The organism is Brevundimonas sp. GW821-FHT09G01, assembly GCF_059416065.1.
In genome coordinates this window covers 109,956-217,046 of sequence record NZ_JBWKOL010000001.1, presented here as the reverse complement: position 1 = coordinate 217,046, position 107,091 = coordinate 109,956, and the positions used below count along the sequence as shown (strand labels likewise).

Here is a 107,091-nt window from a genome sequence, read left to right as displayed (position 1 = left end):
CCTGGCCCAGGAGGGCCAGGATGCTGGGCATGTTGCCGATCTTGAACGACGCGATCGCGTAGCAGATCGAGAAGGCCAGGCCGCAGCACGAAGCGTACCAGATGAACAGGACGGCCGTGTCCTGGCCGATCAGGAACGACCGGGCGCCCAGCACCACGGCGTAGACGGCCAGCAGGGCCAGGGCCCACATGCCCAGCAGCCCCTGCCCGCCCCAGAAGATGTCCAGGAACAGGCCCACGCCCATCAGCACCATCGGCGCCACCCAGGACGGACGGATCAGCGGCCAGGCGAAGGCCAGCACCAGCGGGATGACCGGTTCAGGCAGGCTGAAGCCGAACAGCTTGACCGGCGTGGCCAGGATCATGGTCACCGCGACCGTGATGAGGGCCGGATAGACGATCCACTGCACCGGCCCGACGACGCGGACCGCGACGGGCCGTCTCATTCGGTCCCTCCCGAGGGCGTCTCTTGCGGCGCCGGCTGAACCGGTTGCGGCGCGGGCCGGGCGGGCGGCGGAGCGGTTTGCTGGCGCGGCGCGACGGGCGCGGGCGTCGGAACCGGCGGCGCGGCGTTGGCGGCGCGGATGCGCTCGGCCTGGGCCGCGGCCGCGGCGCGGCGACGGGCGGCGGCGTCATCGATGGCGGCGGACTGGGCGCCGGTCGCTTCCGGCAGGGTGTCCAGCGCCGCCAGCGGCGGGGCGTTCAGGTCATTGGAGCCGACCAGCTGGCCGAAGTCCTCGAACAGCAGGATCTTCACATAGTCGATGGCCCCGCGGTCGCTGAACAGCTTGACCCGCCACGAGCCGTCGATGCCCTTGGCCGCGACGCCGATCGGCACGCCGCGCGGGAAGCCGCCGCCGTCGCCCGAGGTCAGGATGCGGTCGCCGGCCTGGACCGAGCCCACGCCGCGCACGAACTCCAGGCGCGGATTGCCCGAGCCGTCGCCGGTCAGGATCGCGCGGGCGTCGGTGCGGTCGACCAGGACCGGCGTGCGGCTGGCCACGTCGGTGAGCAGCACCATGCGGCTGACGTTGTCGGACGCCCCGACGATGCGGCCGATGAGGCCGTGCTCGTTGATCACCGGATTGCCGACCTTCACGCCGCGGCCCGAACCGATGTCCAGCAGGCGGGCGTTGGAGAAGGGGCCGCGCGAGTCGGAAACGGAGCGGGCCGTACGCATCGGCACGTCAGGCTCGGGCCGCAGGCCCAGCATGGCCTCGTAGCGGCCGTTGATGTTCTTCAGGGCGATCGCCTGGTCGCGCCAAGGCTCCAGTTCGGCCAGTTCGCGCTTCAGGCGGCGGTTCTCGGAGACGGCGAAGAAATAGCCGCCGATGTAGTCGCTGGCCTGGCCGAACCAGCGGACCGGGGCGGCGAAGACGCCGCCGACCGGACCGGCCACGGTCTCCACCCCGGCGCGGGCCGGCTGGTAGGGCGAGGCTTGCGCCCGTCCGTCGCTGACCAGCAGCAGGCCGGCGCAGATCGCCGCGACCGCGACAGCGACCGCCGCGGTCGCAACCAGCGGCACCTTGATGTTCTCGAACGGTCCGTCGCGAAACGCCACGGCGCGCCTTCCTCAAAAAAGGGAATCAGCGGGACTCCCCCAGCCGATGTGCCGAGCCTATCGCAAAATCCGGGCCAGTTGGGAACCGGCGTAATCCCTGTGATGACAGGGATTTGAGGCATTCTCTGGAACTTGGCCTTAGAGGGCCGAGTCGAGCACGCCCTTCATCCACCGGGGATGCTCCAGAACGCGACCGCAGCCGATGGCCACGCACGACAGCGGATCGTCGGCGACCGAGACCGGCAGGCCGGTGTGATCGCGGATTTCAGCGTCCAGGCCGCGCAGCAGGGCGCCGCCGCCGGTCAGCATGATGCCCTTGTCGGCGATGTCGGCGGCCAGTTCCGGCGGGGTGGCTTCCAGGGCGACCTTCACGGCCTCCACGATCTGCGACACCGGCTCGGCCAGGGCTTCGGCGGCCTGGCGTTCCGAGATGCGGACTTCGCGCGGCACGCCCTGCATCAGGTCGCGGCCCTTCACATCGATCGACAGGCCTTCGCCGTCGGCCGGGATACGGGCGGTGCCGATGTCCTTCTTGATGCGCTCGGCGGTGGTCTCGCCGATCAGCAGGTTATGGTTGCGGCGCATGTACGAGATGATCGCCTCGTCCATCTTGTCGCCGCCGACACGGACCGAACGCGAATAGACGATGCCCGACAGCGACAGCACGGCCACTTCAGTGGTGCCGCCGCCGATGTCGACGACCATCGAGCCGGTCGGCTCGTGGATCGGCAGGCCGGCGCCGATGGCAGCAGCCATCGGCTCGTCGATCAGGCCGACGCGGCGGGCGCCGGCGTTCAGGCAGGAATCGTTGATGGCGCGACGCTCGACGGCCGTGGCGCCCGAGGGCACGCAGACGATGATCTTCGGGTTCACGAAGCCGCGGCGGTTATGAACCTTGCGGATGAAGTGCTTGATCATCTCTTCGGCGACTTCGAAGTCGGCGATGACGCCGTCGCGCATGGGGCGGATCGCCTCCATGTGACCGGGGGTGCGGCCCAGCATCTGCTTGGCCTCGATGCCCACGGCGTGGACGATCTTCCGTCCACCGACATTCCGCAGCGCGACGACCGATGGCTCGTTCAGAACGATGCCCTTGCCCTTCATGTAAATCAGGGTGTTGGCGGTGCCGAGATCGATGGCGATGTCGTTCGAAATCGTGCCGAATACGTGGGAGAACATGGGCCTGGGATACCGTTCGTTCGGGCCTTAAGGGCGTGCGTCTGACTTGATCCGTTTCGGCGACGCCCCGGCTTCGCATATCCCCATACGCGCCGCCTCCTGATCGTCTTCGCCGGACCGACCGAGGGCTCGTTTGCCCGTGTGCGGAGGCGAATACAAGCCCCGTGAACGCTGCATGGTCCCGGAAGGGGGACAGGCCGTTCACGATAGTGTCAGGCAAGGTCGGCGCGCCGTCCGCTCAGGCCGGGTGCAACCCCTCCATATGCAGCACCTTCGCCACCGCCGGACGCGCCTGCACCAGGTTCAGATGGGCGTTCAGCTTGGGGAAACGCTCCTTGTCCAGAAGGTCGTTCAGCCTCAGCCAGCGGGTGAACACCGACAGATAGCCGTCGGCCACCGTATAGGCCTCGCCCATCGCCCACGGCCCCCTCAGCAGATGGTGTTCGACCAGGTCGTAGCGGGCCAGCGCCTTCTCCAGCGCCGCCGCCCTCGCCTCGCCCTCCAGCGGCGGGTGGGCGAACAGCACCGGGCCGATGGCCGGATGAAGGGAGGACGCCAGGAAGCCGTTGAAGGACTGCATCTGGCCGAACTCGAACGGCGAGTCGTTGGGGGCCAGCTTCGCCTCCGGATGGGTCTGGGCGACATAGCCCATGATGACCAGGTTCTCGGTCAGCACGCCCTCGTCCGCGACCAGGGCCGGCGTCACGCCCGCGGGGTTCACGGTCAGATACTCCGGCGTCTTCTGCTCGCCCCTGCGCAGGTCGATCTTCACCAGCTCATAGTCGGCCCCGGCCTCCTCCAGCGCGATATGCGAGGCCATGGCGCAGGCGCCGGGCGAGTAATAGAGCTTCAGCATGGGGGTCTCTCCTGCGGGGATGGACAGCAGGGAAACGCGCGGAGCCCCGTCCCTTTCCCTCAGCCCTCAGTCTTCGGCGACGCCCGCCGCCTTCTCGCGCCGCTTCACGAACTCGCGCACCGCCAGCATCAGGCCCAGCCAGACCACCGCGACCGCCGCCAGGATCAGCGAGGTCCAGATCCCGTCGCCCGACACCGCCGACACCACCGCCCCGCCGAAGAAGGCGACCAGCACCGTCTTGGGCAGGACGCCGAGCGCGCATCCGGCCAGGAAGCCCCAGAAGTTCGCTCGCGTCGCCCCGAAGGCCATGTTGACCACGATGAAGGGCGCCGAGGGCACGTTGCGGATCATGAAGCTGGCGTAGAAGGCGTTGTCGCCGACGAACCGCTTCAGCCGGTCGGCAGTGCGCCCCCCGAACCGCTCCAGCGCCCGCGCCGTCGGCCCCCGTCCCAGCCAGTAGGTCGCGCCCGCCGAAACGATGGTGGCGACCCAGCTGTAGAGGAAGCCGAACCACGGCCCGAACGCCACCACGCAGGCGGCGATCAGCAGGAACTGCGGCAGACCCAGGAAGGCGGCGACGGTGAACACGAAAATGGCGACGAACACGCCCCACGGCCCCGTCCGGAACCCGCTCATCCACGCCTCGAGCTGCCCCTCGGCGCCCAGCTCCAGCTGGTGCTTGCCGACCAGGAACAGAGCGACGACCCCGGCCAGCAGCAGCGCGGTCGCCAGCAGGGCCCGCCATCGGCGGCCCTCCATGTTCAGGATGAAGTCGAGGATGCGGCGCAAGGGGCGGTTCCGGCTCATTCAGCGAATGCACCGCCATTTGCACGGACTCCGGCCGATCCGTAAACCGCCTCGGGCTCAACTCGGGTCCAGCATTCGCTCCAGCGTCGCCAGGTCATCCGCCTCTCCCGCCGGCTTGTCCCAGCGGATGCGGTTGATGCGGGGAAAGCGCATGGCGACCCCGGACTTGTGCCGCTTGGAGCGTTGCAGTCCCTCGAACGCCACCTCCAGCACCAGGCCGAAATCCCGGCTCGCCTTGACCGACCGCACCGGCCCGAAGCGCTCGACGGTGTTGTCGCGCACGAATTTGTCGAGCTGTTTCAGCTCCTCGTCGGTGAAGCCGAAATAGGCCTTGCCCACGGGGGTCAGCACGTGGCTCCCATCGACGTCCTCGGTCCAGACGCCGAAGGTGTAGTCGGAATAGAAGCTGGAGCGCTTCCCGTGCCCGCGCTGGGCGTACATCAGCACCGCGTCGATCAGGTGCGGGTCACGCTTCCACTTGAACCAGGGCCCCTTGGGCCGTCCGGCCTCATAGACGCTGTCCAGCCGCTTCAGCATCAGCCCCTCGGCGGACTGCGGATCGCCCGGCGGCGGTTCGGCCCGCTGCGCCGCCAGCGCCTCCCAGCTGTCGAAGGCCACCAGGGGCGACAGGTCCAACCGGTCGGAGCCCGCCGCCGCCACGAAGGCCTCCAGCCGCGCCCGGCGCTCGGCGAAGGGCGATCCGCGCAGGTCCTCGCCCCCGGCCGCCAGCAGGTCGTAGGCGCGGATGCCCGCCGGATGGGCCGCCGCCAGCTTGGCGTCCGCCGTCTTGCGGTTCAGCCGCTGCTGCAGGTCGCCGAACGACCCCACCCGTCCCTCGCGCAGGACCAGCAGCTCGCCGTCGATCACGCCGTCATAGGTCAGGGCGGCCAGCACGTCGGGAAAGGCGGGCGACACATCCTCGCCGGTGCGGCTGTACAGCCGCTTCACCCCGCCCTCGCTGACGGCCTGCACGCGGATGCCGTCCCATTTCCATTCCGCCGCATAGGCCGCCGGGTCCAGTCGGGCGAAATCCACGGCCTCGTCGATCGGCTGGGCCAGCATGACCGGGCGGAACCGCCCGTGCGCCTCAGCCGAGGGCCGCTCCGCCCTGCCGTCCAGCCAGGCCAGAAGGTCGGCGTAGGGCGGGCTCTGGGCGTGCCAGACCTCCTGGATGTCCGCGACCTCCACCCCGCCGAAATCCGCCGCCGCCTGCCACGCCAGCCGCGCCGACACCCCGACCCTCAGGCCGCCCGTCACCAGCTTCAGCAGCGCCCAGCGGCCGTCGGCGTCCAGGGCGTCCAGCCAGCCTTCGAGAAGGCCCTGCACCTCCCCGCGCTTGGCTTGGCCCAGGGCGTCGACCACCTCCGACAGCTCCGGCTCCCGGTTCGCGCCGTGACGGGCCGGCCAGATCAGGGCCACGGTCTCGGCCAGGTCGCCCACATAGTCGTAGGACAGATGGAAAAGCTCCGCGTCCACCCGCGCCTCGACCGCGGACCGGATCATTCCCGGCTTGGCCGCATTGAACGACAGCGCCCCGGTCAGCGCCGCCAAGGCCCAGCCGCGGTCCGGATCCGGCGCATCGGCCAGATGATCGCGGATCAGCCTGAGCTTGGCGTTGCGCGACGCCGTCAGGGACAGCCGGTCCAGCAGGGCGGCGAAGGCGCGCATCAGTCGTCGTCCTCGTCCTCATAGCCGACCAGATGCAGGGCGCGCGCCTTCAACCCGTTCAGCTCCGCCCAGCGGCGCAGGGCGTCGTCCCGGCCATGGGTGATCCAGGTCTCGTCCGGCGACAGCTCGGTCAGGGTGGCGGTCAGCTCGTCCCAGTCCGCGTGGTCCGACAGCACCAGGGGCAGCTCCACCCCTCGCTGCCGCGCCCGCGCCCGCACGATCATCCAGCCCGAGGCGAAGGCGGTGACGGGATCGGGGAACCGGCGGCTCCACCGGTCCGCGATGGCCGAGGGCGGCGCGATGATGATCCGCCCGGCGAAGTCCGCCTTCGACCCCGTCGCGGGCGCCAGCGGCCCCAGATCAACGCCGAAATGCTCATACAGCCGGTTCAGCCGTTCCAGCGCGCCGTGGACATAGATGGTCTCGTCATAGCCGGCCTCGCGCAGCAGCCGGATCACCCGTTGCGCCTTGCCCAGCGCATAGGCCCCGACCAGATGCGCCCGCTCGGGAAACTGGACCACCGACCGCAGCAGCCGGGCGATCTCCTGGCTGTCCGGCGGGTGGCGAAAGACCGGTAGGCCGAACGTCGCCTCGGTGATGAAGACATCGCTGCGCACCGGCTCGAACATGGCGCAGGTCGGGTCGCGGCGGCGCTTGTAGTCGCCGGACGCCGTGATGGTCAGCCCGCCCCGCCGCACCGTCGCCTGCGCCGAGCCCAGCACATGGCCCGCCGGGGCCAACGACACCTCGACGCCGCCGACCGTCACCCGCTCGCCATAGGCCAGCGACTGGGTCGAGCCTGCGAAATCCTGCCCATACCGCTCCGCCATGATGGCGAGCGTCTCCGGCGTGGCCAGCACCGCGCCATGACCCGCCCGTGCGTGATCAGCGTGTCCATGGGTGATGACCGCCCGATCCACCGGCGCCGGCGGATCGATGAAGAAGCCGCCTTCCGGGCACCACAGGCCCTGCGGCGTCGGACGCAGCACGGCCTCCGGCAGCAGCGGCGCGTGAGAGTTCTGGATCGGTCGCATGCGTCTCCGACGGCAAGGGTCGTCAGCCTGAACGCGGCGGACCGGAAAGGTGTCCGTCCACCGCCGATTTCAGCTCAGGCGGCGGCGCACGCTCCCGCGGGTGCGGCGCCCTGCCCCCGACCCCAGGTCGTCGCCTCGGCCCGGTCCGTCAGGGTCAGGTCCAGACGGCCGCCCCGCTTCAGGCTGTCCCAGCCCAGCCAGACCTGATCGACCGCCTGCCCGTCCCAGCGCACGCCCGCGATGTATTGCGCCCGCGCGCCGCCGGCGCCCGGCGCCTCGATGCGCAGCGTCCGCCCCTCGCCCAGGTCGATCTCCACCGCCTCGAACCGCGGCGCGCCCACCAGCAGTTGCCCCGTCCCCGGCATCCCGGGGTACAGGCCCATCGCCCCGAACAGATACCAGGCGGACATGGTCCCCAGGTCGTCGTTGCCGGTGACGCCGTTGGGGGCGTTGGTGAACAGGGTCTGGGCGGCGCGGACCACCTCGGCCGTCCGGTCGGGCCGGCCCAGCAAGGTGTAGATCCACGGCGTGTGCATGGTCGGCTCGTTGTTCGGGTTGTAGCGGTGCTGGCCGTAATAGGCGTACGGCCCCGCCACCCACTCCGCGCGCGCGGCCTGCGGATTGGCGGCGACCTTGTCGATGGCGAAGAAGCGGTCCAGCCGCGCCAGGGTGCGGTCCCTTCCGCCCATGGCCTCGCTCATCCCCGCCACATCCTGCGGGACCAGCCACTGGTACTGCCAGGCCGTGCCTTCGTGGAAGCCGTAGTGAGAGGTCGGGTCATAGGCGCCGGTCGGGGGCGTGAACCAGTCGCCGTCCTCCATGCGCGGGCGCGGGAAGCCGGTGAAGTCGCTCTGCGGATCCGCGACGCTCGCGTCCCAGACCCTGCGCCAGTTTCCGCCCCGCCGGCGCAGCGCCGCCGCGTCCGCCGTCCGGCCCAGCGCCTCGCCCATCAGCGCCAGCGAACAGTCGGCCAGCGCATATTCTATCGTCGCCGAGCCGCCGTGGTGCGGATCCGTGTCCATGCCCTTGGCCGGATAGGCGCGGTCGAACTGGACATAGTCGTTCGCCAGATAGCTGGGGTTGCCCGCCCGGCCGCCGTGGCGCGAGTTCAGCGGCGGCGTCTCGAAGGCGTTGCGGCGCAGCGCCGTCCACGCCTGTCGCTCGCGCCCCTCCAGCGCCCCGAAACGCCACAGGTCGACCAGGAAGGGCGTCACCGGGTCGCCGGTCATGACATTGGTCTCGAAGCCGGCGTAGCCCCAGCGCGGCAGCCAGCCGCCCTGTTCGTCGATGGCCAGCACCGAGCGGGCGATGTCGCGGGCCCGATCCGGCTTCAGCATGGCCAGCAGCTGGTTCTGGGACCGGTAGGTGTCCCACAGCGAAAAATACTCGTGATAGGTCCAGCCGTCGGCCACGTGGATCTGGTCGTCGTAGCCGCGATAGCGCCCGTCGGCGTCGCTGCCGGTCATGGGCTGCAGCAGGGCGTGGTACAGGGCGGTGTAGAAGACCGCGCGGGCGTCGTGATCGCCGCCGGCGACCCGCACGGCCCCCAGCTCGCGGTTCCAGGCGCCCTGGGCCGCGTCGCGCATGGCGTCGAAGCCGATCAGCCGCCCGTCGGCACGCCCCTCGGCCTCCAGATTGTTGCGGGCGCCCTCCTGATCGACATGCGAGATGGCGCTGACCGCCGTCACCGCCCGACCGCCGGACAGATCGAACGTCACCCAGGCGCCGTTCCGGGGATCGTGCTCGCTCTCCATGCTGAAGCGCGCGCCCGGCGTTCCGCCCGCCTGCCCCCAGACACCGAAGCCGCTGAACGGCCGGTCGAACTCGATGCGGAACCAGGTCGCGTACTGATGGCCGCCGCAGAAGCTCGAGGTCGTCACCTTGCCCTCGATGGCGCGGTCGCCGACGACGCGGACCTGGCTGCCGACGACGCGGTGGCGCTCATTGGCCTGGCTGACGTTGATCAGGACGTGACCCTGCGTCTGGCCCGCCGCGAAGGTGTAGCGCTCGGCCGCCGCCCGGGTCAGGGCCGTGGCCTCCACGTCGATGCCGCCGTAGTCGGTCAGCCGCACCTTGTAATAGCCCGCCTGCCCCACCTCGCCCTCGTGGGTGTAGCGGGACGCATAGGCCTTGTGGTCGAAGCTGGCGGCCTTGGCCGTGTCGAAGGCGCCGCCCGGGGCGATGGAGCCGGTCACCGGCAGCACGGACACCTGCCCGCCCTGCTCCCAGCAGCCGGCGCCCGAGACGAACGAGCGTCCAAAGCCCCGGATGGTCTCGTCGTCATAGCGCCAGCCCGCATAGTGCGAACCGATCGGACTGACCTGGATCAGGCCGAAGGGGGCCGAGGCGCCGGGGAAGGTGTTCCCCTCGTCCCGCGTGCCGATGAAGGTGTTCACCGCAGCCGAGGCACCGGGCGAACCCGGACCCGGCCGGGCCAGAACCGGGGCGGCCTGCGTCAGACTCAGGGCGACGACCGCCGCCATCGCCCGTCCGATCCGGGCGATCGTCTTCCCCGTCATGGCTTCCTCCCCGAAGCGCTGTTTTGTGGTCGCGAACCTAGGGGGATGAGGGGCGGCTGTGAACCGGCAAGGAAGCGTAGCGTCTCGTCATTTGATCCCTCCTTCGCAACTGCGTAATGAGGACCGCCGTCCTCGGGAGTCGCCATGTCCAGCCTGCAGTCCTCCGCCCTCGCCCGCGTCAAGCCTTCGGCCACCCTCGCGGTGACCGCTCAGGCGCGGCAGCTGAAAGCGGAAGGCCGGGACGTGATCGGCCTGGGCGCCGGCGAACCGGACTTCGACACACCCGAGAACATCAAACAGGCCGCCATCGACGCCATCACGCGCGGCGAGACGAAGTACACCGACGCCGACGGCATGCCCCAGCTGAAGGCCGCCATCTCGGCCAAGTTCAAGCGCGAGAACGGCCTGGACTACAGCCCGGCCCAGATCCACGTCGCCCCCGGCGGCAAGCCGGTCATCTTCAACGCCCTGGTCGCCACCCTGAACCCGGGCGATGAAGTCATCGTGCCCGCCCCCTACTGGGTCTCCTATCCGGACATGGTCCTGCTGGCCGGCGGCGAGCCCGTCACCGTGGTCGGCGAGGAGAAGGACGGCTTCAAGCTGCTGCCCGCCGTGCTCGAGGCGGCGATCACCCCCAGGACCCGCTGGCTGATCCTGAACAGCCCGTCCAACCCCACCGGCGCCGCCTATACCCGCGCCGAGCTGGAAGGTCTGGCCGAGGTGCTGCGTCGCCACCCGCACGTCTGGGTGCTGACCGACGACATGTACGAGCACCTCGTCTACGGCGACTTCGAATACACCACCATCGCCCAGGTGGCGCCGGACCTGATCGACCGCACCCTGACGGTCAATGGCGTCAGCAAGGCCTACGCCATGACCGGCTGGCGCATCGGCTACGCGGGCGGGCCCAAGCCGCTGATCGACCTGATGCGCAAGGTGGCCAGCCAGACGACCTCCAACCCCGCCAGCATCAGCCAGTGGGCGGCGGTCGAGGCGCTGAACGGCCCGCAGGACTTCATGGCCGAGCGCCGCGACGCCTTCGAAAAGCGCCGCGACCTGGTCGTCTCCATGCTGAACCAGACCGCGGGCGTCACCTGCGCCACGCCCGAGGGCGCCTTCTATGTCTATCCGTCCATCGCCGGCCTGATCGGCAAGACGACGGAGACGGGCGTGGTCATCGACGGCGACGGGACCTTCGCCGCCGAACTGCTCAACGCCGAGGGCGTCGCAGTCGTGCAAGGCGAAGCCTTCGGCCTCAGCCCCTATTTCCGCATCAGCTACGCGACGTCGGAAGACGTGCTGGAAGCCGCCTGCGAGCGGATCCAGCGCTTCTGCGCCAGCCTCAAGTAAGCCCTTCTCCCCTCGGGGGGAGAAGGTGGGCGGCGGAGCCGCCCGGATGAGGGGGCTGTCAGCTCCAGAAACGGAAAGAGGGGGAGCCGTCTGCGGCATCCCCCTCACCCGTCTCGCTTCGTGATCCACCGTCTCCCCCGGAGGGGAGAAGGTTCAATGATCAGATCATCGCCATGCCGCCGTTCACGTGCAGCGTCTGCCCCGTGACATAGGCGGCTTCGTCCGACGACAGATAGACGGCCGCCGCGGCGATCTCGTCGCCCGTGCCCAGGCGGCCGGCGGGGATGTTCTTCAGGATGGTCTCGCGCTGCTGGTCGTTCAGCACGTCGGTCATCGGCGAGGCGATGAAGCCCGGGGCGATGCAGTTCACGGTGATCCCGCGCGAGCCGACTTCCTGGGCCAGCGACTTGGAGAAGCCGATCATGCCGGCCTTGGACGCCGCATAGTTGGTCTGGCCAGGGTTGCCGGTGACGCCGACCACCGAGGTCACGCCGATGATGCGGCCCGAGCGGCGCTTCATCATCCCCTTCATCGCCGCGCGCGACAGGCGGAAATAGCTTTCCAGGTTGATCTTGATGACCTGCTCGAAGTCCTCGTCCTTCATCCGCATCAGCAGGCCGTCCTTCGTGATCCCCGCATTGGCGACCAGGATGTCCAGCGGCGAACCGGCGGCTTCCTCCGCGCGAGCGACAAGGCCGTCGACCGATTCGGCGTCCGACAGGTTGGCGGCGGCGGCGAAGGCGCGCTCCCCCAGCTCCTTGGCCAGGTCCTGAAGCACCGCTTCGCGCGTGCCGGACAGGACCACCGTCGCGCCTTGCGCGTGCAAGGCGCGGGCCACCGCGCCGCCGATGCCGCCGGTCGCGCCGGTCACCAGGGCCGTCTTGCCAGTGAGGTTGAACATTTTCAAAGCTCCGCCATTTCGTGGGTGGGGTCTAACCGAGCCCGCGCCAGATCGCCAGAGGAACGCCCGATGGACCGAAATCGCCTCATCGCCGACCGCCGCGCCCTCCTGCTCGGCGCCGGCGCGTTCGGCCTGTCTGGTTGCGCCACGTTCGGCGGCGGCGCGGCCGCGCCTGAGGTCCGCGGTCTGGAGCGCCTGCCCCTGAGCCAGAGCGTGCTCAACCGGTTCGTGGCCGAGCGCCGCCTGCCCGGCGCCTCGGTCGGGGTGCGCGCCCCGGACGGCAGCGACATCTTCATCCGGGCCGGAACGCTGGACTTCAACGTCTTCGACCGCGTCGGCCCCGACAGCCTGTTCCGCATCTTCTCCATGACCAAGCTGGTCACCGGCGCGGCGGCGGCCGTGCTGATGGAGGACGGCAGGCTGACGCTGGATGCGCCGGTCGCCGAGATCATTCCCGAGTTCGCCGCCCTGAAGGTCGCCACCAACCCCGCGCAGGGTTTGGCCGCCCGCCCGGCGCGCAACACCATGACCATCCGCCACCTGCTGACCCACACCAGCGGCCTGACCTATTCCATCGCCGGAGACGGCCCGGTCCAGCGCGCCTATCGCGAGGCCGGGATCACCCCCGGCGCGCCGCGCGGAGACGACCCACAGGTCCGGGATCTGGATGACATGGCCGCCAGGCTGGCCGACATCCCCCTGATCGCCGAGCCGGGCGCGGCCTATAACTACAGTGTCTCGCTGGACGTGCTGGGCCTGGTGATCCAGCGCGCATCCGGCGTGGCCTTCCCCGATTTCGTCCAGCGGCGCATCCTCAATCCGGTCGGCATGGACGACACCGTCTGGCGGCTGCGCGAAGGCGACGCCGCGCGGCTGATGCAGGTCTACGCCTATGGCCGCGACCGCGCCGCGCCGCCGACCGCCGTGGCGGCCCTGTCGGCCGAGGCCTACGCCCGGCCCGTGACCCTCTATTCGGGCGGCGGCGGCCTGATCTCCTCGACGCGCGATTACCTCGGCTTCCTGTCCATGCTGCTGAACGACGGCCGCGCCGGACGCGTGCGGGTGATGAAGCCGGAGACCGCGCACCTGATCCGCACCGACATCCTGCCCGAGGGCCTGACCGCGGAAGGCGGCGGCTTCGGCTTCGGCGGCTGGATCGCCCGTCCCGGCCACAGGCGTCAGGGCGAGTTCGGCTGGAGCGGCGCGGCCGGCACCCAGGGCTGGATTGACCCTGAGCGGAATTTCGCCGCCACTTTGATGATCCAGGCCATGCCCTACCGCGCGGTCGACATCCTCAGCGAGCTGCGCCCCGCGCTGGACGCCGATCTGGGGATCGTGCGAACTGCCTAAATCGGCGGGGAAAACACCATGCGGGTTTCAGCACTCGGCTTGATGATCGGCATGGGCGTAATCCCCTTGATGCCGGGCTGCGCCGGTCGAAGCGACAATCTCGCCTCTATCCTCAACGCCCCATGGGCATATCAAGGACAGCGCCTGACAGTCCTTGTCTATCCCCGTGACGTCGGCGACGGTTCCTACTTGGCTTGCCTCGATCCCTGTCCTGATCGTGCGCCGGAGAGCTTCGGCAATACTTGGGTCGTTCCCATCGACCCTGACGCCTTCAAGGGCTGGAATGGCGCAAAGGCCGTTCGGCTGAGCGTTGTGATGAATGCATCCAGCTACGCTCCCAACGCCGTTTCGGCGCACTTCCCGATCTGGCTGGAAGATGCGACGCCGGAAGACCGACAACACCCTTAGACGCCAAACGCGCCCCACAACAGCGTCAGCATCAGCGGCACCCACGACAGGCCCAGCAGCATCCACGCCTCGCGCGCATCGCGGCGCCAGTAGCGGTACGCACCACCCGCCACAGCGGCCAGCATGGCCGCCGCCGTCAGCCCGCCCATCAGGTCAAATCCGCCGCGCACTGACAGCACCAGCGTCAGCCCGGCATAGAGCACCGGCGGGATCGCCAGCGCCGCCCAACTCGCGACGGTCAGCCGGCGAAGCGCCGTCGCCTTGGTCACAGCGACTTGGCGAACGCTTCCAGCTCTTCCGGCGTGTTCAACGACAGGCTTTCGGCGTCCGGCGCGATGCGCTTGGCCATGCCGGTCAGCACCTTGCCCGAGCCAATCTCGGCGAAGCGGGTCACGCCGCCTTCCGTAGCCATCCACTCCATCGACTCGCGCCAGCGCACCCGGCCCGTGACCTGTTCGACCAGCAGGCGGCGCAGGACTTCCGGATCGGTTTCCGGACGGGCGGTGACATTGGCCACCACCGGCGCGACCGGGGCCACGATGGTCGCGGCGGCCAGGGCGGCGGCCATCTCGTCGGCGGCGGGCTGCATCAGCGGACAGTGGAAAGGCGCCGAGACGTTCAGCGGGATCGCCCGCGCGCCCAGTTCCTTGGCCTTTTCGATGGCGCGGTCCACGGCGGCCTTGTCGCCCGAGATGACGATGTTGCCGGCGTTGTTGTCGTTGGCGACCACGCAGACGCCCACTTCCGAGCCGGCCTTGGCCGCTTCCTCGGCCAGCGCCAGGTCGGTCTTGGGCCCGATCAGCGAGGCCATGGCGCCCTTGCCCACCGGTACGGCGCGCTGCATCGCCTGGCCGCGCAGCTTCAGCAGGCGGGCGGTGTCGGCCAGCGAGATCGAACCGGCGGCGCACAGGGCCGAATATTCGCCCAGCGAGTGGCCGGCCACGAAGGCGGCGCGGCTCACGTCCACGCCGAACTCGACCTTCAGCACGCGGGCGGCGGCGGCCGACACGGCCATCAGGGCCGGCTGGGCGTTCTCGGTCAGGGTCAGCTGGTCCTCGGGCCCTTCGCGCATCAGCACGGACAGCTTCTGGCCCAGCGCCTCATCGACCTCGTTGAAGACATCGCGGGCCGAGGCGAAGGCGTCGGCCAGCGCCGCCCCCATGCCGACCGACTGGCTGCCTTGTCCGGGGAACAGAAGGGCGAGGGTCATGGGTGGGCTCCGAAGCCGTGAATCAAGGCGGCAGCGATAGGCCGGGCGTGACGCAGGGGCAAGCCGTGGGGCTTCAGATCACGCCCAGAGGTGGATCGCGTCGGCCGCCGGCTGGACCTCGACCGGCGCCGTCTCTCCTGCATAGCTGATGCGGCTCTCGCGCCCGCCGCAGACGCAGCGGAAGCGTTGTGACCGCCCGGCCGTGGGCCAGTCGCGGGCCGGACCGAACAGGACCTTCGCCTCCAGCAGGGCGACGTGGACGCAGCCCGGCGACAGGCAGCGCACAATCATCCGCCCGCGCGGCATATCCATCTGAGATTCGGCCATGAGTCCTCCCGGACCCGGACGCTAGCCGGGCTCGCCTGTGAGTCTCAAGGCCAATTCGTTCTACCTTTGTTCTATATCCACAGCGATGATCGAACCGGCGTGATCTGAACCACGGCCCCTAGAACAGCACCGCCGGGTTCATGATCCTGAGCGGATCGATGGCCGCGCGCACCGCCTGCATGGTGGCGACCTCAAGCGGCGTCTTGTAGCGCCGGGCCTCCTCGGTCTTCAGGCGGCCCAGCCCGTGCTCGGCCGAGATGGACCCGTCGTAGCGGGCGACGATGTCGTGCACGATCTCCGACCCGGCCATCCAGCGGCCGATAAAGGCGGCGTGGTCCACGCCCGGCGGGCACAGCACGTCGTAGTGCATGTTGCCGTCGCCGACGTGGCCGAAGGCGCTGATCCGCGCGCCCGGCTCGAACTTTTCGACCGCCACGGCGGCCTCGTCCAGGAAGTCGGCGATGCGCGAGACGGGCACCGACACGTCGTGCTTCCAGCCGCCGCCCTCGGGCTTCTGGGCCGCCGACTGCTCCTCCCGCACCTTCCAGAAGGCGGCGCGCTGGGCGTCGTTCTGGGCGATGGCGGCGTCCACGATCAGCCCGGCCTCGAAGGCGTCCGACAGCAGCCGTTCCAGCGCAGCGTCGGCCGCCCCCGGCTCGCCCGAGGCCAGTTCGATCAGCACATACCAGTTCGGCGTCGACTCCAGCGGCTCGCGCGTATCGGGGATGTGCTTCAGCACGAACTCCATCCCGATCCGCTTCATCAGCTCGAAGGCCTCGACCCCGCCGCCGGTCTCGGCCTTGGCCCGCGCCAGCAGCTCGATGGCCGCATGGGCGGTGTCCAGCCCCACCATGGCCGTGGCCCGCGAGCGCATGATCGGGAACAGCTTCAGCGTCGCCGCCGTCACCACCCCCAGCGTCCCCTCCGCCCCGATCAGCAGTTGCTTGAGGTCATAGCCGGTGTTGTCCTTCCTCAGCCGCTTGAGGCCGTGGAAAATCCGCCCGTCCGGCATCACCGCCTCGATGCCCAGGACCAGGTCGCGCATCATGCCGTAGCGCACCACCTGGGTGCCGCCCGCATTGGTCGAGATCACCCCGCCGATGGTGGCCGAGCCCTCGGACGCCAGGCTCAGCGGGAAGCGCCGCCCCGCCGCCGTCGCCGCCTGCTGCGCCTCCAGCAGGGTGACCCCCGCCTCCACCGTCATGGCGTCGTCCAGCGGCGTCACGTCCCGCACCGCCCTCAGCTTGCGCGTCGACAGCAGCACCTCGCCATAGGGAATCTGCCCCCCGACCAGGCCGGTGTTCCCCCCCTGCGGCACGACGGCCACCCGATGCTCGGCGCAGATCGTCACCAGCCGCGCCACCTCCTCGGTCGAGCGCGGCGTCAGCATCAGCGGCGTGTTCCCGCTCCAGCGGTTCCGCCACTCCGTCAGCCACGGGGCGATGTCGGACGGATCCTCGGTCCAGCCGCCATTACCGGCGGCGGCCTTGAGGGCGGCGAGAACTTCAGGTGACGGGGAGGTCATGAGGATTTGTGGCAAGGCGCGGGCGATTGCGCCAGTTCAAACGGCCGCTGACGGGGTTAAAACCACCCCGCCTCTTTCATTACCGACCGATAGGTCCGGCTCACCGGCGCCGTCAGCCCGCCGGCGAGGCGTATCTCCCCCGCGCCTCGCCGCCACTGAACACCCTCCACCGCGCCGGCCGCCACCCACCATGACCGGTGGACGCGCCAGCCGTGGGCCAGGGCCAGGTCGTCCAGCGCATCGGCGAAGCGCAGGGTGATCATCTCCGCGCCGGCGTCGGTATGGACCTTCAGATAGTGGTCGTGCGCCTCGATCGCGATCAGCCGCGCCTCGCGGCGCTTCGCCGACAGCCGCCGCCGGAACGCCGCCTCGGCCTCGGGCAGCGGCGGGGCGATGACGGTCCGGGTCTCGACCCGCACGGGCGGGCGCCGCCAGACCAGGGCCCGCACCGCCATCACCGCCAGCATGATCGGCCACACCTGCCACAGCAGCCACCCGTAGGCCGGCCAGGTGATCGGCTGGTCCACGAGCAGAGACTGAGTGACCAGCACCAGCAGCGTCACCGGCGGCGTCATCAGCACCGAGACCGCCGCCACCCGCCGCCAGGGTCTGGTGATGCGCCGGCCCAGCCGTTCGTCCGCCACGACCCCGATCAGCCCGCCCCCGACGATGCAGATCATCCAGTAGACATAGCGCTCCGTCGCGGGGGCGCTGTCCGAGTCGAAAGGCCCGAGGAACCCCATCAGCAGGCCGATCGCGGCCAGCAGGACGAGGTCGATCGCCCAGCGCCCCGCCGTCGCCGCCCCGATCCGCTGTCCCGCCCTGTCGCCCATGCCGTCCCGTTCGCGCAGTCCCGGCGCCGTTCGCGCAATCGGCCCTAGCGAGCCGCCGCGTCACCGGCAAGGACGGTCGCGAAACCGCAACCCTGCTGGATCGGAAAACCTGTGTCTCACTCCCGGCTCGCTGTCGCCGCCCTCGCCCTCGCCGCATCGATCGTCGCCTCTCCCGCGCTGGCCCAGCTTCCGGGCGCCGATGTCGACGCCCGGCCCGATCCGGCCGCGGCCTGCCACATCGGCCTCTATCGGCTGGACGACGGGAGCTGGGTGGATGTCGCGCCTTTGGTGAGCCGGGGGCTCCGCTGGCGTCGGCTCGACGGGGCCACCGCGAAGATGACCCTGGGCGCCGACGGCCGTTGGGTCAGCACCCTGGGCTCGACCACCCGCGTCGAAGGTCCGCAGCCCCAACTCGGCGGTTGCGACGAAGGCCGGATCGTCTTCGAAGGCCAGCCCGGCGCCCGCGTGACGCTGGATGTCCAGGACACCACCTTCATCGGCCAGGGCGGCGTCCGTCTCCACGGGCGGCTGATCCTGCCGCCCGGCGACGGTCCCGTCCCCGTCATGGTCGAGGTGCACGGGTCGGAAGGGGCCAACGCCCTCGACTTCAACGCCTTCCAGCGCTTCGCCCCGGCCTCGGGGGTCGGCGTCTTCGTCTACGCCAAGCGCGGCTCCGGCGGATCGGAGGGCCGCTACACCCAGGACTTCCACATCCTCGCCGAGGACGCCGCCGCGGCGGTCGTCGAGGCCCGCCGCCTCGCCGGTGCCCGCGCGGGCCGGGTCGGCCTGCACGGCGCCAGCCAGGGCGGTTGGGTCGCGCCGCTCGCCGCCAGTCTGACGCCGGTCGATTTCGTCATCGTCGGCTTCGGCCTGGCCTACGGACCCCTCTCCGAAGACAGCGACCAGGTCGCCCAGGATCTGAAGGCCAGGGGATGGGGCCCCGAGGTTCTGGACCAGGCGCGCCGGATCACCGACGTCACCGGCGCCTTCGTCGCCTCCAAAGGCGCCGTCGGCTTCGAGGGGCTGGAGGCTGTCCGGGCCCGCTACCGCGCCGAGCCCTGGTTCGCGGACATCAAGGGCGAGTTCACCGGCCTGCTGCTGAACGCGCCCAATGAGCAGATCATCGCCATGGCCCCCCAGCTCGAGAACGGACCGTCGTGGGACTACGACCCCCTGCCCGTCCTCCGCGGACTGGACTCGCCCATGCTCTGGATCCAGGCCCAGGACGACACCGGCGCGCCGCCCGACGCCACCCGGGCGCGGCTGATCGACCTGTCCGCCCAGGGCCGGCCGATCACCCTGCTGGAGTATCCGGCCACCGACCACGGCATCGTCCGCTACGAGACCGCCGCAGACGGCCGCCGCACCTCGCTCGGCTATGCGCCCGGCTACTATCAGGCCGTACTCGACTGGGCGCGGACGGGCCGGCTGGACGGAGACTACGGCGACGGGCGTCTTCTGGCGCGGGGACGTTGAGGGGCGGCGTCCCCATCTCCATCGTCGACGCCGATCAGGCCGCCCCGCGAGACTCGTCCGACGGCGAGGACGCCGGCTCCCCGGCGGCGATCCTTGTCGCCATGTATCCGGTCCTGAAGTGGCTCACCAGGGCGCGCGCCGTGGACACCGCCCAACGACCGAAGGAGGGCGTCAGCAGGCGCATAGGCCAACTGTGTGGAATGGCTCGAATGCTGATCTCGGCGGGCAATCCCCGTAGCTGATGGGGCGGCAGCTTTTCGGTGGGCGCGACCCGGACAAAGCCTTCAGCCTTGAAGTGCACCAGTTCGTTGCGGATCTGGACCAACTGGGTGAACGCCCGCCAGAGCGCCGGCGGCGGCGGCCACGTCAGACCACACATCGCTTTGCCCAGTTCATCCCATTTCAGGGTCAGTTCCGTGAAGCGCTGATACTTCGCGGCGTCCTCGACCAGCCCCGCGGGAAGATCAAGTGGTCGGCTGTCCGACGCTTCCCTCGCGAAATAGATCGTGGAGTTGATGAAAGCCTCCAGCCCGCTCACGGCCAGCATGGCGCAGGCCAGCGGTTCATCCACCGAGTCCGGCTGGGCGTGCTGGATCAGCGCTTCAGCGGCGTTCAAGTGGATGTTGGCCATGTCAGGCAGTTCAAGCACTTCGAACCAGCCGTCATGGCCGCGCATCTCCGACCAGGAGACCCTCCGCCGGGCCTCGTCCGTTTCCCGCATGGCGAAATCGAGAGGACCCGGCTCCAGGCCCAGCCGCCGAAGGTCCCCGGCGAGGGGTTGGACATCTTCCGACTCGCCGCCGACCGGCATTCTCAATGCGAGCGGCTCATGGTCCGCGCGCCCGCAGCAGGCCTCGTAGGTCTTCCCGGATTCGCACGCGCAGGGCGCGATGGGCCCCAGCGGTATTCCGGCTATGCCGGCGGCCTTTCCCTGGGCCTCGATCATTCGGGTGATGCCTTCGGTCTTGGCCAGAATCTCCGGATTCTGCAGACGCTGACCGATCTCCAGGGCCTCGGCGTTGTGCTTTCGGGCCTGAGTGAGCTGCCGAAGCTCCACATACATCACCGCCAGGTTTCCCAGGGTGGCCGCAAGCCCCCGTTCGTCTCCCTGAACCCGCGCCAGCATCAGATCCTTGCGGCCGTAGGCGATCGCCCGTTCGAACCGCTTCAAGCGGAAGCAGTGCATGCTGAGCTGGGAGAAGTTGTTGGCCGCGCCCTCGATATCTCCGATCCCGATCTTGACGTCACACATCTCTTCGAGAAGCGCCTCACCCTGCGCCACCTCGTCGCTATCCTCGGAGTAAAGCATGAACCCGCCGAGATTGGAGCGGGCCCGGGTGAGATGCTCGAGTTCGTCCTGGGCCTCGAACAGCCTCACGGCTTCACGGGTGACGGTGATGGCGTCCGCCGTTCGACCCGCCAGCCTGTAGGTCCGGCCGGCCTCCAGACACCACCAGGGCCGGAAGACATCGTGCCCGTCCTCCTTCAGAAGCTTGTCGAAAATCCGGGCGCCGGCCGGAGCGTCGCCCAGATGGGTGAGGGACGTTGCTCGCAACTGTTTCATGTTCTGGCGCACGGCGGAGGATACGCGCCCCGACATCGCATCAAGCCGATCCAGAGCGCCCTGGTGGTCGCCACGTCTTTGAGCGACCGTGACAAGCGACAGGTCGATCTCGGAAGCAGTATGGGCCGCCAGCCCCGGCGCTTGGCGAAAGCGAAGAAGGCGGCTTTCCGCTTCGTCCCTCACGCTGCGATCATGTTCCAGCGTCAACATCCGGGCCGCCATGATCTCGTCAGTGAGAGGGGCCGCGCCGCCCGTATCCTGCCCCATGCAGCACCGCTTGTACTTCTTGCCGCTTCCGCAGCTACAAGGCGTATTCCGTCCCGACCCCATGAAGCTCTCGTTCCCTCTCTTTTTTCCGCCCTACCAGACACGCCGAAGATGCGCGATGCATGAACTTCCCGTCCCCGCCGTCGGCGTCGTCTGCCTGCGCGGCGACGAGGTCCTGCTGATCCGCCGGGGCAAGCCGCCGCGCATGGGCGAATGGAGCCTGCCCGGCGGACGCATCGAACCCGGCGAGCGCGCCGTCGACGCCGCCCTGCGCGAACTGCACGAAGAGACCGGCGTCACGGCCCGCATCACCGGCCTGCTTGACGTCGTGGACGGGATCTTCCCCGAGGCGGGGCGGCACTACGTCCTGATCGACTACGCCGCCGACTGGCTCTCCGGCGAGCCCGTGGCGGGCGACGACGCGTTGGAGGCGTGGTTCGCGCCGCTGGATCAGGTCGAGGCCCTGATCGACTGGTCGGAGACGCGGCGGATCATCGCCCTGGCGGTCGCCCGGCGACGCTGAACGGCCAAGATTACGGGGATGTCATCGGCCGCCGTCCGGTTTCTGTGGCGCGCGGGCCACAGCCTGATACCGTGACGGGAATAGGGAGGCTTTGATGGACTTTTCCGTACTCTTCTTCGTGGCCCTGGTCGTTCTGGCCTTCGTCCTGTTGTTCAGCGTCGTGAAGATCGTGCCGCAAGGGCGTGAATTCACGGTCGAACGCTTCGGCAAATACACCCGCACCCTGCCTCCGGGCATCAGTCTTCTGACCCCCTTCGTCGAGAAGGTCGGCCGCCGCATGAACATGATGGAGCAGGTCCTGGACGTCCCGACCCAGGAGGTCATCACCAAGGACAACGCCGTGGTGAAGGTCGACGGCATCGTCTTCATCCAGGTCATGGACGCCGCCCGCGCCGCCTATCGCGTGGACGACCTGCCCTACGCCATTTCGCAGCTCTGCATGACCAACCTGCGCACCGTGGTCGGCTCGATGGAACTGGACGAAGTCCTCAGCCAGCGCGACGCCATCAACACCCGCCTGCTGCACGTCATCGACGCGGCGACCGAGCCGTGGGGCGTCAAGGCCAACCGGATCGAGATCAAGGATCTGACCCCGCCGACCGACATCACCAACGCCATGGCGCGTCAGATGAAGGCCGAGCGCGAACGCCGCGCCGTGGTCACCGAGGCCGACGGCGAGAAGCAGGCCGCCATCACCCGCGCCGAGGGCGCCAAACAGGCCGCCATCCTGGAGGCCGAAGGCCGCCGCGAAGCCGCCTTCCGCGACGCCGAGGCCCGGGAGCGCGAAGCCGAGGCCGAGGCCCGCGCCACCGAGATGGTGTCCAACGCCATCGCCGCCGGCGACGTGAACGCCATCAACTACTTCGTCGCCCAGAAGTATGTGGAGGCGTTCGCCGAACTGGCCCGCAGCCCGCAGCAGAAGACGGTCATCGTCCCCGCCGAGATGGGCGCCCTGGTCGGCACCATCGCCGGCGTGGGCCAGCTGGTTGCCCTGGCGCAGGATCAGCAGCAGAGCCGCCCGGCTCCGGCTCCGATCCCCGCCGCGCCGCGTCCGCCCGCTCCGCCGCGCCCGCCGCGTCCCACCGTTCCGAGGACCTGATCCATGGACGCCCTGATCGAGTTCCACAGCAATCAGCCGTTCTGGATCTGGCTGGCGCTGGGCGTGATCCTGCTGGCCGTCGAGGCCGCCTTCTCGACCGAATGGCTGCTGTGGCCCGCCGTCGCGTCCGGAGTGGTGGCCGTCATCACCGCCATCGGCGTGCCGCTGGGCTTCTGGGGCGAGGTCGCCCTGTTCGCCGGCCTGACGGTGGCCGCGACCCTGCTGTCGCGCCGCCTGATCCAGCGGGTGAACCCGTCGGATTCGCCCGACATCAACGCCCGTGAGGGCCGTCTGATCGGTCAGCGCGCCCAGGTCGTCCAGGCCTTCGTCGACGGTCGCGGCCGGGTCTTCGTCTCGGGCGCCGAATGGCCCGCCGAGATCGAAGGCGTCGCCCCCCTGGCCGGCGAAAGCGTCATCGTCGAAGGCGTCGACGGACCGAAGCTCAAGGTCCGGGCGGCCTGACTTCAACGTCACCGCGCCATTCGCGTGGGCGAACGGAGCGGTGAGCCCGGTCAGCCCTTCCGCATATCCTCGATCCCGCGGTTGGCCAGGCCGTCGGCCCGCTCGTTCAGCTCATGCCCGGCGTGGCCCTTCACCCAGTGCCACTTCACCTCGTGGCGGGCCCGGGCGGCGTCGAGCCGTTTCCACAGGTCCTCGTTCTTGACCGGCTTCTTGTCGGCGGTCTTCCAGCCGCGCGCCTTCCAGCCGCGGATCCATTCGGTGATCCCGGTCATGACGTATTTGCTGTCGGTGTGCAGATCGACGCGGCACGGACGGGTCAGGGCCTCCAGCGCCATGATCGCCCCCATCAGCTCCATGCGGTTGTTGGTCGTCAGCGGCTCGCCGCCCCACAATTCCTTCTCGTGACCGCCGCCCGTCTGCAGGATCGCGCCCCAGCCGCCAGGGCCCGGATTGCCCTTGCAGGCGCCGTCGGTGTGGATGATCACGTGACTCATCCGCGCGCTGTATCAGGTTCACTTGGCGTCGCGCCACCGAACGGCCTATATGCGGCGTGAAACTGTGAACGGGCCGCGCATCGGTCCGACGAAGGAGATGTCGCCGTGGGTTCTCTCAGCATCTGGCACTGGGCTATTGTCGCCGTCATCGTGCTCCTGCTGTTCGGCGGACGCGGCAAGCTGTCTGGCCTCATGGGCGACGCCGCCAAGGGCGTGAAGGCTTTCCGCGACGGCCTGAAGGACACCGACGAAACCAAGCCGAAGGACGACCGCGCCGGCGCCCTGCCGCGCACCGACGCGGAAAAAGAAGACCTGAAGTCGTAATCGCGCGTTCGCGCCGGAGAGACTGACGGATGGGTGGTCTGGGCCCCGGCATCGGGGGCATGGAATATATCGTGATCGCGGTCGTGGCCCTGCTTGTCGTGGGGCCCGAACGGCTGCCCGCCATGCTGCGCAAGCTCGGTCAGCTGGTCGCCAAGGCCCGCAACATGGCCAACGAGTTCCGGCACAGCTTCGACGAGATGGCGCGCCAGTCCGAGCTGGACGACCTGCGCAAGGAGGTCGAGGCCCTGCGTCAGGGCCAGACCAACATGATGCCCCTGGGCGCCGACGCCGAGGCCGCCTTCCGCGGCATCCGCGACGACCTGAACCGCCCCCTCGACGCCCCCGCGCCCGCCCCGGCCCTGACGGGTCCCGAGGAATGGCCCGACAGCCCGCCGGTGATGGCGCCGCTGGAGCCTGAAACGGCGCCCAAGCCCCGCGCCCCGCGCAAGGCCGCCGCCGCCAAGGCGGCCTCCAAGGCGCCCGCGAAAAAGGCCGCCGCCAAGCCCCCGGTCGCCGCGAAGACGCCCGCCGCGAAGCCGTCCGTGGCGAAGAAGACCCCGCCCTCCGGCAGGAAGGCGGTTGAACTGTGAGCCAGATCGACCGGGACGAAGCCGAGATCGAGGCGTCGCGCGCGCCGCTGATGTCTCACCTGATCGAGCTGCGCGGGCGGCTGGTGGTCTGCGTGGTCGCGTTCGCCGTCGCCTTCATCGGCTGCTTCTACTTCGCCGCCGACATCCAGATCTTCCTGATCAAGCCCTTCCAGGCCGCCTACGCCCTTCACGCCGCGGCCCAGGCCGCCGGCCAGCACGGCGGCAATCCGTTCGAGCTGATCGCCGTCACCGCCGGCCTGCACCACCTGCCGCCGGGCGCCCCGACCAACCTGGCCCTGCAGGCCACCGGCCCGCTGGAGCAGCTCTTCACCAAGATGAAGGTGGCCGGCTTCGGCGCCGTGGTCGTGGTCTTCCCGGTGCTGGCCTGGCAGCTCTACAAATTCGTCGCCCCGGGCCTGTACCGCAACGAGAAGGGCGCCTTCCTGCCCTTCCTGTTCGTGGCCCCGATCCTGTTCCTGATCGGCGCGGCCCTGGTCTATTTCGTCATGCTGCCCTTCGTGATGTGGTTCTCGTTGAGCCAGCAGATCACGGCGGACGGCATCACGGTCGAGCTGAACACCAAGATCTCCGAATACCTCAGCCTGGTCACCTCGCTGATCCTCGCCTTCGGCCTGTGCTTCCAGCTGCCGGTCGTCACCACCCTGCTGGGCATGGCCGGGATCGTCTCGTCCAAGATGATGGTCGAGGTCCGCCGCTACGCCATCGTCGCCGTGGTGGTGGTCGCCGCCGTCGTCACCCCGCCCGACCCCATCAGCCAGCTGATGCTCGCGGTGCCGCTGGTGCTGCTCTACGAGATCTCGATCTGGTGCGTCCGCCTGATCGAGATGCGCCGCAAGAAGGCCGACGTCGCCGACGGACTGGCCGCCTGATCCAGCGTTAGCCCGTCCGTAACGCCCAGCAGGGCACCTTTGCGGGAAACCGGGAGCGTGGACATGGGCCTGATCGACCTTTCGAACGACATCATCGCGCGCGGCGAGGTGACCTCGGCCGACATCCTGGCGCTGCGTCAGAACATCTTCGGCGAGGTCACCGTCACCCGCGACGAGGCCGAGGCCCTGTTCCGCATCGATGAGGGCACGGAACGCCGCGTCGCCGAATGGCGCATGCTCTTCCTGGAAGCCCTTACCGACTGGCTGGTCCGCCAGCAGGAGCCTCCGGGCTATGTCACCGACGCCCAGGCCGACTGGCTGATCGCCCGCATCGAGGCCGACAGGCGGGCCCGTGACGGCACCGAGATCGAACTGGTGGTGCGGGTGCTGGAACAGGCCGACAGCGCCCCGGCCGCGCTCGCGGCCTTCGGCCTCAGCCTGGTCAGTCGCTCCGTGGTCGAGAACGACGGCGTGATCAGCGCGACCGAGGTCCAGCGCATGCGCCGGCTGATGTTCGCCCCCTCCGGCCCCGGCCGTCTCGCCATCTCGCGCGAGGAGGCCGAGGCGCTGTTCGACCTTAACGACGCCACGCGCGGCGCGGCCAACGATCCGTCCTGGACCGACTTCTTCATGCGCGCCGTGGCCAACGCCGTCACCGCCGCCGCCGGATGGGCCCCGCCCGGCCGCGAGGAGGCCCTGCGCCGCGAGCGCTGGCTGGCCGACCCCGACGCCGGCATCATGAGCGGCATCGTCAAGGAGTTCGGCCAGACCGCCGTCCACAACATCGGCTGGCATACCCCCGCCCTGCTGATCCGCGGTCTCTTCGAACCCGACGCCGCCGAAGCCCTGTTCAGGGAGCGCGAACAGACCCGGCAGCAGGCCGCCTCGACCGCCGCGCCGGTGAACGCCGAAGAGGCGCGCTGGCTGGTCGACCGCATCGGCCGCGACGGCGATTTCGACGTCAACGAACGCGCCCTGATCGGCTTCCTGAAGGACCTTGCTCCGTATACGGACGAAGCGCTCCAGCCGCTCATCGAACAGCTGGCGGCCTAGGTCGCCGGGCCGGCTGTTCGGCGGTACTTGCACATGACCTCGGTTCTTTCCTTTCGCATTCTCGCCTCCCCTTCCAGCAACGACCATGAGGCGCGGCCGCTCGTGGACGGCGCCGACTGGCTGGCAGAGGACTGCCTGGGCCTCGACCCGCCTGAGCTTGTCCTTGAGTTCGCCAGGAACCCTGCGCGCCTCCTGATCGGACGATGCGGTTGCGGCGTGGTGGGCTGCGGCGACGTGACGGTCGAGGTGGAGAGGACGGAGAGCACGGTCGAATGGCGGCTGCACGACGGCTCGCCGATCACTTTCGATCGCCGTCGCTACGACGCCGAGATCGCCCGCTTCAGCACCGACCACTCGTGGGAGCCTCTTGAACGGCGGGTGGAGCGCGAAGTCGGCCAGGTGTTCGCCGGGTCCTCCACCAAGGCGGGCCTGACCTTCGACTGGGCCACAACCCGCATTCGCCAAGGCCTGATCTGCCTGTCCTATTCCCGCCAGGGCGTGGGCCAGAGCCTGCTGGAGTTCGGCTGGGTCGGCCAGAACCTGGACGACGCGCTGACCAGTGCGCGGCGGTTCCATGCCGAACATTTCGACGACAGCTCACCCAAATGAAAAGGGCGCCGGCGGTTTCCCGCCGGCGCCCTCCTCGATCAGCCCCCGCTGTCGATCAGCAGCTGTAGTACATGTCGAATTCGACGGGGTGCGGGTGCAGTTGCAGACGCATCACCTCTTCCATCTTCAGCTCGATGTAGCTGTCGATGAAGTCGTCATCCATGACGCCGCCCTTCTTGAGGAAGGCGCGATCCTTGTCGAGGCTCTCCAGGGCTTCGCGCAGCGAGCCGCAGACCTCGGGGATGTTGCCGCGCTCTTCCGGCGGCAGGTCGTACAGGTTCTTGTCGGCGGGCGCGCCCGGATCGATGCGGTTCTCGATCCCGTCCAGGCCGGCCATCAGCAGGGCCACGAAGGTCAGGTAGGGGTTGCCCATCGGATCCGGGAAGCGGGCTTCGATGCGCTTGGCCTTGGGCGAGTTGACCCACGGGATGCGGATCGAGGCCGAGCGGTTGCGGGCCGAGTACGCCAGCTTGACCGGGGCTTCATAGCCCGGGACCAGGCGCTTGTAGGAGTTGGTGGTCGAGTTCGCGAAGGCGTTGATGGCCTTGGCGTGCTTGATGATGCCGCCGATGTACCAAAGACAGAGGTCCGACAGGCCGGCGTATTTGTCGCCCGCGAACAGCGGCTTGCCGTCGCGCCAGATCGACTGGTGCACGTGCATGCCCGAGCCGTTGTCCCCGAAGGTCGGCTTGGCCATGAAGGTGGCCGACTTGCCGTAGGCGGCGGCCACGTTGTGGATCACGTACTTATACATCTGGGTGCGGTCGGCCATGGTCAGCAGGTCGCTGAACTTCAGGCCCAGCTCGTGCTGCGCCGGGGCCACCTCGTGGTGGTGCTTCTCGGGCTGCATGCCCAGGTCGCGCATCACGCCCAGCATCTCGCCACGCAGGTCCTGGGCGCTGTCGGTCGGATTGACCGGGAAGTAGCCGCCCTTGGGCCCCGGGCGGTGGCCCATGTTGCCTTCGGAGTATTCAGCGCCGGTGTTGGCCGGCAGCTCGATCGAATCGTAGGTGTAGCCGGTGTCGTGCGGGGCGGTGGACCAGCGCACGTCGTCGAAGATGAAGAACTCGGCTTCCGGGCCGAAATAGACGGTGTCGCCCACGCCCGAGGACTGGACGTACGCCAGCGCCTTCTTGGCCATAGAGCGGCTGTCGCGGTTGTAGGGCTCGCCCGTGTCCGGGTTCAGCACGTCGCAGAACAGGAACAGCGTCGTCTGCTGGTAGAAGGGGTCGATCCAGAAGTTTGCAAGGTCCGGCTTCAGCAGCATGTCGGACTCGTTGATGGCCTTCCAGCCGGCGATCGACGAGCCGTCGAACATCGTGCCCTCTTCGAGGAATTCCTCGTCGACAAGGTCGATGTCGAAGGTCACGTGCTGCATCCGACCCTTTGTGTCGGTGAAGCGGAGATCGACGTAGCGAACGTCTTTCTCCTTGATCTCTTTAAGGATCTTGCCCGCGTCGCTCATTCTTCGAGGTCCTGTTTCTTATGGGGAGGTTTCGTTGACGACCGCGCCCGGAGACACGGCCGGTGGTCTGAGCGATCAGACGGCTTGTGCGCCCGTTTCGCCAGTGCGGATGCGAATGACGTCCAGGACGTCAGACACGAAAATCTTGCCGTCGCCGATCTTGCCGGTGCGGGCTGCGGTCTGGATGGCCTCGATCACCGACGGGGCCAGGTCGTCGGAAACCACGACCTCGATCTTGATCTTGGGCAGGAAGTCGATGACGTACTCGGCGCCCCTGTAGAGTTCCGAATGGCCCTTCTGACGCCCATAGCCCTTGGCTTCGAGCACCGTCATCCCCTGGACTCCCGCGTCCTGCAGGGCCTCTTTCACTTCATCCAGCTTGAAAGGCTTGATGACGGCTTCAATCTTTTTCATCGGCGTTCCCGGCGGGCTCTGGAATGCCGCGCGCTCGGGCAGCAAAGGGACATTGCATTGCACAATAAGGCAAGTGTTTTTCGCATGCGCGGCGAACCGTAAGCGGACGAAAACGTATCGGCATGGAGGCTGGAATGGCGAGCATCAGGTTCAAACAGACCGACAGGCGGGTGGGACTGGCCGTCGCCCTGGGATTCCTAGCGGTCGCGTTCGGTGGACTCTTCTTCGTTTTCGGCTTCGGCGGACTGGCGGATTTCGTGAACGCCTTCCCGTCGGTGAAGCTGATGGGGATCATCGCCGCGCTGGTGTTTCTCCCGCTTCCGATCCTGATGGTGAGGCGGCTGTACAAGGCCACCGACGTGGACTTCGGCGGCGACTCCATAACTGTCCGCACCGCCGGGCGGCCTGAGACGACCCGCATCCGCTATGCGGAGATCCAGACCGCCGATCTCCACAAGTCGACGCCCGGCGCCCTGTCCCTCTTCTCCCGCGACGGACGCCTGCTGCATCGGTTCGCGCCCTACAACGACAGTACAAGCCTGGACGCCCTGGTCGCGGGACTGATCGGGACCGGGCAGTTCCGGATCGAGGACCGGCCGGTCAAGGTCTTCGGCGGCGCGATGAGCGGCCGCGTGTTCACGCGAAAGGCCTAGGACCATGGTCGTCGAAGACTGGCACGCCAAAATGCCCTGGCCCGGCGTCGATGCGCACAAGCATGCGCGCGGGCGGCTGGGCGTGGTCTCGGGCAAGGCGACCCAGACCGGGGCCGCCCGGCTGGCGGCGCGCGCCGGCCTGCGCATCGGCGCCGGGGTGGTGCGCATCCTGTGCCCGCCCGACGCGGCGGCGGTCATCGCCCCGGCCGTCGAGGCGATCATGCTGACCCCCTTCGCCTCCGATGAGGCGCTGAAGGCGGCGGCCCAGGGCATGGACGCCGTGGTCGTGGGACCGGCGGCGGGCGTCAACGACGCCACCTCGGCCAACGTCCGCGCCCTGGCCGAGACCGGCGCGGCCCTGATCGTGGACGCCGACGGCCTGACGGTGTTCGAAGCCTGGCCCGGCGAACTGTTCGGCCTGCTGGACCGCGACGACGTCCTGACCCCGCATGAGGGTGAGTTCAAACGCCTCTTCCCCGACCTGCTGGCCAAGGGCCGCGAGACGGCGGCGCGCGAGGCGGCCAAGCGGGCGGGCGCCGTGGTCGTGCTCAAGGGGCCGGAGACGGTGATCGCCGCCCCGGACGGCCGCCTCGCCATGAACCACAACGGCGTGCCCTGGCTGGCGACCGCGGGCTCCGGCGACGTGCTGGCGGGCATGATCGGCGGCCTGGTGGCCCAGCGCATGGACAGTTTCGACGCCGCCCGCGCGGCCGTCTGGATGCACGCCGAGGCCGCCCGCGCCTTCGGTCCCGGCCTGATCGCCGAGGACCTGCCCGAACGCCTGCCCGCCGTTCTGGCCCTCCTCTATGCACAGGGCGGCTGAGCCGCGACCCCGGGTCCGGTTCAAATCGTCACCGAAGCGGCCTAACAGGACCGCATGCTGATCGTCCTGTCCCCGGCCAAGCGTCTCGACTTCACCGAAGCCGACCCCGCCGTCCCCGCCTCGGAGCGCCGCTTCCTCGAGGACACGGCCTCGCTGTCCAAGACCGCCCGCGCCCGCACCGTGGCCGAGCTGCGCCGCCTGATGGGCATTTCGGACGATCTGGCCCGGCTGAACCGCGAGCGCTTCCAGGCCTTCGCGCCCGATTCCACCGACGGGGTCCAGGCCGCCTTCGCCTTCGCCGGCGACGTCTACGAGGGCCTGCGCGCCCGCGAGCTGGACCCGGCGGGCCTGGCCTTCGCCCAGGCGCACCTGCGCATCCTGTCCGGCCTCTATGGCCTGCTGCGCCCGCTGGACCGGATCCAGCCCTACCGCCTCGAGATGGGCACGCGGCTGAAGACCCGGCGCGGCTCCAGCCTCTACGACTTCTGGGGCGACCGCATCTCGAAATGCCTCAACGCCGACGCCGAGGGCCAGAGCGATCCGACCCTCGTGAACCTGGCCAGCCAGGAGTATTTCGGCGCCGTCGACGCCAAGGCCCTGAAGCTGCCGGTGGTCACGCCGAACTTCTACGAGGACAAGGCCGGCGATCGGCGCATCATCTCCTTCTTCGCCAAGCGGGCGCGCGGGACCATGGCCCGCTTCGCCATCGACGAACGCATCGACCGGGCGGAGGATTTGAAGGCCTTCGACCGCGACGGCTACCGCTTCGACAAGTCCGCGTCCTCGGACACGGAGTGGATATTCATCAGGTCGGGAAATACTTGAGCCCGACAGTCGCCATGACGTATGCCTGACGCTAGAGTCGCGCCGAGGCCAGAGTCGAAAAGTCCTCCGAGGAAAGACAACATGTTCCAGTGGCCCAAGCGTGGTGAAGGCGCCTCCAGCGAGAGCGAACCGTTCCGCGACGTCGGCGACCTCAAGGGCCAGGTGGCGGTGATCTCGGGTTCGACCTCGGGCATCGGACTGGCGCTGGCCAAGGCCGTGGCCAGCCGGGGCGGCGACGTGGTCCTGAACGGCCTGGGCGACCCGGCCGAGATCGAACGCACCCGCGCCGGGATCGAGGCCAGCTGCGGCGTCCGCGTCCGCTACCACGCCGCCAACATGATGCGCGGCGACGAGGTCGCCGACATGGTCGCCTTCGGCAAGCACGAGCTCGGCCGTGTCGATATCCTGGTCAACAACGCCGGCATCCAGCACGTCGAGGCCGTCGAGAAATTCCCCGCCGACAAGTGGGAGCAGATCATCGCCATCAACCTGTCGTCGACCTTCTATGCGACGCGGGCGGCCATCCCGATCATGAAGGCCCAGGGCCGCGGCCGGATCGTCAACATCGCCTCGGCCCACGGCCTGGTCGCCAGCCCGTTCAAGTCGGCCTATGTCGCCGCCAAGCACGGCGTCCTCGGCTTCACCAAGACCGTCGCCCTGGAAGTGGCGCAGGACAACATCACCTGCAACGCCATCTGCCCCGGCTTCGTCGAGACCCCCATCGTCGAAAAGCAGATCGCCGACCAGGCCCGCACCCGCGGCATGTCAAAGGAGCAGGTGCTCAAGGACGTCATCCTGGGGTCCCAGCCGACCAAGAAATTCGTCACCACCGACCAGCTGGCCGGGATGTTCCTCTACCTCGTCTCCGACCTCGGCGCCTCGGCCAACGGGGCCAGCTTCTCCATCGACGGCGGCTGGACGGCGCAATAGCCATGGCCAAACCGGCGGCCCCCAAGCGTCGTCCGGTCTGCCTCGCCCTTCAGGGCGGCGGCTCCCACGGCGCCTTCCAGTGGGGCGTGCTCGACCGCCTGCTCGAGGACGACCGCCTGGACGTCCGCGCCGTCACCGCCGCCTCCGCCGGAGCCATGAACGCCGCGGCCCTGGTCAGCGGCCTGGAGACCGGCGGCCCCGACGGCGCCCGCAGGCAGCTGGATCTGCTGTGGCGCGAGGTCAACCAGTCCGGCGGCCGCAACGTCTTCGGCGATTCCTCGATCTGGAGCGCGGCCCTGACGCCCGGCTGGCTGAAGGACACCGGCCTGTGGCGCACCGGCGAGAACATCGCCCTGTCGATGAGCCCCTATCAGTTCAACCCCTTCAACCTGAACCCGCTCCGGCGGGTCCTCGACACGGCCATCGATTTCGAGGCCGTGCGCGCCTCGTCCATCTCCGTCTTCGTCTCCGCCACGGCGGTGAAACAGGGCCGCGCCCGCGTCTTCAGGACCGCCGAGATCACGCCCGAGGTCCTGCTCGCCTCCTCGTGCCTGCCGCACCTGTTCCAGGCGGTGGAGATCGACGGCGAAAGCTATTGGGACGGCGGCTATCTGGCCAATCCGGCGCTGTGGCCCCTGATCCATCCGGACACGCCCGACGACGTCCTGATCCTGCCGCTGAACCCCTTCGTGCGCGAGGACACGCCCCACGCCGCCGGCGAGATCATGGACCGCCTCAACGAGATCGTCTTCAACGCCCCGCTGGTCTCCGAACTGCGCGCCTTCGCACTGCTCCAGTCCCTGATCGCCGACGGTCAGCTTCAGACCGGAAACCGCCACCGCGCCCAGGCCATCCGCATGCACGCCATCGACAGCGACCGCTGGCTGGCGCCGCTTTCACTGGGGTCCAAGTTCGATACCGAATGGACCTTCCTCAACCGGCTGAAGGGCCATGGCCGCGAGGCGGCGGAGGATTGGCTGACGACCTGTTTCGACGACGTGGGCGAACGCTCCAGCGTGGATATCAGGGCGCGGTTTCTCTAGGCCGCCGCGCCCCGATGTCCGTGTCGCTACCGGGCCGCGGGCGCGCCGACGACCCAGGTCCGGCGCTGCACCGGATCGAACATCAGCTTCAGCTGGCGAAGCACGGGCATGCCAATGTTCGGACGCCCGCCTTCGATGAACCGGATCTTGGGCCGGTGGATCACCACCCCCGCGATGGTGATGTCCTCGCCCAGACGCGCTTCATAGACATCCTGCACGCCGGCGGCGGACGTCGCGTGGCCGATGACCACCGGCTCGCTCTCCAGCGGCAGGTCTTTGGCCAGGCTGAGCGGCAGCAGGAAGTCGCTCGTGTTGCCCGTGTCCAGGATGGCCGGGATCGCCCGTCCCTCCAGTTCGATGTTGAGGGACGGCAGGGCCGCGCCCCCTTCGCCGAGATAGGGGAAGCCCTCCCCCGCCTCCGGCGCGTCCGCCGGCGCGTACAGGCTCAGCCGGCTCCGCCCTAGGTCCATCAGCACGTACTGCCCCGGAAAGCTGTTCGGGCCGATGATCGCGACCTCGTTCGGATGGCTGAAGGCCATGGCCGTCGCGCGGGCGTCCTGGATCGGCGTCCCGCCCAGGCTGGCGCCGGCGATGAAGGTCTCGAACCCGGGCACGGGCCGGCCGGTGCTGCCGTCGATGGAACGCGAGCCGCCCCGGTTCTCCAGCCCCAGCTTCTGGGCCACGCCGATGTCGATGACGTTCCCGTTCGTGCCGGTGTCGAACACGGCGGGCATTGGCGGGTGGTCGCCGATCGTCAGCATGACCAGGACGCGGTCATTGGACTGGAAGAGGCTGATCATGGTCGGCGGCTGGGTTTGCGCCTGCGCGGCGTTGCACAGGGACCCGACCAGGGGCACGGAGAAGGCGGCGGCCAGGACAGCCAGTTTGAAGAGCGAAGTACGCATGACGACCTTTCGAAAAACTAGTACGATTAGTACCAATTCGCGATCGGACGTCAAATGACAAGACATTCATCCGGCCTGACGGAGCTTGAGGGGGCCGTGCTCTCCGAGATCCATCACCGCCAGAACCGCACCGCCTTCAAGGTCCGCCGGGCCTTCCAGACCTCGCCCTCCATCGAGTGGAGCGGCAGCGCCGGCGCGGTTTATCCGGCCATCCGTCGCCTCGTTGAGGCGGGCCTGATCGACAGCGCTCCCATCGAGACCGGCCACAAGGGCAGCCACCTGTCCCTGTCGCCTGAGGGCGTTGCGGCGGTGGAAGGCTGGATCTGCGATCCCGTCCGCGCGACCAGCGTCGGCGTCGATCCCTTCCGGCTCCGCGCCGGCCTGTGGGCGACGCTCGATCCGGCGATGCGCGCCGACGCCCTGCGCCGCCTCAGGCTCACGGTCGAGGAAGAGCTGCAGCGCCTGACGGTCTCGCTCGACGCGCTCGATCCGGTGGAGCAGGCCCGCAGCGAATGGTCGATCCAGCTGCAGGCGATGCGGCTGCGCTGGCTGGAGGATCAGGGCGCGGGATCGAAGCCGGAGTGACGCGGATGTGGCCGGCAGCCCAGGAGCCGCTCTGCACAGGCCCTAGCCGATATGCCCCGCCGCCCGGCGCAGCCGGTCGTTGATCGCCTCGCCCAGGCCGTCCAGCGGCACGGGGGCCACGGCGATGCCCGACGGCTTCTCGCGGTCGGCCTCGCGGAACCGCCGGAACAGGTTGGCCGCCGCCTCGCGCAGGTCCCCCGTCGGGCTCAGGCTCCAGCGCGGATCGCCCACGCCGGGGCCGAAGCCGAGCAGCAGTTCGCCCTTGTGCAGGCTCGTCGCATTGATCCGCACCGGCGCGTCCGGCGCATAGTGCAGGGTCAGGCGGCCGGGCGAACGATGTCCCTCCCCGCCCCCGTCCGGCGCCCCGTCCAGCGGTCCGACCACCGCCTCCAGCTCGTCGCGGGTCACGGCGCCGGGGCGCAGCAGGCTGACCACCCCGTTCAGCACCGACACCACGGTGCTCTCCACCCCCACGGCGCAGGGGCCGCCGTCCACGCCCTCGGCGGCGGCGAAGCCGGTCTCCTCCATGGCGTCGGCGAAGGTCGTCGGGCTGGGCCGGCCCGAGCGGTTGGCCGAGGGCGCCACCACCGGCCCGCCGAAGGCGCCGATGACCTCGCGGGCGCGGGCGTGGCCGGGCACGCGCACCGCCACGCTGTCCAGCCCGGCCCGGGCCAGGTCGCACACCGCCTCGCGGTTCCGCACCGGGGCGACGATGGTCAGGGGGCCGGGCCAGAAGGCCTCGGCCAGGCGCCCCGCGCGGTCGTCGAACACCGCGACGGCCTCGGCGCCGGCGGCGTCGGCCACATGGGCGATCAGGGGATTGAAGCGCGGCCGCCCCTTGGCCTCGAAGATGGCGGCCACGGCGCGGGCGTCGGACGCGTCGGCGGCCAGGCCGTAGACGGTCTCGGTCGGCAGGATGATCAGCTTGCCGTCCGCCAGCGCCCGGACGGCGGCTTCCTCGGCCCCCGCGTCCCGACCCGTCGTCAGATCCAGCCGTTCCACGCGTCTCAAATCCTCATGCCGTCGTCGCCGGTCATGTGCGCCCTCGCCCTACCCCGGCGCAACCCCCGCCTCCGGTCTCAGGGCCGACGCGGAATCAGCGGGATCATCCGGTGCAGGATGTTGTCCCGGTCGATGAAGTGGTGCTTCAGCGCCGCCGCCACATGCAGGGCCAGCAGGACGTAGAGCGCCTTCACCGCGATCCCGTGCGCCTCCATCAGGGCCCGCCCCGCCTCGCGCCCGCCCCCGATCGGCAGCAGGGGCCAGTCGAACAGGCCGAAGAACGGGATGTCCCGCCCGCCCGTCGAACTGGCCGCCCATCCGGTCAGCGGCAGGGCGATCAGGGCGACGTAGAACAGCACATGCGTCACGCGGGCGAACCGCTTCTCCCACGGCTTCATATGGCCGGGCAGAGGAATGGCCGGATTGGCGATCCGCCAGCCGATCCGCGCCAGCGTCAGCAGCAGAATCGTCAGGCCCACCGACTTGTGGATCTGTATGAACTCTCGCGACAGCGGCCCCTCGGTCGCGTCATGGGCCGTGATCAGCAGGATCTGGGCCAGGATCAGCACCGCGATCAGCCAGTGCAGCACCAGTGAGGTCACGGAGTATCGGTTGCGCGGTTCGGCCATGCTTCCCTTCCGTGACGGCACAGGTTCACAGTGGGCCGATCCTGTCCGCTTCGCCCGCCCTTGCGCAAGGGGCCGCGGACAGGCCATGACCGCCGCCTGTTTGCCTGAACCCGACCGGAAGCCCCATGACCTACCGCGCCCCGATCCGTGATCTCGCCTTCACCCTGCAGGCCGTGGCCGGCATCGACCAGGTCGCCGCCACCGGCGCCTTCCCCGATTATGACGCCGACCTGATGGGCGCGGTGCTGGAGGCGGCGGGCCAGTTCTCCGAGGGCGTCCTGGCTCCGCTGAACCGCATCGGCGACCAGAAGGGCTCGACCTGCAAGGACGGGAACGTCACCGCCGCGCCGGGCTTCGCCGACGCCTACCGCCAGTTCGCCGCCGGCGGCTGGACCGGCCTGACCGCCCAGGCCCACTCCGGCGGGCAGCAACTGCCCAAGGCGCTGGAGCTCGCCGCCTATGAGACGGTCCACGCCGCCAACATGGCCTTCGGCCTGTGCCCCATGCTGTCGCTGGCCTCCATCGAGGCGCTGGAGGCGCAAGGCACCGAGGCGCAGAAGGCGACCTATCTGTCCAGGCTGGTCTCCGGCGAATGGACCGGCGCCATGGTGCTGACCGAGCCGCAGGCTGGCTCGGACCTCGGCGCCCTGACCGCCACCGCTGTCCCCCAGGCCGACGGGACCTACCGCCTCTCGGGCCAGAAGATCTTCATCACCTGGGGCGACCACGACGCCACGGACAACATCGTCCACCTGGTGCTGGCCCGCCTGCCCGACGCCCCCGCCGGGCCCAAGGGCATCAGCCTGTTCCTGGCGTCCAAGTATCTGGTGAACCCGGACGGCTCGCTGGGCGCGCGCAACAGCTTCCATCCCGTCAGCGTCGAGCACAAGCTGGGCATCCACGGCTCGCCCACCTGCGTCATGGCCTATGAGGACGCCGTCGCCGAACTGGTCGGCACGCCCAACGAGGGCCTGGCCCACATGTTCATCATGATGAACGCCGCCCGCCTCGCCGTCGGCGTCGAGGGCGTCGGCATCGCCGAGCGCGCCTACCAGCACGCCCTCGAATACGCCCGCGAGCGCAAGCAGGGCCGCAGCGTCTGGACCGGCGCCGCCAACAGCCCCATCGTCGATCACCCGGACGTGCGCCGCACCCTGTCGGTGATGAAGGCCAGGATCGCCGCCGCCCGCGCCATCTGCCTGTCCACCGGCGTCGCCGCCGACCTGGCCCGCCACGCCGCCACCGAGGATGAGCGCCGCCAGTGGAAGGGCCGCGAGGACCTGTTCACCCCCATCGCTAAGGCCTGGTCCACCGACGTCGGCTGCGAGGTCGCCTCCCAGGGCGTCCAGGTCCACGGCGGCATGGGCTTCATCGAGGAGACCGGCGCGGCCCAGTACTACCGCGACGCCCGCATCACCCCGATCTACGAAGGCACCAACGGGATCCAGGCCATGGACCTGGTCGGCCGCAAGCTGTCGCAGGACGGCGGCCAGTCGGCCCGCGAGCTGATCGCCGACTTCAAGATCACCCTGGCCCAGCTACACAAGCTCTACACCGGCAAGCCGGTCGAGCGCTTCGCCAACGCCGTCGAGGCCGTCGAGGACGCCACCCTCTGGCTGCTGGACGCCAAGAGCGACAAGGACCGCGCCGCCGACGTCCTGGCCGCCGCCGACGCCTATCTGAAGCTGCTGGGCGACGTCACGGGCGGCTGGATGCTGGCCAAGGGCGCCCTGTGGGCCCGCGCCGAGCTGGACGCCGAACGGGGCGATCCGGTCTGGCTGGAAGGCAAGATCGCGCTCTACGAAGTCTACGCCGCCAACGTCCTGGGCCACGTCTCCAGCCGCCTCGCCGCCGTCGGCCAGGGCGGCGCCCTGCTGGAACGGATGAGCGTGGACGTGCTGGCCGGCTGAGCTCACCGATGTTCACCCTCGCCCTGTTCAGCCCCATCCTGACGCCTTTCGGGCTGGGCTTGGCGTTCTGGGCCTATCCGTGGCGCATGCATCCCGTACGGCCCTACCTCTGGGTCGTCCTCCTCCTGCTCGCGCCGCTGCTGTGCATCATCGCGCTGCAGACGGCGTTCGGCCTCCCGGCGGGGTCGTGCGTGGAGCGGTCGCTGAACGATGTCCCGATGATCCTCGCGCTGATCAGCATCATCGGAGGCGTCGTCCTCACCCTCTTCGCCAAGGGCTATCGGCGGTTCGTCGCGGGCGTGGCCCTCGCCGTCTGTCCGATAACCCTGGCTTGGTCGATGATCGCCGTCATGTCCCTGGCCGGCTGCTGGATCTGACGGCTCAGCCCTCTACTTCAGCGGCAGGTGCAGCTCCGCCGCCGCCCCCTGCTCCGGATCACCCAGCAGGAAGCGCTGGCAGTAGATGGGGAAGTCCCGCATCTCCTCGCCGCCGGCCGGCAGCCAGTCGCGGTACAGGTACAGGGCCGCGGGCTCCAGGTTGTGGGTGTCCCCCGTGACCCTCAGCACGGCGCAGCGGCCGCCGGGGATCTCGCCTTCCCGGACCCCCTCGCCCCGATCGATGATCGGCTGGTCGGGGCCCAGCCCGACGCACAGGTCCATGCGGTAGTCGGCGGGGTTCGCCGGCCGCCGCTCGGAATACCAGATGTTGAAGGTCGGGCTGGTCTGGGGCGACAGCCCGGCGGCCTTCCGCCACGCGATGAAGCGCTGGATGGTGACGTCCAGGGTCTGCGGGTCGCCCCGGTGTTCGAACATCGCCACGCGGGTCGGGGCCACCTCGCGAATGGTGATCTGGTCGGGGGTGAAGGTCGTCGGCATGAGCTTGCTCCTGGCTGCGTTGAAAGGCCCGAAAGCCCGAAGCCACGGCTCCCAGTCGGGAGATTTCCGGAAACTCGACGGCGACTGCCGGAACCGTTGCCGAAAGGCGCGGGCGAAGGCGTCGGGCGTCTCGTAGCCGGCGTCCAGGGCGATGTCGGTCACGCTGGCCCCCTGCCCGTCGGCCAGCCGTTTCGAGGCCTGCCTGAGGCGGGCCAGCTGGACGTAGCGATGCAGGGACACCCCGAAGGTCGCCTTGAACTGCCGGTGGAAATGGAATTTGGAAAACGCCGCGACGCCGCTCACCGCCTCCAGGTCCAGATCGCCGTCCAGGTGCCGGTCGATGTGATCCAGCACCCTCCGCATCCGGGCATGATAGTGGTCCAGCGCCGCCGTCATCGTCCTCATCCGTTGTGGCGATCCGGGTTTGACGCGTCGGCCCGTCACGCGCTCGACCGATCTTGCGGTTCTGCGCTCCGTCCTAGGATCCGGCCGTAGCGTCGCTGAACACCCTCACGAAATTGCCGCCCACGATCTTGTCGACGTCCGAGGCGCCGTAGCCTCTCCGCGCCAGGGCCCCGGCCAGCACCGTCATCCGGTCCGGGCCGTCCATGTCCGCACAGGTCACGTGGCCGTGCAGCGGCTCTGCCCCGGCCCGTCCCAGGTTCCGGGCCTGATAGTCGGCTAGCCGGGCGACCTTGGCGGCCTGGGGACTGGGGTCGCCCATCGCCGGCTGGTCGCTGCCGAACCCCGCGACCTCGACGCCGCCGATCTTCACCACATGGTCGATGTGATCCACGACGTCCTCGACCGAGGAGGTGTCGCGGTCCGTCAGCCAGCGGCTCATCATGAAGACGCCGAAGAAGCCGCCCTTGTCCGCCAGCGCCCGGATCGCCTCGTCCGTCTTGTTGCGCAGGCTGGGGTGCAAGGCGCGGCAGCCGGCGTGGGTGACGGCGATCGGTCCGGCGGACCGGCGGATGGCCTCGATGGTCGTCCGCTCGCTGCAATGGGACAGGTCGATCAGGCCGCCCAGCCGGCCCATCTCCTCCACGACCCGGGCGCCCAGCAACGACAGGCCGCCGTCCTGGGGCTCCATGAAGCCGTCGCCCGCGCCGGTCCTCTCGTTGTGAGTCAGCTGGAGGATTCTCAGCCCCGCGGCGTGCATGGCTCTCAGAGCCTCCAGATTCCGGTCGGAATAGGAAATGACCGACGGTCCCAGGATCGACGCGTCCTGGCACGCGATGACCACGCCCAGCTTGCCGGCGTCCCGGGCGGCCTGGAAATCAGCCCCCTTGCGGATGAGGCTCAACGCCGCGCCGTCCTCCGCCACGCGGGCGTTCCACGCCGACAGGGCCGCCGTCGCCTCCCCTTGCGCGCGCGGGAAGATGGTCATGTCCAGGACCAGCGCATCCATTCCGGCGGCCAGGACTTCCGGGCCGTCCACCGATCCCGCCCCGCCGATCGCCAGCGCATCCACCATGAAGCGTCGAGGCGTCCGGCCCTGCGCCTGCACGGGCCCGAGGCCGACCAGGGCCGCGCCCCCGAGAGAGCCCGCCAGCAATTCACGTCGGTTCATGTGCGCTCTCCCAAGCCTGGAGCTTGGCGGCGGTTGTCCGGGAACCACGAGTTAAATCGCCGTAACCTCGCCGGCGTCTTCACACCGGCTCACCTCCCTACGTCCAATCCCGACGCATGGCCGTGTCATCCTGTCGGGCATGATCAGCCCATTCCTCCTCGACGACGGCTCTGCGGACATGCGGGCGATCCATCGCTTCGCCGTCGAGCAACGGACCGCCGCCCGCCGTCAGCGCCGCGCCCGCGCCGCCCGCGACTGGGGCCGTCTCGTCATGAAAGCCCTGCGCGCACTGCGCTTCGCCGCCCGCGTGAAGGCCGGACGGCTGCACGGCCATCCGCACTCTTCGCACTCGCTTTTTTCCGAAACGCCGAAAAGAGTTTCCGACACGGTCGTTCCGGGGCTCGCGCCCAATTCCGACCGCCGCCGGACCTTCCGCGAGAGACGAAGGCGACGATGAGGCCGCCGGAAACCCCACCACACCCACATTCTTCATCTCCGCTCATCCCGGCGAACGCCGGGACCCGGCGCCTTGGGCGATGAGCGGCGCCGGGCTGACCTCACGCCGTCAGTCCAGGGGCTCGTGTCACCCTGGACAGGACGGGGTCCCGGCGTTCGCCGGGATAAGCGGTGTGGGAGAGCGAGCCGGAATGACGATCGCGATCAGCGCGAAACCGCCACCCCATCCATCACCGCGATCGCCTCGCGCACATAGTCCGCATGGGCCACGATCCCGATGCCCACCGTCTCGCCGCCGACCCGCATCTCCTGCACCAGCACCCCGGCGATGAAGGGGTGCTCGGGCTGGGCCGTGCCCGGCAGCTTGCGCGCCGACGGGGTCCAGAACACCGGCCCGCCCGAGTTGCCGGGAAAGACGTTGAAATCCAGCAGGAAGGTGGGGAAGGCCCGGATCGGGGTCAGCGGCCAGGACGCCACCCGCCCGGTCCTCAGGATCGGGAAGCCCGCCGTATTGGCTGAATACCCATGCGGATAGCCCAGGGTCATCAGCTCGTCGCCCGGACCCACCTGCCAGGCGTCCAGCGCATAGGCGTTGGCCAGCCAGCCCAGCGGGATGGCCGCCTCGGCGAACTCGGGCGGAGCGGTGATGGCCATGACCGCGATGTCGCGCTCGGGGTGCTTGGTCCACAGCGGATCGCCGTCGTCCTCGCGGATGCGCAGGGGCTGCGGCGCGAACCGCCAGCCGCCGTCCGGGGTCTCGACCCGCCAGCCGATCCGCGCCTGCGCCGACGGCATGCCGTCCAGCACATGGGCGGCGGTGACCAGCACCGTGCGCGGCTTCCCGTCCGGGGTGGGGGCGTTGACCAGGAAGGCCGTGCCCACCTTGCGCTCCGTGGCGTTGATCGGCTGGTCCAGCTGCACCGTCGCCTTGATCAGGCCGACGGTCAGGTCCCAGACGGGCGCGGCCTGCACCACCTCGGCGACAGGCGGATCCTGGACGGGTTCGGGCGGGACCTGAAGATCGAACATCGGCATACCGGGGCCACGGGCGTTTGTTCATTTGACGGCGCGGGGCCGGGACGCACAAGGTCCGCCGTCCATCCGGGGGAGACTTGAGATGAATCGCCGCGACCTGCTGACCACCGCCTCTGCCGCGCTCGCCGCGACCGCCCTCCCCGCCATGGCCCACGCCAAGTCCCCTACCGGAGCCTCGATGCCCAACGCGCCCGTCCCGCCCGTCGCCAAGAAGATCCCCGTCACCATCGAACAGCTGGGCCGCACCCGGACCGACGACTATCAGTGGATGAAGGACGACAACTGGCAGCAGGTCCTGCGCGACCCGTCGCTCATCAAGGCCGACGTCAAGGAACACCTGACCGCCGAGAACGCCTATCGCGAGGCCATGATGCGCTCGACCGAGCCGCTCCAGCAGGAGCTGTTCGAGGAGATGAAGGGCCGCATCAAGGAGGACGACAGCTCCGTCCCCCTGCCCGACGGCCCGTGGGAGTACTACACCCGCTTCGAGGCGGGCCAGCAGCACCCGCTCTACTGCCGCCGCCCGAAGGGACAGACGACCGGCGAGATCGTCCTGCTGGACGCCAACGCCCTGGCCGAGGGCAAGGCCTATTCCTCGGTCGGCGAGACCGAACACAGCCGCGACCACCGCCTGTTCGCCTATGCCGAGGACGCGCAGGGCTCCGAGGTCTACCGCATCTTCATCAAGGACGTGGCCTCAGGCCAGTCCGTCGGCGCGCCGATCGAAAGCGCCATGGGCGGCCTTGCCTTCTCGGCGGACGGCGACTGGATCTTCTGGATCAACCGCGACGACAACGGCCGCTCGGACAAGATCCTCAAGCGCCGGGTGACCGGCGGCGACATCACCACCGTCTATGAAGAGCCGGACGACGGCATGTACATGGGTCTGCAGGTCAGCGCGGACTTCAAATACATCCTCATCACCTCGGCCAACGGCGAACAGTCGGAATGGCGCTACGTCCCCGCCGACCAGCCGGAGGCGACCCCGGTCCTGATCGAGCCGCGCCGCGAGGCCCTGCGCTATGACGCCGATCACTGGGGCGACCGCTGGGTCATCCGCACCGACGCCGACGGCGCCGTGGACTTCAAGATCGTCACCGCCCCCACCGACGCCCCGGGCCGCGCCAACTGGACCGATCTGGTGCCGTTCACGGCCGGCCGCCTGATCGAGTCGGTCGCCGCCTTCTCGGGCCACCTGGCCCGGGTCGAGCGCCACGAGGCCAACACCCGCATCGTCATCCGCACCCGCGCGGGCGAGGAGCACGCCATCGCCGTGGACGAGCCCGCCTATGTCCTGGGGCTGGGCGGGACCTACGAATACGACTCGCCGATGACGCGGTACGTCTACACCTCGCCGTCCACGCCCGCGCAGACCTTCGACTACAACATGGAGACGCGCGAGCGGACCCTGCGCAAGACGCAGGAGGTCCCGTCGGGCCACAACATCGCCGACTATGTCGTCGAGCGGCTGAACGCCCCCGCCTCCGACGGCGAACTGGTCCCGGTCACCATCCTGCGCCGCAAGTCGACGCCGGTGGACGGCTCGGCGCCGGTCCTGCTCTACGGCTACGGCTCCTACGGCATCCCGATGGGCGCCGGCTTCAACACCAACCGCCTGTCGCTGGTCGATCGCGGCTTCATCTACGCCATCGCCCATATCCGGGGCGGCTCGGACAAGGGCTGGGGCTGGTTCCTGGCCGCGCGCCGGATGACCAAGAAGAACACCTTCACCGACTTCATCGCCGCCGCCGAACACCTGATCGAAAAGAACTACGCCCGGGCCGGAAACATCGTCACCCACGGCGGCTCGGCCGGCGGCCTGCTGATGGGGGCGATCAACAACATGCGCCCCGACCTCTGGGCCGGGGTCATCGGCGACGTGCCCTTCGTCGACGTGATCAACACCATGTCGGACGTCAGCCTGCCGCTGACCCCCGGCGAATGGCCCGAGTGGGGCGATCCGATCACCGATCCGGCCGCCTACGACTACATGCTCAGCTACAGCCCCTACGACCAGGTCGAGGCCAAGGCCTATCCGGCCGTGCTGGCCACCGGCGGCCTGTCGGACCCGCGCGTCACCTACTGGGAGCCCGAGAAGTGGGTCGCCAAGCTGCGGCCCGCCACGACCTCGGGCAAGCCGGTCCTGCTCAAGATCAACATGACCGCCGGCCACTTCAGCTCGTCGGGCCGGTTCGACTATCTGAAGGACATCGCCGTGGTCTACGCCTTCGCCATCTGGTCCATCCAGAAGGGCTGGGAACAGGCCTGAGCCCCGCGAGCGAACCGATGAGCCCCATCCTGCGCGACACCGTCGCCGCCGACCTGCCGGCGATCACCGCCATCTATGCGGACGAGGTCCTGCACGGTACGGCGACGTTCGAACTGGTCCCGCCGGACGAGGCCGAGATGGCGTCGCGCCTGGCCGGGGTCCGGGCGCTGGACCTGCCCTGGCTGACGGCCGAGCTGGACGGCGCGGTCGTCGGCTACGCCTATCTGTCCCCGTTCCGGCTGCGCCCCGCCTACCGCTACTGCGTCGAGCTGTCGGTCTACCTCGCCCCCGAAACGCGGGGACGGGGGATCGGCCGGGCCCTGATGCAGGCCCTGATCGACCGGGCGCGCGTCATGGGTCTTCGCCACCTCGTCGGCGCCATCGGCGACAGCGCCAACACGGCCTCCATCGCCCTGCACAAGGCCGCCGGCTTCCGCGAGGCCGGGGTGTGGCGCGAGACCGGCTGGAAGTTCGACCGCTGGATCGACGTCGTTCTGATGCAGCTGGACCTGACGCCTGACGGCCGCCCGCCAGAGGGCGAAGGCCTGCGGCTCTGACGGCGCGCCCTCAGTGCGGGGCGATGTCGTCCGGCGGGGTGGTCAGCCACGGCGCCAGGCGGAACCGGCGCGGGGGCTCGCCGACCGTCCGGTGCAGGATGAACTGGCGGGCGAAGTTCACCACGGCGCGGATGGTGTGCTCGTCGAACGGCTTGGACACCGCGCCCAGGGCGCCGGCGAAGCCTTCCGGGATCTGTTCGGGGTTGGCGGTCAGGAACACCACGGCCGTGCCGTACTCGCCGACGATTCGCTGGGCGATCTGCGGGCCGGTGATGCCGTCCAGCAGGTTCACGTCGATCAGGGCCAGGTCCGGCCGCTCGCGCTCGGCGATCGCGAACGCGCCCGCCTTGTCCATGGCGCAGCCCACGACATCGCAGTCGGACTCGCCCAGCACGAGTTCGAGCTCCATCGCCAGCAACGCCTGGTCTTCGACAATCATGACCCGAAGGTCAGGCAGGTCGGACAACTCCACACCCCCAACGCTAACCAGACCTCTTTACCACTACTGTGTCCGCTAGCGGACGGTCGAACGCGTGATTGGCTATTTGGTTCGGCGTGGAGTAAGAATTTCCGGCCTTTTCAATCGTTGGGGGAACGATGGCCGCGGTAGCGGAAGACCGAATTGTCGAGCTCGAGCGACGCTTGCTCGGCGGCTACCAGCTCCTGCAGACGTTGGTGGGGATTCGCCTGCGCAGCGTCAGGGATCCGGAGAGCATCCGCCACCTGACCTGGCTCAGCGACGTCACCGCCGCCATGCAGCTGATCAGCCGCCGTATGACCGCCGAAGGACCGCTGGACTTCGCCGGCTATCTCGACGACGTCGCCGCCTTCTGGAGCCGGGCCTGCGAAGGCCGCCCCGTGCGGCTGGACGTGCGCGGCCAGGCCACCCTGCTGCCGGACAGCCATCTGCTGCCGATGGCCATCATCACTCACGAGCTGATCTCCAACGCCTGTCGTCACGCCTTCCCCGACGATCGGCGCGGCTCCATCGCCGTCGCCTTCTCGCGCGCGGTCGGCGGGGTCAGCCTGGTGGTGCGCGATTCGGGCGTCGGCGCCGACGTCATCGAGCCCGGCGAAGGCCTGGCCCTGGTCCACGGTCTGGTCGAGCACCTGGGCGGCTCCATCGCCATCGAGACGGCGCCGGGCGCCGGCGTGGGCGTGCGCATCCGCCTGCCGCTCGAAACGGCGCCGACGCACTAGGCCTCGCGGTGCGCGGTCCTGTCCCGGCGCTCGCGGGCGAGGACCGCGCGGTTGGCGGTCGTCCACTCCCGGCGCGTCCGGCCCATGCGGGCGGCGGCCATGTCCGGCGCGGTCGGCACCCGGCGCTTCACCGTCGGCTTGATCCGGCCGTAGCGCCGCCGCGAGTAGGCCCGGGCGCAGTCCATGCAGTGGCGATAGTTCCGGGCCGCATAGGACGCATGCCAATTGCGTCCCTCCTGAAGGATGACCTCGCACTCCCGACATCTGAACATCGCCGCACACGCCCGCACCTCGGGCGTCGACCGCCCCGTTTCCGCAACTGGAGAGCCGCACACGCGGCGAGCCGGTCAGAGGAACGCGCCGCGCTGTCGCGAGCGGTTCGTGGGAGGGCCTGTCAGAGGACGAGGCGGATGGCTGGGGAACTAGGACTCGAACCTAGAATGACGGTACCAAAAACCGTAGTGTTACCATTACACCATTCCCCAGCAGGTCCGGCGCAGCCCCGCCCGGAAGCGAGGAGGCGGTCGGATACGCCAAGGTCGCGCCGGACGCAATAGGTCTTTTCGAGCAATGGCGTTGTGAGGCTTTCGGGGCCGTCCAGACTATTTTCGGGAAGGCCGTTTCGGCGCTTGCGGGGGGGAAAACCCGTCGCTATAAGCCCCCTCCTCAAGTCGGAGTGTGGCTCAGCCTGGTAGAGCACTGCGTTCGGGACGCAGGGGTCGGAGGTTCGAATCCTCTCACTCCGACCATTCTTTCAAGGGGTTCCCGAAGCCCCTGGAAGCGAGCGAATGAGCGCCCCTCGGGGCGCTCTTTTCGTTTCAGCCCCCCGCCCTGGACGCCACGTCCGCCAGATGCGCCCCGACGCGCTCGATGGTGCGCTCGCCCAGGGCCTTGCGGCGGGCCAGCAGCTCCGGCGAGCCGGCGTCGTAGTCGGTCATCAGCTTGCGTACGAAGGCGCCCGACCGGACCTCGGACAGCACCTCGTCCATGGCGGCCTTGGAGGCCTCGCCGATGATGCGCGGCCCGGTCAGATAGGCGCCGTACTCGGCCGTGTTGGAGATTCGCCCGAAGGCGCCGGCGACGCCCTTCTCGAACATCAGGTCGGTGACCAGCTTCAGCTCGTAGAAGCATTCGAACCACGCCACCTCGGGCGGATAGCCGGCGTTCACCAGCTTCATGAAGGCGCCGTCGACCAGTTCGGCCACGCCGCCGCACAGGACCACCTGCTCGCCGAACAGGTCGCTCTCGCACTCCGCCGCGAAGGTGGTCTCCAGAATGCCCTTGCGGCCGCAGCCCAGCGCCGCGGCGTAGGACAGCCCCAGGGCGTGCGCCCCGCCCGAGGCGTCCTGATGCACCCCGAACAGGCAGAAGACCCCCTCCCCGGCCTCGTACAGGTCGCGGATGCGCGGCCCGATCCCCTTGGGCGAGGCCAGGATGACGTCCAGGTCGGCGCGCGGCGCCACCAGCCCGAACCGCACCGACAGGCCATGGGCGAAGATCAGCGTCGCGCCGGGCTGGATGTTGGGCTCCAGTTCGTCGCGCCACAGGTCACGGTGCGCCTCGTCCGAGACCATGACGGCGACCACGTCCGCGTCCGCCGCCGCCTCACCCGCCGTCAGGACGGGGAAGCCGTCGGCCTGGGCCTTCGCCCGGGTCGCCGACGACGCCTTCAGGCCGATGACGATGTCGGCGACGCCCGAGTCGCGCAGGTTCAGCGCATGGGTCCGGCCCTGGCTGCCGTAACCGATCACGGCGACGCGCCTGCCCTGAATTATGGACAGATCGCAGTCCCGGTCATGGAACGCGGGCAGAGGCGTGGCTATGTGCTGGGTCATGAGCAACGATCTAACGCCTTCCGACGTCGTCGGCTTCTGGAAAGAGGCCGGACCCGACAAGTGGTACAAGAAGGACGAGGCGTTCGACGCCCTGTTCCGCCATAGGCTCAAGGCCGGGCACTGGGACGCGGCGGCCCGCCGGCATGACGACTGGATGGAGACGCCGGAAGGCGCTCTGGCCCTGATGATCCTGCTGGACCAATACCCCCGCAACAGCTTCCGCGGCTCGGCGCACCAGTTCGCCACCGATCCCCTGGCGCTGGCGTTCGCCAAGGCGGCGATCGCGCGCGGCTATCTGTCGGCCTTCGCCCCCGACCTGCGCCAGTTCCTGGTGATGCCGCTGATGCATTCCGAGGTTCTGGAGGATCAGGACGCGCTTCTGCCCCTGTGCGGCGACATGCCCGAGACGCTGAAGTACGCCCACGTCCACCGGGACATCATCGTCCGCTTCGGCCGCTTCCCGCACCGCAACGCCTGCCTTGGGCGGACGACGACGGCGGAGGAGCAGGCGTTCCTGGACGGCGGCGGCTTCGGGGGCTGACCGCGTCAGGTCAGGCCGTTGCGCCGGGCGTAGGCCTCGACCGTATCCTTGGCCTGCTTCAGCCCCATCCCCGGGTTGGCGTCCTTCAGCGCCTTGATGGCGTTGATCAGCGCGCCGTTCTGCAGGTGGTGATGCACCTCGGGCGGCACGGTGAGCGGTTCGGAAACCGGCGGGGGCGCCGCTGATAGGGTCGAGGCCAGCGACGCCCGTGCCCCGGCCTGGCGGCGCAGGCGGCTGACGTCGCTGGGATCGCCCCGCCGGCCCGCGGTGAAGCGGCCCAGGCCGAAGCCGACGGCCAAGGCGATGAGGGCGATCAGCAGCACGGCGACATCAGACATGGCGATTCCCGGCGTCCCTGGGGACTGTCCTGTGCAAAGGCGAATCATGGAGGCGCGGTTCCCGCTCGAATCAGGCAACCTGTGTGGATGACCGCCCAGTTCCTCGCTGCAGACATTCAGGCCCGCACGGGAGCCATCCCGGCGGATCACCCTGAGTGGCAGTACCTGAACCTGCTGCGCGACATCCTGCAGAACGGGGCGCAGCGCGACGACCGGACCGGCACCGGGACGCTGGGCGTGTTCGGCCGCCAGATGCGGTTCGACCTGTCCAAGGGCTTCCCGGTCCTGACGACCAAGAAGCTGCACCTGCGCTCGATCATCGTCGAGCTGCTGTGGTTCCTGCGCGGCGAGACCAATATCGGCTGGCTGAAGGAAAACGGCGTCAGCATCTGGGACGAGTGGGCCAACGCCGAGGGCGAGCTCGGCCCCGTCTATGGCAAGCAGTGGCGCTCGTGGTCCGCCCCGGACGGCCGCGTGATCGACCAGATCGAGAAGCTGGTCCACGGCCTGAAGACCAATCCGAACGGCCGCCGCCACATCGTTTCGGCCTGGAACCCGGCCGACGTGGACGACATGGCCCTGCCGCCCTGCCACTGCCTGTTCCAGTTCTTCGTGGCCGACGGCAAGCTGAGCTGCCAGCTGTACCAGCGCAGCGCCGACGTCTTCCTGGGCGTGCCGTTCAACATCGCCAGCTACGCCCTGCTGACGATCATGATGGCGCAGGTGACGGGGCTGGAGCCCGGCGAGTTCGTGCACACCTTCGGCGACGCGCACCTGTACCTGAACCACATCGAGCAGGCCGAGCTCCAGCTGAGCCGTCAGCCCCTGCCCCTGCCGACGATGACCATCACGCCGAGGGACGACCTGTTCGCCTACCGGCTGGAGGACTTCGTGCTGGAGGGCTATCAGCCCTGGCCGCACATCAAGGCGCCGGTTGCGGTCTAATGTCCCTCGATCTCAAGGGTCTGCAGGACTCCGTCCTGCGCATCTCCGACATCTACGCCCGTGAGCACGGCATCGACCGCGACAAGGCGGCGTCCGGCGACTGGGCCCTGCTGAAGGTGCAGGAGGAACTGGGCGAACTGGTCGCCGAGCATCTGCGCGTCACGGGCCGGGCGCGCGGCGCGGCGGATCACGACAAGCTGGGCGACGAGGCCGCCGACGTGCTGGGCATGCTGCTCATCTACTGCCGGGCCGCGGACATCGACATCGAGGCGGCTATGCAGCGGAAGTGGCTGCACTGGCTGGAGACGGCGCCGGCGCAACCCTGATCGATCAGGCCGTCGCCGGCGCGACCATCTTCATCCGCCGCAGGTCGTCGGCCAGGGTCCCGACGTCATCGTCGCGCTCGACCTTGATGGTGTTCTTGCCCATGCCCATCGAGATGGTGGCGCGGTAGGCGACCACCTGACCCTCGACCACCGTGACCTGGACGATTTCGCGCTTGTTCTGGGCGGCGGCCAGGCCGACGAAGCCGACGCTGAGCGTGTGGGCGCCGGGATCGACCTCCACCGCCGTGAACTGGGGCGACTTGAGCTGACCCAGCACGCGGTCGTCCAGCGCCACCTCCATGCCCGCCGCCTTGCCGACGAAGCCCTGCCGATGGACGATGATCAGGGCCTTGCCCGGCGAGGGGCGAAACGCCAGCACCGCCGCCTTCTGCTCTTCCGAAGCGGCGGGCCCCGCCTTCGTCCCCTGCAGATTGGCCATGATGTAGCTGGTGAACAGGCCCGCGATGAGCGGGACATACCAGGCGGCGAAACCATGGAAGCCGATCAGACCCAGGAGAAAGCCGACCACCACCGTGACGACGAAGCCGGTGACGATAGCGGGAAGGTATTTGCGCATGCGGATCTCGCACTGAGAGGGACGTGGGCCCCTTGAAGCGGATGAGAACCTTGACCGTTCCCGGCGGCGGACATCGACATCGGACCGTCGCGCCGGCCCGGTCGAAGACCGGCGTTCCTGCAACCTAGCGTCACCTTGAGACTCGGCGCACCGTCGCGATCGACCCCGCGCGAGGCGGGGCCGTAGCAACGGGGAGGTTGCCGTGGTGAAGACGTTTTCGGCCGAGTTCGTCGGCACGATGGTTCTGGTGCTGTTCGGGTGCGGGGCGGCGGTTCTGGGCGGGTTCGACCATGTCGGCCAGCTGGGCATCGCCCTGGCCTTCGGGTTCGCGATCGTGGCCATGGCCTATGGTATCGGACCGGTGTCGGGCTGCCATGTGAACCCCGCGGTCAGCCTGGCCGTCTTCGTGGCCGGGCGGATGTCGCTGAAGGACATGGGCCTGTACTGGGTCGCGCAATTCCTGGGCGCGGTCGCCGGCGCGGCGATCATCGGGCTGATCGCCAAGACCGGCTTCACCAGCCTGGGGGCCAACGGCTTCGACGCCGGGTCGCCGGGCGGCTACGGCCTGCATGCGGCGCTGGTCTTCGAGGTCGTGGCCACGGCCATCTTCGTGGTGGTGATCCTGGGCGTCACCGGCGACAAGGGCCACGGCGCCTTCGCCGGTCTGGCCATCGGCCTGACCCTGGCGGTGATCCACATCGTCGGCATCCAGGTGACGGGAGTTTCGGTCAATCCGGCGCGCAGCTTCGGCCCCGCTCTGCTGCAGGGCGGCGAGGCCCTGACCCAGGTCTGGGCCTTCTTCGTCGCCCCGGCCGTCGGCGCGGTGATCGGCGCCCTGCTGTTCCGCTTCAAGGTGCTGGAACCGGCCGCCTGATGGCGTAAGAACAGGCGGCGGCCGCACGGGCCGCGCCTGTTTCGTTCGAGGTCCGCTTGCCCCTGCCCATCATCGCCCTTGTCGTCGCCCGGGGTTCGAACGGCGTGATCGGGCGCGACGGCGACCTGCCGTGGCGGCTGCGCAGCGACCTGCAGCGGTTCAAGGCCATCACCATCGGCAAGCCCTGCATCATGGGCCGCAAGACCTGGGAGAGCCTGCCGCTACGGCCCCTGCCCGGCCGGCTGAACGTGATCCTGACCCGCGACGAGGGCTGGGGCGACGATGGCCAGGCCAAGGGCGCGCTGGTCTGCCGGACGCTGGACGAGGCCATCGAGATCGCCCGAGAGACGGCCCAGGACGATGGCGTCGACGAGCTGTGCGTGATCGGCGGCGCGGGCCTGTTCGAAGCCGCCCTGCCCCGCGCCAAACGGCTCTACATCACCGAGGTCGACGCGGCGCCCGAGGGCGACGTCCTGTTTCCGGCCTTCGACGAGAGCCAGTGGACGGAAGTCACATCCGAAGCGCATCCTGCGGGCGAGAAGGACGACCACGCGTTCGTCTTCCGCACCCTTGAAAGGCGCTGACCATGCTGATCGTGACCACCAACGACGCCCCGGGCTATCGGATCGTGCGCACCCTGGGGCTGGTGCGGGGCATCACCGTCCGCTCGCGCAACGCCATCGCCGACATGGTGGGAGGCCTGCAGTCGATGCTGGGCGGCCGGGTCGGAACCTATGTGAAGCTGGCCGAGGCCTCGCGCGCCGAGGCCTATGACGAACTGGTCGCCCACGCGGGACAGATGGGCGCCAACGCCGTGATCGGCATGCGCTACGAGGCCAATGAGATCATGGAAGGCGTGACCGAGGTGCTGGCCTACGGCACCGCCGTGGTGATCGAACCGGAGTGAGGGGCTAGCGGTTAGGGGTTCGCTCACGGCGAGTGATCAGCCTCATACCTAGACCCTAGACACTAGACCCTACGACAGCGTCAGCATCGCCTGACGTTCGAAATCCATCAGCTCGTCATGACGGCCCTCGCGGATCTTCTCGACCCAGCGGGGATCGGCCAGCAGGGCGCGGCCGACGGCGACCAGGTCGAACTCCTCGCGCTCCAGCCGTTCGATCAGCCCGTCCAGCGAGGCCGGCTTTGAGCCCGCGCCGCCGAAAGCCGCGATGAACTCCCCGTCCAGCCCGACCGAGCCGACGGTGATGGTCGGCAGGCCGGTGACCTTCTTGGTCCAGCCGGCGAAGTTCAGGTCCGAGCCCTCGAACTCCGGCTCCCAGAAGCGGCGCTGCGAGCAGTGGAAGACGTCCACGCCGGCCTCGGCCAGCGGCGACAGCCACTGCTCCAGCTCCGCCGGATCGTGGGCGTTCTTGGCGTCATAGGCGCCGCCCTTCCACTGCGACAGGCGCAGGATCAGGGGCAGGTCCGGGCCAACGCCTTCCCGGACGGCGCGCACCACCTCGGCGCCGAAGCGCGAGCGCTCGCCGATGGTCGAGCCGCCCCACTGGTCAGTGCGAACGTTCAGGACATTCCAGAAGAACTGGTCGATCAGATAGCTGTGGGCGCCGTGGATCTCGACCGCATCGAAGCCGAGCTCCCGTGCGGCGCGGGCCGATCGGCCGAAGGCGGCGATGGTGTCGGCGATGTCCTCGTCGGTCATGGCCTCGTATTTCGGCTTGCCCAGGCCGACCAGGCCCGAGGGGCTATCGACCTTGCCCAGCGGCTCCCACTCGGCGCCCTGGCCCCGCGCGGCGCCGACGTGCCAGATCTGGGGCGCGATCAGACCGCCCGCGGCGTGGACCTCCTGAACGACCTTCTGCCATTCCGGCAGCGCCTCGCCATGGAAGACCGGGACGGCGGCGTCGTTGCGGGCCGCGGGACGCTCCACCACCGTGCCCTCGGTGACAATCAGGCCCACCCCGCCCTCGGCGCGGCGGCGGTAGTAGCCGGGCACGCCGTCGGAGGGGATGCCGTTCGGCGAGAAGGACCGGGTCATCGGCGCCATGACGATGCGGTTGGGCAGCGTCAGTCCCTTGATGGTGAAGGGACGGAACAGGGCGTCGACGGACATGGATCGGCTCTCAAGGAAGACTGGAACCGGCAAGGTGGCGAATAAAGTTTCTTTTGGAAACCCTCAGAGGCCGAGTTTTTCGCTAACCGCTTTCGCGAAGCCCGCGAACCGCAAGGCCACGGCGCCGTTCGGATCGGCCAGCACCACCGGCGCCCCGGCGTCGCCGCCCGTGCGCACAGCGGCGTCCAGCGGCACGTCGCCGAGGAAGGATACGCCGAGGCGACCGGCCTCGGCCTCGCCTCCGCCCCGCCCGAAGACATCGCCGCTCATGTTCTCGATCAGGCCTAGAGTCGGGACGTTGACCTTCTGGAACAGGGCGTGGGCGCGGCGGGCGTCGGCCAGCGCCACCTCCTGCGGGGTGGTGACGATGACGGCGCCGTCCAGCGGCGTCTTCTGGATCAGGGTCAGCTGGATGTCGCCGGTGCCGGGCGGCAGGTCGACGACGAGGATGTCGAGCGGCGCGTCCTCCGTGCCCCAGCGGGTCTGGGTCAGCATCTGGGTCAGGGCCTGCGAGGCCATGGGGCCGCGCCAGACCATGGCGTCCTCGGCCCGGGTCAGCAGACCGACCGACATGGCCTTGAGCCCCCGGGTCAGGTGCGGCTGCATCATGCCGTCGACGTATTCCGGCTTGCCCGAGAGGCCGAGCATGGTCGGGATCGACGGCCCGTGGACGTCGGCGTCCAGCAGGCCGACGGAGAGGCCGCGTGCGGCCAGGGCGGCGGCCAGATTGACCGAAACCGTGGACTTTCCGACCCCGCCCTTGCCTGAGGCGACGGCCAGGACGCGGCGGACGTGGGCCGGTCGATCCGTAGGCACCGGAGCCTTGGCGCGGGTCTGGTCGACGGCCTGTGGCGAGAGGGAGGCGGTTCGCACGGGCCGCGTCGCGGCGACGGCCTCGGCGGTCAGGACGACCGAGACGCGGGCCATGCCGGGCAGCGCCTTCAAGGCGGCCTCGGCGGCGTCGCGAACCGGAGCGTACAGCCGGGTGTCGCCCGCCGGGACCTCAATGACGAAGCCTGCGCGGTCGTCCGCGACGGTCAGGCCCTGCACCAGGCCGGCGGCCATCAGCCCCTGCCCGGACTTCGGGTCGAGGATGGCGTCGAGGGCGGCGATGACGGCGGCTTTATCGGGCAAGGCGAAAGGTCCAGCGGGTTGCGGCTGCGGGGCCTGCGTTCTATCGCCGGACGACCCGCCCCGCGAGCCTCGAATTGTCCCACCCCTCCATCACGCTCATCGCCGGCCCCACCGCCTCGGGCAAGTCCCGGCTGGCGCTGGAGACGGCCGCACGGACCGGGGCCGTGATCGTCAACGCCGACAGCCAGCAGCTCTACGCCGACCTGCGGGTGCTGAGCGCCCGTCCGTCGGAGGCCGACGAGGCGCAGGCCGAGCACCGGCTGTACGGCGTGGCCGACGCCGCCGAGGCCTGGTCCGTCGGGCGCTGGAGCCGCGCGGTCCTGCCAGTGCTGGCGGAGCTGGCCCAGGCCGGCCGCCCGGCCCTGCTGGTCGGCGGCACGGGTCTGTATTTCACAGCCCTGACCAAGGGGTTGGCGGATATTCCCGACATCCCGCTGGAGGCGCGCGACGCCGCCGGAGACGCCTTCGACGCCGAGGGCGAGATGGCCTTCCGCCGCCGCCTGGCCAAACAGGACCCGCAGGCGGAGGCCCGTATCGAGAGCGGCGACCGCCAGCGCCTGACCCGCGCCATGGCGGTGGCCGAGCACACCGGCCGGGCGCTCACCGACTGGACCGCCGACACCACGCCCCTGCTGGCGCCCGGATCCTGGACGGGAATGGTGGTCGAGCCGGATCGCGCCACGCTCTACGCCCACTGCGATCTGCGGGTCGGGCAGATGGTCGAACAGGGGGCGCTGGAGGAGGTGCGGGCGTTGGTCGCGCGCGGCCTGTCGCCGGACCTGCCCGCGATGAAGGCCGTCGGCGTACGCGAGTTCGCCGCCCACCTGGCGGGCGAGACCACCCTGGACCAGGCCATCGACGCCACCCGTCAGGCGACGCGCAACTACGCCAAGCGGCAACTGACCTGGTTCAGGAACCAGACGCCGGGATGGGTGCGGATCTGAGACGCGCCGCCAACAGGCCGGCGCCCAGCCAGAAGCCGAGGATCGGGCTCATCCCCACGCCCAGCAGCGGCACGGGGAAGGCGCCCAGGACGGTCGTGGCGGCGGCGACCAGCATATAGGCCGAAAGCGCCAGGCCCGCGTCGCCGGCGGGTATTCCCCGCGCGGCCAGGGCGGGCGCCGCGGAAGCCCCGGCGATGAGCGTGACGGCCAGGACGGCGAGGACGGGCGAAACCGCACTGGCCAGGGCGATGATCTCCTCGACCTCGGCGACAGCTTCCAGGGGATCAGGCCGGAACCAGCTCACCAGGGCCAGGCCGGACGCCAGCAGGACCAGGCCGATCCGCCACGGCCGAGGCGCGGGCGCGACGACGGCGAGGACGGCGAGCCCTGCTCCGAAGGCCGTGGCCTGCGAAGCGTCGGGCTGGGCGACCAGCACGGCCTGCCCGGCGAAGGCCAGAGCCCAGCTCCACCAGTGTCGGAGCGTCCACGACAGGGCGACCACCACCAGCGGCAGAACGACGAAGGCGACGTTGATGTGCAGCGGCCCGGCATCCAGCCAGCGGCGCACTCCGTCCTGGGGAATTCCGGCCAGACTGGATCCGAGGATCACGACGCCGACGACGAGCAGGATGGTGGCCGCCCTTTCCCGCGCCCGGGCGGCCAAAGCTCCGGCCAGCAGCAGGCCGATGGGCCAGACCGCCACGTTCCGCAACCATGAACCCGCCGGCACCCCGGACAGGGCGCAGACCCATCCTCCCAGCGCCACCGCTGCGAGCGACAGCAGGCCATAGAGAACGAGCAGACGCATCGGCGAAGGGATCGCGGGCATGTGAGGAACGGATCGTTCGTGGATGGAGTCGGGGCCGCCACTTAAGACCGGTCCGACGGCGCTTGGAAGTGGGCCGTCTTGCGCCTATATTCCCCCTGTTCGGTTTCGGCCGGACTATGGCGATAAACGTGCCTGTAATAAGCGGACCGGACCCGGGTGCGATTCCCGGCGGCTCCACCATTCTCTCCCGGTTATCAGCGGGTTAGTGCGGGGCCGACTAGCATCGACGGACGTGTAAAGAGGATTGCTTTCGCTCGTCCTGACCCACCGTATCGGGTCATTTTCTAACTGCGAACGATAACTTCGCTGGGGAATACGCCGTCGCCGCGTAATGCGGTTCCGGTAATTCCGAACTAAGTCCTCAGGGTTCAGATCCTGGGGCGGGGCCTGTCGGGAGCCTGGCAACAGAATCCCGGCGCTTTCTAAATCTGAAGGATCCCTCCTTCCTTCAACATTGGCAAAACGCGCCCTGCTCAAAATGGACTCGCGTTGTAAGCCTGACGCGGTAGGCTTCCACCGACTGGAGGAGAAGCGTGGGCTTTTGGGGATCATTAGTGGCTGGCTGGGAACAGTCGGGGAAACGAAGCGACGTCCTACGACCGCTTGTCTTACCCCTGCTGTTCCTTGGCGCGGCGACCATATATTTGGCTACTACCAAGGCACCACACGCCTATGTTCTAGTTAGTGCGGCAGCATTTGGCATTTATGCTGTCCTGTATGGCGGAGCTTACATTGCGTTCGCATGCTACAATCCCGATTTCCTTCGTTCAGAAAGCTACCTGATCCGCAAAATGGAAATTGAGCATGGCTTAGGTGACAGTGTGAGCGGTATCCTCTCCTCTCCCGCTGAGACCAAACCAAACAGAGATAGAGATCTGATCGAAAGCCAGGCTCGCCTCATCGACTCCTCGAACCAAGATAGTTCGAAGTGAAACTGTTCGTTGTAGCAATTTCGGGACTATCCGAACCTGAAGAAGCTCGCTTCAGAGCGACGTTTTCATCAGATCTAGGGTGGTGGCACCATCTTCCCGGTACTTGGCTGCTTGCAGACCCTGTTAGCACCCTGAGTTGCGCCAAAATCAGAGATGATATTCAGTTAATTAACTCTGATGCTGAAGTTTTCGCCACCGAGATCGACGTAAAAGATTGGGCGACAAGACTGAACCCTCATAAGAACGATCCCAGCACTGAGTGGCTTAGGACTCATTGGGGACCGATTGACCTGTAGCAGCCAATGCAGATTAGACGCGGCGATGGGAACTAATTTTGCAGCCCCGACCGGATCGTTTTAGCCAACAGGATAGCCGCGTTTACCATTCGGCCCATCTTCCGCATAAGGGCGCTGACGGGTATCAGTCCCGAAACAATCGAGACCTCCCGATGGCCGAAGAGACGCCCCCCGTCGACGACATGCACTACGAGCAACTCGCGCAGGACGCCCTGCGCGGCGTGATCCGCTCTGCGCTCGAGCGCGCGGCGGAACCGGACGGCATTCCCGGCGCCCACCACTTCTACATCACCTTCAAGACCCGGGCGCCCGGCGTCAGCGTGCCGCCCGACATCCTCGCCAAATATCCGGACGAGATGACGGTCGTGCTGCAGCACCAGTACTGGGACCTGAAGGTCGAGCCGACGAAATTCTCGGTCATGCTGAAGTTCGGCGGCATGCCCAAGGTGCTGGCCATGCCCTATGTGGCGGTCACCCGCTTCTACGACCCGTCGGTCCAGTTCCTGCTGCAGTTCGAGCCCCCCGCGACGATCGAGGAGATCGCCGCCGAGGTGGCCGCCGCGCAGGTCGACGACACGCCGGTGCCGCCGCTGGGCGGCGACGACGCGCCCAAGGTCATTTCGCTGGATCAATTCCGGAAGAAGTGACCCCTTCCCCTCTCCGCCGCATGGACTAGAGCGAAATCGGTCGAGTTGGACGCAGTTCAACTCGGCTCAGATTTCGCTCCAGTTTGATGCTGGACCATTTTTTGGATTCAGGTCGTTCCGACCTGAAGCAAAAATGGTCTAGCTTGAGCGGACTGGAACAGCGGGGGTTGCGCATGCTTCGGGGGTTGAACGTTCTGCTGGCGGGGCTGCTGACGCTCGCCGGGCCGGCGGCCGCGCAGGCGCCCAGCCGCTTCGAGGGGTGGACCTCGGCGATCATCCAGGCCGACTGGCGCGACAGCCGCGGACAGCCGATCCAGGCCTTCGACAACGCCCGGCGCGACCTGATCCGGGGCTTCCTCGACGCCGGCTTCAGCCGCACCGACATGGTCGATTATTCCCTGCGCACCGATAGCCCGGCGACGGTGCTGACCGGCGTACGCGCGGCTGCGGCGAAGACCACGCGCGGCTGCCTGATCTATTTCACCTCGCACGGCGCGCCCGACGGCATGGTCTTCGGCGATGCGCCGCGCATGGCGCCGGACCTCATGTCCAACATGGTGCGCAACAGCTGTGGCGCGCGCCCGACCGTGGTGATCATCTCGGCCTGCTATTCCGGCATCTTCGTCAACGCCCTGCAGGCGCCGAACCGGATGGTCCTGACCGCGGCGCGGCGCGACCGGCCCTCGTTCGGCTGCGGCGCCGACGAGCACTATCCGTGGTTCGACGGCTGTGTGCTGGAAAGCCTGCCGACCGCCACCGACTTCCTCTCCCTGGCCGCCACCACCCGCGCCTGCGTCAGCCGCAAGGAGCAGGAGGCGGAGGTCGATCACCCTTCCGAGCCGCAGCTGTTCGTCGGGGCGGACATGCAGATGCGCCTGCCGACGCTGCGCTTTCAGCGCAGCGATTCACGTTAGGCCGCGCTCAGAAGGCTCCGCCTTCTCGACCCGACGCGGCCGGCGGTTCAATCAAAGGGCGCCGTAGCTCTCCCTCCCCTCCTGGGGAGGGTGGACCGCGCAGCGGGACGGGTGGGGAGCCGAGCGCTCGGATACGAACCCCACCCTGTCGCCGCTGACGCGCCGACATCCCTCCCCACGAGGGGAGGGAGAATTTCAGCCCTTCCTCGGAAACACCCGGATCGTGATGCGCTCGCGCTCGCCCTCGTGGCGTTCGACCAGCAGGCGGGCGACCTGGCTGTCGTCGTGGAACAGATAGCCCTTGATGGCGTCCAGCAAGGCCTTGGCCAGGTTGTCCAGGTCCATCCAGGGCGGATCGCCGACGTGCTCCATCGCGATCTCGACGACGTAGTCGCCCCAGGACGGACGCGAGGTCCACTCCTTGCGCATGAACTCATAGACCAGCGGCTTGTAGTATTTGGCCTGGGTGGTCAGCCCCTCGACGGTGATCTCGACCACGCCATCCAGTTCGCGCGCCCGAACCTTGCCGGTCCCGATCCAGCCGGCGGTCACGGTCGGCACTGGGCCGGGACCTCGCCCACGATGCGGGCCGAGCGAATGACGACCGGCGGAGTCAGTTGCTCCTGGCCGTTCGCCGGAGACAGCTGGATGCGGCGCGCCACATCCAGCCCCTCGACCAGATGACCGAAGGCGGCGAAGCCCTGGCCGTCCGGATTGCGCCCCCCGCCGAAGTCGAGCGCGGGCGTGTCCTGGGTCACGATGAAGAAGCTGGAGGTGGCGGTGTCCGGCCCGTCGCGGGCCATGGACACGGCGCCGGCGACGTGGCGCAGGCCGGTGTCGCGGGTGCGCTCCAGCGGGATGGGCGGGCGCGAATCGTCGTCCGAACCACGCGGCGTGGCGGCCTGGATGACATCGATCGGATAGGGATTGGCGTTGGTCTGGCGCACCACGGTGCGGAAGAAGCTTCCCCCGTCGTAGTCGCCGTCGGTGACGTAGGCGAGGAAGTTGCAGGTCGACAGCGGCGCCCTGTCGAGGTCGAGCGCGAGCACCATCCGCCCGGCGTCGGTCTCGAGCACGACCCGCGGCTGTTCCGCGCCGGTCGCCGTGGTCGCGCAGGCCGCGAGCGCCAATGCGCCCATGACCGTCGCCGTCCTGATCCGCATCACCGACCTCCTCCGCCTTGTCCGCGCGCGTGCTCGTGCTACACCGCCGCGCATCCTCCCGCCACGCCTGAAGAGCCTCTCCGCCATGACCCATCGCATCGAAACCGACACCTTCGGCCCGATCGAGGTTCAGTCCGACCGGTATTGGGGGGCGCAGGCCGAGCGGTCGCTGGGGAACTTCAAGATCGGCTGGGAGAAGCAGCCGCTGCCGATCGTCCGCGCCCTGGGCATCGTCAAGCGCGCCGCCGCCGAGACCAATATGGCGCTGGGCAAGCTGGACCCGGCCATTGGCAAGGCCATCGTCGACGCCGCCAACGAAGTGATCGAGGGCAAGCTCAACGACCACTTCCCGCTGGTCGTCTGGCAGACGGGCTCGGGCACCCAGTCGAACATGAACGCTAACGAGGTGATCTCGAACCGCGCCATCGAGATGCTGGGCGGCGAGATGGGGTCCAAAAAGCCGGTCCATCCCAACGACCACGTCAATATGAGCCAGTCGTCGAACGACACCTATCCCACGGCGATGCACGTCGCCTGCGCGGAACAGGTGGTGCGCGACCTGCTGCCCGCCCTCAAGCACCTGCACGCCGCGCTGAAGGCCAAGTCGGACGCCTGGCAGGGCATCATCAAGATCGGTCGCACCCACACCCAGGACGCCACCCCGCTGACCCTGGGCCAGGAGTTCGGCGGCTACGCTCAGCAGGTCGCCAACGGCATCGAGCGGATCGAGCAGACCCTGCCCAAGCTGATGGAGCTGGCCCAGGGCGGCACCGCGGTCGGCACCGGCCTGAACGCCCCCGTGGGCTTCGCCGAGAAGGTCGCCGAGCAGATCGCCGGCATCACCGGCCTGCCCTTCGTCACCGCCCCGAACAAGTTCGAGGCCCTGGCCGCCCACGACGCCATGGTCTTCAGCCACGGCGCGATCAACACGGTCGCCGCCTCACTGTTCAAGATCGCCAACGACATCCGCTTCCTGGGCTCCGGCCCGCGATCGGGCCTGGGCGAACTGGCCCTGCCCGAGAACGAGCCGGGCTCCTCGATCATGCCGGGCAAGGTCAATCCGACCCAGTGCGAAGCCCTGACCCAGGTGTGCGTGCAGGTGTTCGGCAACCAGGCCGCCGTGACCTTCGCCGGCAGCCAAGGGCATTTCGAGCTGAACGTCTTCAACCCGGTGATGGCTTACAACTTCCTGCAGTCGGTGCGCCTGATGGCCGACGCGGCGATCAGCTTCACCGACAACTGCGTCGTCGGGATCGAGCCGCGCGAGGACAACATCAAGCGCGGCCTTGAAAACTCGCTGATGCTGGTCACGGCCCTGAACGGCAAGCTGGGCTATGACATCTGCGCCAAGATCGCCAAGACGGCGCACAAGAACGGCACCACCCTGCGCGAGGAAACGGTCGGCGGCGGCTATCTGACGAACGAGGAGTTCGACCAGTACGTCCGTCCCGAGAAGATGATCTCGCCGGGCTGAAGCGGTCCCGGCGAGGTCACGCTGAAGGCTAGGGGAAGGTCTTGAGCGCGTAGTCGATCATGTTGACGAGATAGGAGCCGCCGGAGGCGCTTTGGCCGATGTCCATCGCCTGGCCCGGCGCCGGCTTGCCACGACGGCCGTTCATGATCGCCGCGACCCGCGGCGCGACCTCGTTGCCGAACCAGGAAAAGATCGGACCGCCCGAATGCCCGCCTTCGATGTCGAAGGTGTTGATCATGTTGGTGGCCTTGATGACGCTTCCGTTCGGCATGCGGAAATCCTTGGTCCGCAACTCGACGATGGCGGGCAGGCTGTCCGGTCCCTGGTAGGTGGGCCTTCCGTAGAGCAGCTCGGGCGGCGCCTGGTCCGACAGTTGCGGATAGCCGATGTGGCTCCACATCGCCTTGCCGTTCCAGTCCTTGTTCCAGCCAGTGAAGCCGAACCAGCCGACCGCGTTGCCGATGGGCTCAGCGAGGATCAGAACGGCCAGATCCAGCGCCCGGGTGCTGACGGAGCCGCCCGTGGCCGCATCCACGATGCCCGGCGGCACGAAGGGCGACGGCAGGTAAGGCACGGCGGTCACGACCTTGACGACCGGTACGTCTCCGAAGGGCGTCACCGGACCCTGATCCGCACGGTAGCCGGCGGCGAACAGGACCGGATGGTTGTGGGCGTCGTAGCGCAGGTCCGGCTTATTGGGATCGGAGCTGACATTCACCCAGTTCACCGCATGCGACACCGTCAGCACATGCCGGGGACCGACGAGGACGCCCGTGGCGAAGTCCGGATCGCCGGGTCTGCGCAGACGACCGACGGCGGCCCACGGGAAACGCCTGTCCAGCAGGAAGCGACGATTGTCGGGACCGACGTTCCCTTCCCAGTTCACGTGTTTGGGCGACCCGCCCAACGTCGGCGTCTTGCTGACCGGCGCGTTCGGCGGGACATAGCCGGGGCGCAACACCGGCTCGGCCAGGGTCTCGAACTCAGGCGCCCAGATGACGGTGTCGTCATCCCGACTTTGTAGTTCAATGCTGTCAGTCATCATGTCCTCCCTTGGATGTCCGGACAACATCCGGATATGGGAGAACGACGTTACTTACGAAACCTGACGTTGTGGCGCGCCGCCAGTCGTCATCAAGGCTTTTCCCGGATCGTCCGACCGACCGGGGCCAGGGCCAGCTTGGCCAGCTCCAGATCCTTCAGCGCGAACGGGATGCCGATGATGGTGATGAACTCGGCCACCGCGATCAGCAGGTGCGACAGGGCGATGTACCAGCCCGCCACAAGGAACCAGATCACGTTCAGCACGACCCCGAGACCGCCGGCGACGGGGTTCACGTTCTCTTGCCAGACCACTTCACGGCCGAACGGCCAGAAGCTGTAGCTGGCCATCCGCCACGCCGCGAAGGTCCACGGCAAGCCGACGATGGTCAGGGCCAGGACGGCGCCGCCGAACAGCCAGAGCAGGCCGGACAGCCAGCCGCCGAAGATGAACCAGAGGATGTTGAGGAGCAGACGGATCATGCCCTCAACATAAGCCAACGGCCCGCCGGTAACAGCGGGCCGCAGGTGAATTCGGGGTAACCTGGGGAAGGCTAGTGGGGCTTCTCGGTCCAGCGGGACTTGGCCTCGTCCTTCGTCACATTCAGATGGACGTGCTCATCGACATGGTCGACCCAGCTGACCGGAATCATGTGGTGTTTGAAGCCGCCGGCGAGATCCAGCTTGGCCAGTTCGATCTGGTCGCCGACGACGTGATCGACGCGGCCGACGTGTTCGCCGTCGGAACCGACGACTTCGAGGTGTTCGCGGATTTGCGATGCATCTACCATGAGTTCTCTCCTCAGACGGTTGGGTCTGGGAAACCGCCCGATACGCATCGGGTTGCATCACGGAGGTCGTCATGGGCGAGGTCGTGAACCTGAACCGGATCCGCAAGGACCGGGCGAAGGCCGAGGCGAAAACCGCCGCCGCCGCCAATCGCGCCGCCCACGGGCGCTCGAAGGCGGACAAGACCAAGGCGCAAAAGGAACGGACGCGCGCCGAACGGCTTCTGGATGGATCCAAGCTGGAGGACTGAGATGGGCGGCTACGCCCCGCACACCCGCGCCGGCCTGATCGCCCTGATCGCCATGCGCCGGATCACGGCGGAGAAGATCCGGCGAGAAAAGCTGGCGAAGGCCAAAGATCCCGCCGAGGCCGCCCCTCTGGTCGAGGCCGACCGGCGACAGAAGAAGGCGGGCTGGTTCCGCCGCTAGACCTTCTTCGGCGCGCGGATCAGCAGCGCCTGACCCGACAGCACCAGCAGCAGGCCGGCCAGGGCGGTCCAGCCGAAGCGCGCGCCCTCGAAGGTGACCGACACCAGCATGGCGATCGGCGGGGTCAGGGCCGAGATGTAGCTGGCCATGGCGTAGCCGAGGGTGCGGGCGATGGTGAAATACAGGCCGAAGGCGATCACCGATCCGAACAGCGACAGATACAGCAGCGAGCCGATGTAGGTCGGGTTGAGATCGATGGTGAACTTCACCCCGGTCGCCAAACCGAAGAGCACCAGCAGGCCGGTGCCGTAGGCCATGGCCCAGGCGGTCGAGGGAATGGCCGCCGAACCATGCTGCTGCCCCTTCCAGGCGAAGAAATTACCGAAGGCCGAGGCCGTGGTGGCGACCAGGGCCAGGCCCACGCCCACCGCCGCCCGACGGTCGAAGCCGGCGCCCAGTACCTCTCCGCCCGACAGCACCGCCACCCCGATCAGGCCGAGGATCGCCCCGCCCCACGAGGCGGCCGCCGCCTTCTGGCGGGCGATCAGGCGGAACAGCACCAGGTTGATGAAGGTCAGGGAAGCGAAGGTCACCGCCACGATGGCCGAGGCGACGTGGGTCTCGGACGCGTAGGTGAAGCTGTAGCTGACCGAGAAGGCGAACGCCCCCTGCCCCAGCGCGGCCAGATGCTGGGCGCGGGTCAGCTTCAGGTTCTGGCGGAAGATCAGGCAGCCGACGAACAGCACCGCCGAGGCCAGGCCGAAGCGCCACACGATCGAGGCCAGCAGCGCCGTCGAGCCCATCTGCAGGGTGATGGCGTACCAGGTCGTGCCCCAGATCATCGCGCAGATGATGACCCCGCCGATCCCCAGCAGGGTGGTCCGGGACAGGCGCGGACGCGAGACGGGGGCTTCGGTCGGAGCGGTCATGGCTTGCAGATGAACCGCGCCGGGGTCCGGGCACAAGCCGGGTTATCGGTGGTCCGACATAAGGCGTGCTTGTCCGTGCGGACGCGGGCTCAGGCGCGCAGCTTCAGCGCCTGCCGCGCCTCGACCGGGACGGCGTGATAGGCGCTGGCCGGACGGATGCCCAGATGGGCCCGAGCCTCGTCCAGCGGGCGGGCGAACAGGACCTCATAGTCCAGCCCCGGCAGCCAGCGCGCGGCGCGGCCGTTGCGGTAGGCCTGCCAGACCGCGCGGCGGGCCGGGATGGAGCGGTTCTCGCGCTGTATCTCGCGCGCCGCGCCCCAGCCGATGAAGGCGAAGCCGAGGTTGTGGGTCTGGGCGTAGGAGAAGGCCACCACGCAGGCCTCGCCCAGCGCGTCGGTCTCATAGCCCGTCAGCACGTGCCAGATGTCATGCACGTCGCGCAGGCGGCGCGAATACCAGATGACCGGATGCTCGGCGTCGGCCAGGGGGGCGACCTTGCGCGCCTCGTCGGCCAGTCCTTCGGCCGTAAAGCCGCGCGCCTCGCGGAACTCGCGGTAGGCGGCGCCGACCGTGCCGGGACCGAAGCGGACCAGCCATTCGGGGTCGTCCAGCCGGTGCGCCAGCTCCTCCCGCAGGAAGGCCTGGCGACCGCCCTCCATGGTCTTGAGCATGCGGTTGTAGCCATGGCCGATCGAACCGCCCGAAAGGGCGCGCATGATCTCGAACACCTGGGCGGTGTCCTCCTTGTTGCGGATCAGACGACGGAAGGCCCGCAAGGCCGTCAGCGGCTCCAGCCGTTGCGGCTTGAATTCATCGAAGTCGGCGGCGGCGGTCATGGCGCGTTCCGGTGGAGGACAGCGGCACCATACCGCGATCCGGTCCCCGGGTGAACGACGTTACGGTCGCAGCCCGAACGCTCCACATGTGTTAGGTTGTCTGAACCTGACGGAGGACCCTTCATGCAACGCGCCATCCTGATGACCCTTCTGCCGCTGGCCCTGGCGGCCTGTGCGCCCTCGGCGGCGCCGGATCCGCAGATCGGACACGGCATGACCACCGTGAACGTCACCGCCACCTATCGCGAGCGCATCCTGCTGCCGCCGGGCCATGTGTTTAAGGTGCGCGTCGAGGACGTCAGCCTGGCGGACGCCCCCGCCCGGGTGCTGGCCGAACATAGCGAGACCCTGGACGGACGGGGACCGCCGTACCGGGCGACGCTCGGCCTCCCCTCCAGCCAGATCGATCCACGGCACACCTACGCCGTCCGGGCCGAGATCCGTGATCCCTCCGGCGCCCTGCGGTTCACCACCGACACGCGTCACGCGGTGCTGACCAACGGCGCGCCCGCCAGCGCCGATATCGTGCTGGTCGGCGTGCGCTGAGCGTCCTACTGAGGCCGGATGCTGAAGAAGCGCTCCGTCTCCCTGTCCGGCCACGCCACCTCGGTGGCGCTGGAGGCTGAATTCTGGACCGTGCTGGACGGCGTCGGCGCGGCGTTGGGGCTGTCGCACGCGGGCCTGATGAAGCGGATCGACGAGACCCGCGGGCGCACGCCTCTGGCCTCCGCCTGCCGCCTTCTGGCCCTGGCCTGGGCGGGCGGCGACCGATCTTTCGCGGGTCAGGTTTCGACCGATTGACAACCACCGTGGCGAGCGCATCGTCGGCGCTTCTTCAGGGAGCCCCGCCGTGGCCGTTCAGTTCGACAAAAACCTGCTGCCGCCCGCCATCTTCGGGGGTCTGATCGCCATCGGACTGATCGGCGCGGGGGCCTTCATCGGCTCAGGCGTGGTCAACGCCCAGGTCGGCAATCGGCAGGTGACCGTGCGCGGCGTGGCCGAGCGGAACGTGGTCGCCGACCTCGCCGTCCTGACCCTCAGCTTCAAGTCCGCCAACGACGACCTGCCGACCGCCCAGGCCCAGATCGACCGTGACCTGGCCGTCGTGCGCACCTTCCTGCGCACGCAGGGCTATCCCGACGCGGCGGTGTCTGTCGGCCGAATGCAGGTCACCGACACCAAGGCGCGCGAATACGGATCGTCCGAGAACCTGGTCCGCTACATCGTCTCCCAGAGCGTGACGGTGCGGACCAATGACGTGCAGCGGGTGGCGACCACCGAGCGGGCGCTCAACGACCTGGTGCGCCAAGGCGTGCAGCTGGACTTCGCCGCGCCGAACTACGTCTTCACCAAGCTGAACGACGTCCGGCCCTCGATGATCGCCGAAGCCACCGCCTCTGCCCGGTCGGGCGCCGAGCAGTTCGCCAAGGATTCCGGCGCGCCGCTGGGGCCGATCCGACAGGCCACCCAGGGCTCGTTCGAAATCCTGGCCCGCGAGGACATCGATAATGAATCGACCTCGCTGGACAAGCGGGTGCGCGTCGTCGCGACGGTGACCTACCAGCTGCGCTGATCAGCCGACCGGCGCGGGCGCGGGTTGCGGATTTGGGACGGACGGCGGTTCGACCGGCGGCGGGGCCGGCAGGTCCGGCAGCCTCGGCGCGTCAGGTAGCGTCGGACGCGGCACATCAACGTTGATCTCGACATCGGTTCCGTTGGGCGTCTCGACGCCGCCGCCCCGCGTCAGCAGGACGACCCCGATGATGATCACCACCACGACCAGGCCGCCGACCAGGAAGCCGATGAAGCCGACTCCCCCGCTGCGCGGCGCGGGAGTGTTGACGGTCGTGTGATGCACGACCGGCCGCTCGGGCGGCGGAACATTGGGATCGGTCATGGTCAGTTCCCGGTCGAGGGCACCGCCGGGGCCGAAACCTCGGGCACGTTGATGTCGACATCGACTTTCTTCGTCTCACCGCCGGGCAGACCGCCGCGGGTGAAAAGGAAGATGGCGATGACGGCGACCACGACGACCAGGCCGCCGACGATGAAGGCGAGGCCCGAATTGCCGCCGCCACTGCTGTTGGTGTTCTCGGCCATGCGATGACCCTCCTGTTGTTGACCCTGTCCCGGGGCAAGGAACGGAGGCGCGGCCGTTACAGTTCCGGACGCTTCTGATCGCGACGGCTGACAAGCGTCTCCGGTCTCCTTATGTTCTCCCGGTTCCCATGACCGATTCCGCTCCCCCCCGCATTTCCGACCTCGCCCGCGCGCACGGCCCCGGCGGCCTCGCGGCCTCGGCCGCGCCCGATTATCTGAAGGGGCTGAACCCCGAGCAGCGCGACGCGGTGGAGACCACCGAGGGACCGGTGCTGGTTCTGGCCGGCGCGGGCACGGGCAAGACGCGGGTGCTGACCACCCGGCTGGCGCACATCCTGGCCACGGGCCGGGCCAGGCCGTGGGAACTGCTGGTCGTCACCTTCACCAACAAAGCCGCACGCGAGATGCGCGAGCGGATCACCCACCTGATCGGCCCCTCGGCCGAGGGCCTGCGCTGGCTGGGCACCTTCCACTCGGTCGCCGCCCAGATCCTGCGCCGGCACGCGGAGCTGGTCGGGCTGAAGTCCAGCTTCACCATCCTGGACACCGACGATCAGGAACGGGTCTGCAAACAGCTGCTCGAGGCCGCCAACCTCGACACCAAGCGCTGGACGCCCAAGTCGCTGAACAACCTGATCGACCACTGGAAGAACCGCGGCTGGACGCCCGACAAGCTGCCGCCCAGCGAGGATTTCGCCAACGGCAAGGGCCATGCGCTGTACGCCGCCTATCAGGCCCGGCTGGTCAGCCTGAACGCCTGCGACTTCGGCGACCTGCTGCTGCACAATCTGACGATCCTGTCGCAGCACACTGATATCGCTGAGGAATACCGCCGCCGCTTCCGCTACATCCTGGTCGACGAATATCAGGACACCAACGTGGCCCAGTACCTCTGGCTGCGCCTGCTGACCTCTTCGACCGGCAACGTCTGCTGCGTCGGCGACGACGACCAGTCGATCTACGGCTGGCGCGGGGCTGAGGTGGACAACATCCTGCGCTTCGAGCGGGACTTCCCGGGGGCCAAGGTGATCCGGCTGGAGCGCAACTACCGCTCGACCCACCACATCCTGGGCGCGGCCTCGGGCCTGATCGCGGCCAACCGCAGCCGTCTGGGCAAGACGCTGTGGACCGAGGACAAGACCGGCGACAAGGTCCGGGTGCGCGGCGTGTGGGACGGCGAGGCCGAGGCCCGGCTGATCGCCGACGAGATCGAGACCGCCCGCAAACAGGGCGTGGCCTACAAGGACATGGCGGTGCTGGTGCGCGCCTCGTTCCAGATGCGGGCGTTCGAAGAGCGCTTCGTCATGCTGGCCGTGCCCTACACCGTCATTGGCGGGCCGCGCTTCTTCGAACGGGCCGAGATCCGCGACGCCCACGCCTATCTGCGTCTGATCCTGTCAGAGGATGACGACCTGGCCTTCGAGCGGATCGTCAATGTGCCCAAGCGCGGGCTGGGCGACACCAGCGTGCAGAAGGTCCTGCAGATCGCGCGCGAGAACGGCGTCCCGGCCCTGACGGCGGTGCGCGCCCTGATCGGTTCGGACGAACTTCAGGCCCGCACACGCACGGCCTTCTCCAACTTCATCCGCGACATCGACCGCTGGCGGGCGCTGGCCCAGACCACCAGCCACTGGGAGCTGACCGAGGCCGTTCTGGAAGAGAGCGGCTACACCGACATGCAGAAGGCCGACCGGGCGACCGGCCAGACCCGGCTCGACAACCTGAAAGAGCTGACGCAGTCGATGCAGCAGTTCGACGGCCTGACCGCCTACCTCGAGCACGTGTCACTGGTCATGGACCTGGACCGGGGCGAGAGCGCGGATTCGGTGCAGATCATGACCCTGCACGGGGCCAAGGGGCTGGAGTTCCCGCTGGTCTTCCTGCCGGGCTGGGAGGAAGGCGTCTTCCCCAGCCAGCGCAGCATCGACGAAAAGGGCGAGAAGGGCCTCGAGGAAGAGCGCCGCCTGGCCTATGTCGGCGTCACCCGGGCCAAGTCGGACGCGCGCATCTCCTTCGCCGCCAACCGGTTGGTCTACGGCCGCTGGACCTCTCAGCTGCCCAGCCGCTTTGTCGACGAACTGCCCCTCGACCACGTCGATCCGCAGTCGGACACCGGCTACTACGGCGCCTCTGGCGGGATGAAGGAGGCCAAGTCCCGCTGGGACGAGATGCCCACCTTCGGCAGCGGCTATTCCTCCCCCGGCTGGAAGCGGGCCCAGTCGTTCACGGCCGCGCGCGCGCCGGCGGCCAAGCCCGCCCGCCACACCCTGATCGAGGGCGACGGCCGCCTGATCGCCACCGCCGACCCCAAGGCCGGCTCCGGCTGGAGCAAGGGCGACCGCGTCTTCCATCAGAAGTTCGGCTACGGCGCCGTCACCGGGATCGAGGGCAACAAGCTGCTGGTGGCCTTCGAGAAGGCGGGCGAGAAGAAGGTGATCGACACGTTCGTGGAGAAGGCCTGATGCGCCGCACAGGGTTGCTGACGACCGTTGTCGCCTTCGCCACCCTGTTGTTGTCCGCGCCCGCCGCCATAGCGGCCTGCGAGCGCTATCCCACGGTGGCGGAAGCCGTCTCCGAGGCCGACTATGTCTTCGTCGCCCAGGTCACGGCCGGGCGGATGGACCTATCGGTCGGCGAGCCCGGAGAGTTCGACGGCGTCGAATACACCGTGCGGTCACTGAGAGCCTTCAAGGGCGCCCCGCCAGACGACCTGCTGCTGTACAGCGAGAACAGCAGCGGGCGGTTTCCGATGGCGATCGCCGGTTGGTATCTGCTCTTCGTCAATGCGCCGTACGCCCAGGGCTTCGCCACGCCGCCCCGTGTCGAGCGCGCTGTCAGCAACTGCGGCCCCTCCTTCGCCCTGAACACGGTCCCCCTGGCGCTTCAATCGCCCCCGACGGATCTGAGTTTCGACCAGTTGATGGCCTTCGCGCCGCCGATCACCGCCCTCGTCGAGCGCGCCGAGGGCTGCACGCATTTCTCCGGCGAGGAGCCCTATGACGAGGCGCGCCGCGCCCAGATCGAGGACGCGCTTGCCGATCTGCGCTGCGAGACCCTGGAGCAGGAGATCGCCGGGACGCGGGCGCGGTTCGACGGCGCGCCCGAGGCGCAGGCGCGGCTGGACCGAGCCGCGCAGGGCGACACGACAACGCCATGATCAACCGCCGCACGGTCCTCGCCGCCTCGGCCGCCGTCGCGGCGCTCCCCGCCCTGCCCGTCCGCGCCGCCGCACTCGGCGGCTTCGTGCGGCGCGAGGGGACCCAACTGACCCTCGACGGCAAGCCCTACCGCTTCGTCGGCGCCAACCTGTGGTACGCAGCCTGGATCGGGCATGAGGAGCGGTTGGGACGCGAACTCGACGCGCTAAAGTCCGATGGCGTCACCAACCTGCGCATCGCCGCCTCGGCCGAACTGTCGCCGCTGAAGAACTCGGTGCGGCCCGCCTTTCATGATCAGGACGGCCGGTATGACGAGGCCCTGCTGACCGGGCTGGATCACGCCCTGGCCGAGATCGGCGCGCGCGGCATGAAGGGGGTGCTGTACCTGACCAATTTCTGGGAATGGTCGGGCGGGATGGCGGCCTATCTGCAGTGGACAAACGGCGGCCATTACGTCGACGCCAACGACCCGGCGCATCCGTGGCCTGAATTCCCGGACTTCGTCTCCGGCTTCTATCGCAGTCCCGAGGCCGTCGCCCACTATCACGCCCACGTCCGCCGCATCGTCGGGCGGGTGAACACGGTGACCGGCACGCCCTATGCCGAGGACCCGGCCGTCATGGCCTGGCAGCTGGCCAATGAGCCGCGTCCGGGGGGATCGGCGGCCGTGGTCGACGGCGCCCTGCCCGACTTCCAGGCCTGGATCGCCTCGACCGCCCGCCTGATCAAGATGCTGGCGCCGAACCATCTGGTCTCCACCGGAAGCGAAGGGCTGATGGGCTCGATGGAGCGGCCCGGTCTGGTGCTGTCGTCCCAGGCGGACGACGCCGTCGACTACCACACCGCCCACGTCTGGCCCGCCAACTGGAACTGGCTGGACCGCGCCGATATGGCCGGCACCCACGACCGCGCCCTGTCGCTGGCCTCGGACTACGTCGCCCGACACATCGCGCTGGCGCAGCAGGCCGGCAAGCCGCTGGTGGTCGAGGAGTTCGGCTATCCGCGCAACGGCGACGTCTATGGCCTGGACGTCTCGACCAGCATGCGGGACGACCTCTACGCCCTGATCCAGGACGCGGTGATCGCCAGCGCGCGCGAGGGCGGCCCCTTGGTCGGCTCCAACTTCTGGGCGTGGAACGGCGAAGGCCGGGCCCGGCATGCCGACTTCCGCTTCCGGAACGGGGACACGGCCTTCCTGGGCGATCCGCCGCACGAACCGCAGGGCTGGTACGGCGTGTTCGACGATGACCGTTCGACCCGCGCGGTCATCCGCTCGCGGGCGGCGGCGCTGGCGGCGGTCTAGGGCTTCGCCCGTGCGCCGGCGGAGGGAGCGACGACGACCGGCGGGGCCGCCGGGCACTCGATCCGCGCGCACAGCTGACGCCGCATCTCTTCCTGCATGACCGGCTGGAAGCGCTGGATCATCTCGCCCGACTGCCGGGACAGAACGACCGTCTTGGCCATCAACGAGCGGCCGACCGGGCTTTCGTAGAAGGCGACCAGCTGTTCGAGTTCCTCCAGCGTGAACGCCTCCGCATAGATCTCGATGTTCGCCTCGACCATCTGCGGCAAGACGTTCCCGAACGCCTCCAGCGCCGCTTCGCGCAGGACCGGAATCTTGTCCTCCGGGATCCGGCCGTTCTCCATCATCGACGCCATCATGGATTCCATCATGACGTTCATCAGCTTGTCGAACTGGATGGCGTCGAAATACCGCCGGACCAGCGCGGCCTTGGCCTGCTGTTCGGCGCCCTGGGCCGCGGCCGGAACCTGCGTGGCGGTCTGGGCGGCGACGGGCGCCGCCGCGCCGAGGACGACGATCGCCGCGAGGCAGGCGAGAGCGGATTTCGACATCATGGTTCCCCTGTTGACCCTGCCTTCCTAGCCGGGCCGCTTGTGTGAGGGAACCAGCGTCTCCCACGCCCCGACCGCCATCAGAACCACTGTCGAGGCGGCGGTCAGCAGCAGCGGCGTCAGCAGGGGCGCGGCCGCCGCCAGCGCGCCCAGCGCCGCCAGCCCGACCAGGCGCGAGCGCGGCCAGTGGCCCCAGACGGCGAAGATGGCCACGGCCGTGCCCGCCAGGAACAGGGCCGGCCCGCCCACCAGCACCCAGATCGCCGCGGCTTCCATGTGCCCGGACGGATGCATCAGCACCATCTCGTCGCCGACGGCGGTGACGACGATGCCCGCCACCACCGGGAGGGGGGCATAGGTATAGGCGGCACGGGCGATGGCGCCGGCGTTCTCGGCGCGCGCGATCACCTCCGACGCCGCGTCGTGCTTGGCGCTGAAGAACAGCCACCACATGGCGACCGTGCCGAGGAAGGCGCTGACGAAGGCCAGCACCGTCGTCGCGGTCCACGGCAGCTCGGCGAAGGTCGCGCCGGTGATGATGATCGACTCGCCCAGGCAGATGATGACGAAGAGGCCCACCCGCTCGGCCAGGTGGGCGCCCTCGACGTTCCATTCGGTGGCCCGGCTGTGACCCAGCCCGGGGCACCAGAAGGCGGTCATCGGCCCGAGGAATTCCAGTGACAGGGCCAGCAACCAGAGCAGCAGCCGGGTCTGGCCGTCCGCCAGGCCGCCCGATATCCAGATCGCCCCGCCGACCGAAGCCCAGATCACGATGCGCTGGAAATTGGCCCGCTGGACCGGGTCGCCGCGCACCGCCCACAGGGTGAACAGGCCCCGACCGATCTGCAGCGAGGCGAAGGCGATCGCGAAGACCAGCCCCTTCTCGCCGAAGGCCTCGGGCAGGGAGGTGGACAGCACCAGCCCCGCCCCCATCAGGCCGAACAGCATGACCCGCACCAGAGGGCGCTCGGGATCCAGCCAGTTGGTGATCCAGCTGGTGTCGATCCACACCCACCAGACCGCGCCCAGCATGATCGCCGCCTGCAGGGTGCCCAGCCATGTCAGTTGAGCCAGCAGGGTATGGCTGATCTGGGTGATGGCGAAGACGAAGACGAGGTCGAAGAACAGTTCGACGAAGCCGACGCGCGCATGATGTCCATCACGGCGCCTGAGCAGCCCACCCGTCATTTCCCAACCCTTCCTTAAGCCTGAACGCCGACCCTGCATCGGTGCGCGAGTCCCGTCCAGAAACACTCTCGACCGATCCGGAACCCACCTGGTGGGAGATGGCGCTGTGCGTCGGGCTGATCGCCATGCTGACGGGGGCCCTGATCGGTCCGGTGTTCGCCCCGCTGCAGGAGGAGACGCCGCTGCTGCGCCTCGTCTGGCTGCCGGCCTACGCCGCCATCGCGGGCCTGATCCTGTACCGGCTGGACCGGGTCTGGCGCGCCTGGCCGGCGGCGCTGTGCCTGGCGATGCTGGTGGGGCTGTGCTTCGCCTCGAAATACTGGTCGATCGACTTCCACACCACCAGCCGCCGGGTGATCGCCCTGGCCATCAGCGGGGTGTTCGCCCTCTATCTGGGGGCCGCCTTCCGGGGGCCGCACCTGCCGCGCCTGCTGATGCTGTCCTGCCTGATCATGGCGGTCGGCAGCCTGGTGATGGTCTTCGCCTTCCCGGCCATCGGCGTGCACCAAGACGTCAACGCCGGCCTTTGGCGCGGCCTGTGGTACGAGAAGAACCAGATGGGCGCGGTCATGGTGATCGGCGCCACCGCCTCCGCCGCCTGCCTGGCGTCGCCCGATCCGCGCCGCCTCGCGCCCGCCGTCGCCCTGGCCCTGTCCAGCGGACTGGTGCTGGCCACCCAGTCCAAGACCTCACTGCTCTGCCTGATGCTGGGCGTCGGGGTCGTGGCCGGCTTCTGGACCCTGCGTCGGGGCGGGGCCGCCTTCGCCGTGGTGGCGATCTGGACCGCCGTGGTGCTGTCCGCCCTGGGCCTTTGGATCTGGGAGACCCACTCGGTCGCGGTGCTGGAGGCGCTGGGCAAGGACCCGTCGCTGACCGGCCGAACCGACATCTGGGCCAGCCTGATGCGCCGCGTCGCCGAGCGGCCGTGGACCGGCTACGGCTACGGCGCCTTCTGGGGCCGGATGGGCGAATCTCCGCCGGCCGACTGGGTGCGCAAGGAGACCGGCTGGATCGTGCCCTCGGCGCACAACGGCTGGATCGACCTGCTGGTCCAGCTGGGCTGGCCGGGCGCGATCCTGGTCGGCGCCCAGCTGCTCCTGACCTTCGTCATCACCCTGTTCCGCAGCACCGGGTCCGGGTTGCGCGAGGGCTGGTGGGCGCTGGGCTTCCTGGTCTCCTTCTTCATGCTCAGCCTGTCGGAATCGATCCTGCTGACCCACCAGAGCCTGCCGTTCGTGCTGTTCCTGGCCGTCATGACCCGCGCCATGCTGCCGTCGTCCACAGCCCAGGCGGCGACGCTTGCTCCAAAGCCCCGTCGGGCCTACCAGACCGGTCCCCGAATCGCCGCACAATCGCTGAATGGCCAACTCCGCCGACCTCCTTTCGCTGTTCGATGACGAGCCGACGCAGCCGCGTCCGGCCGAGCTCGCTCCCGCGCCTCAAGTCGCTCCCGCTCCGACACCGGAGGCCGTCGCGCCCGTGACGCCCCCGCCCGCCGCCCCCAAGCCCGCGGATGCGCCCTCCCCGGCCGCCATGACCGCCGCATCCACCGGCTACTCCGCCTCTTCGATCGAGGTGCTGGAAGGGCTGGAGCCGGTCCGCAAACGCCCCGGCATGTACATCGGCGGCACCGACGAGCGGGCCCTGCACCACCTGTTCGCCGAAGTCCTGGACAACGCGATGGACGAGGCCGTGGCCCGCCACGCCAAGCTGATCACGGTCGATCTGGACGCCGACGGCTTCCTGTCGGTCAAGGACGACGGGCGCGGCATCCCCGTGGACCCGCACCCCAAGCATCCCGGCAAGTCGGCGCTGGAAGTCGTGATGACCGTCCTGCACTCGGGCGGGAAATTCTCGGGCAAGGCCTATGAGACCTCCGGCGGCCTGCACGGCGTCGGCGTCTCGGTCGTCAACGCCCTGTCGGATCATCTGGACGTCACCGTCTGGCGCGACGGCTTCGAATGGAAGCAGTCGTTCAGCCGCGGCCTGCCGCAGGGCTCCATCGCCCAGGTCGGTCCGTCGAAGAAGCGCGGCACTCTGATCCGCTTCCACCCGGACGCGGAGATCTTCGGCGTCGGCGCGGCCTTCAAGCCCGCCCGCCTGTTCCGCATGGCCCGCTCCAAGGCCTATCTGTTCCGCGGCGTCGAGATCAAATGGACCTGCGCGCCCGAGCGGATCACGGATGCGACCCCGGCCAGCGCCCTGCTGCACTTCCCCGGCGGCCTGGCCGACGCCCTGTCCGAACGGATCGGCGAGATCGAGACCGTCACCCCCGCCTTCGCGGGCCGGGTCGAGCGCAAGGGCGAGGCCGGCGCGGTGGAATGGGCCGTCACCTGGTCGCCCATCGGCTTCGGCGAGGCCGACGGCTTCGTCAGCTCGTACTGCAACACCGTCTCGACGCCGGACGGCGGCACGCATGAGGCCGGCTTCCGCGCCGCCCTGGTCAAGGGCCTCAAGGCCTATGGCGAGCTGACGGGCGAGAAGCGCGCCACCCTGATCACGGCTGAGGACGTCATCGCCAACGCCGGGGCCATGATCTCGGTCTTCATCCGCAATCCCGAGTTCCAGGGCCAGACCAAGGACCGCCTGTCGTCGCCGGAAGGCACGCGCCTGGTGGAACAGCTGCTGCGCGACCCGCTGGACCACTGGCTGACCGAAAGCCCCAAACAGGCCAACACTCTGCTGGGCTTCATCATCGAGCGGGCCGAAGACCGGCTGCGCCGCCGCAAGGACAAGGAGGTCGCCCGCGCCTCCGCCACCCGCAAGCTGCGCCTCCCCGGCAAGCTGTCCGACTGCACCCGCCAGGGCGCCCACGGCACCGAACTGTTCATCGTCGAGGGCGACTCGGCCGGCGGCTCGGCCAAGCAGGCGCGCGACCGCACCACCCAGGCCATCCTGCCCCTGCGCGGCAAGATCCTGAACGTCGCCTCGGCCACCATCGACAAGCTGCGCCAGAACGTCGAACTGTCCGACCTGGCGCTGGCGCTGGGCGTGCAGCCGGGCAACCGGTTCAACATCGATGACCTGCGCTACGAGCGCATCGTCATCATGACCGACGCCGACGTGGACGGGGCGCACATCGCGGCGCTGCTGATCACCTTCTTCTACCGCGTCATGCCCGAGACCATCCGTCAGGGCCGGGTCTTCATGGCCCTGCCGCCGCTGTACCGGATCCAGGCCGGGGCGCTGTCCGAATACGCCCGCGACGACGCTCACCGCGACGAGCTTCTGGCCACCGTGTTCAAGGGCAAGAAGACCGAGATCGGCCGGTTCAAGGGCCTGGGCGAGATGATGGCCTCCCAGCTCAAGGAGACCACCATGGATCCGAAGAAGCGCACGCTGGCGCGGGTCGAACTGCCCTCGGACGAGGCCGAGATCGAGGATCTGGTCGAGCGTCTGATGGGCAAGAAGGCCGAGGCCCGCTACCAGTTCATCCAGGACAACGCCCGCTTCGCGGTGGCCGACCTGGACGTCTGATCAGACCCCTGCCGTCGTCGCCGGTGCTTCCAGCCCCGCCAGCTTCACCTTCAGCTGATGGCGCAGGAACAGCAGGGCCACGACGGCGTGGATCAGGGCCGAGATGGCCGACATCCACCAGATGTGCTCCAGCCTGGCCCACGGCTGAGCCGAGATCCACACCGCGCCGGTGACGAAGACGACCAGCCGCAGCAGGCCGCCCGCCAGCGCCGGCCGGGTGTCGCCCAGCGCCTGGAAGGTCCCGGACGCGGTGAAGATCAGGCCCGTGGCGATGAAGTTCAGCGAGACGATGCGCAGATAGGTCGAGGCGACCTCGGCCACCGCCGGATCGGGGGTGAAGGGCGCCACCAGCCAGCGCGCCTCGAACAGGCACAGCGCCGTCAGCACCGCCATCAGGACCGAGCTCATGACAGCCGCGTCGCGCACCGTGCGCCGCACCCGGTCCGGCAGGCCCGCGCCGAAATTCTGGCCCGCGACCGGGGCGACGGCGAAGGACACGGCCATGGCCGGCAGGAAGACCGCCTGCATGACCCGCGAGCCGACCCCGAACCCGGCCTGGGCCTCGGCGCCGAAGTCACGGATCAGGACGTAGATCACGCTCATGGTCACGAACATCAGCAGGAATTCGACCGCTGACGGCAGGCCGATGCCGACGATGCGGCCGATGACGGGGCCGTCGAGCCGCGCCAGCCGCAGCGGCGCATGGATCAGGGTCTGGACCCGGCCGAACAGCCACACGGCGGCGACGAAGCTGACCAGGGCGGCGATGGAGCTGGCCAGTCCGGCTCCGAAGGCGCCCAGCGGCAGGCCCGAGCCCCAGCCCGCGATCAGGATGGGCGCGAGGATGGCGTTCAGCAGCACCGAGCCGCTCTGCACCAGCATGGTGGGCCGCACCACGCCCGCGGCGCGCAGGGCCGAGGACAGGGCGCCGGTCGGGAACATCAGGGCCAGGGCGGGCAGGAAGCCGTACAGATAGGCGGTCCCCTGCTCCGCCGTGCCCGGATCGGCGGCGACGGCCCGGATCGCCATGCCGCCGACGCCATAGCCGACCGCCAGCGCCAGCGCCGACAGGCCCAGCGACAGCAGCATCGACTGGCGATAGACGCCGTCGACCTGGGCGAAATCCTTGGCGCCGATGGCGCGGGCGATCAGCGACAGCGCGCCGACGCCGACCATCTGGGCCGCCGCCATGGCCAGGAAGAAGACGATCCCCGCCAGCCCGACGCCCGCCAGCGCATCCGGGCCGATCCCGGCCACGAAATACAGGTCCACCAGATAGTAGAGGGTCTGGAACAGCAACCCCATGCCGATGAAGGCGGCCATGCCGATCAGCTTTCGGCTGATGGAGCCTTGGGTCAGGTCGTGCTGCATGGTCGTGCGTTCCGCGCCCCGCATGGCCTATCCCATGCCGGACGGCGGCGATTTACCCGGACAATAAAGCGTCCGTCAATATTACCCGGCATTTATTATATCAGCAGGTCGAGGCCGCGCCGTAGCGGCTGACCTGCCCGTGAGCCCTCTCGCCCATCAGGTGCAGCAGGGTCAGGCGATCGTATTCGCAGTCCGGCATGTCGGCCGCCTCGGCATAGCCCAGCGCCCGGGCGATCAGCGGCACGGTGTTGCTGTGGCCGACGATCAGGACGACGGCGTCGGCGGGCTGGGCGCGGACCCGGGCGACGACGGCGGCGACATGGCCCTGGGTCCCGCCGTCCAGCGGCACGACGACCGGCGTCGCGCCGTGATGCGAGGCGGTCGGAGCGGCGGTCAGGGCGGTGCGCTGCAGGGGCGTGACCAGAATCAGGTCCGGATGGGCGTCGGCGAGCGCGGCGGCCAGCGCCCCGGCCCGCTCCGTCCCCGCCGCCGACAGCACCGGATCGGCGCTCTGGTCGGCCTTCTCGGAGTGGCGGACAAGATAGACCGTCTGGGCCATGGCCGAAGTGGCGGTCAGCAGCGAGAGCGTGGCGGCGAGCAGCAGGCGTTTCATGGATGTTTCCCCGTTTTGCGGGGAGACTGCTCGCGCCCGTAGCCGCTGTCGAGCCTAGAGCGAAATCGGTTCAGATGCGATCGCATCTGAACTTAGATTTCGCTCAACGTATTGATGCTGGGCCATTATCTGAGTTCGGATTGAGTCAGTCCGAACCGATACTGGCCTAGTGCTCGGCCCAGTCGCCGGCCGGTTCGATGAAGGCGCGCTTCCCGCTGACGTCGGCGTAGGTCATGCACAGGTCCTCGAACACCCGGTTCCAGGCGAAGCGTTCGACGGCCCTCTGGCGGGCGGCGGCGCCCAGGGCCTCGATGTCGCGGGCGAACAGGGCCTCGATGGCCTCGGCGTAGACGCCGGGTTCGGCGGCCTTGGCCAGCTGACCGACCGAGTTGTCGACCGTCTCCTTGACCCCGCCGGCGTTGACCCCGACCACCGGACGGCCGCAGGCCATGGCCTCCAGCACGATCAGGCCGAAGGGCTCCTTGTCATTGGCGTGCACGAAGGCGTCGCACGAGGCGATGATCTTGGCCACCGCCTTGGGATTGGCCTCGTACGGCAGGGAGATGACCCGATCCTCGGCGGGCAGCCCCTGCCCCGCGCCGACCAGCACCAGGTGGTAGGGATCGCCCAGCTTCTGGACGGCCTCGATCAGCACATCGATGTTCTTCTCGCGCGCCGGACGACCGGCGAAGCACAGCAGACGGGCCGAGGCCGGCAGGTTCAGCTTCTTCAGCAGCCAGTCGCGGTCGCGGCGGTCCGGGCGGAAGGTGTCGATCTCGACGCCCAGGGGCTGGATGACGATGTCGCGGATGCCCGCTTCTTCCAGACGGCGGGCAATGTAGCGGCTGGGCGAGACGACGCGGTCGAACTGGCCGAACAGACGGGCCCAGCGCTTCTCCACCGGCTTCTTGGCCCATTCGCCGAAATGCAGCGCGGCCAGGCCGGCGGGATCCGAGTGGCAGAAGCCGACGACCGGACAGCCGGCGCGCTGGCCGGCCTCTAGGGCGCCCTGCCCCGGCGTATAGGGATCGCCCGCCTCGATGAGCGAGGGGTTCAGCGACGCGACCCAGGCCGCCCAGCGGCGCACCGAGGTCGGCCAGCGGTAGCCGTCGCCGAACGGCAGCTTGGTGGCGTGAAGCTGGATGATTCCGTCGTCGCCCGCCTTATGGTGCGCGCCCGGCACGACCAGCGAGTGGGCGACGCCGGGACGGTTGGTCTCCAGCCAGGCCTTCTTGGACAGCAGGTAGCGTTTCACCCCGCCCGACTTGGGCGCGTACAGCATGGTGGTGTCGACGAAGCGCGGACGCTCGTCCTCGCCCGCCAGCTTGGTGGCCTTCAGGGTGTCGGAGACTTCCTCGTCCCAGCCCGGGATCAGGCGCAATTCGCCTTCCTGGACCTCCAGACCCGCCAGACTCATCAGCTCCTGCTCCGCCGCGCTTACATTGGATGCACCAACGCGCTTGACCCGTTTCTGGATGCGGCGGGCCTTGCGGACCCGGGACATATGCGACTTCACCATGACGGGGCCGTAGCGCCGGTCGCGATCAAGCTCAAGCGCCGTCGTCAGAAGAGCGATCGTCCGCGGTCGGAACACCTCGTCTGGCGAGAGCTTCGCGCAACAGCACCTCGACCTGGGCGTTGACGGAACGCAGTTCGGCGGCGGCCAATTTCTCGACCGCCGCCATCACCCCCGGAGAGGCGCGCATCAGGAAGGGTTTCCTGGGCTTGCCGGCCATGATCAGCCGTAAAGCGTGCCGGTGTTGACCACGGGCTGCGCCTCGCGGTCAGCGCACAGCACGACCAGCAGGTTCGAGACCATCGCCGCCTTGCGGTCCTCGTCCAGATCGACCACGCCGCGTTCGCCCAGATCGGTCAGGGCGGCCTCGACCATGCCCACGGCGCCCTTCACGATCAGGCGGCGCGCGGCCAGGACGGCCTCGGCCTGCTGACGCTTCAGCATGGCCCCGGCGATCTCCGGCGCATACGCCAGGTGGGCCAGCCGCGCCTCGTCGATGGCGACGCCCGCCACCTTGACCCGTTCGACCAGTTCGTCGCGCAGGCGGGCGGCCACGTCCTCGGCGTCCGAGCGCAGGGTCATCTCCGGCGCCGCATCCTCTTCGCCGTGGTCGTAGGCGTAGTGCGAGGTGATGTCGCGCAGGGCGGTGTCGACCTGGATGTTCACGAAGGCCTGGTAGTCATCGACATCGAACAGCGCCTGGGCCGAATCCTCGACGCGCCAGACGACGTTGGCGGCGATCTCGATCGGGCTGCCGCGCTTGTCGTTCACCTTCAGCTTGTCGCTGGTCAGGTTTCGGACGCGCAGGCTGACCTTCTTGCGGCTGTACCAGGGCAGGACCCAGCGCAGGCCGGTCTTGCGGTCGGTGCCGCGATATTCGCCGAAAAGCAGGATCGCCACGCCCTCGTTCGGCTGCAGCGAATAAAGGCCGCAGAGCAGCAGCAGGCCGAGGACGGCCGCCAGGACGCCGCTGACCACCAGCGCGATATTGTCCGGGTCCAGCGCGATGCTCACGGGCCCGGCGATCATCATCGCCAGGCCGATCAGCAACATCAGCACGCCGTTGGCCGTAGACGCGGGGCGTTCCGTGGACTTCGAATGGGTGGTGGTCATAAGGCCCTCTCCTGAATCAATATAAAAGTGATATCACTTTGATCTCAGAAATAGCAATAGCCCCGCTTCCAAAGCGGAGCGCCGTCGAGGCTTCGGCCTTGCATTCGCCTCAAATTCGAGAAACTTGAGGCAGGCTGGCACGGTCCCTGTTAGAGGATCGCTGGCGTCTCTGGCGTGTCGTCCACAGGGGTTTCTCTCGAATGCGTATTCTACTCGCGACCGCGGTGGCGATCGCTCCCCTGCTGGTGGCTTCGGAGGCCATGGCCAACGTGGTGATCAACACCGCGCGGACCACGCCGATCCGGACCTCGACCGCGACAGGCACGACCGCCGACAACATCGAGATCGCCTCGGGCGGGGCGATCAACGTCACCACCGGCACGGCCGTGACGATCGATTCGAACCACAATTTCCTGGTCGCCACCGGCGGCGGGGTCAACATGGGGAACTCCGCCGACGGCTCGACGGGCGTTCTCGTCGGCCCCGGCGTCACCTCCAACGTCACGGTCAGCGGCCAGATCGTCCTCACGGATTCGATCAACGACTATCCGGACACCGATTCCGACGGCGACCTTGACGGTCCTTGGGCGACCGGGACCAACCGTTTCGGCATTCGCTACGCGGCCGGCGCGCCGGTCACGGGCGACCTGCTGGTGAATTCGGGCGGCGTCGTCTCGGTCGAAGGCAACAACTCCTACGGCATCTCGATCGAGTCCAACCTGATCGGAAAGCTGCAAAGCTTCGGCAGCGTCACCATAACCGGCGACAACTCGGTTGCGGTGCGCACCACCGGAAACATCAGCGGCGCGGTCAATCTGCTGGGCAACGTCTCGGCCACCGGCGCGAACTCCTCGGCGGTGTCCATCGGCGGAGATGTCGGCGGCCGCGTCAGCCTGCAGGGCAGCATCGCCGCCTCCGGTTACCGGTACACGACGCGAGGCTCCGATGCGTTCGTCGGGAAACTCGACGCGGACGACCTGCTGCAAGGCGGCCCGGCGGTGCTTATCGCCGGCAACGTCGCCGCCGGCGTCCTGATCGACCGGGCGCCGGTCGATACCGATCCGACCAGCAACGACGATGACGCCGACGGGATTCCGGACGCCTCGGAAACCACCGGCTCGGTCACCAGCTACGGCAAGGCCGCCGCCGTCCAGATCGGTTCGGCCTCGAGCTCGATCACGCTCGGCGTCGCCGGCGTGGGCGACAACGCCTATGGTTTCATCAACCGCGGCAGCCTTTCCGGCCAGGGCGTCTATGACGGCGTTACGGCCACGGCGCTGAGCATCGGCGGCAACGCCGGCCAGACGGTCACCATCAACGGCGGCGTCCGCAACGAATCCGCCATATCCGCGCTGGCCTTCGACGCCAACGCCACGGCCGTGCACTTCCAGGCCGGCGCCCAGACCCCGATGCTCTTCAACAGCGGGACGATCACCTCGGGCGTTTCCAGCAAGGTGGCCGCCACCGGCACCAGCGTCCTGATCGACGTCGGCGCGAACGTGCCGGTCTTCAACAACAGCGGCACCATCCTGTCGACCGCCGGCGGCGCGACCGTGAACACCTACGGCGTGCGCGACCTCAGCGGCACGCTGACCTCGATCACCAACACCGGCCAGGTGCAGACCAATATCTCGCCGATCAACGCCGGCGACACGGTGACCGGCCAACGCGTGGCTATCGACGTCTCCGCCAACACCACCGGCGTGACCCTGGTCCAGAACGGGACCCTCAGCACGCCGACGAGCGCGGATCCGGATACGGACGGCGACGGCGTTCCGAACAGCAAGGAACCCCAGATCTACGGGGACATCCGGTTCGGCTCGGGCGCGGACGTCATGGACATCCGAAACGGCATCGTCCGGGGCGACATGTCCTTCGGAGCCGGCGCAGACAGCCTGCTGGTGTCCGGCGGCGCCGACGTGCGCGGCGCCATTTCGGACACCGACGGCAATCTGGCGATCTCGGTCTCCAAGGGCGTCCTGGAAACCACCCAGACCAACACCCAGACGATTTCGAGCCTGAACGTCGGCACGGAAGGCAAGCTGGTCCTCACGGTCGATCCGCAGGCCAGCTCCAACGGCGGCCTCAACGTGACCGGAGGCGCGACCCTGAGCGCCGGCTCGCAGCTGGGCGTGCGCTTCAACTCCCTGCTGGCCGCGCCCACCCGGTTCAACCTGATCACCGCCGGTTCGCTGAACGCCGGCGGGGTCAATCTGGGCTCGCTGCAGGAAAACGCGCCCTACCTGTATGTGGTCGAAGGCGGCATCAATTCGGCCACCAACACCATCTACGCCGACGCCCGACAGCGCACGACGCAGGAAGCGGGCCTGATCTCGGTCGAGGCGTCCATGTACGACGCCTTCTACAGCTCGCTGAGCCGTGACACCGACATGCGCAACGCCTTCCTGGCCCAGCTGTCGCGCGACGACTTCATCAACCTGTACGAACAGCTGCTGCCGGATCACTCGGGCGGCCCGCTGGTGTCCCTGGCCTCGGGCGTGGACGCCGTGACCCGGGCCCTGACCGGCCGCAACGCCTCGGCCGCGCCGGGCGAAACCAGCGCCTGGGTGCAGGAGATCAACTTCTACGCCGACAAGGAAAAGACCGACTCCTACGGCTTCCGCTCGGAAGGCTTCGGCGTCGCCGGCGGCGTCGAGCGCGGCACGGGTCTCGGCGCGGTCGGCCTGTCGGTCGCCTTCACCTCGTCGGACCTCGAGGACCCCGAGTCCGAGGCCGAGGAAGTCCTGTCGGCCAACCTGCTGGAGCTGGGCCTCTACTGGCGCGCCCAGGGCCAGTACTGGACGACCTGGGCCCGCGCGGCCGCCGGCTACGCGACCTTCGAGTCCGAGCGCCGCTTCGTCGGCGCCGGCCTGAACCTGACCAACACCTCCGACTGGAACGGCCTGACGCTGTCCGCCGCCGGCGGCGCTTCCTATGAGCGCAGCTTCGGCCGCTTCAGCATCCGTCCGGAAGTCTACGCCGAGTACTTCTCGCTCAGCGAGGACGGCCACGTCGAAAGCGGCGGCGGCGACGGCTTCGATCTCGAGATCGACGACCGCGACGGCCACCTGTTCTCGGCCACCGCCGCGATCAACGTCGCCATGTCGATGGGCCAGAACAGCTGGCTGAAGCCGGAACTGCGTCTCGGCTGGCGTCAGAACATCTCGGTCGATCCGGGCGAGACCATCGCCCGCTTCCGCTCGGGCGGTCCGGACTTCCGCCTGTCGCCGGACACCATCGAGGGCGGCGGCCCGATCGTCGGCTTCCGCCTGAACGTCGGCAACGAACTGGGCATGCTGTCGGTCAGCGCCGACGCCGAAATGCTCGACAACTACGTGCGCTACATGCTGTTCCTGCGGGCCAGCTTCCGGTTCTAGGATCGGTAGACGACACACGACAAAAGGCCCGCCGGTATCACCGGCGGGCCTTTTTCTTTTCCGCGGTCCGGCCTAGAAGGCCCACCTCGCTTCGCGCGACCGGGCGGCTAGCTCAGCTGGTCAGAGCACCTCGTTTACACCGAGGGGGTCGGGGGTTCGAACCCCTCGCCGCCCACCACTCCCGCCGCTTTTCAAGCCGTACTCTGCGTCAGAGTGTATTCACCAATCGCGGGTTAACCCTGACGGGTCGGGAGAATCGCCATGAAGATCGTCAAACGCGCCGCCGCCCTGTCCGCCGTCCTGACGGGCGCGCTGATGCTGCAGGGCTGTCTGGTCGGGGCCGCCGTCGGCGCGGGTGCGGCGGTCGTCGGCGCCGGGGCCTCCGTGGTCGGCGCGGGCGTGGACGCCGTCACCACCTCGGATGAGGAATCCCGGGCCAGGCGCGAGCGCGAACAGCGCCAGTGGGAACGCGAACAGCGCCGCTGCGAGCGCCGCCAGCAGCAGGGCAAGACCTGCTAGGGCGGGCTTCTCTACAGGCTCAGGACGCACCGCTCGTTGATGGTCGGGCGCGCCACCTGGATGCGGCACAGGCCCGGCCAGTCCGGCTTCAGCTGGCCGACGAACCACAGGCACAGGTTCTCCAGCGACGGCAATTCCAGCCCCTCATGCTCGTTGAGCATGCCGTGATCCAGCTTCTCGGCGGCGGCCTTCAGGGCGCGGTCCAGGGCGCCCAGGTCCGCGACCCAGCCGTGTTCGGCGTCCAGCACCTCTGAGCGGACCGTGGCCTCGACCGTGAACGAATGGCCGTGGACGCGACGATAGATGCTGCCCTCGGGTTCGTTGGGGAAGTGATGGGCCGCGTCGAAGGTGGCCTGTTTGGTGATCTCGAAGACGGGCATTAGCGGACGCCGATGTATTTGTGGGTCTGGACGCTGAGCCGCCATTTGGGGTGCGTCAGGCAGTATTCGATGGCCGCCGCCGTGTTGGCGGCCTGGTCGGGGCCGTCCATGGGCTGCAGCCAGAAGCGCTCGAAATCGAGCCCCTCGAAGCGGTCGGGCATGGCCTTGGCCTGGGGGAAGACCAGTTTCAGCTCCTGGCCGGCGGTCTGAACCACGGGCGCGTCGGCCTTGGGGCTGACGCAGATCCAGTCGATCCCGGCGGGCGCCGCCAGGGTGCCGTTGCTCTCGATGGCGATCTCGAAGCCGCGCGCATGCAGGGCCTCGATCAGGGGGGCGTCCAACTGCAGCAGGGGCTCGCCGCCTGTGCAGACGACCAGCCGGGGATCCCCCTCGCGGCCCCGCCACATCGACGCGACATGATCGGCCAGCAGGTCGGCCGTGGCGAACTTGCCTCCGCCGTCGCCGTCCGTCCCCACGAAGTCGGTGTCGCAGAAGGTGCAGACGGCCGCCGCGCGGTCGCGCTCCAGCCCATTCCACAGATTGCAGCCGGCGAAGCGCAGGAAGACCGCCGGGCGGCCGGCCTGGCCGCCCTCTCCCTGCACCGTCAGGAAGATTTCCTTGGCCGCGTAGGTCACGACGCGATCCACGCCTGGTAGCCCGCGCCGCGCAGTTCGCAGGCCGGACAGTCGCCGCAGCCGTAGCCCCAGTCATGCCTATGCTCGCGGTCGCCGCGGTAGCAGGTGTGCGAGGCTTCGACGATCAGCTCGACCAGCGCCGCGCCGCCGATCCGGTCGGCCAAGGCCCAGGTCTCCGCCTTGGTCAGGGCCATCAGCGGGGTGTCGATCACCACCGGCTTGTCCAGCCCCAGGCTGAGCGCCCGCGCCATCGCCTCGATGGTGTCGCGGCGGCAGTCGGGATAGCCCGAGAAGTCGGTCTCGCACATGCCGCCGACCAGCACCTCCAGCCCGCGCCGGTCCGCCAGAGCCGCCGCGCAGGTCAGAAAGACCAGGTTGCGGCCCGGCACGAAGGTGGTCGGCAGGCCGCGCGCGTCCATCTCGATGGCCCGCTCGGCGGTCAGGGCGCTTTCGGCGATCTTGCCGTAGCCCGTCAGGTCGACGACGTGGTCGGGGCCCAGCCGGTCAGCCCACTGCGGCAGCACTTTGATCATGCCGTCGCGCACGTTCAGGCGCGCATCCATCTCCACCGCGTGCCGCTGGCCGTAGTCGAAGCCCACCGTCTCGACCCGGTCGAACCGCTCCAGCGCCCAGGCCAGGCAGGTGGCGCTGTCCTGCCCCCCGGAGAAGAGAACAAGGGCAGACTTTTCGGCGTGCTTTTCAGCGTCTTGGGACAATTCGCTCATGACAAACCTGCGGTCGGCCGGTCGGCCGCGCGCATGGACAAGGGGATGGGGCCTGAATTCGGCGGACGGGCCTTCTACACCAGCCCCGGCGGCGGGGCAAAAAAGGCGATAAGACGGCAGGTTCCATCTTAACCCTTCCGAAAACGGTTCCGCTGCATTGTCCACCGGTCGCAGTGGAGTGCCGGCCAGTATGCCGACAATCGAAACCCTTACCGAACGCGCAGAAGCCATCGGGCCTCAGACGCCGGGCAGCGACGTCTTCGCGCGCTTTGAGCGCGAACCGGACACCCTGGTCATTCCCGTCGTCGAGGGCGATCGCCCCGTCGGCCTGATCGAGCGCAACGCCTTCCTGCTGAAGATCGCCGGTGCCTTCGGCCATGCCCTGTACGCCAAGCGGCCGGTCATCCACGTGATGGATCCCGAGCCCGCCGTGGTCGAGGCCGGCGTCAGCATCGACGCCTTCTGCGACACCCTGCTGAAGGGCGGCCCCGGCGCGCTGATGCGCGGCTTCATCGTCACCCGCAACGGCCGTTACCACGGCGTCGGCACCGCGGTCTCCCTGCTGCAGGCGGTGAACGACCGCCAGCGCGAGGTGAACCTGGAGCTGGCCGACCAGGCCCGCATCCTGACCGACACCAAGACCCAGGCGCTGATGTCCGCCCGCGCCAAGAGCCAGTTCCTGGCCATCATGAGCCACGAACTGCGCACGCCGATGAACGGCGTCCTGGCCGTGGCCGAGCTGCTGCGCCGTCAACCGCTGAACGCCCAGGCCCAGGCCCACGTCTCCACCATCGTGGAATCGTCCGAGACCCTGCTGCGCATCCTCCAGGATGCGCTGGACCTGTCGCGCGCCGAGGCCGGCGAGCTGGAACTGAACGCCGAGGCCACCCCGCTGCGGGCCCTGATGGACGACGTAGAGGCCATGTGGGCGCCGCGCGCCTCGCAGGACAACGTCACCCTGATGGTCAGCTACGAGGGCGACACCGAGCTGGCCGCCGTCATCGACGCCATGCGCATGAAACAGGTGTTCAACAACCTGATCGGCAACGCCCTGAAATTCGCCCGCAACGGCGTCGTCGAGGCCGGGCTGAAGGCGACGGCGCAGGGCGACCGCATCCACATGGAAGCCCGCGTGCGCGACGACGGTCCGGGCGTGGACGCCGACCGCGTGGACCTGATCTTCGAACCCTTCGTGCACGGCTCCGGCCCCGACGGCGCCGGTCTGGGCCTGTCGATCTGCCGCCAGATCGTCGACCGCATGGACGGCCGCATCTGGGCCGAGAACAATCCGGGCCGCGGCGCCACCTTCGCCTTCGACCTGAACGTCGAACGGGCCGAGCTGGAGACCGCGCGGACCTCGAACGTCGAAAACCTCACCGATCTGGACCTGCAGGACAGCCCGCACGTGCTGATCGTCGACGACAACGCCACCAACCGCGTCGTCGCCCAGGCCCTGTGCGAGATGTTCGGCTGCACCTCCGAGACCGCCGAGGACGGCGTCGAGGCGGTCGAGGCCGTGCAGGAGCGCCGGTTCGACCTGGTGCTGATGGACATCAAGATGCCGCGCATGGACGGCGTCCAGGCGACCCAGGCCATCCGCGCGCTCGACGGCCCCGTCAGCCAGATCCCGATCGTGGCCCTGACCGCCAACGCCGACCCGGAGGACGCGCGCCGCTACCTCTCCATCGGCATGGCCGCCGTGGTCGAAAAGCCGATCAAGCCGGAACGCCTGCGCATGGCCATGAACGCCGCGCTGGAACAGGCGGCCGAGATCGCCATGGCCGGGGCCGCCCCCGCCGCCGGAGCCCGCTCGGTCGCCTGATCCGGCGGCCTGAACGCACCAAGTCCACGCACCGCGCTTGCGCTCGACCGCCGAAGCCGCAGATAGCTGGATCATGTCCGCTTCGCCCCTCGCCGCCATCCTGCCGCAGCTCGCCTCGGCGTCCGCCCACACCCATGCGCTCGGCTTCGCCTATGACGGCGTTGTCGGCGACCGGGTCCGCCTCAAGGCGCCGTGGCGCGAAGACCTGGTCGGCGATCCGCACACCGAGGTTCTGTCCGGAGGCCTGGTCACCGCCCTGCTGGACCATGCCGGCGGCATGGCGGTTTGGGTCGCCCTGAACCGGTTCGAGCCGATCGCCACCCTCGACCTGCGCGTCGACTACATGCGCGCGGCCCGGGCGCGCACCGGCCTGATCGCCGAGGCCCGCTGCTTCCGCCTGACCCGATCCATCGCCTTCGTCCGCGCCTGGGCCTTCGAGGACGATCCCGAGGATCCCGTGGCGGCGGCGCAATCGGCCTACATCCTGACCGCCGGCGACGCCCGCGGGGCCGGAGCCAATCTCAAGCCGCGGCGGGAGACCGGCGCATGAGCGACCTGCTGACCACTCTGCCCTACGCCCGCTTCCTCGGCCTGCTCACGCTGCGCGACGGCGACCTGCTGACCGTCACCATGCCCTTCGCGGACAAGCTGATCGGCAACCCCGTCCTGCCCGCCCTGCATGGTGGATCGACCGCCGCGATGCTGGAACTGACCGCCGTGGCCCAGGTCGCGGTGCTGTATCCCCGCCTCGAACTGCCCCGGCCGATCAACGTCAGCGTCACCTACCTGCGCTCGGGACGCCCCCAGGACGTCCACGCCCGCGCCCGCATCAGCAAGGCGGGCCGCCGGGTGGCCCACGTCCAGGCCGAAGCCTGGCAGGACGACGAGACCCAGCCCATCGCCTCGCTGAGCGCACACTTTCTGGTGGCGCAACACGACCTTTAGTTGTCATGGTTAACATCTTATGATTGATTCGCCCTCGTGACATGCGGTCACGGAGAGAATCAATCATGTCCAGACAATCCATCGGCGAAGCCCTTGCTGTCCGCCTCTATGCGGCTGAAACCGCGATCGATCAGGCGCTTACGGAAACCGCCTTCCTGGCGGCGGCTCTGCCGTCCGCCCGGGCCGAGGCCTATCTTTCAGCGGTGACCGGTCAGCGCGTCTTCGACGGCGCCGCGGCCAGCATCAGCGCCCTCGCGGAAGCGCGCTCCCACCTCATCCAGACCCACACGGCCCTCGCCGCCCTGGCCCGCAAGCTCGGGCTGGACACGCTCGCGATCGGCCCGCTGGACAAGCCGGGCGACCAGCCTCCGATCGGCGGCGGCCCCGGCAAGGACGGCGATACCGGCGGCACGCCGCTGGCCCGATCAGAAGTAAACAAACCCCTGACAAACAAGGACAACAAAGTACTACCGAATACCGCCGCTCCGTGTTAATATCCCGGTTACTGTGTTTTTTGTTTCGGAGGGTTTTATGGATAGGGCTGAAGTTATCGCCAGCGTCGCCGGCGATCTGAATGCGACCGAACAGGCGGTCGATGCCGCCATCGCCAAGGCGACCACTCTCGTCCAAGCGATGATCGGTGCTCGCACCGCCCTCAGCCTGTCCCCGGTGGCCGCCGCCGAGGCTCAGTCCAAGGCCATGGAAGCGATCGCCGCCCTCGGCGCCGCGCGTTCGGCCATCGTGGCTAGCCACGAAGAGCTCGCCAAGGACCACCGCCGCCTCGGTTGGGGCACCTACGCCATCGGCATTCTGGACAAACCGGCTGAAACCGGTCCGGAGCAGAAGCCGGTCGGTCGCCTCCGCGCGGTTTAATTCGGCGTAATGTCCGCCGCCGGTCATTCCGGTTTGTGCAGACTCGATGCAAAGTCGCCCTCATGCCGTTCGGCATGGGGGCGATTTCATGTTTGACACCCTCGCATCGCAGATCGGCTTCGCAATCGCGGTGTTGGTGACGGCGTTTGCGTTCCTGAAGGGCGACGAGCCCGAACGCGTCGGCGCGGGCGCCTATATGCTCGGCCTGTTCGCGTCCCAGCTCGTCCAGGACAAGGGGGCGCTGTACGGCACCCAATGGGGTCTGATGGCCATCGACGCCGTCTTCCTGGCGGTCTGCGTCGGCCTCGCCTGGAAGAGCCGCCGGGCCTGGCCCGTCTGGGCCTGCGCGCTGCAGTCGCTGATCGTCATGAGCCACCTTCTGACCCTGGTCGATCTGCGACCGTCCCTGACCGCCTTCTTCGCGGTCATCAATATCGCCAGCGCCGGCGTGCTCGTCTCCATCGCTGTCGGGACCTTCTGGGCCTGGCAGGAGCGGCGGGCGGCCGGGCTGGAATAACCCTCCGGAACCCCTCCCCATGGCCGAAATCCGTGATCAGACCCTGACCGGCGCGCAGACGCTCGACGGCAACACCTACATCAACTGCCAGTTCAGCAACGCGCGCCTGACCTTCCAGGGCGGCCAACCGCCCGGGTTCGTCAACTGCACGTTCGAGGACACCGAGTTCGTCTTCGACGGCGCGGCGGGCCGGACCATGGCCTTCCTCAAGGCCATGGCCCCTGCGAGCACCAACATGCGCCACATCGTGCTGGGCCTGCTGCCCGAACTGGGCGTGAACGGCTGAAGCGGCGGCTCTCGGCGCCCGGCCCGGAAACTCCCGGGCCGGACCGGTGATCATCGCCGACCGGCGTTGACCTCGGCGTCGCATAGGCGGATATTCCTAGCCTCGAATCACCGAGGTCCGCCCTGCCCCTCTCTCACAACCAGATATGGACCGCCATCGACCGCCTCGCCCGGCGCGAGGGGTTGAGCGCGTCCGCGCTGGCGCGGCGCGCGGGCCTGGACGCCACCAGCTTCAACCCGTCCAAGCGCTTCGGCCCGGGCGAGCCGCCCCGCCCGCGCTGGCCCTCGACCGAAAGCCTGACCCGCATCCTGGAGGTCACAGGCGTGTCGCTCGGCGACTTCGCGACCCTGGCCCATGACGCGCCGGAGCGCCTGGCCACCATCCCCCTGCTGGGCATGGCCCAGGCGGGTCAGGACGGCTTCTTCGACGATGCGGGCCTGCCCATTGGCGAAGGCTGGGAGCAGACCGAGCTGCCGCGCCCGTCCGACAGCCTGCTGAGCCTGCGCATCAACGGCGATTCCATGGCTCCGCTGTATCGCGAGGGTGATCGGGTGATCGTGGACCGCGAGGCGTCCGACGTCCGCCGCGGCGACCGTGTCGTGGTCCGCACCGTCGGCGGCGAGACCCTGGCCAAGGAGGTGTCCTCCCTGACCGCCAAGGCGGTGACCCTGTCCTCGGTCAATCCGGCCTATCCGCCGCGCGCCGTTCCCCGCGCCGACATCGTGTGGATGGGCCGCATCCTCTGGGTCAGCCAATAACGCGCTCAAGCCGCGAGCCGCCGCGCGGCGAGCGATAGCGCGCAAACGAAAAGAGCCGCCCCTTTCGGAGCGGCCCTCATCGTCATCAGGGAAGGTGACGCTTTTAGTAGGCGGTGACGTAGCGGGCGTTCACCCAGCCGCCGCCGGCGATCTGAACCCATTCGCCTTCCGAGCCGGTCGCCGTGAAGGGCTGGCCGGCCGACAGGGTGCCGACCTGACGGTAGCCGGTGCCCGGACCCGAGCGGATGCGCAGGTTGGACGAGGCGCGGTACTGGGCGCCGCTGCTGGCGTTGGCGTCAGCGCGGGCGCGCTGCTGGTTGCAGCCGATGTACGAGCCAGCCGCCGCACCGGCGGCGGCGCCGCCCACGGCGCCCAGGGCGCGTTCGTTGCTGGAGATCTGGCTGCCGGCCAGACCGCCGACCACGGCGCCGATCAGGGCGCCGGCGCGCTGGCGGCCGCCCGGGGCGTCGCAGTTGGTGACGCCGTTCGCCTGCTGGGCGACGGCGACGGTGGGGAGGGCCATCGGGCCCAGACCGCCCAGCATGGCGGCGGCGGCGATAGCGGCGGTGAAGGTCTTGTTCGACATGGCTCTGCTCCTGTCATCGAGTTGGTCGATGAAGGCTAGAATGCCCCAACCAACCTGAAGGCTCCCACAGCGTTGCCGTTATATTCGGTTCATCTTCGTTGCGCGGCGACGGCCGATCAGCTGTACGGCGGCGCCGGCGCTTGACACGACCAGATGCTGGCGGCCGGGGAACTGGAAATCCATGACCCGCGCCCACAGGTGCAGGAAGCGATCGTCGGTGGCGAAGGCCGTGATCGCCGACCGCGCGGGTCTCTGGAACATCTCCGCCAGCCGGGCGATCTGGTCAACGGAGGCGTCCGTCGGCACCACCCGGGTATCGACGATCCAGTCCCAGCTCCACAGTTCCGGATGGGCCTCGAGCACCGGAATCACCTGCTCCAGCGCCCGCGCGGCGGTGACGCCGCTGTTCAGGTCCAGATGCAGTATTTGCTCGGCGGCGTAGAACCGGTGGCGCAAGGTCGGGCTCCCGTGACCCGACCACCGTTACGGGCCGCCCCCTTAAGGACTCCCGGATGGCGCGATAGGGACTATTCCTTGGTCAGGGCCCCGTTCGCGCCCGCCTCGATCAGCGCAATGGTCTGCGGCAGGCCATAGATGGCGGCGAACGAGCCGAAGCGCGGCCCCTGCGAGGCGCCGAGCAGGACTTCGTACAGCGCCCCGAACCACGCGCGCAGCGGCTCGAAGGCGTGCGCCTTGCCCACCGCATAGACCTCGTTCTGGATCGTCTCGCCGTCGGTCGTGTCGGCCGGCAGGGCCTTCAGCCGTTCCGCCAGGTCCAGCAGCGCCGTCTTCTCCTGCTCGGTCGGCAGGCGATAGGACTTCGTCGGCTTCACGAAGTCCTCGTAGTAGTTCAGCGCATGGCCCATCAGCCGGTCGAGCGTGGGCTCGCTGGAGGGCGTCGCCTCCGGCAGATACTTGGCGAAATAGGCCCAGAGCTGGTCCTTGGACGAGGCGTTGGCCACGCCGACCAGGTTCAGCAGCAGGCTGAACGACACCGGGCTGGCGACCTTGGGCGGGTTCCCAGCGTGGATCGACCAGACGGCGTTGTCGATCCGCTTGGCCGGCTCCTGCGCCTGGAACTGGTCGATGAAGCTCAGATAGTCGTCGATAGCGCGCGGAATGACGTTGAAGTGCAGCGACTTGGCCGACTTCGGCGACTGGAACATGTACCAGCTCAGGCTCTCGGGCGTGCCGTAACGCAGCCACTCGTCCATGGTCAGGCCGTTGCCCTTGGACTTGGAGATCTTCTTGCCTTCGATGTCGAGGAAGAGCTCGTAGTTGAAGCCCTCGGGCGGCACGCCGCCCAGGGCGCGGCAGACCTTGGAGCTCTCGCGCACGCTCTCGATCAGGTCCTTGCCCGACATCTCGTAATCGACGTCCAGCGCGGTCCAGCGCATGGCCCAGTCGGGCTTCCACTGCAGCTTCACATGGCCGCCGGTGACCGGGACCTCGGTGCGCCCGCCGGCGGGGTCATCGAAGACGATGGTCCCCTTCTCGACGTTCCGCTCCAGCGTCGGGACCTGCAGCACATGGCCGGTGATCGGGCTGATCGGCAGGAAGGGCGAATAGGTGGCGCGGCGTTCCTCGCCCAGCGTCGGCAGCATGATGGCCTGCACGGCGTCGAACCGCTCCAGCAGGCGCAGCAGCACCTCATCGAACCGGCCTGACCGATACTGCTCGGTCGAGGACAGGAACTCGTACTCGAAGCCGAAGCTGTCCAGGAAGGCGCGCAGGCGGGCGTTGTTGTGCGCGCCGAAGCTGTCGTGCGTGCCGAACGGGTCGCGCACCACCGTCAGCGGCTTGTGCAGGTCTTCGGCCAGCATCTCGGGGTTCGGAATGCCCTCGGGCACCTTGCGCAGGCCGTCCATGTCGTCGCTGAAGGCGATCAGCCGCGTTTGCCAGTGGTCGCCGGTCAGGGCGCGGAAGGCGTTGCGCACCATGGTCGTGCGCGCCACCTCGCCGAAGGTGCCCATGTGCGGCAGGCCCGACGGGCCGTAGCCGGTCTCCAGGATCACCGGCCGCTGCAGCGCCTCGAACGTCGCCAGCGCCTCGTCCGCCTTGCCGGCGTCGATCAGCAGCTTGGCCGCGTCGCGCTCGGCGTCGGACAGCCGCTTCTTCAGAACGTGGTTCAGAAGATTGCGGGCCTGTTCAAACGGCCACGACTTGGCGTCGCGCGCGAGGAGTTCGATGTTCTGCAGCATGGTACGGGCTTTGCCGCCTCACGGGCGTGCGGTCAACGACAGACCCGATCTCAGCGCCGATACAGGCCCATGACCCATCCGCCGACCGCCGCCGGCCAGACGGCGACATACAGGGCGAAGATCGGATTGATCGATCCTCCGGCGAGGGTCATCGCCAGGTAGAAGGCGAACACCACCGCTGCGCAGACGAGCGCGTAGATCCACGGCTTGCGCCAGCCCAGCCCGCGCAGGGCGAAGTCGACCAGCAGGGTGATCACGGCGGCGACGGCGACCACGTTCAGGATCGCGATCCCGCCCACCACGATCAGCGTCTCGATCCGGGCGCCGTTCAGCTTGAACTGCGAGATGAACGGCATGACGGCCATCGTCAGGATCGCCACCACCGCATTCGCCAGCAGGCCGAGCCAGTATCCGCCGCGCCGGGTTCTGGGCGCCTCCGCCACCGGCCTTGATGCGACAGCACCTGCCGGCGCCGTGGTCCGCCTGCCGAAACTCATGCTCGCCTCCCCGTCGCCTCACCGACCCTAGAGGCTATGGGTAAAGACGATCTTCAGTCGGCGCGGCGCCGCCGTAATCTCTGAAGTCGGGCCCCTTCAGCGCCGTCGCCGCACCGTCCCGACCACCACCGCCAGCCCCGAAGCCACGACCAGCGCATCCTCGATCAACCCGCTCCTCGTCTGGCCGATCCGACGCATCGCCGTCTTGCGGCCCGCCAGAGTCAGATAGGCCAAAGGCACGGCCGTCAGCACGGCGACAATCGCCCCCGCCCGCTCCCGCCCCCTCGGCGCCAGGGCTGAGCCCGCGATGCCGGCGCTCATCACCCGGGCCAACAGGCCAAGGAAGACGGTGCGGTCCGGCGCCGACTTCATCTTGTCCCCGAACAATTCGCCCACGCCCATGGCCAAGGCGCCCGCCGTGAAAAGCGGATGGGTCAACAGCCGCAGCCGGCCCGGCGTCCTGCGGTGCGCCAGATGGGCCCCGGCGAGGGCGGCCATAGGCGTCATCGACCGGGCGCTGGCGACGGCGCCGATCAGGGCGGAAGGCAGGAGTTCGGTGGTTTTCATCCCGCCCCAACACCGTCCGGACGCTTACGGTTCACGGTCGCGCTTGCGCCATCGCGCCGGGCGCCTCAGTTTTCCGGCCATGACGATGTTCATTCGCACGACCGCGTTCGGCTTCCCGCTGGCCTGAGGGCCGCCGCCGAACCTCTGTTTCGCCCCTGGCCACGCCGGGGCGATGTCTGTTGCGAAAGATGATCATGACTCCTCCCGCCTCCCCGCGCGCCCTGACGCGTGCGCAGATCGATCAATTCATCACCGACGGCGTCGTCCGTATCGATGACGCCTTCCCCACCGATGTCGCCGAACAGGCGCGCGCCGTCCTGTGGCGCGACCTCGGCCTTGAGCCCGACAGACCCGACACCTGGACGCATCCGGTCATGCGCCTGGGCATGTACAGCCAGCCGCCCTTCATCGAGGCCGCCAACACGCCGGTGCTCCACGCCGCCTTCGATCAATTGGTCGGACCGGGCCGCTGGCGCCCCTGCCGGGCCATGGGGACCTTCCCGGTCCGTTTCCCGTCGCCGAAAGATCCTGGCGACGCGGGCTGGCACATCGACGTCAGCTTCGGGACCGATGACCCGAACTTCCTGAACTGGCGGGCGAACATCCGGTCCAGGGGCCGGGCGCTGCTGATGCTGTTCCTGTTCTCCGATGTCGGCGAAGCCGACGCCCCGACCCGCATCCGCCCCGGCTCGCACCGCCGGGTCGCCAGACTGCTCGCCCCTGCCGGGGAAGCGGGACTGACGCTGGGCGAACTGGCGGCCCGGGACTTCGGCGGCCCGGGCGACGGATCGGAGATGTCGGCCGCCGGCCCCGCCGGCACGGTTTACCTGTGCCACCCGTTTCTGGCGCACTCGGCCCAACCGCACCGCGGGACCGCTCCCCGCTTCATGGCCCAGCCGCCGCTGCTGCCGTCAGACTGGCCCGACGGAGGCGTCGATCCTCACGCGCCGGTCGGCCAGGCGATCGCCGACGCCTTGATGGACGGCTAGGGAGCTTCAGCCCTCGGCGCCGGCTTCTCCCTCGCCGGAGCGGCCGGCGCCGGGAATGGCGATGCAGCGCTGGCGCGTTCCGCCGCCGGGCGCGGCCTCGACGCGCGGGGCGATGGAGCTGACCGTGGTTCCGTCCGCCGCATAGGTGCCCAGGAACTGGCAGCCCGTCTGCAGGTCGGTCAGCACATAGATCCCCGGCTGGTCCGTCGCGGTCTTCGACAGGGTCGCGCCGATGGTGGCCCGCAGCGCCGCCGCCGGATCTTCAAGGATCTGCTGCGCCTGGGCCGAGCGGGTGTTGATCTCTTCCGCCGTCGCCTGGGCCTGGGCGGCCCGATCCTGAACCTCCTGCAGGGCGGAGGTGTCGATGTCACAGGCGGCGACGGCGAGGCCGAGGGCGGTGACGGCGAGGCTGGTCAGGATTTTCATGCCCCGATCATGCCCGACCGCCCGCGCCGGGTCTGCCGGACAGATGGTCTCAGCCAGACGCCGCCCGCAGGCGGGGACCACCGCCTTGACCCCGCCGCAGACGCGTGGCCTTTGCGCCGCCTGATGAAGACCGCTGATTTCGACTTCGACCTGCCCGATGACCACATCGCGCTGCGCCCCGCGGAGCCGCGCGATTCCGCGCGCCTGCTGGTGGTGCGCGGCGGCGGGCTGGAGGACCGGATCATCCGCGATCTGCCGGACTTCCTGCGCCCCGGCGACGCCCTGGTGTTCAACGACACCCGGGTGATCCCGGCGCGGCTGTCGGGCGTGCGCCAGCGTCCAAACCCCGTGACAGGGGGACCGGACGGCGAGACCCTGACCGTCGAGGTCGAGGCCACCCTGCACCATCGCGACGCGCCGGATGTCTGGTCGGCCTTCATGAAGCCCGGCAAGCGGATCAAGGCGGGCGACCGCATCCGCTTCGGCCAGGTCCACGACGGCGCCTGCGAACTGGGCCGCCTCGACGCCACCGTCGCCGACAAGGGCGAGGACGGGCTGGTGGTGCTGAAGTTCGACCTGTCAGGCCCGGCGCTGGACGACGCCATCCGCGATGTCGGGGTCATGCCCCTGCCGCCCTATATCGCCGCCAAGCGGGCGGAGGACGACCGCGACCGTTCAGACTATCAGACCGTCTTCGCCGAGCATGACGGCTCGGTCGCCGCGCCGACGGCGGGCCTGCACTTCACCCCCGCCCTGCTCGACGCGATCCGGGCGAAGGGCGTCTCGACCCACGCCGTGACCCTGCACGTCGGCGCCGGCACCTTCCTGCCGGTCAAGGCCGACGACACCGCCGATCACAAGATGCACAGCGAATGGGGCGAGGTCTCGGCCGGGACCGCCGAGGCCCTGAACGCCGTCCATGCCTCCGGCGGGCGCATCGTCTGCATCGGCACCACCTCCCTGCGCCTGCTGGAAAGCGCGACGGATCAGGACGGCGTCGTGAAGCCGTTCCACGGCGACACCGCCATCTTCATCACCCCCGGCTACCGCTTCCGCGCGGTGGACGTGCTGATGACCAATTTCCACCTGCCGAAGTCGACCCTGTTCATGCTGGTCAGCGCCTTCGCCGGGCTGGAGACCATGAAGGCCGCCTACGCCCACGCCATCAACACCGGCTACCGCTTCTATTCCTACGGCGACGGCAGTCTGCTGATCCGCGAGACCGCCTCATGACCACCCTCCCCCGTCCCCTGATTCAGAGTCTCGAGATGCTGGCCGCCACGGCCGAGGCGCTGGAGCTCCGCAACGACTGGATCGTCTTCGGCGGCGCGGCCATGGCCCTGTCCGGCCTGCCCGACTGGCCCGTCCCCGACATCGACGTGCTGGCCTCCGAAGAGACCGCCTACGACCTGATCGACGCCTTCGGCGGCCGCATCATCACCCCGGCGGGTCAGGACCGCTTCCGCTCCCGCCTGCTGGCCCGGATCGACGGCACGCCCGTGCCGATCGAGATCATGGTCGGACTGGAGGTCAGGACCGACGAGGGCTGGACCCCCGTCGCCTTCCGGACCCGCGTTGACCGCCCGGTCCTGGATCGCCACATCCCCACCGCCCGAACTTCCGAGCAGGCCCAGATGGCGCGCCGCTTCGGCCGCCCCAAGGACCTGCAGCGCGCCGAGGCGCTGGACAAGCTGACCGACTGATGACCTTCCCGTTTGAGATTTCCAAGACCGACGGCCGCGCCCGCACCGGCGTGCTGAAGACCCCGCGCGGCGACATCCGCACCCCCGCCTTCATGCCCGTCGGCACCGCCGCCACGGTCAAGGCGCTGACCGTCGATCAGGTCAGGCAGACCGGCGCGGACATCCTGCTGGGCAACACCTACCACCTGATGCTGCGCCCCGGCCCGGAGCGGATGGAGCGCCTCGGCGGGCTTCACAAATTCATGGGCTGGGACAAGCCGATCCTGACCGACAGCGGCGGGTTCCAGGTCATGTCCCTGTCGGGCATCTCCAAGCTGACCGAGGAGGCCGTGACCTTCTCCAGCCATATCGACGGGTCAAAGCACGTCCTGACGCCCGAGCGGTCCATCGAGATCCAGGCCGACCGCATCGGCTCGGACATCGTCATGCAGCTGGACGAATGCGTCGCCTGGCCCGCCGAGGAGAAGCGCGCCCGCGAGGGCATGGAGCTGTCCGCCCGCTGGGCCCAGCGTTCCAAGACCGCCTTCGGTACGCGGGATGCGCAGGCCCTGTTCGGCATCCAGCAGGGCTCGACCTTCCAGAACCTGCGCAAGGAGTCGTCCGAGCGGCTGCGCGAGATCGGCTTCGACGGCTACGCCATCGGCGGCCTGGCCGTCGGCGAGGGCCATAAGGCCATGTGCGAGGTGCTGGACTATGCGCCCGAGATGCTGCCCGCCGACCGCCCCCGCTATCTGATGGGCGTCGGCAAGCCGGTCGATCTGGTCGAGGCGGTGTGGCGCGGCGTCGACATGTTCGACTGCGTCCTGCCCACTCGCGCCGGCCGTCACGGCCAGGCCTGGACCTGGAACGGCCCGATCAACCTGAAGAACGCCCGCTTCGCCGAGGATCAGGACCCGCTGGACCCTGAGGTCCCCTGTCCAGCCTCGCAGAACTATTCCAAGGCCTATCTGCACCACCTGATCCGGGCGGACGAGATCCTCGGCAAGATCCTGCTCAGCTGGCACAACATCGCCTTCTTCCAGGCTCTGACCGCCGCCATGCGCGCCGCCATCGCCGAAGGCCGCTTCGACCAGTTCCGCAAGGACTTCCACGCCCGGCACACGTCGAACTAGCGGAGCGCCCGACATGAGGATCGAGAAGTCCGGCTTCCACGCCTACAACACCTATCTGGAAGAGCCGCCCCGCCCCGAGGGCAACGAGCGCGCGCTCCATCGGCACGTGATCATCATCGGCGGCGACAAATATTCGTTCTTCGCCCACTGGTCGGGCAAGTTCGCGCACAAGGGCGAACTCATCTCCTTCGACTGGGATTGGGACCGGACCGGCGAGTTCCGGAACATCGACAAGCCGTCGTTCGAGGCCTTCACCAAGGACGGCCGGGTCGAAATCCGGGGCGACCGCAGCGACAAGCCCCGACGCTGACACCTACCGCCGGCTGCCGCCCCGCGGCCGGAACCAGCTGGGCGCCGCGGGCGGGGCGCAGTTCCGCTGCATGCCGATCCCCTTCAGGAAGGCCCGGCGCATCCGCCCGGCCTGCACCGCCGACTGAACGTGCAGCCGATGCCGCTCGGCCCCGCTGAGGCGTCGGATCCACGCCCGCCCGGGAATGAAGTCGGTCGTCGCGTCGCGGATCGCATCCAGCGCGCCCTTGGACGCCGCATCCGCCGCCCGCTCGCTGAGATAGGGATTGTCCGGCGCCGGCGGCTCGTCCGTATCCGCCCCCAGCGCCTCGTTCAGCCGCGCGATCTCGGCCCCGATGGTGCTGCACTGATTGAGATTGCGCAGGTCATAGGGATTGGCCTCGGCCTGCAGCAGGACGGTCGGGATATACTCCCGGCGCAGGTTGAAATCGTCCAGCGGCGCGGTCGCCGCCGCCCCCAGCCCGGAGCCGAAATCGCGCATGGCCTGCCCGCCTCCGCAGGCTGCCAAAGCTGGGAAGAGAGCGAGGACGGGGAGAAGCAGGACGAGACGGCGCATGCGTCCTTCAATCACGCCCGGAGACCTGACGAAAGCACCGCGATGTCGGGAAAAGATGATGGTACGTCCTCTCGGGCTCGAACCGAGGACCCTCTGATTAAAAGTCAGATGCTCTAACCAACTGAGCTAAGGACGCACATCGTCTCCGGCCGCGTCTGCGAATCCGGAGGCGCGGCTTTTCCAACATAGCGGCCTCCGGGTCAAGCGTGCCTCGACAGGTTCGTCGCGGACCGGCTAGGCAAGGGCCATGACAACCCCTGCAAAACCGCTCGCCAGCGTGCGCATCCTCGAATTCGACGGCCTCGGACCCGTGACCTTCGCGGGCATGGTCCTGGCCGACATGGGGGCGGAAGTGCTGCGCCTGACCCGCAGCGCCTCGGCGGGCGCCGCGGTGTTCAGCGACGTCGGCGGCGAGGTGCTGCACCGGGGCCGGGCGGCGGTGGGCGTCAATCTCAAGGACCCGGCGGACCACGCCCGCGTCCTCGGCCTGATCGACGGCGCCGACGCCCTGATCGAGGGGTTCCGCCCCGGGGTGATGGAGCGGCTGGGCCTCGGACCCGACGCGGTGGCGGCGCGCAATCCCCGGCTGGTGTTCGGACGGGTGACCGGCTGGGGCCAGACCGGACCGATGGCGGACAGGGTCGGCCACGACATCAACTACATCGCGCTGTCGGGCGCCCTGCACCCGATGGGCGAGCCGGATCGCCCGCCACGCGCGCCGCTGAACCTGGTCGGCGACTACGGCGGCGGGGCAATGTTCCTCGTCGCCGGGGTGCTGGCGGCCCTGCTGAAGGCGAAGACGACCGGCAGGGGCCGGGTGGTCGACGCCGCCATGACCGACGGCTCGGCGCTGCTGACCGGCCTGTTCCACGCCTTCCGCCCGCGCGGCCTGTGGAGCGATGCGCGCGGGGCCAACCTGCTGGACGGCGGCGCACCCTTCTATCGCTGCTTCACCTGCAGGGACGGGAAGTTCGTGGCCGTCGGCGCGCTGGAGCCGCAATTCTACGCCGCCCTGATCGCCGGCCTGGGGCTGACGGCGGATGAGGCGCCGCAGTTCGACATGGCGAACTGGCCCGCCCTGCACGCCCGGTTCGAGGCCCTGTTCGCCACGCGCGACCGCGACGACTGGGCCGTGCATTTCGAGGGTACGGACGCCTGCGTCACCCCGGTGCTGACCCTGGGCGAGGCGCCCGCCCATCCGCACAACGCGGCGCGCGGAACCTTCGTCGATCAGGGCGTCGTCCAGCCCGCGCCCGCGCCCCGGTTCGACGGTCAGGCGACGCCGGAAGCCCAGCCTCCGGCCCTGTCGCTGGACGAGGCCCTGTCGCGCTGGGCCTAAGGCTCAGGCGACCTCGGACCGGGCCTCGGCCGAGACGATGCAGGCCGCCGCAAGGGTCCGGGCCAGGACGACGGGGTCGATCGGCTTGGTCAGGAAGGCGTGGACGCCCGCCGCTTCCCACGCCTGGCGATGCACATCCAGCGCATTGGCGGTCAGGGCGATGATCGGGGTCCCGGCGTTGGCGGCGCTGGTCAGGCGGATGCGCCGCGTGGCCTCCAGCCCGTCCATCACCGGCATCTGCATGTCCATCAGGATGGCGTCAAACCGTTCCACGGACGCGATCTCCAGCGCCTCGGCGCCGTTCTCGACCAGCGTCAGGCGACAGCCGTGCGGCTCCAGCAACAGCTTGAGGATGCGGCGGTTCACCTCGTGGTCGTCGGCGGCCAGGATCGAACGTCCCTCCAGCGAGCCCGTCTCCTCGGCCTCGATGAGCGCCGCCGCCGGCCGCGACGCGGAGACCTCGACCGGCAGATGCAGGGTGAAGGTCGAGCCCTGCCCCACCGTGCTCTGCACCGTCAGCTCGCCGCCCATGATCTCGGCCAGCCGGCGGCTGATCGACAGGCCCAGGCCGGTGCCGCCGTAGCGGCGGGTGGTGCCGGCGTCGGCCTGTTCAAAACTGTTGAACACATGCGCCAGCCGGTCCGAGGGAATGCCGCAACCGCTGTCGGCCACCGACACGATCAGTCGGCCGTTCATCCATTCGGCGGTGACGGTGATCTGGCCCTGATCGGTGAACTTCACCGCGTTCGAGATCAGGTTGAACAGGATCTGCTGGAAGCGCAGCGGATCGGTGCGCACGCAGTCCGGCACCGTGTCGGCGATCCGGACGATCAGGGCGACGCCCGCCGCGGCGGCGCGGGGCTCCCACAGGCGGGTCAGCGAGGCCAGACGCGCATGGACCTCCATGTCGTCGACCTCCAGCACCATCTTGCCCGCCTCGATCTTGGACACGTCGAGCACGTCGTTGAGCAGGCCCATCAGCACGTCGCCGGCGTCCGTCAACATTGACACATGCTCGGCCTGCCGCGCGTCCAGATCGGTCCGGCGCAGCAGGTTGGCGGCCGAGATCACCGCGTTCATGGGCGTGCGGATCTCGTGACTGATGACCGCGAGGAAGTCGGACTTGGCCGCGCTGGCCTCCTCGGCCCGGTGACGCGCCTCCTGCGCCTGATCGCGGGCCGCCTGCAGCAGGCCGGTGGTGGTCGAGCTCTGGCGGACCGCCACGACCAGATGGCTCATGTACAGGACACAGCCGAAGGCGATCAGCAGGGGCTGCCAGCTGCCGGTCAGGATGGCGGTCACCACCGGCAGGCCCATGAAGTAGACGCCGTGCGGAGCGACGGCGGACACCAGGATGGCGCGGGCGTGGTGCATGTGCAGGCTGACGTGCAGCAGGCCGCCGGCCACCTGCACCATGGCGAAGATCCGCCCGATCTCGCCGCCCGCGAACCACAGATAGGCGGCGATGGACGAATAGACGGCCACGCCGAACGCGGTGACCGCGCACGACAGGATCAGGTAGGCCCGGTCGGGCTCCCACTCCGGATGACGGCGGTAGCGGCTGAAGGTGAGCCAATCGACGCCCTGGCTGACCAGGACGGCGGCGAACCACACGATCGGCCATATCCCCGGCGCGACGAACCAGGCCGTGGTTCCGATCACGGCGGCCAGGGCGATACGGGTGGTGAGTTCCCTGTACCGCACTTGCGACACGAGGGCGTAGGCGGTGGCTTGCATTGGCCGGTCTCCCCAACCTTCAGGTTGCACCGAAATGTGAAATTATTGGTTGCCGGACATGATGACCGGCGCTCGCAAGGCGGCTACACGGCTCAAGCGTGGCTGGAGGCGCCGAAAGGTGTGCTTTGGCCCGAAACACTTTATGGAACAGGCGATACGGCCCGCGCGTTGGAAGGCCGAATCCCGGGGGAGACTTCGACCATGAAACGCCTTGCCGCCCTTCTGGCCCTGACCGGCGCCTTCGCCGTCGCCGCGTGCGACGACCCGCGCTCGTCCGAGGAGGATAGCCTGGCCGACAAGGCCGCTGAACAGCCGCTGGCTCCGGCCGCCGAGGACGTGGGCGTCCCGGCCGAGGCTGTCGCCCCGACCGCTCCGCCGCCCACGGACACCAACGCCATCCCGCCCGAGAAGCGGACGTCGGAAGAATCGGTCAAGCCGGAAAGCGAAACCCTCTTCTATTGAGGCGCGGTGAAGCCGCCTCCGCGCGGGCAGGACGACGACGGGAGTGCGCCGTCTGTTTATGGGCCGACCGGCCCTCAATGAAGGTTCGAGTTTGACGCCAAGGCCCGCCCTCTTCCTTGTCAGCCTGGCGGGCATGGCCTTCGCGTCCGCCGCCGCCGCGGATCCTCGCGCGCACATTCGCGGCGACATGGACGGAACCCTGCGAGAGCAGCTGGTCCGCGCCGTGGGCGAGGTCGATGGCCCGCCCGCCAACCGCTTCGAAGCCCGCCGACGCGCCCGCGGGGCCATGGAGGCGGCCCAGGCCCTGCTCCGCTCCGAGGGCTACTACCAGCCGACCCTGGAAGACGTCGTCGAGGGCGAAGAGACCCCGATCGCCATCGTCAGCGTCATCCCCGGCCCACGCTTCGTGCTGGCCGACCCCGCCGTCCATTGGGTCGCGCCTGAACCGCAGGCCGAGGCGGCGCAGGCCGCCGTGAACGATATCGGGCTGAAGGCGGGCGAGGCGGGCCGCGCCGTGGACGTCATCGCCGCCGAGGGCCGGATCGTCTCGGGCCTTGTCCGCAACGGCTACGCCGACGCGCGGCCCGAACCCCGCCGCGTGGTCGTCGACCATGCCGCCTTCACCGTCCAGCCCACCTACAACATCGCCGCGGGCCAGCTGGTGCGCCTGGACGGCGTCCGGCTGGAGACGCGCGGCCCGACCAATCCGGATTGGGTCGCGGGCCTCGCGCCCTGGTCCGAAGGCGACGTCTACGATCCCGAAGACGTGGCGGAACTGGAACGCCGCCTGCTCGAGACCGGGGTCTACGACGGCGTCGGCGTGGCCCTGGCCCCGGCGGACCAGACCAATGCGGCGGGCAACCGGCCCATCGTCGTCACCCTGACCGACCGTCCGCGCCGCATCCTCGAGGCGGGCGCCACCTTCTCGACCGCCGAAGGCTCCGGCGTCGATCTGCGCTGGACGTGGCACAACCGCTTCAAGCGCGCCGACACCCTGGTCTGGGAAGCCCGCGCCGCCAACGTCGACAGCCGGCTGGGCGTGGATCTCAGCCTGCCGCACTGGCGCAATCCGGGACTGACGCTGAAACTGTCGGCCGCGGTGGTGAACGAGGACACCGACGCCTACGAACGCACCGCCGCCACCTTCGCCGCCGACCTGCAGCAGCGCCTCGGCAAGACCTCCTGGGTCAGTTACGGCGTCGGCCTCGACATCGGCCACTACAACGAGAACCGCTTCGATCCGCTCACCGCGCTGCCGGTGAATTTCAACCGCGACCTCTACATCCTGACCGGGCGCGGCAGCTTCTATCTGGATCATTCCAACGATCCGCTTGATCCGACCACGGGCTGGCGCCTGACCGTCTCGGCCCAGCCGACCGCGGTGGGCGGCGAGGAGTCGGTGCTGTTCCTGCGCGCCGAGTCCCAGGCCACCGCCTACCTGCCTCTGCAGGACAACGCCAAGACGGTGCTGGCCGGGCGGGTCAGGC

121 protein-coding genes, 4 tRNA genes and 1 other RNA gene (2 of these 126 running past the window's edge) are annotated in these 107,091 nt (G+C 68.9%); 64 read left to right on the top strand and 62 right to left on the bottom strand.

Translation table 11 applies throughout. From position 1 onward, the window contains the following. The 8 genes from AC07NB_RS01195 to AC07NB_RS01160 form a co-directional block, all read right to left on the bottom strand. Positions 1–445, bottom strand: partial view of a hypothetical protein gene (locus tag AC07NB_RS01195; RefSeq protein ID WP_291840191.1) — the 5' portion only. 80 nt of this gene lie to the left of the window's left edge; the window shows 445 of its 525 coding nt (coding positions 1–445); its start codon is at positions 443–445; the stop codon falls past the left edge of the window. Continuing rightward, positions 442–1,560, bottom strand: a complete 1,119-nt coding sequence (mreC, locus tag AC07NB_RS01190) for a rod shape-determining protein MreC (protein WP_494572552.1) — start codon at positions 1,558–1,560, stop codon at positions 442–444. The genes AC07NB_RS01195 and mreC overlap by 4 nt, the downstream gene beginning before the upstream one ends. 138 nt (positions 1,561–1,698) lie before the next feature. Further along, on the bottom strand, positions 1,699–2,739 hold the full coding sequence (locus AC07NB_RS01185) for a rod shape-determining protein (protein WP_291841037.1): 1,041 nt from the start codon (positions 2,737–2,739) through the stop codon (positions 1,699–1,701). 238 nt (positions 2,740–2,977) lie between these two features. Then, positions 2,978–3,595, bottom strand: coding sequence for a glutathione S-transferase family protein (locus AC07NB_RS01180; protein WP_494571779.1), 618 nt, complete (start codon positions 3,593–3,595; stop codon positions 2,978–2,980). A 66-nt stretch (positions 3,596–3,661) separates the two neighbouring features. Next, on the bottom strand, positions 3,662–4,384 hold the full coding sequence (locus AC07NB_RS01175; protein ID WP_492313430.1) for a TVP38/TMEM64 family protein: 723 nt from the start codon (positions 4,382–4,384) through the stop codon (positions 3,662–3,664). A gap of 75 nt (positions 4,385–4,459) precedes the next feature. After that, a complete protein-coding gene (locus AC07NB_RS01170) occupies positions 4,460–6,070 on the bottom strand; it encodes a cisplatin damage response ATP-dependent DNA ligase (RefSeq protein WP_494571778.1) in 1,611 nt (536 codons plus the stop codon). Next, positions 6,070–7,104: a ligase-associated DNA damage response exonuclease gene (locus AC07NB_RS01165; protein WP_494571777.1), complete on the bottom strand. Its 1,035-nt coding sequence runs from the start codon at positions 7,102–7,104 to the stop codon at positions 6,070–6,072. The genes AC07NB_RS01170 and AC07NB_RS01165 overlap by 1 nt, the downstream gene beginning before the upstream one ends. Before the next feature lie 74 nt (positions 7,105–7,178). Then, entirely contained in the window at positions 7,179–9,623 is a 2,445-nt protein-coding gene (locus tag AC07NB_RS01160; RefSeq protein ID WP_494571776.1) for a GH92 family glycosyl hydrolase, read from the bottom strand. Between the two features lie 144 nt (positions 9,624–9,767). On the opposite strand from AC07NB_RS01160, the gene AC07NB_RS01155 reads away from it, so the two are divergent. Continuing rightward, complete coding sequence (locus tag AC07NB_RS01155; RefSeq protein WP_494571775.1) at positions 9,768–10,973, top strand: pyridoxal phosphate-dependent aminotransferase; 1,206 nt, start codon at positions 9,768–9,770, stop codon at positions 10,971–10,973. A 160-nt stretch (positions 10,974–11,133) separates the two neighbouring features. On the opposite strand, the gene fabG is transcribed toward AC07NB_RS01155, so the two are convergent. Continuing rightward, positions 11,134–11,874, bottom strand: a complete 741-nt coding sequence (fabG, locus tag AC07NB_RS01150; RefSeq protein ID WP_291838631.1) for a 3-oxoacyl-[acyl-carrier-protein] reductase — start codon at positions 11,872–11,874, stop codon at positions 11,134–11,136. 69 nt (positions 11,875–11,943) lie between these two features. Here fabG and AC07NB_RS01145 point away from each other — a divergent pair, with 69 nt between their 5' ends. Beyond that, positions 11,944–13,224, top strand: a complete 1,281-nt coding sequence (locus tag AC07NB_RS01145; RefSeq protein WP_291838634.1) for a serine hydrolase domain-containing protein — start codon at positions 11,944–11,946, stop codon at positions 13,222–13,224. An 18-nt stretch (positions 13,225–13,242) separates the two neighbouring features. Continuing rightward, complete coding sequence (locus tag AC07NB_RS01140; protein ID WP_494571774.1) at positions 13,243–13,632, top strand: hypothetical protein; 390 nt, start codon at positions 13,243–13,245, stop codon at positions 13,630–13,632. Here AC07NB_RS01140 and AC07NB_RS01135 read toward each other — a convergent pair. The 5 genes from AC07NB_RS01135 to AC07NB_RS01115 form a co-directional block, all read right to left on the bottom strand. After that, positions 13,629–13,901 (bottom strand): hypothetical protein, encoded by a 273-nt coding sequence (locus AC07NB_RS01135; RefSeq protein WP_494571773.1) that lies wholly within the window; start codon positions 13,899–13,901, stop codon positions 13,629–13,631. The genes AC07NB_RS01140 and AC07NB_RS01135 overlap by 4 nt on opposite strands. Further along, on the bottom strand, positions 13,898–14,842 hold the full coding sequence (gene fabD, locus AC07NB_RS01130) for an ACP S-malonyltransferase (protein ID WP_291838643.1): 945 nt from the start codon (positions 14,840–14,842) through the stop codon (positions 13,898–13,900). Before fabD ends, AC07NB_RS01135 begins: the two co-directional genes overlap by 4 nt. A gap of 78 nt (positions 14,843–14,920) precedes the next feature. Continuing rightward, complete coding sequence (locus AC07NB_RS01125; RefSeq protein WP_492313438.1) at positions 14,921–15,169, bottom strand: hypothetical protein; 249 nt, start codon at positions 15,167–15,169, stop codon at positions 14,921–14,923. Between the two features lie 118 nt (positions 15,170–15,287). Further along, positions 15,288–16,694, bottom strand: coding sequence for an FAD-binding oxidoreductase (locus AC07NB_RS01120; RefSeq protein ID WP_494571772.1), 1,407 nt, complete (start codon positions 16,692–16,694; stop codon positions 15,288–15,290). Positions 16,695–16,750: 56 nt separating this feature from the next. Next, a complete protein-coding gene (locus AC07NB_RS01115) occupies positions 16,751–17,527 on the bottom strand; it encodes a LytTR family DNA-binding domain-containing protein (protein WP_494571771.1) in 777 nt (258 codons plus the stop codon). Between the two features lie 111 nt (positions 17,528–17,638). Between AC07NB_RS01115 and AC07NB_RS01110 the strand changes: the two genes are divergently transcribed. Continuing rightward, entirely contained in the window at positions 17,639–19,003 is a 1,365-nt protein-coding gene (locus AC07NB_RS01110; RefSeq protein ID WP_494571770.1) for an alpha/beta hydrolase family protein, read from the top strand. 34 nt (positions 19,004–19,037) lie between these two features. Here AC07NB_RS01110 and AC07NB_RS01105 read toward each other — a convergent pair whose 3' ends face one another. Continuing rightward, complete coding sequence (locus AC07NB_RS01105) at positions 19,038–20,897, bottom strand: SEC-C metal-binding domain-containing protein (protein WP_494571769.1); 1,860 nt, start codon at positions 20,895–20,897, stop codon at positions 19,038–19,040. A 55-nt stretch (positions 20,898–20,952) separates the two neighbouring features. Here AC07NB_RS01105 and AC07NB_RS01100 point away from each other — a divergent pair, with 55 nt between their 5' ends. The 3 genes from AC07NB_RS01100 (at position 20,953) to AC07NB_RS01090 (ending at position 22,918) form a co-directional block, all read left to right on the top strand. Continuing rightward, positions 20,953–21,357: an NUDIX hydrolase gene (locus AC07NB_RS01100; RefSeq protein WP_494571768.1), complete on the top strand. Its 405-nt coding sequence runs from the start codon at positions 20,953–20,955 to the stop codon at positions 21,355–21,357. A 94-nt stretch (positions 21,358–21,451) separates the two neighbouring features. Continuing rightward, the gene (locus tag AC07NB_RS01095; RefSeq protein ID WP_494571767.1) at positions 21,452–22,456 is read left to right on the top strand and encodes an SPFH domain-containing protein; all 1,005 of its coding nucleotides are present in this window, start codon (positions 21,452–21,454) and stop codon (positions 22,454–22,456) included. 3 nt (positions 22,457–22,459) lie between these two features. Continuing rightward, positions 22,460–22,918 (top strand): NfeD family protein, encoded by a 459-nt coding sequence (locus AC07NB_RS01090; RefSeq protein ID WP_291835947.1) that lies wholly within the window; start codon positions 22,460–22,462, stop codon positions 22,916–22,918. A gap of 50 nt (positions 22,919–22,968) precedes the next feature. Here the strand turns inward: AC07NB_RS01090 and rnhA are convergent, their stop codons facing one another. Next, positions 22,969–23,412 (bottom strand): ribonuclease HI, encoded by a 444-nt coding sequence (rnhA, locus tag AC07NB_RS01085; protein WP_492313444.1) that lies wholly within the window; start codon positions 23,410–23,412, stop codon positions 22,969–22,971. A 105-nt stretch (positions 23,413–23,517) separates the two neighbouring features. Between rnhA and AC07NB_RS01080 the strand changes: the two genes are divergently transcribed. The 5 genes from AC07NB_RS01080 (at position 23,518) to AC07NB_RS01060 (ending at position 26,878) form a co-directional block, all read left to right on the top strand. Next, complete coding sequence (locus AC07NB_RS01080; protein WP_291835935.1) at positions 23,518–23,736, top strand: twin-arginine translocase TatA/TatE family subunit; 219 nt, start codon at positions 23,518–23,520, stop codon at positions 23,734–23,736. A 29-nt stretch (positions 23,737–23,765) separates the two neighbouring features. Next, positions 23,766–24,326, top strand: a complete 561-nt coding sequence (gene tatB, locus AC07NB_RS01075) for a Sec-independent protein translocase protein TatB (RefSeq protein ID WP_494572551.1) — start codon at positions 23,766–23,768, stop codon at positions 24,324–24,326. After that, the gene (gene tatC, locus AC07NB_RS01070; RefSeq protein WP_494571765.1) at positions 24,323–25,216 is read left to right on the top strand and encodes a twin-arginine translocase subunit TatC; all 894 of its coding nucleotides are present in this window, start codon (positions 24,323–24,325) and stop codon (positions 25,214–25,216) included. Before tatB ends, tatC begins: the two co-directional genes overlap by 4 nt. A 63-nt stretch (positions 25,217–25,279) precedes the next feature. After that, complete coding sequence (locus AC07NB_RS01065; RefSeq protein ID WP_494571764.1) at positions 25,280–26,269, top strand: hypothetical protein; 990 nt, start codon at positions 25,280–25,282, stop codon at positions 26,267–26,269. Between the two features lie 33 nt (positions 26,270–26,302). Then, positions 26,303–26,878, top strand: a complete 576-nt coding sequence (locus AC07NB_RS01060; protein ID WP_494571763.1) for a hypothetical protein — start codon at positions 26,303–26,305, stop codon at positions 26,876–26,878. Positions 26,879–26,933: 55 nt separating this feature from the next. Here AC07NB_RS01060 and glnA read toward each other — a convergent pair whose 3' ends face one another. Together glnA and AC07NB_RS01050 are read right to left on the bottom strand one after the other, a co-directional pair. Continuing rightward, entirely contained in the window at positions 26,934–28,343 is a 1,410-nt protein-coding gene (gene glnA, locus AC07NB_RS01055) for a type I glutamate--ammonia ligase (protein WP_291835918.1), read from the bottom strand. A gap of 75 nt (positions 28,344–28,418) precedes the next feature. After that, complete coding sequence (locus tag AC07NB_RS01050) at positions 28,419–28,757, bottom strand: P-II family nitrogen regulator (RefSeq protein WP_291835915.1); 339 nt, start codon at positions 28,755–28,757, stop codon at positions 28,419–28,421. Between the two features lie 134 nt (positions 28,758–28,891). Here AC07NB_RS01050 and AC07NB_RS01045 point away from each other — a divergent pair, with 134 nt between their 5' ends. From AC07NB_RS01045 to AC07NB_RS01025, 5 genes are all read left to right on the top strand, one after another. Next, positions 28,892–29,410: a hypothetical protein gene (locus tag AC07NB_RS01045; RefSeq protein ID WP_494571762.1), complete on the top strand. Its 519-nt coding sequence runs from the start codon at positions 28,892–28,894 to the stop codon at positions 29,408–29,410. A gap of 4 nt (positions 29,411–29,414) precedes the next feature. After that, complete coding sequence (locus AC07NB_RS01040; protein ID WP_494571761.1) at positions 29,415–30,233, top strand: NAD(P)H-hydrate dehydratase; 819 nt, start codon at positions 29,415–29,417, stop codon at positions 30,231–30,233. 54 nt (positions 30,234–30,287) lie between these two features. Next, a complete protein-coding gene (yaaA, locus tag AC07NB_RS01035) occupies positions 30,288–31,058 on the top strand; it encodes a peroxide stress protein YaaA (protein WP_291835903.1) in 771 nt (256 codons plus the stop codon). 81 nt (positions 31,059–31,139) lie between these two features. Continuing rightward, positions 31,140–31,988 (top strand): 3-hydroxybutyrate dehydrogenase, encoded by an 849-nt coding sequence (locus AC07NB_RS01030; protein ID WP_291835900.1) that lies wholly within the window; start codon positions 31,140–31,142, stop codon positions 31,986–31,988. Positions 31,989–31,990: 2 nt separating this feature from the next. Beyond that, a complete protein-coding gene (locus AC07NB_RS01025) occupies positions 31,991–33,031 on the top strand; it encodes a patatin-like phospholipase family protein (protein WP_492313451.1) in 1,041 nt (346 codons plus the stop codon). Positions 33,032–33,057: 26 nt separating this feature from the next. Here the strand turns inward: AC07NB_RS01025 and AC07NB_RS01020 are convergent, their stop codons facing one another. After that, a complete protein-coding gene (locus tag AC07NB_RS01020; RefSeq protein ID WP_494571760.1) occupies positions 33,058–33,936 on the bottom strand; it encodes a pepsin/retropepsin-like aspartic protease family protein in 879 nt (292 codons plus the stop codon). Positions 33,937–33,990: 54 nt separating this feature from the next. Here AC07NB_RS01020 and AC07NB_RS01015 point away from each other — a divergent pair, with 54 nt between their 5' ends. Next, positions 33,991–34,521: a PadR family transcriptional regulator gene (locus AC07NB_RS01015; protein WP_494571759.1), complete on the top strand. Its 531-nt coding sequence runs from the start codon at positions 33,991–33,993 to the stop codon at positions 34,519–34,521. Positions 34,522–34,563: 42 nt separating this feature from the next. Here the strand turns inward: AC07NB_RS01015 and AC07NB_RS01010 are convergent, their stop codons facing one another. Both AC07NB_RS01010 and AC07NB_RS01005 read right to left on the bottom strand, forming a co-directional pair. Next, a complete protein-coding gene (locus AC07NB_RS01010; RefSeq protein ID WP_494571758.1) occupies positions 34,564–35,523 on the bottom strand; it encodes an L-threonylcarbamoyladenylate synthase in 960 nt (319 codons plus the stop codon). 77 nt (positions 35,524–35,600) lie between these two features. Next, complete coding sequence (locus AC07NB_RS01005) at positions 35,601–36,152, bottom strand: cytochrome b (protein WP_494571757.1); 552 nt, start codon at positions 36,150–36,152, stop codon at positions 35,601–35,603. A 125-nt stretch (positions 36,153–36,277) separates the two neighbouring features. On the opposite strand from AC07NB_RS01005, the gene AC07NB_RS01000 reads away from it, so the two are divergent. Together AC07NB_RS01000 and AC07NB_RS00995 are read left to right on the top strand one after the other, a co-directional pair. Next, on the top strand, positions 36,278–38,062 hold the full coding sequence (locus AC07NB_RS01000) for an acyl-CoA dehydrogenase (RefSeq protein ID WP_494571756.1): 1,785 nt from the start codon (positions 36,278–36,280) through the stop codon (positions 38,060–38,062). A gap of 8 nt (positions 38,063–38,070) precedes the next feature. Beyond that, on the top strand, positions 38,071–38,439 hold the full coding sequence (locus tag AC07NB_RS00995; RefSeq protein ID WP_494571755.1) for a hypothetical protein: 369 nt from the start codon (positions 38,071–38,073) through the stop codon (positions 38,437–38,439). 12 nt (positions 38,440–38,451) lie between these two features. Here the strand turns inward: AC07NB_RS00995 and AC07NB_RS00990 are convergent, their stop codons facing one another. The 4 genes from AC07NB_RS00990 to AC07NB_RS00975 all read right to left on the bottom strand — a co-directional run bounded on the left by AC07NB_RS00990 (position 38,452) and on the right by AC07NB_RS00975 (position 41,995). After that, positions 38,452–39,342, bottom strand: coding sequence for an AraC family transcriptional regulator (locus AC07NB_RS00990; protein WP_494572550.1), 891 nt, complete (start codon positions 39,340–39,342; stop codon positions 38,452–38,454). Between the two features lie 73 nt (positions 39,343–39,415). Beyond that, complete coding sequence (locus AC07NB_RS00985; protein WP_494571753.1) at positions 39,416–40,510, bottom strand: dipeptidase; 1,095 nt, start codon at positions 40,508–40,510, stop codon at positions 39,416–39,418. 97 nt (positions 40,511–40,607) lie between these two features. Next, entirely contained in the window at positions 40,608–40,844 is a 237-nt protein-coding gene (locus tag AC07NB_RS00980) for a hypothetical protein (protein ID WP_494571752.1), read from the bottom strand. A gap of 326 nt (positions 40,845–41,170) precedes the next feature. Beyond that, positions 41,171–41,995 (bottom strand): trypsin-like serine peptidase, encoded by an 825-nt coding sequence (locus AC07NB_RS00975; protein ID WP_494571751.1) that lies wholly within the window; start codon positions 41,993–41,995, stop codon positions 41,171–41,173. Positions 41,996–42,083: 88 nt separating this feature from the next. On the opposite strand from AC07NB_RS00975, the gene AC07NB_RS00970 reads away from it, so the two are divergent. Together AC07NB_RS00970 and AC07NB_RS00965 are read left to right on the top strand one after the other, a co-directional pair. Then, on the top strand, positions 42,084–44,270 hold the full coding sequence (locus AC07NB_RS00970) for a S9 family peptidase (protein WP_494571750.1): 2,187 nt from the start codon (positions 42,084–42,086) through the stop codon (positions 44,268–44,270). 17 nt (positions 44,271–44,287) lie between these two features. Continuing rightward, positions 44,288–44,827, top strand: coding sequence for a GNAT family N-acetyltransferase (locus AC07NB_RS00965; protein WP_494571749.1), 540 nt, complete (start codon positions 44,288–44,290; stop codon positions 44,825–44,827). A 10-nt stretch (positions 44,828–44,837) separates the two neighbouring features. Here AC07NB_RS00965 and AC07NB_RS00960 read toward each other — a convergent pair whose 3' ends face one another. Then, positions 44,838–45,266 carry a response regulator gene (locus AC07NB_RS00960; protein ID WP_291833608.1) on the bottom strand — a complete coding sequence of 143 codons (429 nt, stop codon included), beginning with the start codon at positions 45,264–45,266 and terminating at the stop codon, positions 44,838–44,840. A gap of 236 nt (positions 45,267–45,502) precedes the next feature. Here AC07NB_RS00960 and AC07NB_RS00955 point away from each other — a divergent pair, with 236 nt between their 5' ends. Then, positions 45,503–46,027, top strand: a complete 525-nt coding sequence (locus AC07NB_RS00955) for a sensor histidine kinase (RefSeq protein ID WP_492313465.1) — start codon at positions 45,503–45,505, stop codon at positions 46,025–46,027. Here AC07NB_RS00955 and AC07NB_RS00950 read toward each other — a convergent pair. Both AC07NB_RS00950 and AC07NB_RS00945 read right to left on the bottom strand, forming a co-directional pair. Further along, complete coding sequence (locus AC07NB_RS00950; protein ID WP_494571748.1) at positions 46,024–46,212, bottom strand: hypothetical protein; 189 nt, start codon at positions 46,210–46,212, stop codon at positions 46,024–46,026. The two genes, AC07NB_RS00955 and AC07NB_RS00950, sit on opposite strands and share 4 nt — an antisense overlap. 226 nt (positions 46,213–46,438) lie before the next feature. Continuing rightward, positions 46,439–46,512: transfer RNA gene (locus AC07NB_RS00945), tRNA-Gln, on the bottom strand. A 187-nt stretch (positions 46,513–46,699) separates the two neighbouring features. Here AC07NB_RS00945 and AC07NB_RS00940 point away from each other — a divergent pair. Then, a tRNA-Pro gene (locus AC07NB_RS00940) sits at positions 46,700–46,776 on the top strand. Positions 46,777–46,845: 69 nt separating this feature from the next. Here AC07NB_RS00940 and ilvC read toward each other — a convergent pair. Next, positions 46,846–47,862 carry a ketol-acid reductoisomerase gene (ilvC, locus tag AC07NB_RS00935; RefSeq protein ID WP_494571747.1) on the bottom strand — a complete coding sequence of 339 codons (1,017 nt, stop codon included), beginning with the start codon at positions 47,860–47,862 and terminating at the stop codon, positions 46,846–46,848. On the opposite strand from ilvC, the gene AC07NB_RS00930 reads away from it, so the two are divergent. After that, complete coding sequence (locus tag AC07NB_RS00930) at positions 47,861–48,403, top strand: DUF924 family protein (protein WP_492313467.1); 543 nt, start codon at positions 47,861–47,863, stop codon at positions 48,401–48,403. The genes ilvC and AC07NB_RS00930 overlap by 2 nt on opposite strands. 5 nt (positions 48,404–48,408) lie before the next feature. Here AC07NB_RS00930 and AC07NB_RS00925 read toward each other — a convergent pair whose 3' ends face one another. Beyond that, entirely contained in the window at positions 48,409–48,741 is a 333-nt protein-coding gene (locus tag AC07NB_RS00925) for a hypothetical protein (protein WP_494571746.1), read from the bottom strand. 87 nt (positions 48,742–48,828) lie between these two features. Between AC07NB_RS00925 and AC07NB_RS00920 the strand changes: the two genes are divergently transcribed. Together AC07NB_RS00920 and AC07NB_RS00915 are read left to right on the top strand one after the other, a co-directional pair. Further along, positions 48,829–49,686: a thymidylate synthase gene (locus AC07NB_RS00920; protein ID WP_492313468.1), complete on the top strand. Its 858-nt coding sequence runs from the start codon at positions 48,829–48,831 to the stop codon at positions 49,684–49,686. Next, a complete protein-coding gene (locus tag AC07NB_RS00915) occupies positions 49,686–50,012 on the top strand; it encodes a nucleoside triphosphate pyrophosphohydrolase family protein (protein ID WP_291833589.1) in 327 nt (108 codons plus the stop codon). The genes AC07NB_RS00920 and AC07NB_RS00915 overlap by 1 nt, the downstream gene beginning before the upstream one ends. Before the next feature lie 4 nt (positions 50,013–50,016). Here AC07NB_RS00915 and AC07NB_RS00910 read toward each other — a convergent pair whose 3' ends face one another. Next, positions 50,017–50,589: a hypothetical protein gene (locus AC07NB_RS00910; protein ID WP_494571745.1), complete on the bottom strand. Its 573-nt coding sequence runs from the start codon at positions 50,587–50,589 to the stop codon at positions 50,017–50,019. A gap of 202 nt (positions 50,590–50,791) precedes the next feature. Between AC07NB_RS00910 and AC07NB_RS00905 the strand changes: the two genes are divergently transcribed. Genes AC07NB_RS00905 through AC07NB_RS00895 form a run of 3 tightly spaced genes read left to right on the top strand, consistent with a single transcriptional unit; the run spans position 50,792 to position 52,370 of the window. Beyond that, positions 50,792–51,463: an aquaporin gene (locus AC07NB_RS00905; RefSeq protein WP_494571744.1), complete on the top strand. Its 672-nt coding sequence runs from the start codon at positions 50,792–50,794 to the stop codon at positions 51,461–51,463. Positions 51,464–51,519: 56 nt separating this feature from the next. Next, positions 51,520–52,047, top strand: a complete 528-nt coding sequence (locus AC07NB_RS00900; protein WP_291833583.1) for a dihydrofolate reductase — start codon at positions 51,520–51,522, stop codon at positions 52,045–52,047. A 2-nt stretch (positions 52,048–52,049) separates the two neighbouring features. After that, a complete protein-coding gene (locus AC07NB_RS00895) occupies positions 52,050–52,370 on the top strand; it encodes a YbjQ family protein (protein ID WP_494571743.1) in 321 nt (106 codons plus the stop codon). A 69-nt stretch (positions 52,371–52,439) separates the two neighbouring features. Here AC07NB_RS00895 and AC07NB_RS00890 read toward each other — a convergent pair whose 3' ends face one another. Next, positions 52,440–53,537, bottom strand: a complete 1,098-nt coding sequence (locus AC07NB_RS00890) for an NADH:flavin oxidoreductase (protein WP_494571742.1) — start codon at positions 53,535–53,537, stop codon at positions 52,440–52,442. 63 nt (positions 53,538–53,600) lie between these two features. After that, positions 53,601–54,671 carry an Mrp/NBP35 family ATP-binding protein gene (locus tag AC07NB_RS00885; protein WP_492313473.1) on the bottom strand — a complete coding sequence of 357 codons (1,071 nt, stop codon included), beginning with the start codon at positions 54,669–54,671 and terminating at the stop codon, positions 53,601–53,603. 74 nt (positions 54,672–54,745) lie between these two features. Here AC07NB_RS00885 and miaA point away from each other — a divergent pair, with 74 nt between their 5' ends. Further along, the gene (gene miaA / locus AC07NB_RS00880) at positions 54,746–55,615 is read left to right on the top strand and encodes a tRNA (adenosine(37)-N6)-dimethylallyltransferase MiaA (protein ID WP_494571741.1); all 870 of its coding nucleotides are present in this window, start codon (positions 54,746–54,748) and stop codon (positions 55,613–55,615) included. Here miaA and AC07NB_RS00875 read toward each other — a convergent pair. Beyond that, positions 55,581–56,423, bottom strand: a complete 843-nt coding sequence (locus AC07NB_RS00875) for a hypothetical protein (protein ID WP_494571740.1) — start codon at positions 56,421–56,423, stop codon at positions 55,581–55,583. The genes miaA and AC07NB_RS00875 overlap by 35 nt on opposite strands. Positions 56,424–56,502: 79 nt before the next feature. Between AC07NB_RS00875 and ssrA the strand changes: the two genes are divergently transcribed. From ssrA to AC07NB_RS00860, 3 genes are all read left to right on the top strand, one after another. After that, positions 56,503–56,864: a transfer-messenger RNA gene (gene ssrA, locus AC07NB_RS00870) on the top strand. Between the two features lie 960 nt (positions 56,865–57,824). Continuing rightward, positions 57,825–58,319, top strand: coding sequence for an SspB family protein (locus AC07NB_RS00865; RefSeq protein WP_494571739.1), 495 nt, complete (start codon positions 57,825–57,827; stop codon positions 58,317–58,319). Between the two features lie 173 nt (positions 58,320–58,492). Further along, positions 58,493–59,233 (top strand): C13 family peptidase, encoded by a 741-nt coding sequence (locus tag AC07NB_RS00860; protein ID WP_494571738.1) that lies wholly within the window; start codon positions 58,493–58,495, stop codon positions 59,231–59,233. Positions 59,234–59,428: 195 nt separating this feature from the next. On the opposite strand, the gene AC07NB_RS00855 is transcribed toward AC07NB_RS00860, so the two are convergent. Together AC07NB_RS00855 and AC07NB_RS00850 are read right to left on the bottom strand one after the other, a co-directional pair. Next, positions 59,429–59,785 carry a RusA family crossover junction endodeoxyribonuclease gene (locus tag AC07NB_RS00855; RefSeq protein ID WP_494571783.1) on the bottom strand — a complete coding sequence of 119 codons (357 nt, stop codon included), beginning with the start codon at positions 59,783–59,785 and terminating at the stop codon, positions 59,429–59,431. Then, complete coding sequence (locus tag AC07NB_RS00850; RefSeq protein ID WP_494571737.1) at positions 59,782–60,396, bottom strand: peptidylprolyl isomerase; 615 nt, start codon at positions 60,394–60,396, stop codon at positions 59,782–59,784. Before AC07NB_RS00850 ends, AC07NB_RS00855 begins: the two co-directional genes overlap by 4 nt. 85 nt (positions 60,397–60,481) lie before the next feature. On the opposite strand from AC07NB_RS00850, the gene fumC reads away from it, so the two are divergent. Next, entirely contained in the window at positions 60,482–61,870 is a 1,389-nt protein-coding gene (gene fumC / locus AC07NB_RS00845; RefSeq protein ID WP_291837872.1) for a class II fumarate hydratase, read from the top strand. Between the two features lie 28 nt (positions 61,871–61,898). Here fumC and AC07NB_RS00840 read toward each other — a convergent pair whose 3' ends face one another. From AC07NB_RS00840 to AC07NB_RS00830, 3 genes are all read right to left on the bottom strand, one after another. Next, complete coding sequence (locus tag AC07NB_RS00840; protein WP_494571736.1) at positions 61,899–62,912, bottom strand: trypsin-like serine peptidase; 1,014 nt, start codon at positions 62,910–62,912, stop codon at positions 61,899–61,901. A gap of 92 nt (positions 62,913–63,004) precedes the next feature. After that, entirely contained in the window at positions 63,005–63,394 is a 390-nt protein-coding gene (locus tag AC07NB_RS00835; RefSeq protein WP_494571735.1) for a YccF domain-containing protein, read from the bottom strand. A gap of 71 nt (positions 63,395–63,465) precedes the next feature. Then, entirely contained in the window at positions 63,466–63,702 is a 237-nt protein-coding gene (locus AC07NB_RS00830; RefSeq protein ID WP_291837863.1) for a DUF2171 domain-containing protein, read from the bottom strand. Positions 63,703–63,773: 71 nt separating this feature from the next. Here AC07NB_RS00830 and AC07NB_RS00825 point away from each other — a divergent pair, with 71 nt between their 5' ends. After that, a complete protein-coding gene (locus AC07NB_RS00825; RefSeq protein WP_494571734.1) occupies positions 63,774–63,950 on the top strand; it encodes a DUF4169 family protein in 177 nt (58 codons plus the stop codon). Position 63,951: 1 nt separating this feature from the next. Continuing rightward, positions 63,952–64,128, top strand: coding sequence for a hypothetical protein (locus tag AC07NB_RS00820; RefSeq protein ID WP_492313479.1), 177 nt, complete (start codon positions 63,952–63,954; stop codon positions 64,126–64,128). Here the strand turns inward: AC07NB_RS00820 and AC07NB_RS00815 are convergent. After that, positions 64,125–65,057, bottom strand: a complete 933-nt coding sequence (locus AC07NB_RS00815) for a DMT family transporter (RefSeq protein WP_492313480.1) — start codon at positions 65,055–65,057, stop codon at positions 64,125–64,127. The genes AC07NB_RS00820 and AC07NB_RS00815 overlap by 4 nt on opposite strands. 89 nt (positions 65,058–65,146) lie before the next feature. Beyond that, a complete protein-coding gene (locus AC07NB_RS00810; RefSeq protein WP_494571733.1) occupies positions 65,147–65,893 on the bottom strand; it encodes a Coq4 family protein in 747 nt (248 codons plus the stop codon). 123 nt (positions 65,894–66,016) lie between these two features. On the opposite strand from AC07NB_RS00810, the gene AC07NB_RS00805 reads away from it, so the two are divergent. From AC07NB_RS00805 to AC07NB_RS00795, 3 genes are read left to right on the top strand one after another with little or no spacing between them, the layout of a single operon-like run. After that, on the top strand, positions 66,017–66,439 hold the full coding sequence (locus AC07NB_RS00805) for a YbaY family lipoprotein (RefSeq protein WP_492313482.1): 423 nt from the start codon (positions 66,017–66,019) through the stop codon (positions 66,437–66,439). Between the two features lie 18 nt (positions 66,440–66,457). After that, a complete protein-coding gene (locus tag AC07NB_RS00800) occupies positions 66,458–66,694 on the top strand; it encodes a ribbon-helix-helix domain-containing protein (protein WP_291837846.1) in 237 nt (78 codons plus the stop codon). 49 nt (positions 66,695–66,743) lie between these two features. Then, entirely contained in the window at positions 66,744–67,466 is a 723-nt protein-coding gene (locus tag AC07NB_RS00795) for an SIMPL domain-containing protein (RefSeq protein ID WP_494571732.1), read from the top strand. Here the strand turns inward: AC07NB_RS00795 and AC07NB_RS00790 are convergent, their stop codons facing one another. Together AC07NB_RS00790 and AC07NB_RS00785 are read right to left on the bottom strand one after the other, a co-directional pair. Continuing rightward, a complete protein-coding gene (locus AC07NB_RS00790) occupies positions 67,467–67,790 on the bottom strand; it encodes a hypothetical protein (RefSeq protein ID WP_494571731.1) in 324 nt (107 codons plus the stop codon). Between the two features lie 2 nt (positions 67,791–67,792). Then, complete coding sequence (locus AC07NB_RS00785; RefSeq protein ID WP_494571730.1) at positions 67,793–67,993, bottom strand: hypothetical protein; 201 nt, start codon at positions 67,991–67,993, stop codon at positions 67,793–67,795. A 128-nt stretch (positions 67,994–68,121) separates the two neighbouring features. Here AC07NB_RS00785 and AC07NB_RS00780 point away from each other — a divergent pair, with 128 nt between their 5' ends. The 3 genes from AC07NB_RS00780 to AC07NB_RS00770 are packed head-to-tail and all read left to right on the top strand — an operon-like array spanning position 68,122 to position 72,454. After that, on the top strand, positions 68,122–70,455 hold the full coding sequence (locus tag AC07NB_RS00780) for an ATP-dependent helicase (protein WP_494571729.1): 2,334 nt from the start codon (positions 68,122–68,124) through the stop codon (positions 70,453–70,455). Continuing rightward, on the top strand, positions 70,455–71,150 hold the full coding sequence (locus AC07NB_RS00775) for a hypothetical protein (protein ID WP_494571728.1): 696 nt from the start codon (positions 70,455–70,457) through the stop codon (positions 71,148–71,150). Before AC07NB_RS00780 ends, AC07NB_RS00775 begins: the two co-directional genes overlap by 1 nt. Then, positions 71,147–72,454, top strand: coding sequence for a glycoside hydrolase 5 family protein (locus tag AC07NB_RS00770; protein ID WP_494571727.1), 1,308 nt, complete (start codon positions 71,147–71,149; stop codon positions 72,452–72,454). The genes AC07NB_RS00775 and AC07NB_RS00770 overlap by 4 nt, the downstream gene beginning before the upstream one ends. Here the strand turns inward: AC07NB_RS00770 and AC07NB_RS00765 are convergent. Next, entirely contained in the window at positions 72,451–73,005 is a 555-nt protein-coding gene (locus tag AC07NB_RS00765) for a DUF2059 domain-containing protein (RefSeq protein ID WP_494571726.1), read from the bottom strand. The genes AC07NB_RS00770 and AC07NB_RS00765 overlap by 4 nt on opposite strands. A gap of 27 nt (positions 73,006–73,032) precedes the next feature. Then, the gene (locus tag AC07NB_RS00760) at positions 73,033–74,193 is read right to left on the bottom strand and encodes a low temperature requirement protein A (protein WP_494571725.1); all 1,161 of its coding nucleotides are present in this window, start codon (positions 74,191–74,193) and stop codon (positions 73,033–73,035) included. A gap of 98 nt (positions 74,194–74,291) precedes the next feature. Here AC07NB_RS00760 and AC07NB_RS00755 point away from each other — a divergent pair, with 98 nt between their 5' ends. Both AC07NB_RS00755 and AC07NB_RS00750 read left to right on the top strand, forming a co-directional pair. Continuing rightward, positions 74,292–75,590 carry an O-antigen ligase family protein gene (locus AC07NB_RS00755; protein WP_494571724.1) on the top strand — a complete coding sequence of 433 codons (1,299 nt, stop codon included), beginning with the start codon at positions 74,292–74,294 and terminating at the stop codon, positions 75,588–75,590. Then, complete coding sequence (locus AC07NB_RS00750) at positions 75,553–77,670, top strand: DNA topoisomerase IV subunit B (RefSeq protein WP_494571723.1); 2,118 nt, start codon at positions 75,553–75,555, stop codon at positions 77,668–77,670. The genes AC07NB_RS00755 and AC07NB_RS00750 overlap by 38 nt, the downstream gene beginning before the upstream one ends. Here AC07NB_RS00750 and AC07NB_RS00745 read toward each other — a convergent pair whose 3' ends face one another. The 5 genes from AC07NB_RS00745 to AC07NB_RS00725 form a co-directional block, all read right to left on the bottom strand. Continuing rightward, positions 77,671–79,065: an MATE family efflux transporter gene (locus AC07NB_RS00745; protein ID WP_494571722.1), complete on the bottom strand. Its 1,395-nt coding sequence runs from the start codon at positions 79,063–79,065 to the stop codon at positions 77,671–77,673. Positions 79,066–79,141: 76 nt separating this feature from the next. Further along, entirely contained in the window at positions 79,142–79,654 is a 513-nt protein-coding gene (locus tag AC07NB_RS00740; protein ID WP_494571721.1) for a histidine phosphatase family protein, read from the bottom strand. A 166-nt stretch (positions 79,655–79,820) separates the two neighbouring features. Beyond that, positions 79,821–81,158 carry a glycosyltransferase gene (locus tag AC07NB_RS00735; RefSeq protein ID WP_291835599.1) on the bottom strand — a complete coding sequence of 446 codons (1,338 nt, stop codon included), beginning with the start codon at positions 81,156–81,158 and terminating at the stop codon, positions 79,821–79,823. Positions 81,159–81,204: 46 nt separating this feature from the next. Further along, positions 81,205–81,390, bottom strand: a complete 186-nt coding sequence (locus tag AC07NB_RS00730; protein WP_492313493.1) for a type II toxin-antitoxin system antitoxin — start codon at positions 81,388–81,390, stop codon at positions 81,205–81,207. A gap of 2 nt (positions 81,391–81,392) precedes the next feature. Then, the gene (locus tag AC07NB_RS00725; protein ID WP_492313494.1) at positions 81,393–82,283 is read right to left on the bottom strand and encodes an SPFH domain-containing protein; all 891 of its coding nucleotides are present in this window, start codon (positions 82,281–82,283) and stop codon (positions 81,393–81,395) included. 200 nt (positions 82,284–82,483) lie between these two features. On the opposite strand from AC07NB_RS00725, the gene AC07NB_RS00720 reads away from it, so the two are divergent. The 3 genes from AC07NB_RS00720 to AC07NB_RS00710 all read left to right on the top strand — a co-directional run bounded on the left by AC07NB_RS00720 (position 82,484) and on the right by AC07NB_RS00710 (position 86,179). Further along, positions 82,484–85,660, top strand: a complete 3,177-nt coding sequence (locus AC07NB_RS00720) for an autotransporter outer membrane beta-barrel domain-containing protein (protein WP_494571720.1) — start codon at positions 82,484–82,486, stop codon at positions 85,658–85,660. A 101-nt stretch (positions 85,661–85,761) separates the two neighbouring features. Continuing rightward, positions 85,762–85,838: transfer RNA gene (locus tag AC07NB_RS00715), tRNA-Val, on the top strand. Positions 85,839–85,921: 83 nt separating this feature from the next. After that, a complete protein-coding gene (locus AC07NB_RS00710; protein WP_494571719.1) occupies positions 85,922–86,179 on the top strand; it encodes a hypothetical protein in 258 nt (85 codons plus the stop codon). Positions 86,180–86,190: 11 nt separating this feature from the next. Here the strand turns inward: AC07NB_RS00710 and AC07NB_RS00705 are convergent, their stop codons facing one another. From AC07NB_RS00705 to queC, 3 genes are read right to left on the bottom strand one after another with little or no spacing between them, the layout of a single operon-like run. Continuing rightward, entirely contained in the window at positions 86,191–86,559 is a 369-nt protein-coding gene (locus AC07NB_RS00705; RefSeq protein WP_291840853.1) for a 6-pyruvoyl trahydropterin synthase family protein, read from the bottom strand. Then, positions 86,559–87,194, bottom strand: a complete 636-nt coding sequence (queE, locus tag AC07NB_RS00700; RefSeq protein ID WP_291840850.1) for a 7-carboxy-7-deazaguanine synthase — start codon at positions 87,192–87,194, stop codon at positions 86,559–86,561. Before queE ends, AC07NB_RS00705 begins: the two co-directional genes overlap by 1 nt. Further along, a complete protein-coding gene (gene queC / locus AC07NB_RS00695) occupies positions 87,191–87,919 on the bottom strand; it encodes a 7-cyano-7-deazaguanine synthase QueC (protein WP_291840847.1) in 729 nt (242 codons plus the stop codon). The genes queE and queC overlap by 4 nt, the downstream gene beginning before the upstream one ends. A gap of 190 nt (positions 87,920–88,109) precedes the next feature. Here queC and AC07NB_RS00690 point away from each other — a divergent pair, with 190 nt between their 5' ends. From AC07NB_RS00690 to AC07NB_RS00655, 8 genes are all read left to right on the top strand, one after another. Continuing rightward, a complete protein-coding gene (locus tag AC07NB_RS00690; RefSeq protein WP_492313497.1) occupies positions 88,110–89,741 on the top strand; it encodes a response regulator in 1,632 nt (543 codons plus the stop codon). 73 nt (positions 89,742–89,814) lie between these two features. After that, positions 89,815–90,291: a PaaI family thioesterase gene (locus AC07NB_RS00685; RefSeq protein ID WP_494571718.1), complete on the top strand. Its 477-nt coding sequence runs from the start codon at positions 89,815–89,817 to the stop codon at positions 90,289–90,291. Further along, a complete protein-coding gene (locus AC07NB_RS00680) occupies positions 90,288–90,686 on the top strand; it encodes a PaaI family thioesterase (protein WP_492832909.1) in 399 nt (132 codons plus the stop codon). Before AC07NB_RS00685 ends, AC07NB_RS00680 begins: the two co-directional genes overlap by 4 nt. A gap of 65 nt (positions 90,687–90,751) precedes the next feature. Next, the gene (locus AC07NB_RS00675; protein ID WP_291832306.1) at positions 90,752–91,180 is read left to right on the top strand and encodes a hypothetical protein; all 429 of its coding nucleotides are present in this window, start codon (positions 90,752–90,754) and stop codon (positions 91,178–91,180) included. 37 nt (positions 91,181–91,217) lie between these two features. Continuing rightward, a complete protein-coding gene (locus tag AC07NB_RS00670) occupies positions 91,218–91,559 on the top strand; it encodes a hypothetical protein (protein ID WP_291832304.1) in 342 nt (113 codons plus the stop codon). An 88-nt stretch (positions 91,560–91,647) separates the two neighbouring features. Next, entirely contained in the window at positions 91,648–92,076 is a 429-nt protein-coding gene (locus AC07NB_RS00665) for a hypothetical protein (RefSeq protein ID WP_291832303.1), read from the top strand. A 19-nt stretch (positions 92,077–92,095) separates the two neighbouring features. Next, complete coding sequence (locus AC07NB_RS00660) at positions 92,096–92,362, top strand: hypothetical protein (RefSeq protein WP_291832302.1); 267 nt, start codon at positions 92,096–92,098, stop codon at positions 92,360–92,362. A 122-nt stretch (positions 92,363–92,484) separates the two neighbouring features. Further along, positions 92,485–93,120, top strand: coding sequence for a S24 family peptidase (locus AC07NB_RS00655; RefSeq protein WP_291832314.1), 636 nt, complete (start codon positions 92,485–92,487; stop codon positions 93,118–93,120). 103 nt (positions 93,121–93,223) lie between these two features. On the opposite strand, the gene AC07NB_RS00650 is transcribed toward AC07NB_RS00655, so the two are convergent. From AC07NB_RS00650 to AC07NB_RS00630, 5 genes are all read right to left on the bottom strand, one after another. Further along, positions 93,224–93,706 (bottom strand): SH3 domain-containing protein, encoded by a 483-nt coding sequence (locus AC07NB_RS00650; protein ID WP_291832301.1) that lies wholly within the window; start codon positions 93,704–93,706, stop codon positions 93,224–93,226. Between the two features lie 78 nt (positions 93,707–93,784). After that, the gene (locus tag AC07NB_RS00645; RefSeq protein ID WP_291832300.1) at positions 93,785–94,162 is read right to left on the bottom strand and encodes a hypothetical protein; all 378 of its coding nucleotides are present in this window, start codon (positions 94,160–94,162) and stop codon (positions 93,785–93,787) included. Between the two features lie 71 nt (positions 94,163–94,233). Beyond that, positions 94,234–95,907, bottom strand: coding sequence for a lysine--tRNA ligase (locus tag AC07NB_RS00640; RefSeq protein ID WP_494571717.1), 1,674 nt, complete (start codon positions 95,905–95,907; stop codon positions 94,234–94,236). Between the two features lie 50 nt (positions 95,908–95,957). Then, positions 95,958–96,404, bottom strand: a complete 447-nt coding sequence (locus tag AC07NB_RS00635; protein ID WP_494571716.1) for a hypothetical protein — start codon at positions 96,402–96,404, stop codon at positions 95,958–95,960. A 96-nt stretch (positions 96,405–96,500) separates the two neighbouring features. Continuing rightward, positions 96,501–96,971, bottom strand: a complete 471-nt coding sequence (locus AC07NB_RS00630; protein ID WP_494571715.1) for a hypothetical protein — start codon at positions 96,969–96,971, stop codon at positions 96,501–96,503. Between the two features lie 194 nt (positions 96,972–97,165). Between AC07NB_RS00630 and AC07NB_RS00625 the strand changes: the two genes are divergently transcribed. Then, positions 97,166–97,960, top strand: a complete 795-nt coding sequence (locus AC07NB_RS00625; RefSeq protein WP_494571714.1) for a phytanoyl-CoA dioxygenase family protein — start codon at positions 97,166–97,168, stop codon at positions 97,958–97,960. 6 nt (positions 97,961–97,966) lie between these two features. On the opposite strand, the gene AC07NB_RS00620 is transcribed toward AC07NB_RS00625, so the two are convergent. Then, positions 97,967–98,386, bottom strand: a complete 420-nt coding sequence (locus AC07NB_RS00620; protein WP_494571713.1) for a hypothetical protein — start codon at positions 98,384–98,386, stop codon at positions 97,967–97,969. A gap of 123 nt (positions 98,387–98,509) precedes the next feature. Between AC07NB_RS00620 and queA the strand changes: the two genes are divergently transcribed. From queA to AC07NB_RS00600, 4 genes are read left to right on the top strand one after another with little or no spacing between them, the layout of a single operon-like run. Continuing rightward, a complete protein-coding gene (gene queA, locus AC07NB_RS00615; RefSeq protein WP_494571712.1) occupies positions 98,510–99,619 on the top strand; it encodes a tRNA preQ1(34) S-adenosylmethionine ribosyltransferase-isomerase QueA in 1,110 nt (369 codons plus the stop codon). After that, entirely contained in the window at positions 99,616–100,089 is a 474-nt protein-coding gene (locus tag AC07NB_RS00610; RefSeq protein WP_494571711.1) for a nucleotidyltransferase family protein, read from the top strand. The genes queA and AC07NB_RS00610 overlap by 4 nt, the downstream gene beginning before the upstream one ends. Further along, positions 100,086–101,201, top strand: a complete 1,116-nt coding sequence (tgt, locus tag AC07NB_RS00605) for a tRNA guanosine(34) transglycosylase Tgt (protein WP_494571782.1) — start codon at positions 100,086–100,088, stop codon at positions 101,199–101,201. Before AC07NB_RS00610 ends, tgt begins: the two co-directional genes overlap by 4 nt. A 13-nt stretch (positions 101,202–101,214) precedes the next feature. Next, the gene (locus AC07NB_RS00600; RefSeq protein WP_291832290.1) at positions 101,215–101,511 is read left to right on the top strand and encodes a hypothetical protein; all 297 of its coding nucleotides are present in this window, start codon (positions 101,215–101,217) and stop codon (positions 101,509–101,511) included. 3 nt (positions 101,512–101,514) lie between these two features. Here the strand turns inward: AC07NB_RS00600 and AC07NB_RS00595 are convergent, their stop codons facing one another. Both AC07NB_RS00595 and AC07NB_RS00590 read right to left on the bottom strand, forming a co-directional pair. Next, on the bottom strand, positions 101,515–101,991 hold the full coding sequence (locus AC07NB_RS00595; RefSeq protein ID WP_494572549.1) for a hypothetical protein: 477 nt from the start codon (positions 101,989–101,991) through the stop codon (positions 101,515–101,517). A 134-nt stretch (positions 101,992–102,125) separates the two neighbouring features. Next, positions 102,126–102,202: transfer RNA gene (locus tag AC07NB_RS00590), tRNA-Lys, on the bottom strand. Between the two features lie 111 nt (positions 102,203–102,313). Here AC07NB_RS00590 and AC07NB_RS00585 point away from each other — a divergent pair. Beyond that, positions 102,314–103,405 (top strand): CaiB/BaiF CoA transferase family protein, encoded by a 1,092-nt coding sequence (locus AC07NB_RS00585; RefSeq protein ID WP_494571710.1) that lies wholly within the window; start codon positions 102,314–102,316, stop codon positions 103,403–103,405. Positions 103,406–103,408: 3 nt separating this feature from the next. On the opposite strand, the gene AC07NB_RS00580 is transcribed toward AC07NB_RS00585, so the two are convergent. After that, a complete protein-coding gene (locus AC07NB_RS00580; RefSeq protein WP_494571709.1) occupies positions 103,409–105,142 on the bottom strand; it encodes an ATP-binding protein in 1,734 nt (577 codons plus the stop codon). Positions 105,143–105,343: 201 nt separating this feature from the next. Between AC07NB_RS00580 and AC07NB_RS00575 the strand changes: the two genes are divergently transcribed. Together AC07NB_RS00575 and AC07NB_RS00570 are read left to right on the top strand one after the other, a co-directional pair. Next, the gene (locus AC07NB_RS00575) at positions 105,344–105,604 is read left to right on the top strand and encodes a hypothetical protein (protein ID WP_291832286.1); all 261 of its coding nucleotides are present in this window, start codon (positions 105,344–105,346) and stop codon (positions 105,602–105,604) included. Positions 105,605–105,695: 91 nt separating this feature from the next. Next, positions 105,696–107,091, top strand: the 5' portion of a protein-coding gene (locus AC07NB_RS00570) for an autotransporter assembly complex protein TamA (protein ID WP_492313510.1). It continues 392 nt past the right edge of the window; the window shows 1,396 of its 1,788 coding nt (coding positions 1–1,396); its start codon is at positions 105,696–105,698; the stop codon falls past the right edge of the window.

Excerpts from the sequence above, each read along its gene's own strand:
- AC07NB_RS00950 (WP_494571748.1), bottom strand. The coding sequence starts at position 46,212 with ATGGACTGCGCCCGGGCCTACTCGCGGCGGCGCTACGGCCGGATCAAG.
- AC07NB_RS01120 (WP_494571772.1), bottom strand. The coding sequence starts at position 16,694 with ATGACCTCCCCGTCACCTGAAGTTCTCGCCGCCCTCAAGGCCGCCGCC.
- AC07NB_RS00640 (WP_494571717.1), bottom strand. The coding sequence starts at position 95,907 with ATGCTGCAGAACATCGAACTCCTCGCGCGCGACGCCAAGTCGTGGCCG.
- AC07NB_RS01015 (WP_494571759.1), top strand. The coding sequence starts at position 33,991 with ATGACAAGACATTCATCCGGCCTGACGGAGCTTGAGGGGGCCGTGCTC.
- AC07NB_RS00835 (WP_494571735.1), bottom strand. The coding sequence starts at position 63,394 with ATGATCCGTCTGCTCCTCAACATCCTCTGGTTCATCTTCGGCGGCTGG.
- AC07NB_RS01090 (WP_291835947.1), top strand. The coding sequence starts at position 22,460 with ATGGACGCCCTGATCGAGTTCCACAGCAATCAGCCGTTCTGGATCTGG.
- AC07NB_RS00985 (WP_494571753.1), bottom strand. The coding sequence starts at position 40,510 with ATGAACCGACGTGAATTGCTGGCGGGCTCTCTCGGGGGCGCGGCCCTG.
- AC07NB_RS00680 (WP_492832909.1), top strand. The coding sequence starts at position 90,288 with ATGAGCGACCTGCTGACCACTCTGCCCTACGCCCGCTTCCTCGGCCTG.
- AC07NB_RS00630 (WP_494571715.1), bottom strand. The coding sequence starts at position 96,971 with ATGAAAACCACCGAACTCCTGCCTTCCGCCCTGATCGGCGCCGTCGCC.
- AC07NB_RS00610 (WP_494571711.1), top strand. The coding sequence starts at position 99,616 with ATGACCACCCTCCCCCGTCCCCTGATTCAGAGTCTCGAGATGCTGGCC.
- AC07NB_RS00635 (WP_494571716.1), bottom strand. The coding sequence starts at position 96,404 with ATGAGTTTCGGCAGGCGGACCACGGCGCCGGCAGGTGCTGTCGCATCA.
- AC07NB_RS00920 (WP_492313468.1), top strand. The coding sequence starts at position 48,829 with ATGACCGCCCAGTTCCTCGCTGCAGACATTCAGGCCCGCACGGGAGCC.
- AC07NB_RS00745 (WP_494571722.1), bottom strand. The coding sequence starts at position 79,065 with ATGCGGGGCGCGGAACGCACGACCATGCAGCACGACCTGACCCAAGGC.
- AC07NB_RS00730 (WP_492313493.1), bottom strand. The coding sequence starts at position 81,390 with ATGGCCGGCAAGCCCAGGAAACCCTTCCTGATGCGCGCCTCTCCGGGG.
- AC07NB_RS00865 (WP_494571739.1), top strand. The coding sequence starts at position 57,825 with ATGGCCGAAGAGACGCCCCCCGTCGACGACATGCACTACGAGCAACTC.
- AC07NB_RS01115 (WP_494571771.1), bottom strand. The coding sequence starts at position 17,527 with ATGGGCGACAGGGCGGGACAGCGGATCGGGGCGGCGACGGCGGGGCGC.
- AC07NB_RS00815 (WP_492313480.1), bottom strand. The coding sequence starts at position 65,057 with ATGACCGCTCCGACCGAAGCCCCCGTCTCGCGTCCGCGCCTGTCCCGG.
- AC07NB_RS01160 (WP_494571776.1), bottom strand. The coding sequence starts at position 9,623 with ATGACGGGGAAGACGATCGCCCGGATCGGACGGGCGATGGCGGCGGTC.
- AC07NB_RS00790 (WP_494571731.1), bottom strand. The coding sequence starts at position 67,790 with ATGACCGATCCCAATGTTCCGCCGCCCGAGCGGCCGGTCGTGCATCAC.
- AC07NB_RS01170 (WP_494571778.1), bottom strand. The coding sequence starts at position 6,070 with ATGCGCGCCTTCGCCGCCCTGCTGGACCGGCTGTCCCTGACGGCGTCG.
- AC07NB_RS00760 (WP_494571725.1), bottom strand. The coding sequence starts at position 74,193 with ATGACGGGTGGGCTGCTCAGGCGCCGTGATGGACATCATGCGCGCGTC.
- fabG (WP_291838631.1), bottom strand. The coding sequence starts at position 11,874 with ATGTTCAACCTCACTGGCAAGACGGCCCTGGTGACCGGCGCGACCGGC.
- AC07NB_RS00670 (WP_291832304.1), top strand. The coding sequence starts at position 91,218 with ATGGATAGGGCTGAAGTTATCGCCAGCGTCGCCGGCGATCTGAATGCG.
- AC07NB_RS00825 (WP_494571734.1), top strand. The coding sequence starts at position 63,774 with ATGGGCGAGGTCGTGAACCTGAACCGGATCCGCAAGGACCGGGCGAAG.
- AC07NB_RS00740 (WP_494571721.1), bottom strand. The coding sequence starts at position 79,654 with ATGAAACGCCTGCTGCTCGCCGCCACGCTCTCGCTGCTGACCGCCACT.
- AC07NB_RS01050 (WP_291835915.1), bottom strand. The coding sequence starts at position 28,757 with ATGAAAAAGATTGAAGCCGTCATCAAGCCTTTCAAGCTGGATGAAGTG.
- AC07NB_RS00775 (WP_494571728.1), top strand. The coding sequence starts at position 70,455 with ATGCGCCGCACAGGGTTGCTGACGACCGTTGTCGCCTTCGCCACCCTG.
- AC07NB_RS00895 (WP_494571743.1), top strand. The coding sequence starts at position 52,050 with ATGCTGATCGTGACCACCAACGACGCCCCGGGCTATCGGATCGTGCGC.
- AC07NB_RS00710 (WP_494571719.1), top strand. The coding sequence starts at position 85,922 with ATGAAGATCGTCAAACGCGCCGCCGCCCTGTCCGCCGTCCTGACGGGC.
- AC07NB_RS01125 (WP_492313438.1), bottom strand. The coding sequence starts at position 15,169 with ATGGCCGAATCTCAGATGGATATGCCGCGCGGGCGGATGATTGTGCGC.
- rnhA (WP_492313444.1), bottom strand. The coding sequence starts at position 23,412 with ATGAGTCACGTGATCATCCACACCGACGGCGCCTGCAAGGGCAATCCG.
- AC07NB_RS00685 (WP_494571718.1), top strand. The coding sequence starts at position 89,815 with ATGTCCGCTTCGCCCCTCGCCGCCATCCTGCCGCAGCTCGCCTCGGCG.
- AC07NB_RS01065 (WP_494571764.1), top strand. The coding sequence starts at position 25,280 with ATGGGCCTGATCGACCTTTCGAACGACATCATCGCGCGCGGCGAGGTG.
- AC07NB_RS00965 (WP_494571749.1), top strand. The coding sequence starts at position 44,288 with ATGAGCCCCATCCTGCGCGACACCGTCGCCGCCGACCTGCCGGCGATC.
- AC07NB_RS00805 (WP_492313482.1), top strand. The coding sequence starts at position 66,017 with ATGCAACGCGCCATCCTGATGACCCTTCTGCCGCTGGCCCTGGCGGCC.
- AC07NB_RS00575 (WP_291832286.1), top strand. The coding sequence starts at position 105,344 with ATGAAACGCCTTGCCGCCCTTCTGGCCCTGACCGGCGCCTTCGCCGTC.
- AC07NB_RS00840 (WP_494571736.1), bottom strand. The coding sequence starts at position 62,912 with ATGACTGACAGCATTGAACTACAAAGTCGGGATGACGACACCGTCATC.
- AC07NB_RS00975 (WP_494571751.1), bottom strand. The coding sequence starts at position 41,995 with ATGTTCGATCTTCAGGTCCCGCCCGAACCCGTCCAGGATCCGCCTGTC.
- AC07NB_RS00830 (WP_291837863.1), bottom strand. The coding sequence starts at position 63,702 with ATGGTAGATGCATCGCAAATCCGCGAACACCTCGAAGTCGTCGGTTCC.
- AC07NB_RS00600 (WP_291832290.1), top strand. The coding sequence starts at position 101,215 with ATGAGGATCGAGAAGTCCGGCTTCCACGCCTACAACACCTATCTGGAA.
- AC07NB_RS01040 (WP_494571761.1), top strand. The coding sequence starts at position 29,415 with ATGGTCGTCGAAGACTGGCACGCCAAAATGCCCTGGCCCGGCGTCGAT.
- AC07NB_RS00675 (WP_291832306.1), top strand. The coding sequence starts at position 90,752 with ATGTCCAGACAATCCATCGGCGAAGCCCTTGCTGTCCGCCTCTATGCG.
- AC07NB_RS00850 (WP_494571737.1), bottom strand. The coding sequence starts at position 60,396 with ATGCGGATCAGGACGGCGACGGTCATGGGCGCATTGGCGCTCGCGGCC.
- AC07NB_RS01145 (WP_291838634.1), top strand. The coding sequence starts at position 11,944 with ATGGACCGAAATCGCCTCATCGCCGACCGCCGCGCCCTCCTGCTCGGC.
- AC07NB_RS00755 (WP_494571724.1), top strand. The coding sequence starts at position 74,292 with ATGGCGCTGTGCGTCGGGCTGATCGCCATGCTGACGGGGGCCCTGATC.
- AC07NB_RS00810 (WP_494571733.1), bottom strand. The coding sequence starts at position 65,893 with ATGACCGCCGCCGCCGACTTCGATGAATTCAAGCCGCAACGGCTGGAG.
- AC07NB_RS00650 (WP_291832301.1), bottom strand. The coding sequence starts at position 93,706 with ATGTCGAACAAGACCTTCACCGCCGCTATCGCCGCCGCCGCCATGCTG.
- AC07NB_RS00580 (WP_494571709.1), bottom strand. The coding sequence starts at position 105,142 with ATGCAAGCCACCGCCTACGCCCTCGTGTCGCAAGTGCGGTACAGGGAA.
- AC07NB_RS01095 (WP_494571767.1), top strand. The coding sequence starts at position 21,452 with ATGGACTTTTCCGTACTCTTCTTCGTGGCCCTGGTCGTTCTGGCCTTC.
- queA (WP_494571712.1), top strand. The coding sequence starts at position 98,510 with ATGAAGACCGCTGATTTCGACTTCGACCTGCCCGATGACCACATCGCG.
- AC07NB_RS00995 (WP_494571755.1), top strand. The coding sequence starts at position 38,071 with ATGTTCACCCTCGCCCTGTTCAGCCCCATCCTGACGCCTTTCGGGCTG.
- AC07NB_RS00930 (WP_492313467.1), top strand. The coding sequence starts at position 47,861 with ATGAGCAACGATCTAACGCCTTCCGACGTCGTCGGCTTCTGGAAAGAG.
- AC07NB_RS00925 (WP_494571746.1), bottom strand. The coding sequence starts at position 48,741 with ATGTCTGATGTCGCCGTGCTGCTGATCGCCCTCATCGCCTTGGCCGTC.
- ilvC (WP_494571747.1), bottom strand. The coding sequence starts at position 47,862 with ATGACCCAGCACATAGCCACGCCTCTGCCCGCGTTCCATGACCGGGAC.
- AC07NB_RS00785 (WP_494571730.1), bottom strand. The coding sequence starts at position 67,993 with ATGGCCGAGAACACCAACAGCAGTGGCGGCGGCAATTCGGGCCTCGCC.
- AC07NB_RS01025 (WP_492313451.1), top strand. The coding sequence starts at position 31,991 with ATGGCCAAACCGGCGGCCCCCAAGCGTCGTCCGGTCTGCCTCGCCCTT.
- AC07NB_RS00970 (WP_494571750.1), top strand. The coding sequence starts at position 42,084 with ATGAATCGCCGCGACCTGCTGACCACCGCCTCTGCCGCGCTCGCCGCG.
- AC07NB_RS01060 (WP_494571763.1), top strand. The coding sequence starts at position 26,303 with ATGACCTCGGTTCTTTCCTTTCGCATTCTCGCCTCCCCTTCCAGCAAC.
- AC07NB_RS00625 (WP_494571714.1), top strand. The coding sequence starts at position 97,166 with ATGACTCCTCCCGCCTCCCCGCGCGCCCTGACGCGTGCGCAGATCGAT.
- AC07NB_RS00875 (WP_494571740.1), bottom strand. The coding sequence starts at position 56,423 with ATGCGTCTGCTCGTTCTCTATGGCCTGCTGTCGCTCGCAGCGGTGGCG.
- AC07NB_RS00665 (WP_291832303.1), top strand. The coding sequence starts at position 91,648 with ATGTTTGACACCCTCGCATCGCAGATCGGCTTCGCAATCGCGGTGTTG.
- AC07NB_RS00720 (WP_494571720.1), top strand. The coding sequence starts at position 82,484 with ATGCGTATTCTACTCGCGACCGCGGTGGCGATCGCTCCCCTGCTGGTG.
- AC07NB_RS01020 (WP_494571760.1), bottom strand. The coding sequence starts at position 33,936 with ATGCGTACTTCGCTCTTCAAACTGGCTGTCCTGGCCGCCGCCTTCTCC.
- AC07NB_RS01185 (WP_291841037.1), bottom strand. The coding sequence starts at position 2,739 with ATGTTCTCCCACGTATTCGGCACGATTTCGAACGACATCGCCATCGAT.
- fumC (WP_291837872.1), top strand. The coding sequence starts at position 60,482 with ATGACCCATCGCATCGAAACCGACACCTTCGGCCCGATCGAGGTTCAG.
- AC07NB_RS00595 (WP_494572549.1), bottom strand. The coding sequence starts at position 101,991 with ATGCGCGATTTCGGCTCCGGGCTGGGGGCGGCGGCGACCGCGCCGCTG.
- AC07NB_RS00735 (WP_291835599.1), bottom strand. The coding sequence starts at position 81,158 with ATGTCCCGGGTCCGCAAGGCCCGCCGCATCCAGAAACGGGTCAAGCGC.
- AC07NB_RS00585 (WP_494571710.1), top strand. The coding sequence starts at position 102,314 with ATGACAACCCCTGCAAAACCGCTCGCCAGCGTGCGCATCCTCGAATTC.
- AC07NB_RS00750 (WP_494571723.1), top strand. The coding sequence starts at position 75,553 with ATGGCCAACTCCGCCGACCTCCTTTCGCTGTTCGATGACGAGCCGACG.
- AC07NB_RS00725 (WP_492313494.1), bottom strand. The coding sequence starts at position 82,283 with ATGACCACCACCCATTCGAAGTCCACGGAACGCCCCGCGTCTACGGCC.
- fabD (WP_291838643.1), bottom strand. The coding sequence starts at position 14,842 with ATGACCCTCGCCCTTCTGTTCCCCGGACAAGGCAGCCAGTCGGTCGGC.
- AC07NB_RS01165 (WP_494571777.1), bottom strand. The coding sequence starts at position 7,104 with ATGCGACCGATCCAGAACTCTCACGCGCCGCTGCTGCCGGAGGCCGTG.
- AC07NB_RS01005 (WP_494571757.1), bottom strand. The coding sequence starts at position 36,152 with ATGGCCGAACCGCGCAACCGATACTCCGTGACCTCACTGGTGCTGCAC.
- AC07NB_RS01180 (WP_494571779.1), bottom strand. The coding sequence starts at position 3,595 with ATGCTGAAGCTCTATTACTCGCCCGGCGCCTGCGCCATGGCCTCGCAT.
- AC07NB_RS00960 (WP_291833608.1), bottom strand. The coding sequence starts at position 45,266 with ATGATTGTCGAAGACCAGGCGTTGCTGGCGATGGAGCTCGAACTCGTG.
- AC07NB_RS00770 (WP_494571727.1), top strand. The coding sequence starts at position 71,147 with ATGATCAACCGCCGCACGGTCCTCGCCGCCTCGGCCGCCGTCGCGGCG.
- AC07NB_RS01030 (WP_291835900.1), top strand. The coding sequence starts at position 31,140 with ATGTTCCAGTGGCCCAAGCGTGGTGAAGGCGCCTCCAGCGAGAGCGAA.
- AC07NB_RS00980 (WP_494571752.1), bottom strand. The coding sequence starts at position 40,844 with ATGGCCGTGCAGCCGTCCGGCCTTCACGCGGGCGGCGAAGCGCAGTGC.
- AC07NB_RS00660 (WP_291832302.1), top strand. The coding sequence starts at position 92,096 with ATGGCCGAAATCCGTGATCAGACCCTGACCGGCGCGCAGACGCTCGAC.
- AC07NB_RS00910 (WP_494571745.1), bottom strand. The coding sequence starts at position 50,589 with ATGCGCAAATACCTTCCCGCTATCGTCACCGGCTTCGTCGTCACGGTG.
- AC07NB_RS01140 (WP_494571774.1), top strand. The coding sequence starts at position 13,243 with ATGCGGGTTTCAGCACTCGGCTTGATGATCGGCATGGGCGTAATCCCC.
- AC07NB_RS01000 (WP_494571756.1), top strand. The coding sequence starts at position 36,278 with ATGACCTACCGCGCCCCGATCCGTGATCTCGCCTTCACCCTGCAGGCC.
- AC07NB_RS00890 (WP_494571742.1), bottom strand. The coding sequence starts at position 53,537 with ATGTCCGTCGACGCCCTGTTCCGTCCCTTCACCATCAAGGGACTGACG.
- AC07NB_RS01155 (WP_494571775.1), top strand. The coding sequence starts at position 9,768 with ATGTCCAGCCTGCAGTCCTCCGCCCTCGCCCGCGTCAAGCCTTCGGCC.
- AC07NB_RS00915 (WP_291833589.1), top strand. The coding sequence starts at position 49,686 with ATGTCCCTCGATCTCAAGGGTCTGCAGGACTCCGTCCTGCGCATCTCC.
- AC07NB_RS01100 (WP_494571768.1), top strand. The coding sequence starts at position 20,953 with ATGCATGAACTTCCCGTCCCCGCCGTCGGCGTCGTCTGCCTGCGCGGC.
- AC07NB_RS00780 (WP_494571729.1), top strand. The coding sequence starts at position 68,122 with ATGACCGATTCCGCTCCCCCCCGCATTTCCGACCTCGCCCGCGCGCAC.
- AC07NB_RS00705 (WP_291840853.1), bottom strand. The coding sequence starts at position 86,559 with ATGCCCGTCTTCGAGATCACCAAACAGGCCACCTTCGACGCGGCCCAT.
- tatB (WP_494572551.1), top strand. The coding sequence starts at position 23,766 with ATGGGTGGTCTGGGCCCCGGCATCGGGGGCATGGAATATATCGTGATC.
- AC07NB_RS00800 (WP_291837846.1), top strand. The coding sequence starts at position 66,458 with ATGCTGAAGAAGCGCTCCGTCTCCCTGTCCGGCCACGCCACCTCGGTG.
- AC07NB_RS00820 (WP_492313479.1), top strand. The coding sequence starts at position 63,952 with ATGGGCGGCTACGCCCCGCACACCCGCGCCGGCCTGATCGCCCTGATC.
- AC07NB_RS01105 (WP_494571769.1), bottom strand. The coding sequence starts at position 20,897 with ATGGGGTCGGGACGGAATACGCCTTGTAGCTGCGGAAGCGGCAAGAAG.
- AC07NB_RS01045 (WP_494571762.1), top strand. The coding sequence starts at position 28,892 with ATGGCGAGCATCAGGTTCAAACAGACCGACAGGCGGGTGGGACTGGCC.
- AC07NB_RS00990 (WP_494572550.1), bottom strand. The coding sequence starts at position 39,342 with ATGAGGACGATGACGGCGGCGCTGGACCACTATCATGCCCGGATGCGG.
- yaaA (WP_291835903.1), top strand. The coding sequence starts at position 30,288 with ATGCTGATCGTCCTGTCCCCGGCCAAGCGTCTCGACTTCACCGAAGCC.
- AC07NB_RS00860 (WP_494571738.1), top strand. The coding sequence starts at position 58,493 with ATGCTTCGGGGGTTGAACGTTCTGCTGGCGGGGCTGCTGACGCTCGCC.
- AC07NB_RS00620 (WP_494571713.1), bottom strand. The coding sequence starts at position 98,386 with ATGAAAATCCTGACCAGCCTCGCCGTCACCGCCCTCGGCCTCGCCGTC.
- AC07NB_RS00690 (WP_492313497.1), top strand. The coding sequence starts at position 88,110 with ATGCCGACAATCGAAACCCTTACCGAACGCGCAGAAGCCATCGGGCCT.
- queC (WP_291840847.1), bottom strand. The coding sequence starts at position 87,919 with ATGAGCGAATTGTCCCAAGACGCTGAAAAGCACGCCGAAAAGTCTGCC.
- glnA (WP_291835918.1), bottom strand. The coding sequence starts at position 28,343 with ATGAGCGACGCGGGCAAGATCCTTAAAGAGATCAAGGAGAAAGACGTT.
- AC07NB_RS00765 (WP_494571726.1), bottom strand. The coding sequence starts at position 73,005 with ATGTCGAAATCCGCTCTCGCCTGCCTCGCGGCGATCGTCGTCCTCGGC.